This window comes from Pseudomonas salicis, assembly GCF_057128705.1.
In genome coordinates this window covers 57,672-169,715 of record NZ_JBSKHU010000001.1, presented here as the reverse complement: position 1 = coordinate 169,715, position 112,044 = coordinate 57,672, and the positions used below count along the sequence as shown (strand labels likewise).

At 60.5% G+C, this 112,044-nt stretch carries 108 protein-coding genes and 1 pseudogene (2 of these 109 running past the window's edge); 60 read left to right on the top strand and 49 right to left on the bottom strand.

Features of this window, described 5'->3' with window-relative positions:
- A protein-coding gene (locus ACWKWE_RS00805) for an SDR family oxidoreductase (protein ID WP_483849293.1) crosses the window boundary here: on the top strand, positions 1-131 show its end. Its footprint begins 757 nt before the window's first position; the window shows 131 of its 888 coding nt (coding positions 758-888); the start codon falls outside the window, past its left edge; the stop codon is at positions 129-131.
- Between the two features lie 129 nt (positions 132-260).
- On the opposite strand, the gene ACWKWE_RS00800 is transcribed toward ACWKWE_RS00805, so the two are convergent.
- Positions 261-1,409: a lysozyme inhibitor LprI family protein gene (locus ACWKWE_RS00800; protein ID WP_483849292.1), complete on the bottom strand. Its 1,149-nt coding sequence runs from the start codon at positions 1,407-1,409 to the stop codon at positions 261-263.
- 231 nt (positions 1,410-1,640) lie between these two features.
- Here ACWKWE_RS00800 and ACWKWE_RS00795 point away from each other — a divergent pair, with 231 nt between their 5' ends.
- The 6 genes from ACWKWE_RS00795 to ACWKWE_RS00770 all read left to right on the top strand — a co-directional run bounded on the left by ACWKWE_RS00795 (position 1,641) and on the right by ACWKWE_RS00770 (position 7,306).
- Positions 1,641-2,528 carry an alpha/beta fold hydrolase gene (locus ACWKWE_RS00795; RefSeq protein WP_483849291.1) on the top strand — a complete coding sequence of 296 codons (888 nt, stop codon included), beginning with the start codon at positions 1,641-1,643 and terminating at the stop codon, positions 2,526-2,528.
- A gap of 232 nt (positions 2,529-2,760) precedes the next feature.
- A complete protein-coding gene (locus ACWKWE_RS00790; RefSeq protein WP_483849290.1) occupies positions 2,761-3,726 on the top strand; it encodes an amino acid ABC transporter permease in 966 nt (321 codons plus the stop codon).
- A 14-nt stretch (positions 3,727-3,740) separates the two neighbouring features.
- Entirely contained in the window at positions 3,741-4,511 is a 771-nt protein-coding gene (locus ACWKWE_RS00785; protein ID WP_483849289.1) for an amino acid ABC transporter ATP-binding protein, read from the top strand.
- Positions 4,512-4,581: 70 nt separating this feature from the next.
- A complete protein-coding gene (locus ACWKWE_RS00780) occupies positions 4,582-5,421 on the top strand; it encodes a transporter substrate-binding domain-containing protein (RefSeq protein WP_483849288.1) in 840 nt (279 codons plus the stop codon).
- A gap of 80 nt (positions 5,422-5,501) precedes the next feature.
- Positions 5,502-6,809 (top strand): NAD(P)/FAD-dependent oxidoreductase, encoded by a 1,308-nt coding sequence (locus tag ACWKWE_RS00775; RefSeq protein WP_483849287.1) that lies wholly within the window; start codon positions 5,502-5,504, stop codon positions 6,807-6,809.
- Between the two features lie 26 nt (positions 6,810-6,835).
- Positions 6,836-7,306 carry an Lrp/AsnC family transcriptional regulator gene (locus tag ACWKWE_RS00770; RefSeq protein WP_166595394.1) on the top strand — a complete coding sequence of 157 codons (471 nt, stop codon included), beginning with the start codon at positions 6,836-6,838 and terminating at the stop codon, positions 7,304-7,306.
- A gap of 20 nt (positions 7,307-7,326) precedes the next feature.
- Here the strand turns inward: ACWKWE_RS00770 and ACWKWE_RS00765 are convergent, their stop codons facing one another.
- From ACWKWE_RS00765 to ACWKWE_RS00725, 9 genes are all read right to left on the bottom strand, one after another.
- Positions 7,327-7,980, bottom strand: coding sequence for an ankyrin repeat domain-containing protein (locus tag ACWKWE_RS00765; RefSeq protein ID WP_166595393.1), 654 nt, complete (start codon positions 7,978-7,980; stop codon positions 7,327-7,329).
- Positions 7,981-8,041: 61 nt separating this feature from the next.
- Positions 8,042-9,571 (bottom strand): catalase, encoded by a 1,530-nt coding sequence (locus ACWKWE_RS00760; protein ID WP_483849286.1) that lies wholly within the window; start codon positions 9,569-9,571, stop codon positions 8,042-8,044.
- Positions 9,572-9,855: 284 nt separating this feature from the next.
- A complete protein-coding gene (locus tag ACWKWE_RS00755; protein ID WP_483849285.1) occupies positions 9,856-10,149 on the bottom strand; it encodes a hypothetical protein in 294 nt (97 codons plus the stop codon).
- A 24-nt stretch (positions 10,150-10,173) separates the two neighbouring features.
- Positions 10,174-10,479, bottom strand: a complete 306-nt coding sequence (locus ACWKWE_RS00750; RefSeq protein WP_483849284.1) for a putative quinol monooxygenase — start codon at positions 10,477-10,479, stop codon at positions 10,174-10,176.
- Positions 10,480-10,495: 16 nt separating this feature from the next.
- Complete coding sequence (locus ACWKWE_RS00745) at positions 10,496-11,200, bottom strand: SDR family oxidoreductase (RefSeq protein WP_483849283.1); 705 nt, start codon at positions 11,198-11,200, stop codon at positions 10,496-10,498.
- 83 nt (positions 11,201-11,283) lie between these two features.
- Positions 11,284-11,709 carry a MarR family winged helix-turn-helix transcriptional regulator gene (locus ACWKWE_RS00740; RefSeq protein WP_483849282.1) on the bottom strand — a complete coding sequence of 142 codons (426 nt, stop codon included), beginning with the start codon at positions 11,707-11,709 and terminating at the stop codon, positions 11,284-11,286.
- Between the two features lie 31 nt (positions 11,710-11,740).
- A complete protein-coding gene (locus tag ACWKWE_RS00735) occupies positions 11,741-11,980 on the bottom strand; it encodes a hypothetical protein (RefSeq protein WP_341964181.1) in 240 nt (79 codons plus the stop codon).
- A gap of 31 nt (positions 11,981-12,011) precedes the next feature.
- On the bottom strand, positions 12,012-12,779 hold the full coding sequence (locus ACWKWE_RS00730; RefSeq protein ID WP_166595386.1) for an SDR family NAD(P)-dependent oxidoreductase: 768 nt from the start codon (positions 12,777-12,779) through the stop codon (positions 12,012-12,014).
- Positions 12,780-12,816: 37 nt separating this feature from the next.
- Entirely contained in the window at positions 12,817-13,929 is a 1,113-nt protein-coding gene (locus ACWKWE_RS00725) for an NADH:flavin oxidoreductase/NADH oxidase (protein ID WP_483849281.1), read from the bottom strand.
- 275 nt (positions 13,930-14,204) lie between these two features.
- Here ACWKWE_RS00725 and ACWKWE_RS00720 point away from each other — a divergent pair, with 275 nt between their 5' ends.
- Together ACWKWE_RS00720 and ACWKWE_RS00715 are read left to right on the top strand one after the other, a co-directional pair.
- Complete coding sequence (locus ACWKWE_RS00720; RefSeq protein WP_483849280.1) at positions 14,205-15,098, top strand: NmrA family NAD(P)-binding protein; 894 nt, start codon at positions 14,205-14,207, stop codon at positions 15,096-15,098.
- A gap of 15 nt (positions 15,099-15,113) precedes the next feature.
- A complete protein-coding gene (locus tag ACWKWE_RS00715; RefSeq protein ID WP_483849279.1) occupies positions 15,114-15,431 on the top strand; it encodes an EthD family reductase in 318 nt (105 codons plus the stop codon).
- A 4-nt stretch (positions 15,432-15,435) separates the two neighbouring features.
- Here ACWKWE_RS00715 and ACWKWE_RS00710 read toward each other — a convergent pair whose 3' ends face one another.
- Entirely contained in the window at positions 15,436-16,344 is a 909-nt protein-coding gene (locus ACWKWE_RS00710; protein ID WP_483849278.1) for a LysR family transcriptional regulator, read from the bottom strand.
- Positions 16,345-16,606: 262 nt separating this feature from the next.
- On the opposite strand from ACWKWE_RS00710, the gene ACWKWE_RS00705 reads away from it, so the two are divergent.
- From ACWKWE_RS00705 to ACWKWE_RS00690, 4 genes are all read left to right on the top strand, one after another.
- On the top strand, positions 16,607-17,719 hold the full coding sequence (locus ACWKWE_RS00705; protein ID WP_166595381.1) for a Gfo/Idh/MocA family protein: 1,113 nt from the start codon (positions 16,607-16,609) through the stop codon (positions 17,717-17,719).
- A gap of 43 nt (positions 17,720-17,762) precedes the next feature.
- Positions 17,763-18,878, top strand: a complete 1,116-nt coding sequence (locus tag ACWKWE_RS00700) for an alkene reductase (protein ID WP_483849277.1) — start codon at positions 17,763-17,765, stop codon at positions 18,876-18,878.
- A 42-nt stretch (positions 18,879-18,920) separates the two neighbouring features.
- Entirely contained in the window at positions 18,921-20,132 is a 1,212-nt protein-coding gene (locus tag ACWKWE_RS00695; protein ID WP_166595379.1) for an MFS transporter, read from the top strand.
- A gap of 76 nt (positions 20,133-20,208) precedes the next feature.
- Positions 20,209-21,201 carry a zinc-dependent alcohol dehydrogenase family protein gene (locus ACWKWE_RS00690; RefSeq protein WP_483849276.1) on the top strand — a complete coding sequence of 331 codons (993 nt, stop codon included), beginning with the start codon at positions 20,209-20,211 and terminating at the stop codon, positions 21,199-21,201.
- A gap of 248 nt (positions 21,202-21,449) precedes the next feature.
- On the opposite strand, the gene ACWKWE_RS00685 is transcribed toward ACWKWE_RS00690, so the two are convergent.
- The 7 genes from ACWKWE_RS00685 to ACWKWE_RS00655 form a co-directional block, all read right to left on the bottom strand.
- The gene (locus ACWKWE_RS00685; RefSeq protein ID WP_483849275.1) at positions 21,450-22,556 is read right to left on the bottom strand and encodes an alkene reductase; all 1,107 of its coding nucleotides are present in this window, start codon (positions 22,554-22,556) and stop codon (positions 21,450-21,452) included.
- Between the two features lie 160 nt (positions 22,557-22,716).
- Positions 22,717-23,613, bottom strand: coding sequence for a LysR family transcriptional regulator (locus ACWKWE_RS00680; RefSeq protein WP_166595555.1), 897 nt, complete (start codon positions 23,611-23,613; stop codon positions 22,717-22,719).
- Positions 23,614-23,725: 112 nt separating this feature from the next.
- Positions 23,726-23,887, bottom strand: coding sequence for a hypothetical protein (locus ACWKWE_RS00675; RefSeq protein WP_483849274.1), 162 nt, complete (start codon positions 23,885-23,887; stop codon positions 23,726-23,728).
- Between the two features lie 201 nt (positions 23,888-24,088).
- Positions 24,089-24,769, bottom strand: a complete 681-nt coding sequence (locus ACWKWE_RS00670; protein WP_483849273.1) for an HAD-IA family hydrolase — start codon at positions 24,767-24,769, stop codon at positions 24,089-24,091.
- The gene (locus tag ACWKWE_RS00665; RefSeq protein ID WP_483849272.1) at positions 24,766-25,164 is read right to left on the bottom strand and encodes a RidA family protein; all 399 of its coding nucleotides are present in this window, start codon (positions 25,162-25,164) and stop codon (positions 24,766-24,768) included. Before ACWKWE_RS00665 ends, ACWKWE_RS00670 begins: the two co-directional genes overlap by 4 nt.
- A 13-nt stretch (positions 25,165-25,177) precedes the next feature.
- Complete coding sequence (locus tag ACWKWE_RS00660; RefSeq protein ID WP_483849271.1) at positions 25,178-26,473, bottom strand: dicarboxylate/amino acid:cation symporter; 1,296 nt, start codon at positions 26,471-26,473, stop codon at positions 25,178-25,180.
- Positions 26,474-26,531: 58 nt separating this feature from the next.
- Positions 26,532-27,656: an alanine racemase gene (locus ACWKWE_RS00655; protein WP_483849270.1), complete on the bottom strand. Its 1,125-nt coding sequence runs from the start codon at positions 27,654-27,656 to the stop codon at positions 26,532-26,534.
- A gap of 87 nt (positions 27,657-27,743) precedes the next feature.
- Here ACWKWE_RS00655 and ACWKWE_RS00650 point away from each other — a divergent pair, with 87 nt between their 5' ends.
- Positions 27,744-28,646, top strand: a complete 903-nt coding sequence (locus tag ACWKWE_RS00650) for a LysR family transcriptional regulator (protein WP_483849269.1) — start codon at positions 27,744-27,746, stop codon at positions 28,644-28,646.
- A 9-nt stretch (positions 28,647-28,655) separates the two neighbouring features.
- Here the strand turns inward: ACWKWE_RS00650 and ACWKWE_RS00645 are convergent, their stop codons facing one another.
- From ACWKWE_RS00645 to ACWKWE_RS00635, 3 genes are all read right to left on the bottom strand, one after another.
- On the bottom strand, positions 28,656-31,232 hold the full coding sequence (locus ACWKWE_RS00645) for a bifunctional diguanylate cyclase/phosphodiesterase (protein ID WP_483849268.1): 2,577 nt from the start codon (positions 31,230-31,232) through the stop codon (positions 28,656-28,658).
- A gap of 139 nt (positions 31,233-31,371) precedes the next feature.
- Positions 31,372-31,776 (bottom strand): hypothetical protein, encoded by a 405-nt coding sequence (locus ACWKWE_RS00640; RefSeq protein WP_483849267.1) that lies wholly within the window; start codon positions 31,774-31,776, stop codon positions 31,372-31,374.
- Positions 31,777-31,981: 205 nt separating this feature from the next.
- Positions 31,982-32,869 (bottom strand): LysR substrate-binding domain-containing protein, encoded by an 888-nt coding sequence (locus tag ACWKWE_RS00635; RefSeq protein WP_483849266.1) that lies wholly within the window; start codon positions 32,867-32,869, stop codon positions 31,982-31,984.
- A gap of 155 nt (positions 32,870-33,024) precedes the next feature.
- Here ACWKWE_RS00635 and phnA point away from each other — a divergent pair, with 155 nt between their 5' ends.
- Together phnA and ACWKWE_RS00625 are read left to right on the top strand one after the other, a co-directional pair.
- Complete coding sequence (gene phnA, locus ACWKWE_RS00630) at positions 33,025-34,248, top strand: phosphonoacetate hydrolase (protein WP_483849265.1); 1,224 nt, start codon at positions 33,025-33,027, stop codon at positions 34,246-34,248.
- Positions 34,249-34,345: 97 nt separating this feature from the next.
- Entirely contained in the window at positions 34,346-35,635 is a 1,290-nt protein-coding gene (locus ACWKWE_RS00625) for an MFS transporter (protein WP_483849264.1), read from the top strand.
- 105 nt (positions 35,636-35,740) lie between these two features.
- On the opposite strand, the gene ACWKWE_RS00620 is transcribed toward ACWKWE_RS00625, so the two are convergent.
- Positions 35,741-36,073, bottom strand: coding sequence for a hypothetical protein (locus ACWKWE_RS00620; RefSeq protein WP_483849263.1), 333 nt, complete (start codon positions 36,071-36,073; stop codon positions 35,741-35,743).
- Positions 36,074-36,123: 50 nt separating this feature from the next.
- Here ACWKWE_RS00620 and ACWKWE_RS00615 point away from each other — a divergent pair, with 50 nt between their 5' ends.
- A complete protein-coding gene (locus ACWKWE_RS00615; protein WP_483849262.1) occupies positions 36,124-36,813 on the top strand; it encodes an SDR family NAD(P)-dependent oxidoreductase in 690 nt (229 codons plus the stop codon).
- 55 nt (positions 36,814-36,868) lie between these two features.
- Here ACWKWE_RS00615 and ACWKWE_RS00610 read toward each other — a convergent pair whose 3' ends face one another.
- Positions 36,869-37,366: a DUF302 domain-containing protein gene (locus ACWKWE_RS00610; protein WP_483849261.1), complete on the bottom strand. Its 498-nt coding sequence runs from the start codon at positions 37,364-37,366 to the stop codon at positions 36,869-36,871.
- A gap of 328 nt (positions 37,367-37,694) precedes the next feature.
- Here ACWKWE_RS00610 and hhe point away from each other — a divergent pair, with 328 nt between their 5' ends.
- Together hhe and ACWKWE_RS00600 are read left to right on the top strand one after the other, a co-directional pair.
- Positions 37,695-43,424: a DUF4011 domain-containing anti-phage protein Hhe gene (gene hhe / locus ACWKWE_RS00605; RefSeq protein ID WP_483849260.1), complete on the top strand. Its 5,730-nt coding sequence runs from the start codon at positions 37,695-37,697 to the stop codon at positions 43,422-43,424.
- Positions 43,425-44,068: 644 nt separating this feature from the next.
- A complete protein-coding gene (locus ACWKWE_RS00600; protein WP_483849259.1) occupies positions 44,069-44,449 on the top strand; it encodes a COG4315 family predicted lipoprotein in 381 nt (126 codons plus the stop codon).
- A gap of 190 nt (positions 44,450-44,639) precedes the next feature.
- Here the strand turns inward: ACWKWE_RS00600 and ACWKWE_RS00595 are convergent, their stop codons facing one another.
- The gene (locus tag ACWKWE_RS00595) at positions 44,640-45,410 is read right to left on the bottom strand and encodes an SDR family oxidoreductase (RefSeq protein ID WP_483849258.1); all 771 of its coding nucleotides are present in this window, start codon (positions 45,408-45,410) and stop codon (positions 44,640-44,642) included.
- 496 nt (positions 45,411-45,906) lie between these two features.
- Between ACWKWE_RS00595 and ACWKWE_RS00590 the strand changes: the two genes are divergently transcribed.
- Positions 45,907-47,763, top strand: a complete 1,857-nt coding sequence (locus ACWKWE_RS00590) for an ABC transporter ATP-binding protein (protein ID WP_483849257.1) — start codon at positions 45,907-45,909, stop codon at positions 47,761-47,763.
- Positions 47,764-47,827: 64 nt separating this feature from the next.
- On the opposite strand, the gene ACWKWE_RS00585 is transcribed toward ACWKWE_RS00590, so the two are convergent.
- Complete coding sequence (locus ACWKWE_RS00585; RefSeq protein ID WP_483849256.1) at positions 47,828-48,994, bottom strand: MFS transporter; 1,167 nt, start codon at positions 48,992-48,994, stop codon at positions 47,828-47,830.
- A 94-nt stretch (positions 48,995-49,088) separates the two neighbouring features.
- Here ACWKWE_RS00585 and ACWKWE_RS00580 point away from each other — a divergent pair, with 94 nt between their 5' ends.
- The 3 genes from ACWKWE_RS00580 to ACWKWE_RS00570 all read left to right on the top strand — a co-directional run bounded on the left by ACWKWE_RS00580 (position 49,089) and on the right by ACWKWE_RS00570 (position 51,739).
- Positions 49,089-49,985 carry a LysR family transcriptional regulator gene (locus ACWKWE_RS00580; protein ID WP_483849255.1) on the top strand — a complete coding sequence of 299 codons (897 nt, stop codon included), beginning with the start codon at positions 49,089-49,091 and terminating at the stop codon, positions 49,983-49,985.
- Positions 49,986-50,334: 349 nt separating this feature from the next.
- The gene (locus ACWKWE_RS00575; RefSeq protein WP_483849254.1) at positions 50,335-50,961 is read left to right on the top strand and encodes a LysE family translocator; all 627 of its coding nucleotides are present in this window, start codon (positions 50,335-50,337) and stop codon (positions 50,959-50,961) included.
- A 148-nt stretch (positions 50,962-51,109) separates the two neighbouring features.
- The gene (locus ACWKWE_RS00570; RefSeq protein WP_483849253.1) at positions 51,110-51,739 is read left to right on the top strand and encodes a DJ-1/PfpI family protein; all 630 of its coding nucleotides are present in this window, start codon (positions 51,110-51,112) and stop codon (positions 51,737-51,739) included.
- Between the two features lie 14 nt (positions 51,740-51,753).
- Here the strand turns inward: ACWKWE_RS00570 and ACWKWE_RS00565 are convergent, their stop codons facing one another.
- The 6 genes from ACWKWE_RS00565 to ACWKWE_RS00540 all read right to left on the bottom strand — a co-directional run bounded on the left by ACWKWE_RS00565 (position 51,754) and on the right by ACWKWE_RS00540 (position 58,365).
- The gene (locus ACWKWE_RS00565; RefSeq protein WP_483849252.1) at positions 51,754-53,652 is read right to left on the bottom strand and encodes an ATP-binding protein; all 1,899 of its coding nucleotides are present in this window, start codon (positions 53,650-53,652) and stop codon (positions 51,754-51,756) included.
- 212 nt (positions 53,653-53,864) lie between these two features.
- Complete coding sequence (locus ACWKWE_RS00560; RefSeq protein ID WP_483849251.1) at positions 53,865-54,212, bottom strand: EthD domain-containing protein; 348 nt, start codon at positions 54,210-54,212, stop codon at positions 53,865-53,867.
- A 185-nt stretch (positions 54,213-54,397) separates the two neighbouring features.
- Complete coding sequence (locus ACWKWE_RS00555; protein WP_483849250.1) at positions 54,398-55,306, bottom strand: LysR family transcriptional regulator; 909 nt, start codon at positions 55,304-55,306, stop codon at positions 54,398-54,400.
- Positions 55,307-55,591: 285 nt separating this feature from the next.
- Positions 55,592-55,855 carry a DUF1652 domain-containing protein gene (locus tag ACWKWE_RS00550; protein ID WP_483849249.1) on the bottom strand — a complete coding sequence of 88 codons (264 nt, stop codon included), beginning with the start codon at positions 55,853-55,855 and terminating at the stop codon, positions 55,592-55,594.
- Positions 55,856-56,054: 199 nt separating this feature from the next.
- Positions 56,055-56,915, bottom strand: coding sequence for an SDR family oxidoreductase (locus tag ACWKWE_RS00545; protein ID WP_483849961.1), 861 nt, complete (start codon positions 56,913-56,915; stop codon positions 56,055-56,057).
- A gap of 148 nt (positions 56,916-57,063) precedes the next feature.
- Entirely contained in the window at positions 57,064-58,365 is a 1,302-nt protein-coding gene (locus ACWKWE_RS00540; RefSeq protein WP_483849248.1) for a D-tagatose-bisphosphate aldolase, class II, non-catalytic subunit, read from the bottom strand.
- A 132-nt stretch (positions 58,366-58,497) separates the two neighbouring features.
- On the opposite strand from ACWKWE_RS00540, the gene ACWKWE_RS00535 reads away from it, so the two are divergent.
- From ACWKWE_RS00535 to ACWKWE_RS00500, 8 genes are all read left to right on the top strand, one after another.
- Entirely contained in the window at positions 58,498-59,298 is an 801-nt protein-coding gene (locus ACWKWE_RS00535) for a DeoR/GlpR family DNA-binding transcription regulator (protein ID WP_483849247.1), read from the top strand.
- Positions 59,295-60,266, top strand: a complete 972-nt coding sequence (locus tag ACWKWE_RS00530) for an N-acetylglucosamine kinase (protein WP_483849246.1) — start codon at positions 59,295-59,297, stop codon at positions 60,264-60,266. The genes ACWKWE_RS00535 and ACWKWE_RS00530 overlap by 4 nt, the downstream gene beginning before the upstream one ends.
- 10 nt (positions 60,267-60,276) lie before the next feature.
- A complete protein-coding gene (locus ACWKWE_RS00525; RefSeq protein ID WP_483849245.1) occupies positions 60,277-61,536 on the top strand; it encodes an extracellular solute-binding protein in 1,260 nt (419 codons plus the stop codon).
- Positions 61,536-62,441, top strand: coding sequence for a carbohydrate ABC transporter permease (locus tag ACWKWE_RS00520; protein WP_483849960.1), 906 nt, complete (start codon positions 61,536-61,538; stop codon positions 62,439-62,441). Before ACWKWE_RS00525 ends, ACWKWE_RS00520 begins: the two co-directional genes overlap by 1 nt.
- Complete coding sequence (locus ACWKWE_RS00515; protein ID WP_166595333.1) at positions 62,441-63,316, top strand: carbohydrate ABC transporter permease; 876 nt, start codon at positions 62,441-62,443, stop codon at positions 63,314-63,316. Before ACWKWE_RS00520 ends, ACWKWE_RS00515 begins: the two co-directional genes overlap by 1 nt.
- Positions 63,317-63,334: 18 nt before the next feature.
- Positions 63,335-64,288 (top strand): SIS domain-containing protein, encoded by a 954-nt coding sequence (locus ACWKWE_RS00510; RefSeq protein WP_483849244.1) that lies wholly within the window; start codon positions 63,335-63,337, stop codon positions 64,286-64,288.
- 31 nt (positions 64,289-64,319) lie between these two features.
- Positions 64,320-65,399, top strand: a complete 1,080-nt coding sequence (locus ACWKWE_RS00505; protein ID WP_483849243.1) for an ABC transporter ATP-binding protein — start codon at positions 64,320-64,322, stop codon at positions 65,397-65,399.
- Between the two features lie 208 nt (positions 65,400-65,607).
- Positions 65,608-65,895 (top strand): hypothetical protein, encoded by a 288-nt coding sequence (locus ACWKWE_RS00500; RefSeq protein ID WP_166595330.1) that lies wholly within the window; start codon positions 65,608-65,610, stop codon positions 65,893-65,895.
- A 126-nt stretch (positions 65,896-66,021) separates the two neighbouring features.
- On the opposite strand, the gene ACWKWE_RS00495 is transcribed toward ACWKWE_RS00500, so the two are convergent.
- A complete protein-coding gene (locus tag ACWKWE_RS00495) occupies positions 66,022-66,774 on the bottom strand; it encodes an SDR family NAD(P)-dependent oxidoreductase (protein WP_166595329.1) in 753 nt (250 codons plus the stop codon).
- Between the two features lie 120 nt (positions 66,775-66,894).
- Between ACWKWE_RS00495 and ACWKWE_RS00490 the strand changes: the two genes are divergently transcribed.
- From ACWKWE_RS00490 to ACWKWE_RS00480, 3 genes are all read left to right on the top strand, one after another.
- Entirely contained in the window at positions 66,895-67,812 is a 918-nt protein-coding gene (locus ACWKWE_RS00490) for a LysR family transcriptional regulator (protein ID WP_166595328.1), read from the top strand.
- Between the two features lie 256 nt (positions 67,813-68,068).
- Positions 68,069-68,494 carry an Rrf2 family transcriptional regulator gene (locus ACWKWE_RS00485; RefSeq protein ID WP_166595327.1) on the top strand — a complete coding sequence of 142 codons (426 nt, stop codon included), beginning with the start codon at positions 68,069-68,071 and terminating at the stop codon, positions 68,492-68,494.
- A gap of 195 nt (positions 68,495-68,689) precedes the next feature.
- Complete coding sequence (locus ACWKWE_RS00480; RefSeq protein ID WP_483849242.1) at positions 68,690-69,436, top strand: glucose 1-dehydrogenase; 747 nt, start codon at positions 68,690-68,692, stop codon at positions 69,434-69,436.
- Between the two features lie 26 nt (positions 69,437-69,462).
- Here the strand turns inward: ACWKWE_RS00480 and ACWKWE_RS00475 are convergent, their stop codons facing one another.
- Positions 69,463-70,377, bottom strand: a complete 915-nt coding sequence (locus ACWKWE_RS00475) for a LysR family transcriptional regulator (RefSeq protein WP_483849241.1) — start codon at positions 70,375-70,377, stop codon at positions 69,463-69,465.
- Positions 70,378-70,450: 73 nt separating this feature from the next.
- On the opposite strand from ACWKWE_RS00475, the gene ACWKWE_RS00470 reads away from it, so the two are divergent.
- Both ACWKWE_RS00470 and ACWKWE_RS00465 read left to right on the top strand, forming a co-directional pair.
- Positions 70,451-71,053 carry a LysE family translocator gene (locus tag ACWKWE_RS00470; protein WP_483849240.1) on the top strand — a complete coding sequence of 201 codons (603 nt, stop codon included), beginning with the start codon at positions 70,451-70,453 and terminating at the stop codon, positions 71,051-71,053.
- A gap of 2 nt (positions 71,054-71,055) precedes the next feature.
- A complete protein-coding gene (locus ACWKWE_RS00465; protein WP_166595324.1) occupies positions 71,056-71,439 on the top strand; it encodes a cupin domain-containing protein in 384 nt (127 codons plus the stop codon).
- Between the two features lie 21 nt (positions 71,440-71,460).
- On the opposite strand, the gene ACWKWE_RS00460 is transcribed toward ACWKWE_RS00465, so the two are convergent.
- Genes ACWKWE_RS00460 through kce form a run of 3 tightly spaced genes read right to left on the bottom strand, consistent with a single transcriptional unit; the run spans position 71,461 to position 74,583 of the window.
- Positions 71,461-72,252, bottom strand: a complete 792-nt coding sequence (locus tag ACWKWE_RS00460) for an SDR family oxidoreductase (protein ID WP_483849239.1) — start codon at positions 72,250-72,252, stop codon at positions 71,461-71,463.
- Entirely contained in the window at positions 72,249-73,589 is a 1,341-nt protein-coding gene (locus ACWKWE_RS00455; protein WP_483849238.1) for an MFS transporter, read from the bottom strand. The genes ACWKWE_RS00460 and ACWKWE_RS00455 overlap by 4 nt, the downstream gene beginning before the upstream one ends.
- Positions 73,590-73,641: 52 nt before the next feature.
- Positions 73,642-74,583 (bottom strand): 3,5-dioxohexanoate:acetyl-CoA acetone transferase, encoded by a 942-nt coding sequence (kce, locus tag ACWKWE_RS00450; protein ID WP_483849237.1) that lies wholly within the window; start codon positions 74,581-74,583, stop codon positions 73,642-73,644.
- 159 nt (positions 74,584-74,742) lie between these two features.
- Here kce and ACWKWE_RS00445 point away from each other — a divergent pair, with 159 nt between their 5' ends.
- A complete protein-coding gene (locus tag ACWKWE_RS00445) occupies positions 74,743-75,771 on the top strand; it encodes an AraC family transcriptional regulator (protein ID WP_483849236.1) in 1,029 nt (342 codons plus the stop codon).
- Between the two features lie 54 nt (positions 75,772-75,825).
- On the opposite strand, the gene ACWKWE_RS00440 is transcribed toward ACWKWE_RS00445, so the two are convergent.
- The gene (locus tag ACWKWE_RS00440) at positions 75,826-76,269 is read right to left on the bottom strand and encodes a GFA family protein (protein ID WP_341964099.1); all 444 of its coding nucleotides are present in this window, start codon (positions 76,267-76,269) and stop codon (positions 75,826-75,828) included.
- Between the two features lie 161 nt (positions 76,270-76,430).
- On the opposite strand from ACWKWE_RS00440, the gene ACWKWE_RS00435 reads away from it, so the two are divergent.
- Positions 76,431-76,598, top strand: a complete 168-nt coding sequence (locus ACWKWE_RS00435) for a DUF2986 domain-containing protein (protein WP_401151004.1) — start codon at positions 76,431-76,433, stop codon at positions 76,596-76,598.
- Positions 76,599-76,626: 28 nt separating this feature from the next.
- On the opposite strand, the gene ACWKWE_RS00430 is transcribed toward ACWKWE_RS00435, so the two are convergent.
- Positions 76,627-77,628, bottom strand: coding sequence for a quinone oxidoreductase family protein (locus ACWKWE_RS00430; RefSeq protein WP_483849959.1), 1,002 nt, complete (start codon positions 77,626-77,628; stop codon positions 76,627-76,629).
- A 120-nt stretch (positions 77,629-77,748) separates the two neighbouring features.
- On the opposite strand from ACWKWE_RS00430, the gene ACWKWE_RS00425 reads away from it, so the two are divergent.
- Positions 77,749-78,612: a LysR family transcriptional regulator gene (locus ACWKWE_RS00425; RefSeq protein ID WP_483849235.1), complete on the top strand. Its 864-nt coding sequence runs from the start codon at positions 77,749-77,751 to the stop codon at positions 78,610-78,612.
- Positions 78,613-78,632: 20 nt separating this feature from the next.
- On the opposite strand, the gene ACWKWE_RS00420 is transcribed toward ACWKWE_RS00425, so the two are convergent.
- Together ACWKWE_RS00420 and ACWKWE_RS00415 are read right to left on the bottom strand one after the other, a co-directional pair.
- Positions 78,633-79,673, bottom strand: coding sequence for a GGDEF domain-containing protein (locus tag ACWKWE_RS00420; RefSeq protein WP_166595315.1), 1,041 nt, complete (start codon positions 79,671-79,673; stop codon positions 78,633-78,635).
- 186 nt (positions 79,674-79,859) lie between these two features.
- Positions 79,860-86,138 carry a papain-like cysteine protease family protein gene (locus ACWKWE_RS00415; RefSeq protein WP_483849234.1) on the bottom strand — a complete coding sequence of 2,093 codons (6,279 nt, stop codon included), beginning with the start codon at positions 86,136-86,138 and terminating at the stop codon, positions 79,860-79,862.
- A 363-nt stretch (positions 86,139-86,501) separates the two neighbouring features.
- Between ACWKWE_RS00415 and ACWKWE_RS00410 the strand changes: the two genes are divergently transcribed.
- From ACWKWE_RS00410 to ACWKWE_RS00400, 3 genes are all read left to right on the top strand, one after another.
- A complete protein-coding gene (locus ACWKWE_RS00410) occupies positions 86,502-86,738 on the top strand; it encodes a hypothetical protein (RefSeq protein WP_166595313.1) in 237 nt (78 codons plus the stop codon).
- A gap of 149 nt (positions 86,739-86,887) precedes the next feature.
- On the top strand, positions 86,888-87,424 hold the full coding sequence (locus tag ACWKWE_RS00405; protein ID WP_166595312.1) for a 2,4'-dihydroxyacetophenone dioxygenase family protein: 537 nt from the start codon (positions 86,888-86,890) through the stop codon (positions 87,422-87,424).
- A gap of 90 nt (positions 87,425-87,514) precedes the next feature.
- The gene (locus ACWKWE_RS00400) at positions 87,515-88,429 is read left to right on the top strand and encodes a LysR family transcriptional regulator (protein ID WP_483849233.1); all 915 of its coding nucleotides are present in this window, start codon (positions 87,515-87,517) and stop codon (positions 88,427-88,429) included.
- Positions 88,430-88,438: 9 nt separating this feature from the next.
- Here ACWKWE_RS00400 and ACWKWE_RS00395 read toward each other — a convergent pair whose 3' ends face one another.
- Positions 88,439-89,074 carry a cupin domain-containing protein gene (locus tag ACWKWE_RS00395; protein ID WP_166595310.1) on the bottom strand — a complete coding sequence of 212 codons (636 nt, stop codon included), beginning with the start codon at positions 89,072-89,074 and terminating at the stop codon, positions 88,439-88,441.
- 390 nt (positions 89,075-89,464) lie between these two features.
- Here ACWKWE_RS00395 and ACWKWE_RS00390 point away from each other — a divergent pair, with 390 nt between their 5' ends.
- The 5 genes from ACWKWE_RS00390 to ACWKWE_RS00370 all read left to right on the top strand — a co-directional run bounded on the left by ACWKWE_RS00390 (position 89,465) and on the right by ACWKWE_RS00370 (position 95,214).
- Positions 89,465-90,526: an ABC transporter substrate-binding protein gene (locus tag ACWKWE_RS00390; RefSeq protein WP_166595309.1), complete on the top strand. Its 1,062-nt coding sequence runs from the start codon at positions 89,465-89,467 to the stop codon at positions 90,524-90,526.
- A gap of 171 nt (positions 90,527-90,697) precedes the next feature.
- Positions 90,698-91,777 carry an ABC transporter ATP-binding protein gene (locus ACWKWE_RS00385; protein ID WP_166595308.1) on the top strand — a complete coding sequence of 360 codons (1,080 nt, stop codon included), beginning with the start codon at positions 90,698-90,700 and terminating at the stop codon, positions 91,775-91,777.
- Positions 91,778-91,787: 10 nt separating this feature from the next.
- Positions 91,788-93,035: an ABC transporter permease gene (locus tag ACWKWE_RS00380; protein ID WP_483849232.1), complete on the top strand. Its 1,248-nt coding sequence runs from the start codon at positions 91,788-91,790 to the stop codon at positions 93,033-93,035.
- A gap of 5 nt (positions 93,036-93,040) precedes the next feature.
- On the top strand, positions 93,041-93,865 hold the full coding sequence (locus ACWKWE_RS00375; protein ID WP_166595306.1) for an ABC transporter permease: 825 nt from the start codon (positions 93,041-93,043) through the stop codon (positions 93,863-93,865).
- Positions 93,866-93,966: 101 nt separating this feature from the next.
- The gene (locus ACWKWE_RS00370; protein ID WP_483849231.1) at positions 93,967-95,214 is read left to right on the top strand and encodes an aspartate aminotransferase family protein; all 1,248 of its coding nucleotides are present in this window, start codon (positions 93,967-93,969) and stop codon (positions 95,212-95,214) included.
- Positions 95,215-95,404: 190 nt separating this feature from the next.
- On the opposite strand, the gene ACWKWE_RS00365 is transcribed toward ACWKWE_RS00370, so the two are convergent.
- Both ACWKWE_RS00365 and ACWKWE_RS00360 read right to left on the bottom strand, forming a co-directional pair.
- Positions 95,405-96,364: a 3-hydroxyacyl-CoA dehydrogenase family protein gene (locus ACWKWE_RS00365; RefSeq protein WP_483849230.1), complete on the bottom strand. Its 960-nt coding sequence runs from the start codon at positions 96,362-96,364 to the stop codon at positions 95,405-95,407.
- A 36-nt stretch (positions 96,365-96,400) separates the two neighbouring features.
- Positions 96,401-97,750, bottom strand: coding sequence for an MFS transporter (locus ACWKWE_RS00360; RefSeq protein WP_483849229.1), 1,350 nt, complete (start codon positions 97,748-97,750; stop codon positions 96,401-96,403).
- Positions 97,751-97,963: 213 nt separating this feature from the next.
- Here ACWKWE_RS00360 and ACWKWE_RS00355 point away from each other — a divergent pair, with 213 nt between their 5' ends.
- Positions 97,964-98,593 carry a histidine phosphatase family protein gene (locus tag ACWKWE_RS00355; protein WP_483849228.1) on the top strand — a complete coding sequence of 210 codons (630 nt, stop codon included), beginning with the start codon at positions 97,964-97,966 and terminating at the stop codon, positions 98,591-98,593.
- Between the two features lie 23 nt (positions 98,594-98,616).
- Here the strand turns inward: ACWKWE_RS00355 and ACWKWE_RS00350 are convergent, their stop codons facing one another.
- The gene (locus tag ACWKWE_RS00350; RefSeq protein WP_483849227.1) at positions 98,617-99,417 is read right to left on the bottom strand and encodes a DeoR/GlpR family DNA-binding transcription regulator; all 801 of its coding nucleotides are present in this window, start codon (positions 99,415-99,417) and stop codon (positions 98,617-98,619) included.
- A 78-nt stretch (positions 99,418-99,495) separates the two neighbouring features.
- Positions 99,496-100,386: a pseudouridine synthase gene (locus ACWKWE_RS00345; protein WP_483849226.1), complete on the bottom strand. Its 891-nt coding sequence runs from the start codon at positions 100,384-100,386 to the stop codon at positions 99,496-99,498.
- 468 nt (positions 100,387-100,854) lie between these two features.
- On the opposite strand from ACWKWE_RS00345, the gene ACWKWE_RS00340 reads away from it, so the two are divergent.
- Positions 100,855-101,121 carry a hypothetical protein gene (locus ACWKWE_RS00340; protein WP_341964082.1) on the top strand — a complete coding sequence of 89 codons (267 nt, stop codon included), beginning with the start codon at positions 100,855-100,857 and terminating at the stop codon, positions 101,119-101,121.
- Positions 101,122-101,167: 46 nt separating this feature from the next.
- Here ACWKWE_RS00340 and ACWKWE_RS00335 read toward each other — a convergent pair whose 3' ends face one another.
- The 3 genes from ACWKWE_RS00335 to ACWKWE_RS00325 form a co-directional block, all read right to left on the bottom strand.
- Complete coding sequence (locus ACWKWE_RS00335; protein ID WP_166595299.1) at positions 101,168-101,407, bottom strand: glutaredoxin family protein; 240 nt, start codon at positions 101,405-101,407, stop codon at positions 101,168-101,170.
- A 43-nt stretch (positions 101,408-101,450) separates the two neighbouring features.
- A complete protein-coding gene (locus ACWKWE_RS00330; protein WP_166595298.1) occupies positions 101,451-102,536 on the bottom strand; it encodes an acyltransferase family protein in 1,086 nt (361 codons plus the stop codon).
- A gap of 124 nt (positions 102,537-102,660) precedes the next feature.
- Entirely contained in the window at positions 102,661-103,869 is a 1,209-nt protein-coding gene (locus tag ACWKWE_RS00325) for an ammonium transporter (RefSeq protein ID WP_483849225.1), read from the bottom strand.
- Positions 103,870-104,226: 357 nt separating this feature from the next.
- On the opposite strand from ACWKWE_RS00325, the gene ACWKWE_RS00320 reads away from it, so the two are divergent.
- The 6 genes and pseudogenes from ACWKWE_RS00320 to ACWKWE_RS00295 form a co-directional block, all read left to right on the top strand.
- Positions 104,227-104,541, top strand: coding sequence for an ElaB/YgaM/YqjD family protein (locus tag ACWKWE_RS00320; RefSeq protein ID WP_166595296.1), 315 nt, complete (start codon positions 104,227-104,229; stop codon positions 104,539-104,541).
- A gap of 5 nt (positions 104,542-104,546) precedes the next feature.
- On the top strand, positions 104,547-104,933 hold the full coding sequence (locus ACWKWE_RS00315) for a phage holin family protein (RefSeq protein WP_166595295.1): 387 nt from the start codon (positions 104,547-104,549) through the stop codon (positions 104,931-104,933).
- Positions 104,930-105,271, top strand: a complete 342-nt coding sequence (locus tag ACWKWE_RS00310; protein ID WP_166595294.1) for a hypothetical protein — start codon at positions 104,930-104,932, stop codon at positions 105,269-105,271. The genes ACWKWE_RS00315 and ACWKWE_RS00310 overlap by 4 nt, the downstream gene beginning before the upstream one ends.
- Before the next feature lie 120 nt (positions 105,272-105,391).
- A complete protein-coding gene (locus ACWKWE_RS00305) occupies positions 105,392-106,555 on the top strand; it encodes an EAL domain-containing protein (protein WP_166595293.1) in 1,164 nt (387 codons plus the stop codon).
- 84 nt (positions 106,556-106,639) lie between these two features.
- Positions 106,640-107,974: a deoxyguanosinetriphosphate triphosphohydrolase gene (locus ACWKWE_RS00300; protein WP_166595292.1), complete on the top strand. Its 1,335-nt coding sequence runs from the start codon at positions 106,640-106,642 to the stop codon at positions 107,972-107,974.
- A gap of 284 nt (positions 107,975-108,258) precedes the next feature.
- Positions 108,259-108,345, top strand: a pseudogene (locus tag ACWKWE_RS00295) (response regulator); the annotation flags it as partial.
- A gap of 317 nt (positions 108,346-108,662) precedes the next feature.
- Here ACWKWE_RS00295 and ACWKWE_RS00290 read toward each other — a convergent pair.
- Positions 108,663-108,941: a helix-turn-helix domain-containing protein gene (locus ACWKWE_RS00290; protein ID WP_483849224.1), complete on the bottom strand. Its 279-nt coding sequence runs from the start codon at positions 108,939-108,941 to the stop codon at positions 108,663-108,665.
- A 145-nt stretch (positions 108,942-109,086) separates the two neighbouring features.
- Here ACWKWE_RS00290 and ACWKWE_RS00285 point away from each other — a divergent pair, with 145 nt between their 5' ends.
- From ACWKWE_RS00285 to ACWKWE_RS00265, 5 genes are all read left to right on the top strand, one after another.
- The gene (locus tag ACWKWE_RS00285) at positions 109,087-109,539 is read left to right on the top strand and encodes a hypothetical protein (RefSeq protein ID WP_483849223.1); all 453 of its coding nucleotides are present in this window, start codon (positions 109,087-109,089) and stop codon (positions 109,537-109,539) included.
- Between the two features lie 147 nt (positions 109,540-109,686).
- On the top strand, positions 109,687-110,109 hold the full coding sequence (locus ACWKWE_RS00280; protein ID WP_483849958.1) for a hypothetical protein: 423 nt from the start codon (positions 109,687-109,689) through the stop codon (positions 110,107-110,109).
- A gap of 65 nt (positions 110,110-110,174) precedes the next feature.
- Positions 110,175-110,945: an SIR2 family NAD-dependent protein deacylase gene (locus tag ACWKWE_RS00275; protein ID WP_483849222.1), complete on the top strand. Its 771-nt coding sequence runs from the start codon at positions 110,175-110,177 to the stop codon at positions 110,943-110,945.
- Positions 110,942-111,565 (top strand): BPSL0761 family protein, encoded by a 624-nt coding sequence (locus ACWKWE_RS00270; protein ID WP_483849221.1) that lies wholly within the window; start codon positions 110,942-110,944, stop codon positions 111,563-111,565. Before ACWKWE_RS00275 ends, ACWKWE_RS00270 begins: the two co-directional genes overlap by 4 nt.
- 186 nt (positions 111,566-111,751) lie before the next feature.
- Positions 111,752-112,044: the beginning of a Fic family protein gene (locus tag ACWKWE_RS00265; RefSeq protein WP_483849220.1), read on the top strand. 808 nt of this gene lie beyond the right edge of the window; 293 of the gene's 1,101 nt are visible here — the first part of the coding sequence; its start codon is at positions 111,752-111,754; its stop codon lies off the right edge, out of view.

Below are 112,044 nucleotides of genomic sequence, written 5' to 3'. Positions count from 1 at the left end.
ATTTCGGCTGGATGGCCGGGTTCGCGGGGCAGGACATGTCGGCGTCGAACACCAAGACACGGGAACGGCTGGGGTGGAACCCGAAGGGGCCGGGGTTGTTGGAGGATGTGCGGGTGTGTCTCAGTCGGTGATCCACATTCGGGGCGCCGGATCACCTGTAGCCGTGGGCGTGCTCGCGATGGCGTCAGGTCAAGTACTCAGACACCTGACGCTGATTCAGCCTCGCTTGCTCCCGTACGCCTCCATGCCTCGACGACGCGTCAGCCTTGAGCGACGTCGGCACCGCCCTCGATCCCGAGGCATTCCGACAGCGAGCTGAATTCGCCGTATCGGCACAGCCAGTGCGTCAGGAACGTGTACCCCACGGTCAACCCCGCGAGTGCAGCCCGCGCCTCGCGGTGCGCACGACGGTTGCGGGCAGCGGCCTGAGCACGGGTTTCGTCCTTGTACTTTGTGGACAACATTGAAAACAGCAAGAACACCACGCAGAGGTAAAACAAGACCACCAGGATCACTTTCGCGACCAGCGACACCATCGCCTTCCAAAGCGAGTCATTGGCCTGAATGGACGTCCATGCGCTGAACGCCACGGTGGCCACGACAGCGGCCACGAGAACCGCGTAAGGAATGCCGGCAGGAACCTCAAGCCAGGTCAACAGCAAGAAAACCAGAAAACCCGCGAAGGGAAGCACATTAGCAACGACAGCGTCGGTGTAATCGATGTACACCGTCAGCGTCTCCCGTCTGTGCAAAACCATGGCTGAACCCGTGACAGCGCCCAGAATAAGCAATGCGTACTTCCAGGCGGGTCCTTCCCAGAATCGTGTCCATAGGCTTGGACCGGACGCGCCCTGGACCGTCGACGGCTGAGCGACCACGCGAGGCGCCGCTTGAGTCTGCGTTTGAGCGGGCCGCTGCACGGAAGGAACAGGCGCGATCGCGGACGGTGCTTTCACGACTGGCGGTGCGATGGCGACAGGCGCAGCCGGCACATTTGTTGGGGCCTGTGTCTGCGCGGCCTGTTGCTGTCGAAGTCGCTCCGCCTCGACCGCTTCACGCTGCGCCTGTTGTCGATTCCACTCGGCAATGGACGCCTGCTCCTTTTCACGCTGCACGTATTGCTGAAGCACTTTGATGCGGTCGGATAACGTCGTGTCGAGACACTTCTGCACCGTGCACTGATTGCGAACGATCAGCCACTCACGTTGCGACGCCTGAAGGGCTGCCGGATCAGAGGCCGCTGCCATGGCCTTGCGATATTCACCCGCGAGGATGCTGTCCACACCTGAAAGATAGCCGTCCCGGCAAATCTCTTTTTCGGCGAAATTGGAGGCTTTGCTGCAGTCGAAACTGACTGCGAACACGGGGGTTGAAAGGCTCAAGAGCAGCAGCAATAGAAACCGATGCATGGGATCGTCCTTGATGGGGGAAAAGAGGGATAAATGACCAGGCTTCAGGGTGTAACGGCAGCCGACGGAATATATTGAATTCATGGATTTGTCGTAGGGGGGCGTCATCCTGCACGCACCGCCGCCAAGATTCGTTAAACCTGTGACATCGGAGTTGGGTCTGAAGCACATGACCCTGCCTCGGCGTCTGGCAGGATTTCGACGCGGGCACATTAGACGTGGGAGCGACACATGAAACAGATCACAGCAGGCGTCCTCAACGTCGCCTACCTCGAAAGCGGTCCCGCCGACGGGCCAGTCGTGGTGCTGTTGCACGGATTTCCTTACGACGTTCGCGCCTATGACGAGGTCGCGAAACGGCTCGCGGACGCGGGTTGCCGTTGCATCGTGCCGTACTTGCGGGGCTACGGCCCCACGCGCTTTCTCGATGCGTCCACGCTTCGATCCGGTGAACAGGCCGCCCTCGGCGCCGATCTGCTGGCCTTGCTTGACGCGCTGAGCATCGAACGTGCGGTGCTGGCGGGCTATGACTGGGGTGGCCGCGCGGCGTGTGTCGTCGCAGCGTTGTGGCCCGAGCGGGTGATCGGCCTGGTAAGCGGTGATCCGGGCTACAACATTCAGGACATTGCTGCCGCCAACACGCCCTCTTCACCCCGGAGCGAGCATCGTCTCTGGTATCAGTATTACCTCCATGGCGAGCGTGGATATGCCGGGCTAAAGGCCAATGGCAAAGCGTTCTGTCGCCTGCTGTGGGAACAGTGGTCGCCCAGCTGGACATTCAGCGACGAGACCTATGAGGCGAGCGCGGATTCGTTTTCCAACCCGGACTTTGTCGACGTCGTGACCCACTCCTACCGCCACCGGTTCGCGTTGGTCGAGGGCGATCCCCGTTACGCCGAGATCGAACGCCAACTGGCGCAACGGCTCCCGATCTCTGTGCCGAGCGTGATTCTGAGCGGGGCCGATGACGGGGTGTCGTCGAAGCGGGATAACACGGCTGCCGTGAAAGGCTTCAGCGCGAAGGTGCGCAGACAGGTGCTGCCGGGCGTGGGTCATAACGTCCCGCAAGAGGCACCGGCCGTGTTCGCCGATTCGGTGTTGGAGGTGCTGAACCGCTGAGCATCCAGGCATCCCGCTGTCGGGTGCTTGAGCATTCGACACGGACGCTCTGAAGGCTGCGCCTCTTTCCCACTCAACATGACGCCCCACACCGTCAGATGTAGGGGTTTAACCGGCGATTGTTCGATAACAAATCCTGACAACCGTTAAATCGCAGGCTGCCGCCCGGCAAATCGCGCCCTCATAATGGCCCCACAACAACAAATGGGGTTCACCCTGAGGCATGCAAGCGATGTACAAGGATCACATCATCAAGGCGCGTTTCACTGACAGTGTCATGTTCATGGGCGCCATCGCCGCTGTCATTTTCTGCATCACCCTCCTGTGTGGCGTTGGCGAAAGTCGGCTCTCACACCTGATGGGCCCCATCGTCCTCGATCTGGAATCGCCGTGGGCACGCAATATCGCGGTGGGCGGGACCTTCACCCTCACCGCCATGCTGAATCTGTTCATGCTCGGCCGCTTTCCGCTACGGGCGCAGATCATCACCGTCTGGTGCGAGCTGCTGGTGCTGTTCCTGCTGTTCTTCGACACGTTCAATCTGTCTTACAGCTTCATCGCCACCAAGGTCGGCTTCATGATCACTCAAGGGGTGTTCACCACCGTCTACGTGTCCGCCATTTCCATTGCCATCGCGTTCGTGCTGGCGCTGTTGGGTGCCACGGCCCGGCTGTCGTCCAACGGCTTCGCCATTGCCATCGCCAGTTTCTACACCTCGTTCTTTCGCGGCGTCCCGCTGCTGATTCAGATTTACCTGATCTACCTCGGCATCCCCCAGCTGGGCTATGTGGTCGGCGCAGTGCCCGCGGGGATTCTCGCGCTCTCGCTGTGCTACGGCGCCTACATGACAGAAATTTTCCGCGCGGGCATCAGCAGCATTTCCCGTGGGCAGTGGGAAGCCTCGCGGGCCATCGGCCTGACGCCGTTCCAGACCATGACCCGAGTGATCCTCCCGCAGTCCATGCGGCTGATCATCCCGCCGACCGGCAATCAGTTCATCTCGATGCTCAAGGACAGCTCGCTGGTATCGGTAATCGGGGTGTGGGAGCTGATGTTCCTCGCCCGCACCCAAGGCCGCGCCGAGTTCCGTCACCTGGAAATGCTCATCACCGCTGCCGTGCTGTATTGGCTGCTATCCATCGTGCTGGAAACGGTTCAGGCACGGATGGAAAAACACTTCAACCGCGCCCATCGCTGATCAGGAGCACGACAATGAATCAGCCCTCCGTTTCCCTCGCGTCGGCGGCGTATCCGGCTGTCTCGATCCAGGACATGCACAAGTGGTACGGCGACTTTCACGTGCTCAAGGGGATCGACCTGCACATCGCGGCCGGTGAAATCGTCGTGGTGTGCGGCCCTTCGGGCTCCGGCAAGTCCACGCTGATCCGCTGTCTTAATCTGTTGGAGGATTTCCAGAAAGGCCACGTGTTCATCGACGGCGTCGAGCTGACCCGCGATGCCACCTGCGTGGCGGGGATTCGTCGCCAGATCGGCATGGTGTTTCAGCAGTTCAACCTGTTCCCGCACATGACCGTGCTGGAAAACCTCATGCTCGGGCCGCGCCTCGTGAGCAAGCTCAGCGAATCGAAAGCCCGCGAACTGGCGTATGAATACCTCGACCGCGTGCGGATCAGGAACCAGGCCGATAAATACCCCGGCCAGCTCTCGGGCGGTCAACAACAGCGTGTGGCGATTGCCCGGGCCCTCTGCATGCGGCCGCGCATCATGCTGTTCGACGAGCCCACCTCGGCACTCGACCCGGAAATGGTCAAGGAGGTGCTGGACGTGATGGGCGAACTGGCCCAGGACGGCATCACGATGGTGTGCGTGACCCATGAAATGGGGTTCGCCCGTCGTGTGGCCGATCGCATCATCTTCATGGATCAGGGCGCGATCATCGAGCAGGCCCGCCCCACCGATTTTTTCGACAACCCTCAGCACCCGCGTGCCCGAGAGTTTCTATCGCAGATTCTCAGCCACTGAGAGGCTTCACCGCACCTTGCAACGTTCACCGAAAACAACAAAAACCATTTCGGACACCAGGAGCTTACCCATGATCCCGTTCACGCGTTTCTTCGCGACCGCTGCTGTCACCACTGTCGTCATGTTGGCCACCGGAGGCGCCTGGGCAGGCGCGACCCTCGACCGGGTTCACCAGACCAAGGTGATCAAGGTCGCCACGGCCGCTAACTGGCCACCCCAGTCTTTCCTCGGTCCGGACAACACACTGCAAGGCTTCGACATCGACGTGGCGAACGAAATCGGCAAACGCCTGGGCAGCAAGACCGAATTCGTGACTCCCGAATACGGGGTCATCACGGCCGGGCGCTGGTCGAACCGCTGGGACCTGTCCGTCGGTTCCATGACCCCGACCACCGAGCGCGGTCGCGTGCTGGATTTCCCGGCCATCTATTACTACACCCCGTACGTGTTCGCGGTGCACAAGGATGCTGCCGGCACCCAGGCTGCGGACCTGAACGGCAAGATCATTGGCGTGGAAGCGGGAACGACGTCCGAGGATTACATCAATCGCCGCCTGAAGATCGACGCGGCGGACGTGCCATCGTTCACCTACGACGTCACGCCCGGTGAAGTGAAAACCTATGGCGACAGCATGGGCCCGCTGGATGATCTGCGGATGGGCAATGGCGTCCGGCTGAATGCGACCTTGTCCGCCCTGCCCACCATCGTGGCGGCGGTCAAGAACGGCTATCCCATCGTGCGCGTGGAGGGCAAACCCGCTTACTACGAACCGCTGGCCATTGCCGTCGACAAGGGCGATGAAGCGTTCAACAGCGCGTTGACCAAGATCGTCGCCGACATGAAAGCCGACGGAACGCTGAAGCAGCTGTCCGAAAAATGGTACGGCGCCGACCTCACGCAAGTGCAATAACCCCCAACAGACCGTACAGGCGCCCGTCCTCGACGTGGCGTCCTGGACGCCTGCGCCCAGCAAAAAGGACAACGGTTTTCATGTTCACCTATAACAACAACTACTACACCGCGACGATGCAGGACACGCCCTCGCGGCCTGTGCTGTCAGGCAACGTGCGCGCCGATGTCTGCGTGGTCGGCGCAGGGCTGGCAGGGTTGAGCACGGCCTGGGCACTGCTGACACGAGGCAAGACCGTCGCGTTGCTCGACGCTGGCCGAGTGGCATGGGGCGCGTCAGGGCGCAATGGCGGCTTCGTGCTTCAGGGTTGGTCAGAAGGCATGTCGGCCATCGAACGACGCTGCGGGAAAACCACCGCTGCCGCGCTGTTCAAACTGTCGCTGGAAGGGGTCGATATCGTGCGTGAGACCATCGCCCGACACGCCCTGCCCGGCTGTTCACCCACGACGGGAAAGCTGAGCGTGATCCGCTACGACGATGCCGACAGCCTGCGGCGACTGCAGGACAAAATGGCCACGGACTTCGACTTTCATCTCGACTACCTGGATCGCGATGCGGTACGTGAACGGCTGAAAACCGACCGCTACTTTCAGGCACTTCGGGACACCCACGGTTTCCATTTTCACCCCTTGAATTATTGCCTCGGCCTGGCCGGGCTCATTGAACGCAGCGGCGGCGCGATTTACGAACAGTCGCCGATGGTCCGGGTCGAGCGCCGGGACGGCGGGCATCGGGTGATCACGGATAAAGGCAGCGTCGAATGCGGCGATGTGGTGTATTGCTGCGGCGGGTATGGCGGCCCCGAGTTCGGCAAGCTACGCGGCGCCTTTCTGCCCATCGCCACTTACGCGGTACTGACCGAACGCCTTGGGTCGGGGTTGGCGGCGGCCGTGAACACCCGCGATGCGGTGGGCGACAATCGCCGGGCCTCCGATTATTACCGGGTCGTGGATGGCGATCGTTTGCTCTGGGGTGGGCGCATCACCACCAAAAACCTGCAGGATGAAAAGCGCCTGGGGCAGTTGTTGACGGCCGATATTCTCGACGTCTACCCGCAGTTGAAAGGGGTGAAGATCGATAAAGCCTGGTCGGGGCTGATGGGCTATGCCCGGCACAAGATGCCTCACATCGCTTCATTGGGCACGGGGCTCTGGGCTTGTACCTCGTTCGGCGGCCATGGTATGAACACTGCGCCCATTGGCGGACGCGTGATCGCCGAAGCCATTTGCGGCGAAAGCGATCGCTACCGGTTGTTCGATGCGTACGGACTGCAATGGAACGGTGGTCCTCTCGGGCCCGCGGCGGCCCAAACGGTTTACGCCGGGCTGAAGATCATGGATTTCTTTCAGGAAACCCGGTCACAGCGCAAAGCGGTTTCTCACCCCTGAATCAGAGCAAGGCCAAGGACGTTTTCATGGATGCGCCTACCCCCGGTCCGCTGTTCAACCTGACCGACAAAGACCGACAACTGCTCAGCCTTTTGCAAGCCAATGCCCGGGAACCCACCGCCTCGTTGGCACGCAAGCTGGGCGTGTCGCGCTCGTCCGTGCAGGAGCGCATCACCCGTCTGGAAAAAGCCGGGGTCATTACCGGCTACAGCGTGCGCATCGACCAGGACCGTCTCCAACAGACCATCAACTGCTTCACCATGACCTCGTGCACCAACAAGAGCTACACCGATGTGATGACTTCCCTGCGCAAAATGGACGCGGTGCAGGCGGTGTACGCCGTGTCGGGGGAATCGGATTTCATCATTCATTTGGCCACCTCCACCCTGAGCGACCTCAACGCCGAGTTGATCCGGATCAACATGATCAAGGGTGTCGCGCATACGTCGTCTCACATCGTGATGGAAACCAAATTCAGCCGAAAACTGATGGAGTGAGCGAGCGGGAACGCGTTGTTTCATTCCGTCGCCCCACGGCGACGCAACGCAGCGGCGGCGATCTCATTGCCCTGCCCCATCACGATACTCAGCGCGGTTTCGCCCCGTGCGTCCTGATGGTTCAGATCGGCACCCTGTGCGATTAACACCGGCACGAAATCCAGACGCCCGAACAGCGCCGCGAAGGCCAGCGCGGTTTGGCCGCTGTTGTTGGTCTGATCGATGGCGCAACGATCAACCAGCAACTTCGCCATGGCCATTTCTCCCTTGAACAACGCGCCCATCAGCGCGGTATTGCCGTTGTGGTCGGGGATACAAGGGTCGGCGGTGGCGCCGAGCAACAACCTGACCTCGTCGGTCTGTCCGTGGTAGGTCGCCAACACCAGCGCGGTGTAACCCTCGCCACTCTGGCTGTTCACCGGAAAACCGGCGTCGATCAGCGCCTGGCTGATGTCGGTTCGCCCCGCACGGGCGGCGTCGAACCATTGCTGATCATAGATATGCGGATTCACCTGCACGGGGCGTTCCTCACTGACCAGGTGCTCGGGGGTCGAGGGCAGCCAGAAATCGGGCACAAGCAGGTGGCTGACGCGCAGTCCCACCCACGAAAGACCCGCCAACAGCACCAGTGCAGCAACAACGAAGCCGATTCGGCGACGGGAATAGGTGTGCATGGATCATCTCCTCAAGACCACCGCGTCATTACCCGACGCGATGGCCGTTCTCAACGCCGACTCAGTCTTCCAGGCGAGTTGCGAGTGACTTGACGCGCTCGACGTCGGCGTGGGTCGCCTTCGCCAACTGCCCGCCGTAACCGGCGTCCGCCTTATAGAAGTAGGAAAGCATCGTGTACTTGTTGGCCTCGTTGGTGACGTGGTTCAGGTCCGCGCTCAAGGCTTCGATCAGGAAGCCTTTGTCCTTCTCGGAAAGGCCCCGGTAGTACTCGCCGGCCTGGAAGAAGTTTCGAGGTTTTTGGGTCATGCGCTGCTGAGTAACCCCACTGACCGGCGTCGCTGCATCTTTATATTTAGGGTCCTGGCTGAGTTCCTTGATGCCCGACGGTTCGTAGTTGATCTCGCCCTGACGTCCACTCGCGTTCAAGGCACCGTCCTGGCTGTTATTGCTGACAGGTGTTTTCGGCGCGTTGATGGGAAGTTGCTGATAGTTGGCGCCGAGCCGATACATTTGGGTATCTGCATACGCGAACAAGCGTCCCTGAAGCATGCGGTCTTCGGATGCTTCAATTCCCGGCACCAAACGTGACGGTGCAAAGGCCGACTCTTCGGTGGATTCAAAATAATTGTCCGGAATTTTATTCAGCGTCAGCGTGCCGACTTTTCGATCCGGCACGCCGGTCCAGACTTTTGTGTCGTCGAGCGCATCGAAATCAAACTTGCCCAACTCCCCTGGCGTCAGCACTTGGACATAGAGATCCCATTTGGGAAAGTCACCTTTTTTGATGGCGCCATACAAATCATTAGTCATCAAGTTCCAGTCAGTCGCAATGGAACCACCGATGTGTTTGGGTTCAAAACCATGAACGCCCTGCCGGCTCTTCCAGGTAAACTTCACATAATGGGTCACGCCATCAGCGTTGATGAATTTGAATGCGTGTACCGCCGAGCCATCCATGTGACGATAGGAATCCGGCATGCCCTCGACGGTATAGAGGTGAGTCAACATATTGGTGGCTTCTGGCGTGTGCGCGAAGAAGTCAAACGCCAGGTTGGGATCTTGTACGCCAGTGACCGCGCTGGGTTTGTTGGCATGAACGAAGTCGGGAAATTTGATCGCATCGCGGATAAAAAAGATCGGCCAGTTAATGCCGACCATGTCCCAGTTACCTTGTGAGGTGTAGAACTTCACGGCAAAACCGCGGGGATCACGGGCTTGTTCGGGCGATCCCCGATACCCCATCACCGTGGAAAACCTGACGAATACGGGCGTTTTATTGCCCGGTTGAAAAACTTGCGCCACGGTCAGGTCATGCAGATCAGCAGTCGGCTCGAAGTCACCAAAGGCCCCCGTGCCCCTCGCATGAACGACGCGTTCGGGAATGCGCTCGCGATCAAACCGCTGCAGTTTTTCAATCAAGTGGGCGTCTTGAAGTAATACGGGACCGGCATCGCCTGCCGTTTGAGAGTTTTGATTGTCGCCGACAGGGGCACCACTGTCTCGCGTGAGTTGATCTGCATGAACGGCAGATGAAGCGGCAATGGCAACAGCGAGCACGGAGGCGCTCCAGAGAGAACGATTATGGCTCATGGAATTTATTTCCTCATTTATTATTAATAGCCTCCGAATACTGGTGAGTGTGGGAGTTGTCAGCCATTGGCTTTTAATCATCAGCCCCATATGGAAAAACAATGGAACACGCGCTTACCCCGCAAACAGGAATGGCTAACCGTGAAGCATCAGCTCTTCACTGCTCAGGACGATTAATTCTTAAAACACAAATACCCGAGAACTTCACCGTTCATCGTGTACATGATGAGCGGCGAATCTCAGGTAATGTGTGGCTGTAACGCGCGAAACAATCAAACGTGAACTTAACGCTTGGCGCTCATCTCGACTTTGAGTCGGGCGAATGCTTCATGTTGTCGATCCTCGGCTTTCGCGGCGGCCTTTTGCGCGTCTGACGGTGGTGCCAACAGCGAAGAAGACGGCGGTATCACCGTGCCTGCGCTGTCCAGTTTCAGAGGCTCTGATGAATCCGGCGTTGTCATGATCACCTTATTCATCTCGTTGGGGTTGATCGTGCGAAGTTGCACGATCCCCGAAGAAGAACTCACCGCACCCATCGTCATAAATACCTCCTCAGTCAATGAAAGCAGGCCCGTCATGCCTGCCTGGGTAAAGCAGCTCCATCAACCGGCGTATGCCAGAGTCAGTCGCTGCATGTCTGGTGCGCTCATCAGTTTGCCTTCCAGCAGCGTCATGAAGGCTTGGGTATAGGGCTGCGCCATGTGTTCGGCATGGGCCGCTTCCGAGGCAAAGTATTCAAAGAAACACAGATGCGTGGGGTCCTGCGCATAAGCAGTCTGATGAAACGCCACACAGCCCGGCTCTTTGAGCGTGTGTGCCAGCGTGACAGCAGCGGCTTCCAGCACCTCGGTCAGGTATTCAGGCTTGACCGTTGCGTTCACCAGCAGAATGTACGGGACGTCGCTCATACCTTTTTCCTCATGCTCACTGTGGGTTGAAATACACCGCATCAGGCAGTGACAGGCTGGACTTGATGAGTCGAGTGCCTTCGTCGACGAGCACTTCGAGCGCCCCGCCATTCACGCCCTCGAACACCACTTCAGCCACAACGCGGGGGTCGGTTTTCGGCACGTCGAAGCCTCTGACGAGGTCGGTGTCGACAAAGCCCACGTGCACGGCAACGACCTGAGTCTTCTGGCCAGTGAGTTCGAGGCGCAGCGCGTTGGTCACGCTCCAGGCGGCTGACTTGGACGCCGCGTAAGCAGCGAGCATCGGCCGACTCAACCACGTCACGTCCGACAACACGTTGACGATGGCACCGCCGCCATTGCGCGCGAGAATCGGGGCAAAGGCCTGGGCCGTGCGCACGATGCCGAAGGTGTTGGTGTCCATCATGCGCCGAGTCAGCTCAATCATGTTGGGCGCCAGGGCACTGTCCTGAATCTCGCCAATCCCCGCGTTGTTCACCAGTACCGTGGTGTCCTGACACTGTTCGGCGGCCGCCAGCACCGACGCTTCGTCGGTGACGTCGACCTTGACCGGAATGATGCCCGGCACGTCGAACCCTTCGGTGTTGCGCACACCGGCATAAACTTTCGAAGCCCCTTGGGCCAACGCTACTTTGGCAAGCGCAAGGCCCAGGCCACGGCTGGCGCCCGTTACAAACACTACGGATCCGGCGATATTCATTGGATGCTCCTGATGATTCAGAAACGCGAAGCAGCGGCTTCGCGAGGTTAGTGTGTAATTACACAGTAGAGAGTAAAAAAAAATCACAGCTCCGGTACGACCACCAATAACGACGCCCGAACCGTCACCGCTTGCTCCCGGCCCATTTCTGCTTCCAGCTCGGCTTGAGCGGCGTCCCAATCGGGCAGCGCCTCTTCGAATTTCGCCCTCCCGCCTTCGGAGAGAAACAGCCGCAAGGCCGACCGTGGCCCTTCCGTGCGGCTGAGGACGAATCCTGACATTTGCAGCGGTTTGAGGGCTCTTACCAACGTCGTGCGTTCCATGACCATGATCTCGGCCAGGTCCGAGATGGAGATTTCCGGGTGTTTGACGAGCATCGCCAACAACGAAAACTGCGAGATCGACAGATCGGTCCTGGCCAGATGTCGGTCATAGAGTCGAGTGAGGTACCTCGCATTGCGCCTGACGGCAAGGCAATGGCAGAGATCGGGGCCGGTAATTTCTTTCATGACGCCCATCATATGTGTATATGCACATCAGTCAACCCCTTTGTCTTCCGTGGCTCCAGGGCACTCGGCGCTCAATCTCCGAATAGACCTGATCCAGCGCCACAAAACGCTGATCGGCGTAGTAACGAGTCTTCATCCACTGGCCGTCCTCGGGATCGAAGCGGAACTCTTCGAACCCGTAAGAACCATCGGTGCGCACGAAAATATCGACACACCGATTGCGCTCGTCATTTTCAACGCTGTCCAGCACCGTCCATTCTGCCTTGGCCATCGACCATTTCCTGCTTAAAAATCATCGCCACTCAGGCCGTCTTGCCGCCGTTCACGCGCACGATCTCGCCGGTCATGAATGGCACGGCGCCCGAGGCGACGAACACGATCATGCGGGCGATTTCTTCCGGTGTGCCGATGCGTTTCATGGGCACGCCGTCAATCATGCGTTCTCTTCCCGCTTCGTCACCCGTGATGCGGTCGAACATCTCGGTTTGCACGGGGCCGGGTGCCACAGCATTGACCCGAATGCCAAACGGCGCGGCTTCCAGGGCCACCGATTTGGTGATCCCTTCCACCGCATGCTTGCTCCCCGCGTAAAGAGAAGCATTGGGCGCGCCCTTGATGCCCATGCTCGACGACAGGTTGACAATGCTGCCAAACCCTTGCGCCCGCATCACACGCATCTCGTGCTTCATCGACAGCAGCGTGCCGAGCACGTTGGCGGCGAACACTTGTTCGTATTCCGCTGAAGTGACCTCCAGGATGGACGCGAATTTCCCGTCCACGCCCGCGTTGTTGACGGCGGTGTCCAGTCGGCCAAACTCGGCGACGGTCACGTCCACGAGGCGTTCGATTTCGTTTTCATAACGGACATCGGCCCGCTGAAAGATCGCCTGCACGCCCTGCGCTTCCAGTTCCGCGAGCAACGCTTGCCCGGCTTCTTCGCGACGCCCCGAGATCACCACCCGGTAGCCCGCCTGCCCGAACGCAATGGCCGTCGCTCGACCAATACCCGCCAGCGCGCCTGTGATCAGCGCCACTGGCCCATCGTTGCTGTTGTTGACAGAGCTGCTCATAGGATTCTCCAGAGTTGATTCGCGGTGTCACGCCCACTCAACGGGCGCCAAACACGAGGTGCTCGAAAATGTCTGCGTGGCCTTGGGGCAGCGCTCGCCAGTATTGCGGCGGTGCCGTCACCTTGGCGCCCAGCTCGGCGGCCGCTCGCCATGGCCAGCGCGGGTCGTTGAGCATGGCGCGGGCGATGGCCACCAGATCGGCCTCGCCCGAGCGGATGATTTCATCGGCCTGGCGCGGTTCGGTGATCAGGCCGACGGCGGTGGAAACGAGCCCGGCTTCTTGCTTCACCCGAGCGGCAAACGGCAGCTGATAGCCGGGGGCTGGGGCGATTTTTTGCAGCGGGGAAATACCGCCCGACGACGACACCACCCAGTCCGCACCGTGTGCCTTCAGGGCGCGAGAAATGGTCACCGTCGCGTCGATGTCCAGCCCGCCTTCCACCCAATCGGAGGCCGACAGTTTCACACCCAGTGGGCGCTCGTCCGGCCAGGCGTCGCGCACGGCGTCGAAGACTTCCAGCAGAAAGCGCATGCGGTTTTCCAGCGAGCCGCCGTATTCGTCGGTGCGCTGATTAGAGATCGGCGACAAGAACTGGTGAATCAGGTAGCCATGGCCACCATGCAATTCCAACGCGTCCACGCCCAAGCGGGCCGCGCGCCGGGTAGCGGCGACGAAGGCTTCGCGAAGACGCACGATGTCGGCTTTTGTCAGCTCGACCGGCGCAGCTTCACCTTCTTTATGAGGAATCGCGGACGGTGCGACGGTCTCCCAACCACCCTCGGACACCGGGATGAGCTGCCCGCCGCGCCAAGGCTCATAACTCGACGCCTTGCGCCCGGCGTGAGCGAGTTGCAGGGCAACGGGGGTCCGCGAATGATCCCGGATCGCCTGAATGACCGTGCCGAGCGCCGCTTCAGTGTCATCGCTCCACAGTCCAAGGTCACCGGGAGTGATGCGCCCGTCAGGCTCGACCGCCGTGGACTCGATGGTCAACATGCCGGCGCCGGAAATGGCCAGTTGTGTGAGGTGAGCGACATGCCAAGAGTTCGCCAGGCCATCGGCCGCGCAATATTGGCACATGGGGGACACGACAATGCGGTTGGGCAACGTTAGGCCCCGCAGTTGCAAGGCTGAAAACAGACCGTTCATGTGAACCTCATCGATCAGAGTGGATGACCTTCAGCATGTCCGAAGCGTTGTTCGCAATAAACGGCGCGGCAGTCCGGTCACTTCGGCGTTTTTGTCTGTTATTCCTTTGCCGTCCAGCCCACGGGCCCATTGATGCATTGTTTAGCCCGAATGAATTCTGTTTACCGCGCCCCTCGATTTATCCCGGTTCATCGGCCCCGTATCGTCGGCCCACCTCTGCAGTGTTCCCCCATGTGGACACGGCAATGTTCTTCTCTCACTACGGGATACTCGATATGAAATTCGTCGTAACAGGCAGTGCTGGCAATGTCTCCAAACCTCTGACCGAACTGCTTCTGGCCGCGGGTCATGACGCGAGTGTGGTCAGCCGCAACGCTGACAACATCGCGGCGTTGGTCAAACAAGGCGCGAATGCCGCAATTGGCGACATGGAAGATGTGGCCTTTCTGAAAGACACGTTGAAGGGTGCAGACGGCGTGTACTTGATGCTGCCGCCGATGTGGAACTCGCAGGACCAGAAGCAACAAAGCATCGAATACGCCCATAACTTCAAGGCCGCCATTGAGGCCACCGGCGTTAAAAACGTGGTGTTCCTGAGCAGCTACGGCGCTGACCGCCAGACGGATGCCGGCCCCATCAGCGGCATGGGCCTGGCCGAAGATGTGCTGAATACACTGGGCTCCGGCGTGAACGTATTGAGCCTGCGCACAGGTTACTTCTACAGCAATCTGTTGCTGTCCATCGACCTGATCAAAAAGGCCGGGCACATGGGCAACATGTTCGCCATCCCGCAAGGCCGTTTCACGGTCGTCGACCCTGAAGACATTGCCCGTACCGCCGCAGCGGCGCTGGCCACCCAGAACTTCAAGGGCCACAGCTACCAGTACGTCATCAGCGATATCACCGGCACCGATGAAATTGCTGCACTGATCGGCAAGGAAATCGGCATCCCGGATCTGAAATGGGAGAAGTTCGAGAAAGAAGACTTCCGCCAAGTGCTGTTGGGCTACGGGTTCGCCAAGGGCGCGGCGAACGACTACGTCGAGATGTTCGACACGTTGGACAAAGGGCTGTTGTTCGAACACTTCTTCGAAACGAAAGCGCCGTTTGGTGGCACGTCCATTGAAGCCTTTGCCAAGCGTTTCGCCGCCATTTACAAAAGCCGCTGATGGGGAGGCGACAACGTGATCAAGATCAGCGTGATGTACCCCTCCGGACGCGGGATTCATTTCAATCATCGTTATTACCGCGACGTGCACCTGCCGTTGGTGAAAAGGCGGTTGGGAAATCACCTGATCTCCTACAGCATCGACAAGGGGCTGTCAGGAATAGAACCGGACAGCGCGCCCTTATACGTCGGCCTGTGCCATCTGTATTGTGAATCCGTCGAAGCGTTTCAAGCCGGTATTGCGCCCCACGGCGAGGAACTGGAAAACGACATCGCCAACTTCACCAATGCATCGCCGGCGTATCAGATCAGCGAAGTCGTGGACGTGGACTGATGTTTCATTCCACCAACAGCGGATGGTGTTCAAACAGCTCGGCGATCCAATCGACAAACACCCTGACCGTCGGTGCAAGGTGTCTGTTTTGCGGGTAGACGACTGAAATCGGCAAAGGCGGTGGAACGTAGGTGTTCAATACTTCCACCAGCTCCCCGGACGCCAGATAAGGCGCCGCCATGAACCGCGGCGCCTGAATGATCCCCAACCCTCTCAAACAGGACTGCATCCAGACGTCGGTGTCGTTCACGGCCAGGTTGCCCTGCAACAGCGTTTCGACGACCTGGTCTGCGACGGTAAAACTGAAGTTCATCAGCTTGCCGTGGCGCCCCCAGAAAAAATTGATCGCGACGTGGGTCTTGAGCTCGTCCAGCGCCGTGGGCATGCCGTGTCGTGCGAGGTAATCAGGACTGGCCACCGTGACCGGTCGATAGAAGCCAATGCGCCGCGCCACCATGTTCGATGTCGGCAGTTCACCCACGCGAATCACGCAATCGACGCTGTCCTGAATCAGGTCCACCGGCTTGTCGCCAAAGCCTGCCATCAGCTCGATGTCGGGGTAGCGCTGGTGGAAGGCATAAAGGTCCGGCAGTACCAACAGCTTGCCCAGAGACGTCGGCATGTCGATGCGCAACGTGCCGCGCGGCGTGTCCGCTTTTGCGACCAGCGCGTGTTCCGCCTCTTCGATGTCCGCCAGAATTCGTACGCAACGCTGGTAATACGCCGCCCCGTCCGGCGTCAGTCCGAGGCTGCGGGTGGTGCGCTGCAACAGCCGAATCTTCAAGTGGGCTTCGAGCTGTTGAATGACGATGGTGGCCGACGCCTTGGGGATGTGCAGCGTGTCAGCCGCCCGCGTGAAGCTGTTGGATTCCACCACGCGGGTGAACACTTTCATGGCGAAAAACAGGTCCATCGGCGGGCCTCCAGCGATGTGGCGAGAAAGCCCACAGGGTAGGCAATCGACGTGCCGGGAAAAACCGGCCACGCCTCCGAACACAGTGGACAAAAAGGCTGAAATCCCCCCGCAGGCTGGTGCCCTCGCTACACGGGCTTTGGCTCTGCTCCTTTGCCATTAAAGCTTTTTTGTCCGAAATGTTCGGATATCCGGCCTGTTTTTCCCCTGCCCTGCGCTCCCTAGACTTCGAAGCCTGTCCCGTGAATCTCTGGAGTCTGTCATGCGCCCTACTGCTTCCCCTATCCGCGTCGGCCTGGTCGGTATTGGCAACTGGGCCATGCACGGTCACGTTCGCGTGCTCTCGCTGTTGCCTCAATATGAAATCACTGCCGTTTACAGCCAACGTCTGGACAGTGCGCAAGTCGCCGCTGCCCACCTGGGCATTCCCCATGTAGCCGAATCCCTGGACGAGCTGGTCAATCACCCCGACGTCGATCTGGTGGTGGTCCTGACGATTGCCCCTCAACACGAAGAGGCGGTACGCGCCGCCATCGCGGCTGGCAAGAACGTCTATTGCGAATGGCCGTTGACCACCAGCACCGCGGTCTCGCAAGAGCTGGCCTGCCTGGCGAAGCAAGCGGGTGTGCGCACCATCGTCGGTTTGCAGCGCCGTCACGCGCCGCACAACCGTTACCTGCAAGACCTGCTGCAACAGGGCTACGTTGGCAAAGTGCGCTCGGTGCGCATCCACGTCAGCATGAATTACTTCCAGGCGCTGCGCCCGAACGCCCTGCGCTGGACCGTACCGGTGGAGAACTTCTCCAGCGTGGTGTCGATCTACGCCGGCCATTTCCTCGACATGCTGTTCACCGCCATGGGCTGGCCGGTCAACGTCAGCGCGCTGGCGGTCAACCAATTCGACGTCGTCACCATCAAGGAAACCGGTGAGCAATTGAGCGGCACCGCGCCAGACCAACTGGTTCTCGCCGGGCAACTGGAGGACGGCGCCCTGCTCTCGGTTCACATCGAAGGCGGCAAACGCAATGGCTCGGGGGTGCAGATCGAAATCACCGGTCACGAAGGTGACTTGCGCATCACCAACGTTTCGGCGTTCGGCGGGGTGGGCGAGGACTATGTGATCGAAGGCGCCCACGGCGATCACCTGCCGCTGGAGGTGTTGCCGATCCCCGCCAGCTACTCGCGCCTTCCAACGGCTGAAAACCTGCCGTCCTCGGTGCTCGAACTCGCCGAGCTGTACCACGTGTACGCCCAGGACCTTGCCGAGGGCACCCACGCCGCCGCGACGTTCGACGACGCCGTGCGCATGCACAAGCTGCTCGACGGCGTGCTGGCCTCGTCGCAAACCGGCCGCCGCTCCCTGCTCGCCCTTTGAATCCTGATCACTGATTGCCAAGCCCATTTCTGGAGATACAACCATGGCCTCTTCACCATTGAAGCTGTTATCGGACGCCGTTGTCGGCCCCCATCGCCTCAGCCATCGCGTGGTGCACGCGCCCATGACCCGACTGCGCGCAGACCGCGACGACAGCCCGAGCCGTATGATGCTGCGCTACTACGAGCAACGCGCCTCGCAAGGCGGCCTGTTGATCGTCGAATCAACCCACCCCTCGGTGGACAGCCGGGGTTACCTCGGTGCGCCGGGCATTTACACCGACGCCCATCGCGACGCCTGGAAACCCATCGTCGAGGCTGTGCACGCCAAGGGCGGCGTCGTGTTCTTGCAACTCGGCCATGACGGCCGTCAGTCCCACAGCGACTTGAGCAACGGCAAGCCGCCGATTGCGCCCTCGGTCGTGCCGTTCGAGACCAACGCCTTCACTCAGGACGGTTGGGTGCCAGCTTCGCCTCACCGCGCTGTCGAAAAAGACGAGTTGCCCGCGCTGATCGAAAGCTATCGAGAAAGCGCCCAACGTGCGCTGGATGCGGGCTTCGATGGCGTCGAGCTGCACAATGCCAACGGCTATCTGCTGGACACCTTTCTGCAGGACGGTACCAACAAGCGCACAGACGAATACGGAGGCTCCCTCGAAAACCGCGTGCGCTTCCCGTTGCAGGTGCTCGACGCGCTGGTGTCGGTCTGGGGTGCGGACCGGGTCGGCGTGCGCGTGTCGCCGAGCGGCCAATGGGGCTCGATTTCTGACAGTAACCCGGAAGCCACTTTCGAGTATTTCGTGCGGCGACTGAATGCATACGGCCTGGCGTACCTGCACGTCATCGAACCGCGCATCAAGGGCACCGATGAAATCGAGCCTGACCGTCCACCCGTGGCGGCTGCCTTTCTGCGACCGTTTTTCGACGGTCCGATCATCGCAGCGGGCGGCTTCGATCGCGGCGGTGCCGAAGCCATTCTGCAATCCGGGGCGGCAGATCTGGTGGCCTTCGGTCGTCACTTCAGCGCCAACCCGGACCTGCCCGAACGCCTGCGCCACGACTGGCCGCTCACACCTTACGTGCGTGATGCGTTCTGGGGCGGCACGGCCCAGGACTACAACGACTTTCCCGAATACGCCGCTGAACAAACCCCGCGCTGACCGCTGCGTCATCAGCGCTTCACTGTCAGGAGGATCACACCGATGAATACCCCGTCGATTTCACTCGTGCCCTTGTATTGGCTGGCATTGGGCACCTTCGCCGTCGGCACCGAGAGTTTCATGCTCGCGGGGCTGTTGCCGGACATTGCCGCCGACCTGGCGACGACCGTCGTCGCCGCCGGACAACTGGTGACGGTCTTTGCGCTGGCGTATGCCTTCAGCTCGCCGATCCTTACGGCGTTGACGGGCCGGTTCAGCCGCCGAACGCTGATGATTTTCACGATGATTGGCTTCACCCTCGCCAACCTGATTGCCTTCGTGGCCCCCAATTATTGGGTGCTGATGTTCGCCCGAGTGTTGCTGGCGTTCACAGCAGGGCTGTTCGTGCCGGGGGCCAATGCGCTGGCCGGTGCGATTGCCGGTCCCGACAAACGGGGCACGGCGCTGGCCATCGTCAACGGCGGCATCACCCTCGCCGTCGCGTTCGGGGTGCCGCTGGGCGCCATCGTCGGGGAACACCTCGGCTGGCGGATGACCTTCGCCGGGGTGGCGGCGCTGTCCGCACTGGCCAGTCTTGGCCTGATCATCGGGCTGCCTGCGGCCATCGGTCAGGGCTTGCCGGTGGCTTCACTGCGCGACCGACTCGACACGGCCCGCCGTCCGGTCATTCTGCTCAGCCTGTGGGTGACCACGCTCTGGGCGACGGGTGCGTACACCGTTTACACCTACCTGGCGTTGTTCATCACCGACACGACGCGGTTGGTTGGCGCGCAAGTCGGGTACGTGTTCTTCGCCTGGGGTGTCGCGGCGGGCGTGGGTGTGATCGTCGGCGGCAAGCTGGTGGATCGCCTCGGCGCGCGCCGGGTCATCCCCTATTGCCTGACGGCGATGATCGCTTCGTTCGTGATCCTTTCCCTGAGCGTCGACACGTTTTCTGCCGATCAGGCGCTGGTCCCGGTCGTGGTCGGGGTGCTGGTATGGGGCGTTGCCCACTGGTCGTTTTACCCGGCGCAGCAAGCGGGCCTGATCGGCATCGCCGGTCTCAAAGGAACGCCCATCGCGCTGTCCCTCAACGCCTCATTCATGTACCTGGGTTTTTCACTGGGCGCCGCCCTCGGTTCGCTGACACTGAGTTTTGCCTCGGTGACCGCACTGGGCTGGGTCGCGGCGGCCTGTGAGTTGTCCGGTCTGATGCTGCACCTGCTGATCCGGCGAAAAATGTCGAGCAGTGCAGCCCTGGTGTGTGCCGTCTGAGGCACACACCTTTCCCGTCATCGCCCTCTCCCGAGGGCACCGTTGTTTCCTACGCTGTCTTTCCCTGGAGATTCCCATGCCTCGCATCATCCATTTCACCGAATACGGCAGCCCTGACGTGCTGCGGTATCAAACCATCGAAACCCCGACACCGGCCGCGACCGAAGTGCTGTTCCGGGTTCATGCCATCGGCTTGAACCGCGCTGAATCCATGTGGCGGCAAGGCAGTTACGTTGAGCCGGTCCACCTCCCCGCCCGTCTGGGCTACGAATCTGCCGGAGTCGTCATCGCCGTCGGTGCCGACGTCAAACACGTCGCGGTCGGTGAACGGGTCAGCACCGTCCCGTCTTTCTCGCTGAACGATTACGGCATGTACGGCGAAGAAGTCCTGGCGCCCGCCCACGCCGTGGTCAAACTGCCGGAATCAGTGTCGTACGAACAGGCCACGGCCATCTGGAACGTGTTCATCACGCCCTATGGCGCACTGATCGAAAACGACCTGCTCAAAGCGGGCGACGTCGTGCTCGTACCGGCCGCGTCCAGCTCCGTAGGCCTCGGCACCTTGCAAGTGGTGCGGGCGGCGGGCGGCATTCCGGTCGCACTGACCCGCACCCGCGCCAAGCGCGAACAACTGCTGGCAGCCGGTGCGAGCCACGTGATCGTGACCGACGAAGAAGACCTGGTGGACGCGGTCAACCGCATCACCGAGGGTCGCGGCGCCGACATCGTGTTCGAGCCTGTCGGCGGCGCCACCTTCCCGAAACTGTTGGAGGCTTTGCGCGTCGGCGGAACCATGTTCATCTACGGAGCCTTGAGCGAAGACATCACGCCTTTGCCGCTGCTGACGGTCATCGCCAAGACCCCGGTGATTCGCGGCTACAACCTGTTTGGCACCACCACCGACCCGGAGCGTCAACGCAAGGCCACCGAGTACGTGTTCGCGGGGTTGAAGTCCGGCGCGCTGCACACCGTCATCGCCAAGACCTTCACCTTCGACGAGATGATCGAGGCGCACCGTGAGCTGGAAAAGAACCTGCACCTTGGCCGTATCGTGGTGACTGTGAACTGAAGCGACGTCTCGCCTCCCCCCTCAACGCCCGATGCTTGCCATCGGGCTTTTTATTGGGCGTTGTGCCAGACAGACCGCAGACACCGGATTTGCGACTGCTCCGCAGCCGATCGCGAGCAAGCTTGCTCCTACGCCCTTCGGGCAGAAGCGGGTCGCGTCGAAGTCGAGTTCGCATCTGGCCGCGGGCCGTGCCCACAAAAAAGCCGACAGCGAAGGATCGCTGTCGGCTCGATTGCACCGCTTGGCTGTCACACCACGGCGGCTGCTTCGTAGAACGGGTAATCGATGTAGCCGACTTCCGTGCCGCCGAAGAAGGTCGGACGGTCGTAGGCGTTCAGTGGCCGTTTGAGACGCAGTCTTTCCGGCAGGTCCGGGTTGGCGATGAAGTGGCGACCGAACGCCACCAGGTCCGCATCGCCCGCCCGAATGATCGCTTCGGCGCCTTCGCCGTCGAAACCGCCTGCCGCGATGATCACGCCCGGGAAATGCTTGCGGATCATCTGTGCCGCAACAGGCGCCGGGTCAGCGTTTTCATCTTCCACGTTGCCCAGGATGCGCGGCTCGATCAGGTGCAGATACGCCAGGTTCAGCGGCGCCAGTTGCTGGGCGACGTAAGTGAACAGCCCTTCCGGATCGGCATCGCCCATGTCGCCCCAAGTGCCGCTTGGGCCAAGGCGCACGGCCACGCGGTTCGAACCCCAGACCGAGATCAGCGCGTTCGTCACTTCCAGCAGAAACCGCGCACGGTTTTCGAACGACCCGCCGTAGTTGTCGGTGCGTTTGTTGCTGTTGTCCTGAAGGAATTGATCCACCAGATAACCGTTGGCGCCGTGCAGTTCGACGCCGTCAAAACCGGCTTTCACGCCACGCTCGGCGGCGGTGCGGAAGCTCTCGACCAGTTCAGCGATTTCCTCGACGGTCAGCGCGCGGTTCGGGGTGTTCGGCACCCAGCCTTTCTGGGTGTAAGCGACCCCGCCGTGGGGCACTTCCGACGGCCCGACCGGGATGCTGCCGTGGGGCTGCACTTCGCTGTTGGACTGGCGACCGGCGTGGTAGAGCTGCAGGAAGATTTTTGCGCCCTTGGCGTGGACGGCGTCGGTGACCTGTTTCCAGCCGGCGATCTGGCTGTCATCGAACAGGCCTGGCGCGCCGAGATAGCCGTTGCCGTTGGGCGCCGCGATGGTCGCTTCGCCAATGAGAAAGCCGCCCTCGGAAGCGCGCTGTGCGTAGTACTCAGCCATCAAGGCGCCGGGACGGGCGCCCTCTTCGGCACGCATGCGGGTCAGGGGTGCCAGCACGACACGGTGGGAAAACGTGAAGGGGCCGACGGTGACCGGGGTATGGAGCTTGGACATGATTGCCTCGTTCGGATAGGGAAAAGACGCTTGCCCGCCCGAAAGCCAACGCTTCCAGGCCTGGGCACTGGCGGCTAGTACAAGGCTTTTCCCGAACGAGATAAACAGCCCAACCGTCACAACAATTCGGACTATTCGGCTGTAATCCCCTTTCGTCGCGTCAGGGCTGCTCTACCGTCGCGATGTGCTGTTTGAAATAGTCGATAAACACCCGCAGCTTCGGCGTGGCGTTGCGGCTCGACGGCCACAGCATCCACAGCGAGCCTCGATGATCAGTGAATTCCGGCAGCACGCGTTCAAGCTTGCCATCGCGCAGCGCCTGAATCGTCGAGAAGTCTGCCAGACACGCAATCCCCAGCCCTTCCAGCGCCATGTGGGTCAGCGCGTCGGTGGTGGTGCAGGCGATGACCCGGCCGAGTTCCGGGTCGCTGTCCGCGTCCGGATCGCGTACCGGCCAGCGCTCAAGAGAACCGCTGGCAGGGAATTTATGCAGCAGGCACGCATGATTGCGCAGTTGATCCGGGTGGGTCGGTCGGCCCCGGCGGGCGAGATACTCCGGCGACGCCACCAGTTCGAGTTTGTATTCGCCCAGCTTGCGCGCCATCAGTCGTGAGTCCGACGGCTGCCCGGTGCGCACCACGGCATCGAAGCCTTCTTCGATCACGTCCACCATGCGGTCGGACAGGTCCACGTCCAGCTCGATCTGCGGGTAGGCCGCCATGAAGCCGGTGAGCAATGGAAAGATCAGCGTGTTCTGCAACGGCACACTGATGCGCAACTTGCCCCGCGGCTCGTCCGCCAACTGCGACAGTTCGATTTCCGCCTGCTCAGCCTCCTGAATGATGCGTTTGCAACGCTCCAGAAACAGTTCGCCCTCGGCGGTCAGGGTGACGCTGCGGGTGCTGCGGTGAAACAGCCGCACACCCAGGCGCTCTTCCATGCGCGACACACTCTTGCCCACCGCCGAAGATGAAATCTCCATCAAACGGGCGGCTTCGGTAAAGCTCCGGGTTTCCGCGACCTGCACGAAGGCCATGATGCCGCTGAGGCTGTCCAGCATGGTGAGGGGTTCTCGTGTGAGTGAAGAGATGACATGGCGCCATGTTATGCCCATATCCGGATCGATGGAGCGTCCGCATTGCGGAAATCGATGCCATCGACCGTCAGCCTCAAGCCTTCGCCAGCACCTCGATCAGAAATTCGGTGAACATCCGCACCTTGCTGGACGGCACGCGGCCTTTCAGGAAGACCGCGTGGACGTCCACCGCGTCCAGGCGGTAATCCGGAAGAAGTCGGACGAGTGAGCCGTCCGCGAGAAAGGCGCGGCACATCCATTTCTACGCGATGATGATGCCTAATCCTGCGACTCCGCTGGCCAGGGTCGCTTCCAACGACGTCACCCGGATTCTGGAGCGGACGGGAACGGGAAAATGCCTGGCCATTGGCGGTTAACGACCAGCGCTTGCTCGCCGAACCACCTGGCTCTGCCACGCACGTCAGCTCCGAGCACGCACTGCCGCCCGGTAGCGTTCTTAATCCTCTCCTGCCAGGCTCGCGATATCTGACGCCAGCGTCTCCAGCGTCGGCCTCATGATCAAAGGCGCGGGCGCCCCGTCGGGAGCCGTCAAACCGATCCGGTTGTGCCAGATGGTCGGCAGGCCGACCTTTTCCGTGCCAAACAGATCGTAGGCAGAACCCGCCACGAAGACCGCGTTGGTGGGGGCGACGCCCGCCACTTCCAGCGCAAGCCGATACGGCGCCGGGTCGGGTTTATAGAAACCGGCCTGTTCCGACGTGATGATCACGTCAAACGGCACGTCCAGCAGGTCCGCTGCCATCCGGCCCAGCCTCTCCGAACAGTTCGTCACGATCCCCAGCTTGTAACGCGTCTGGAGCTGGGCCAACACCGCCTTGGCTTCTGGCCACGGCTGCAACTCCCCCCAACGCGCCTCTAGACTCAACGCGGCCTGCGGCCCCAAACCGACCTCTATGGCAGCCTCTTCAACCAGCGTTTCATAAGGCCTGTAGCTGCCACAGCCGTAGGTCGCTTTCAAATAGGCCATACGCCACGTCCGCCCCCTTCCCGCAGAACCGGCCACGGTATTCCACAAGGTCCAGGAATCCAGCAAGGCGGTCAGCAAATCAAACAACACCAGCTCAACCGGCGCTGAGGGCTGGAGAGGTTGTAGGCGTGGATCAAGGATCGTATTCATGGCAGGGATTCCTGTGCAGGGTTGATGAGTTCAGCGATGGCCGTGATTTCCACCAAGGCACCGTAGTGAAGTTCACCGCACGGAATGATCGCCCGTGCGGGTTTGTGGTCGCCCAGCAACCGTGCGTAGTGCTGGTTTACGGTGGTCCAGTGCGCGACATCCGAGAGGAAGATGTGCACGTTTACCAGACTCGCCAAGGTGGCATTCGCCGCAACCAGTACCGCTTCGACGTTTGCCATGGCTTGAAGGAATTGAGCGTCGATGCCTTCCGCAAACGTGCCCGACGCAGGATCGAAAGGCAGTTGCCCGGAAACGAATAACAGGTTTCCCGCGACGACCCCTTGCGAGTAGTGCCCGCCCGGCGCAGGCAGTTGCGATGACGTGACCGTTTTCATTGATGTTCTCCCTTCATGCATTGGAAAGAGGTTCGATGGGCGCACCCACTGGCCGCCCGACAGGCGACGGTACTGGCTCGGTTTCGGCGCCACGGTCACCCTCCCATTTCGCCACTGACGCCGTGGCGATGCTGTTGCCCAGCACATTGATCGCGGTACGGCCCATGTCGAAGAACGGATCGATGCCCAGGAGCAGCAACAAACCGGAGGCTGGCAAGCCCAACGAAGGCAACGAGGCTGCGACCACCACCAGAGAAGCACGGGGAACGCCAGCCATGCCTTTGCTGGTCAAGAGCATCACGAGCAGCACCCCGACCTGCTGGGTGAACGTCATGTCGATATGAAACGCCTGGGCGATGAAAATGACGGCAAAGGCTTGATAAAGCATCGCGCCGTCCAGATTGAACGAATACCCCAACGGCAGCACGAACCCGGACACCCGACGCGACACCCCGAAACGCTGCAATTGCTCGATGGTCTTGGGGAATGTCGCCTCACTGCTGGACGTCGAAAAGCCGATCAGCAGCGGATCACGAATCAGCCTCAAGAGGTGAAAAACCCGAGGTCCCAGAATCACCCGCCCTGCCCCGATCAACAGCAATGCCAGCAGAAACAGCGCGAAGTAATAGCCGCCCAACAATTTTCCGTAGGTCGCCAACACGCCGAGCCCACGGGTCGTGACGATGGAACACAGCGCGGCCCCGACGCCCAGGGGTGCCAACCACATGATGTAACCCGTGAGCTTCAACATGATGTCAAAGACCGCATCCGTCAGTTCCAAGACCCTGACTTTCAACGGCCCGCCAACCGCCGCCGTGGCAACACCGAACAGCAATGCAAAGAGCACAATCTGCAAAATATCGTTGCTGGCCATCGCACTGATCACGCTCTGCGGAACGATGTTTGTGATGAAGGACTTGAGGTTGAAAGGCGCAACGTTGATGCCTGAACTCTCCGCCGCTACGGGCAGGTGACTCGCCATCTCGCCGCCCAGATCAAGCAGATTGCACGCCAGGATGCCGATCAGCAGGGAGATGAACGACGCGCACAGAAACCAGGCCAGCGCACGCAGCCCCATACGGCCAATGGCGTGTGTGTCCTGCAAGTTGGCCACCCCCGACACCAGGCCACAAAAGACCAACGGCGCGATGATCATTTTGATCGCTCGCAAGAACAGGTCCGTCAGTATCGACAAGTACTGGGACACCACGATCTGTGCGGTGGACTCACTCAAAACGGGGTGCAGAAAACCGCCAATGGCGGCGCCCAGCAGCATCCCGATCACGATCCAGACTGAAAGATTTTTCATAGGTTTAACGCCCTTACTGTTATGAGATTAATAGGCGGCAGTGAGAAGAAAAGGCTGTTCACCAACCCGCGATGCGGGGCCAGTAACCGAGGCGGCGTCCCTCGCTCAGGACGTGATAGCCAGCATGCTGCGCGGCGGTGGCGCACGCATGATTGGGCAGGATGCGCAGCTGTGTGCCCACCGGCAGAGCGGTGAAGTTGTCGAGATGCCCCGAGCAAGACGAAATGATGCCGTGCTCCTGATTCGCGGCCGTCACGATCAGGTCGCCCAACGGCTGGCCTGACACATCGCAGACGACGCCATAACCTTGATCCACAGGATGTTTGGCCGTGCCACGGTCGCGAGACAGCGCCATCCAGCCTGCATCGATCAGGACCCAGCCTTTCTCCGGCTGATGACCGATGACGGTCGCAAGCACCGAGACGGCAATATCCTGCACCCTGCAAACCCCCAGCCCGGCCATCACCAGATCGAAGAACGCAAACACCCCTGCGCGCACTTCGGTGACCCCGCTCAGACCCTGAGTGAACAGTGCCGTGGGCGTCGAGCCCACACTGACCACGGAAAGCTCGAATCCGGCGTCGCGCAACCGCTGGGCCGCTTCCACCACCGCGTCGCGCTCTTGTCGGGCGAAGGCTTCGATCTCGGCAATTGATCGGCTGTCATAAGAATTGCCCGCGTGGGTCATCACGCCGCCCACCGTCACGCCGCTGCCTTCGAGCACGCGTGCAATCTCGACCAGCACAGGGGAGTCCGGCGGGATGCCTGAACGGTGCCCGTCGCAATCGATCTCCAACAGCACATTGAACCGCTGCACGCTTGAGCGGGCGTAATCCGCCAGGAGCCGCGCGCTTTCCAAATTGTCCAGCACCAGCTTCAGGTCTGCCCCTTGCGCCAGCAACCCTGCCGCGTGCTCAAATTTGTTGGGCGCGATACCGACGCCATACAAGATGTCGGTGAAGCCTGCGGCGAAGAACACATCCGCCTCACGCAACGTAGAGACGGTGATGGGCCCTTTGCCGTCAGCGAAGAAACGCTGGGTGACCTCAAGGCATTTATTGGTTTTGACGTGGGGTCTCAAGGTGACGTTGTGGGGCGCCAATGCGCTGCGCATGCGCAAGATGTTGGCGTCGAGTCGTTCACGGTCCAGTAACAGCAAGGGCGTTTCAGGTAGTTCAGCCATAGGTTCTCTCCGGTAATGGCGCTATTCTAAGCCGTCAAAACCGTCGTGAACGTTAATCTCATTAACTCTATGATTCAGTAATTCTTAATGACAGACGCCCTTGAAATTCGCTTTTTGTTGGTGATTCGTGAAAGCAAAAGCCTGTTGGAGGCCTCCCGAAAACTGGGCCTGACGCCATCTGCCGTTAGTCAGCGCCTTCAGCAGATGGAGAAGAAACTCGACGTACGATTGGTGGACCGTTCCGCCCGTCAACTGCGCTTCACCGACGAAGGCGAACTCTTGTGCGTGCGGGGCGCCGAGCTGCTTGAGCAGTTCGATACCCTGCTGGAAGACTTGCACGAACGACGCCGGGGATTTGTCGGAAAACTGAAAATCAACGCCCCTTTCGGCTTTGGCAGAGCGTACGTAGCACCGTCGGTTGCCGCGTTCAAACAGCTGCACCCGGAAGTCGAGATCGCCTTGACCCTGTCGGATCAGCCCATGCTGGAAGCGGCTGATCGCTTCGACGTGGTCATCCATATCGGCCAGCTTGGCGTGTCCAACCTGGTCTGTCGTACGCTGGCCCCGAACCGCCGCTTCGTCTGCGCCTCCCCCGCTTTCCTCGCCAGTCACGGCCCTGTCGAAAGCCCCGAACACCTGACTCAACTGCCCTGCATCGCCCTGCGGGAAAACAACGAAGACGTCACGCTCTGGCATTTCACCCGAGGGCGAAACACCCAGAGCGTGCGCATCCAGCCGTCCCTGAGCAGCAACGACGGCCATGTGATCCGGCAATGGGGGTGTGAGGGGCTCGGCGTCATCCTCCGCTCAGAATGGGATGTGGCCGATGCCTTGAAAGACGGTTCGCTCGTGCGCTTGCTGCCGGGATGGAAACTGCCCGATGCCGACGTCGTGGCGCTGACCCATCAGCGAGAGGGACTGCCGGAGCGGACGCGCAACTTCATGCGTTTCCTTCAAGAATCGTTTCGGCCCAGTCCGCCTTGGCGGTAAGGGTGCCCTTCAGGTTTCGCCGGTGGTCTCGGTGACCCGGATCAGAGCGCTGAAACCCTCTATATCCAGGGGGCGGCTAAGGAAGTAGCCTTGGCCCTCATCGCAGAGTACGGACCGCAACAATTCGAGATGCTCTGGCGTTTCTATCCCCTCGGCTGTCACGGTCAGAGAAAGCGCGTGACCCAGCCCGACGATCGCTTCGATCACAGGCCGGTCGTCCTCGGTAGCGGTCAACCGAGACAAAAAGCTGCGGTCGATCTTCAGCCCGTCGAACGGGAAAGTGCGCAGGTAGCTCAGTGATGAATACCCGGTGCCGAAGTCATCCATGGCGATACGAATGCCCAGGCGTTTCAGCGTTCGCATGATCTCCAGCGCACCGGGCGCATCGTCCAACATGACGTTTTCAGTGATTTCAAGTTCTACCCGACCCGGCTCGATTCGCGACTGCTGCACGGCCCGTTGCACACGCTCAACCAGACTGCCGCGCTTGAACTCGGACGGAGACAGGTTGACCGACACGAACAACTGATCAGGCCAGGTTGAGGCGTACTGAAAAGCGGTCTCCATGACCCAGTTGCTCAATGCCAGGATCAAGCCGGTTTCTTCAGCGATCGGAATGAACGTGTCAGGGGGGATCAAGCCACGCTCCGGGTGCTGCCAACGAACCAACGCTTCAGCGCCCACCATTTTCCCATCGGCAATGCGAAAGCGCGGCTGAAAATGCAAGCGCAGCTCGCTATGCTTGATCGCGAAACGCAGGTCACTCTCCAGGCGACGGCGCTCGACAATCTTCGAGTTCATGTCGCCGGCATAAAATCGCCATGTGTTCCGCCCTCCCGACTTGGCCTCGTACAGCGCGATATCGGCGTAGCGAAGTAACTCGGTGGCTTCGGTGGCGTCCGTGGGCGCCATCGCGATACCGATACTCGCACCGACGAAGACCTCCTGCTCGCCGATCCGAATCGGACTTTCGATCGATTCAATCAGGCGCTGACAGAGCATTTCTACTTCGTCTTGACCCTTGAGGTCCGTCAATATCAGTACGAATTCGTCGCCGCCGATACGCGCGACCAGATCCCCATGGCGAACACGGTTGGCCAGCCGACTGGAGATTTCGTTCAATACCGCATCGCCTGCAGCGTGGCCCAGCAGATCATTCACCGATTTGAATCGGTCGAGGTCCAGACTGAGCATGACCAGCGGCCGCTCGGCTGTGGGTCGCGTCTTGAGCTTGCCATCGAGGAACTCTCTGAGCCGGGTTCTGTTTGGCAGTCCCGTGAGTGAGTCGTGTTGAGACAGAAATTCGATGCGCCGACGGGACTCGACTTCTTCCGTGACATCTGTCGCAGTGCCGCGAAATCCCTGGTCGGCCATCGCCCGGGCAGACAAGCGGGTAATGCGCTCCTGCCCTTGGGTGTCCACGTATCGGCACTGAACGCTGATGTCCGGCCGTCGATTGGGGATGCTCAGCCACTGACTCACTGTGCCCAGTTCCGTGCACAGCAGTTGATCCATGGGTGCGCCGAGCCACTCGGGCCGGGTCAGACCGGTCACACTTTCGAATCGCTCAGACAAGTACGTAAAGCGGCCCGCATGGTCGATCTCCCAGATCCAATCGGAACTGGCTTCGACGACGTCCCGAAAGCGTGCCTCGCTGATCGCCAGCGCCGACTGGCTGCTTTGCAAAGACTGGTAACTGGCATCCAGCGCCCGGGCGCTCGCCGTCGTGCGACGCAATATCGCCCACGCCATCAGGCACACCAGCAACGCGGCAATACCGATCAAGGGCAAGCCGAGGCCAAGCAGGCGTTCGCCCGGTTTCGGCGGATTCCAGTGCAAGCTCCCCGCCACCCCGTTTTCACCCAACACGAAGACCGACGGCCCGTTAAGTTCGGCGGCCGTGGCGATGCGCAACTCATCCACGCCGTAATCTTTGCCCAGCGTGCCCAACCTGTCGTCTCCGAGGATGTCGACGAAGATCAATACCGAAGGCGGCCCGTCATCCGGTGTCACGGTCGGGTCTGTGCCGGGGGTGATCGCTGCAGCCCCCACCAGCGCGGGTCGACCGTCGATGTTGGCGAACAGGGTCGTAGGGGTTTCGGCTTCAGCGCCCGCCCGCGCTTGAGTCAAGAGGTCGGGAAGCCCGTGCTTCAGCCAAGTGGAAGCGTCGACCGACGACAGCTGCCCATCGACGACGGAATACGCGGTGTGGTCAGCGGCGTCGACGACGAATATGCCCCTGAATCCAAAGTCGGCATAAAGCGTGGGCCCGACGTTTTGCCGCACGTAGGCCCAATCGGTATCGATCCTAGTGTGCAGATGCTTATAGGCATCGCCCCAAAACGCATAATCCTTGACCGTGGCGGCTATGGATTTTTCGAGGGCTCGCACGGCTTTCTGGGTATAAAACGCGCTTTCGGTTTCCTCGTTGCGATCCAGGTCATGGGCCAGATACAGCACCAGATAACCGGCAAGGAGAAACACCCCCGTCAGCAGGCCGACGAATTTGAGCACAGAGGCCCGAATGATGCTCACACTTGAGCGGCGCGGCACTGGGCTGGCGATGGCGGTGGAAGGTTCAGGCATAAAGGATCATCGCTAGACACTGACGTAAGGTTGTCGTCAGGCTATCGGCCGCGCCGTGGCGATTATTAGGGGACAGGATGGATAGCCGCAAAATGTGCCAGTGCAGGAATGCTTGAACAAGAGGTGAATCGATCCTCGCCTACGGCGCAGCAAATTGCTCGTAGTCCAGCGAAATCCCGTCACTGGCCGGGTAGCTGACGTACACCACGATATCGTCACTGGTGGCCACGATTGCGTACGGCCATTTTCCGTTCGCCTTCCTCATTTCCTGATACAGCGGAAGGAAATAGTCTTTGGTCTGTCCCGTCGGATCGTACGGCACCTCCCCGGTGAACACCGGGTAGTGACCGCCGTTGCACAGCTGAACCCGTTCCAGCTTGATGTCATGTTTCTCCAAGACAGCGCGGGCCGGGTGCTGCCATGTCCCGAGGTCCACATCGTGACAGTCCGTCGCCTTGCTGCTGAACAGTTCAGTGTCTTTCAGGGCCGGGAGCGCAGCAGCGAGGGAAGGCAGGATCAATAAAAAGAGGGGGAAAAAACGCATCGCGTGGGACGCTCTTGATCGTTGAGACGAGCAGTGTAGAGGTTTCCGTGCGCAGGCGACTATTGAAGACGCGCGGATGAGGCATCGTGCGGATTGCCGAACCGCTCAACCTGCCCGGGAAGCCAGTAAAGTCCAACCTGCGCACGCTCCACCTGACGGACTGATCGCCTGCCGGGCGGCGTTTGCGTAATCGGTGTCAGCCGGATCAGAGCTCAGGGCAAACTGACTGCAACCAGTCCAGGAACGCGCGCAGATGCGCAGGTTTATCGGCATCGAGCGGCACCATCGCATGGTATTTAGAGCCCGGGACGCAGAGGGAGGGAAATGGCTGCGCGAGGCGACCGTTCACGCACTCGATGGCCAATGTCGGAAAGGGCCCGATACCAAATCCCAAGCCGTCCATCACCGCTTGTAACGTGACGAAATAGTGATCGAAGCGAAGCATCCTGTTGGCCCTGAGCGCTGAATGATGGGTCGCGCGCGTCCACGCTTCCCAGTCGCCAGGCCGAGTCTCGGTGGTCAGCCACGTCTCTTCGGCCAATTGCTCGACGTCGATGATCCCTCGGCGTGCGAGGAGTGACGGGCTGGCAATGATCGTGTTGGTTTCGCTGAACAACGGGAGCACCTGGTACTGCCCCGCGTTCAAGGGTTCCCTCCGTATGGCGACGTCGAAACTTCCGCTCAGCATCGGCTGCGTGGACAGCACGGTCGAAACCCTCACGTCGATGCCAGGGCATCGCTCGGCGAACGCGTTTAAGTGCGGAATGAGCCAGCGCATCGCGAATGTCGCGGGCGCACTGACGCGAATAACCTTCAGCTGTTGGCTCTTGCCGTAGCGTTCGGCCGCATCCGAGATGTGATCGAACGCAGCGCTGATCTCTCTCGCAAGCGCACGTGCGTGGGAAGACGCGACCATGCTCTGCCCCTCCCGCACAAAAAGTGGCTGGCCAAGCCAATCCTCCAGAACAGCGATCTGTCGGCTCACCGCCCCGTGGGTCAAATTGAGTTCTTTGGAAGCCGCGGTGTAGCTGCCCGCTCGAGCGGCGACCTCAAAGATTTTAAGCGCATGCAGAGGCGGCAGTTTCTGTCTCATGTGTGAGTCTCGCGCACAGGGTTCGATACTTTAATTCGATTGTGTGAGGAGAGCACGCATTTTACGGTGACTTCACGCATCTCTGAAACCTGAAGTGCGTTCAGGCGCAGCGGTTATCCAGGCGCCATTTTAAAAAACCCACTATAGGCCTGACCATGACACAGACCATCACCGTCAATTCGCGAGATTATCGTCTGCCCACGACCCCAACTATCGTCATTTGCGTTGACGGGTGCGAGCAGGAATACATTAACCAGGCCATACAGTCCGGCCATGCTCCCTTTCTTGCCGAGTTGGCGAATTTCGGAACCGTATTGACGGGCGACTGCGTGATTCCGTCTTTCACGAATCCCAATAACTTGTCCATCGTGACGGGAGCGCCGCCTTCGGTTCACGGGATCTGCGGCAATTTCTTCTTTGATCTGGACACTCAAGAAGAAGTGCTCATGAACGATGCCAAATACTTGCGTGCACCTACTGTACTGGCCGAGATGGCGAAGGCCGGTCAGCGAGTGGCAGTCGTGACGGCAAAAGACAAGTTACGCAGTCTTCTCGGACATCGCTTGGAAGGCATTTGTTTTTCGGCTGAAAAAGCCGACCAGGTCAACCTTGAGGAGCACGGCATCGAAGGCATTGTGGAGCGGGTTGGCATGCCGGTGCCTTCGGTCTATAGCGCACAACTTTCAGAGTTCGTATTTGCGGCGGGCCTCGCCCTCTTGACCAAAGAACGGCCGGACTTCATGTACCTTTCCACCACTGACTACGTGCAGCATAAGCACGCACCTGGAACACCCGAAGCGAATCAGTTCTACGCAATGATGGACAGTTATTTCAAACGCTATCACGACGAAGGTGCTGTCGTTGCCATCACTGCCGATCATGGGATGAATGCAAAGACCGACGCCATTGGGCGACCCAATATTTTGTATTTGCAAGACCTGCTCGATGCACATTTTGGATCTGAAGAAGCGCGAGTACTCCTGCCCATCACTGACCCTTATGTCGTCCACCACGGCGCGCTGGGATCGTTCGCCACCGTGTATGTCAGAAATGCCGACCGCCATGAAGCGTTGGCAGCGTTTCTGTCTTCCATCTCCGGGGTTGAGCAAGTGCTGACACGTGCCCAAGCCTGCGAAAGATTCGAACTGCCAGGGGACCGGATTGGCGATCTGGTGGTCGTGGGAGAGCGCCTGACTGTGCTGGGGACCGCCGCCGACAAACACGATTTGACGGGATTGACTGTACCGCTTCGTTCCCACGGCGGCGTATCCGAGCAGAAAGTACCGTTGATCTTCAATCGCCGCCTGACGGGACTTGTCAAGAAAGGACGTCTGCGCAACTTCGACATCATCGACCTCGCCTTGAACCACCTTGCGTAACAGCAAAACAATGAGGGGCGCCGTCCGGATTGCAGGCCGCCCCTTCGCCTAAAAAAAGGTTAGCGCCGCGAATACGGCGCGCCGCCCGGAGACAGGCATGACAATAAAAACCGTTGATCCCCTGGACTATTCCTCTTCAAACCGCCGCGCAACTTACGACCGCTACAAATGGCGCGCCCTGATGGGTGTGACGTTCTGTTATTTGTTTTATTACACCGGCCGTCAGACATTGGGTTTCGCCGTTCCTGGCTTGCAGCATGATTATGGGTTGTCGAAGTACGAGATTGGCTGGATCAGCGCAACGATGTTGTGGTGCTACGCCAGCGGGCAATTTATCAACGGTAATCTGGGGGACAAACTGGGCGGCAAACGCATGATGATCGCCGGCGTTATCTTGTCGCTTGCGGCGAACTGGTTATTCAGTTTTGGTCACTCTTTCTGGTTTTTCATGCTGGCCTGGGGCGCCAATGGTTACTTCCAATCCATGGGCTTTGCGCCAGGCAGTCGATTGTTGTCCAACTGGTGGGGGCATCAGCATCGCGGTTTTGTCTATGGCATCTATGTCGGCTTCTCAGGCTTCTCCTCTGTCCTCGCTTTTATATTGCCCATCATTATTTTGGGTGCGATGAACCTGGATTGGATCTGGATATTCAGACTGGCGCCGCTCACGATGTTAGTGGGCGCGCTGGTGCTGTGGCTGTTCGTTTCCGAACGTCCCGAAGATACGTTGTCAGAACAGGCCGAAGACAGTCTTTCGAACAACTTGTCCGTGGCACCGGAGGAAGCATTAAGCAGCGCCGACCGCTACGTCATGGTGTTGCGAAACTGGAAGCTCTACATCACGGGGTTGGCAATCGGCTTTCAGAATGCGGCGCGCTATGCATTGGTGGTTTGGGTGCCTGTCCACTTTCTGGGGCTTGACTGGAAAACGTCTTCAGCCGTCATCGACCCCAAGTGGATAACGGTGGCGTTACCCATCGGCATGGCCCTGGGCGCGCTGTCCAATAGCTGGATTTCCGATACCGTGTTCAATGGGCGCCGCTATCTGGCAATCGTCTCCTACATGGTGCTCGCGTCAATAACCGCCATCGTCATGATGTTCATCCCCCATGGCAGCGTGTTGGCCATTGCGTTGTTATTCGCCTGCGGTTTCTTCGTCTTTGGCCCTGCCTCTTCGTTCTGGGCGCTGTGTCCTGATATTTTCGGCCGAAGCGCCGCTGGAACGGCTACCGGAGTACTCAACACCGCATCCTATGTATTCGCTGGCATTGGTGAGCCGATTATCGGGCATCTGATCGATGCCAGTGGCGACACATCGATCATCTTTCCCATCGTGGCCGGGTTGTGCTCTGCAAGTGCGGTGTTGTCGCTCCTGATCAAACGCTAAATAACCACCGTGTCATCGAAAACATCGACCTTTTCCGGTGATGACCAGCGCCCTGGCGGCCGCTTCGCACCCCGCAGGGCATGGGCCCTGCGGGGGTTCTGCGGATCACCCCGGTTCGCCCTCCGCCAAGGCCGCGATGAGGTGGGTGACCAGTGCGCGCACCTTGGCAGAGGGTTTCGGGCCGGAAGGAAAGACGGCAAACGCCTTCAATGGCTCGATGTCGTAGTCCGGCAACAACTGCACGAGACGGCCTTCGCGCAGGAGTTTTTCGGCCAAGACCGTGGTGGCGTCTTCAAGGTCAGCCGCCGCCTCGCGCCCCCCGGGAGAAACTTCCGGACTTGGCCACTCGCGTAAAAACCTTACTGATTGATGATAGGCCGTCATGACTTCGATGACCGTTGAGGCGTCGTTGCTCAACCACGCGGCTGCTACTTTCACCTCCTCGTTTGCGCCCGTCCTCCTGACCGGGCGTTACCAAGGAGAACATCATGAGCACTCAACCTGCTGCCTTGATCATCGGGGCTTCACGCGGACTTGGCCTGGCCCTCGCAGAAGAATATCTGTCTCGTGGATGGCACGTCGTCGCAACCACCCGTCGTCCATCTGAAAGCCTCAACGACCTCGAAAAACGCTTCGGCGCTTGCCTCGAAATCGAACAGGTCGATGTTGTGGATCTCGACGCCGTTCAGGCGCTGCATCGTCGTCAACAAGGTCGAATTCTGGACGTGTTGTTCGTCAACGCGGGTATCTGCAAAGCCAATGCGCTGACGCCGTTGCAGGTGTCAGAAAAAGACTATCTGGACATGCTGTTGACCAACGCGTTGAGCCCCATGCGCGTCATCGAGATCTTCCATGACAACGTCAAACACAACGGGGTCCTCGCGGTGATGTCTTCTGAATTGGGCAGCATCACGCAAAGTACCGGCTTTTGGGAACTCTACAGCTCCAGCAAGGCAGCACTGAACATGCTGATGAAGAGCTTCCATGCGCGTCACCCACACGACAGCCGCGCACTTCTTCTGGTTGCACCAGGTTGGGTTCGCACGGACATGGGCACCGAGAGCGCATCGTTGGAGGTGTCGGAGAGCATCCCTCTGGTCGTGGACGTCGTGGCCCGAAACGCGGGGAAACCCGGCCTTCGCTTCACCGACCGCCATGGGACCGAGCTGCCCTGGTAAGTGAACGCCACTCGCCGACTGCGGTTTCAGAAGCCGCTCGGCGCTCAGGACAACGTTATTGGCCCACCACTTTATCGGCGAGCGCTGCAAGCTTGCGGTCCAGCACGGCAGCGGCCTCATGAAGCGGCGGGTTGGCGTCCACCACTATCAGCGACGACGGCTTCACATAGAGCAGACTGCTGGTATTGCCAGGCTCTTCGAGCAGCAACATCTCGACCGGGGCAAACAGTCCTGCTTGCGAGTCGTGTTTGAGCATCGTGATCGCGATCAACGGATTACCCAGGATCACCCTGACCGCTCGGCGGGAAAGCCCTGCCTTGCGCGTCCAGGCGCCGTGGTCGACGAGACCGAACAGCATGAAACCACTCGGCCCTTCGAGCTGTTGCAGATGATCACGAAAAGCCTCCCACGTCTCGTGGCGTGCGGTTATTTCGTCCATGTTCACCGGCGTGTGGCCGATGTCTTCAAGAAGTGAATGGAGCACAGACTCGAACGCTCTGGAGGACGTCAATCGTACGAGTGTACCTTGGAACGGCTGTTCGGTGATGTGCATGGGACGCTCTCGAAAATAAATGTGGTACTGGTAGAGATTACAGTCCTCATATAGAGTTCAATGCCTAGGGTGCAGGGATTTTGTCTTGTCTGCGCCCTAGCGGGTGACAAGGGATAAACAGCGCATCGCTATCCTTTCCGCGCTTTACCCCATCCGGCCCAGCCGCTAATGTGGCGCCACCGCAGTCAAAGCTTCGCCAAACGATCCCAAGGACGGCTTCAGCAAGTATCTCAGCGTCCTGAATGCTGCCCGCCCTCTCCGATCATGGTTGCCTCCTGGGCAAGCTCGCTCTGCATCCGCCTTTTACCTATCTCAATGGATGAATGACATGACGGTTCAATCTCCCGCCAGCAGGCCTTTGACAGTCAACGAAAGGAAGCTCGTACAGGATTGGATACTGGAACTTGTGCCCGGAGACGGAGCAGCGGTCGGTAACAAGACACTCAAACAGCGGCTAGAGCAAAAAGCAGAGCTGCATGACTTTTCCGTTGCCGACGATGACTATTGGTCAATCCGAGACGAACTGGTCGTAAACGGTCTGCTGCAAAAAGGCAGCGGTCGGGGCGGCTCGGTATTTCGCTTCGACCGCAGTTGGAAGGCTGACACTCATCACTCATCCATAAATGAGTCGTCCAACTGGGAAGACCTGGATGAGCCCAGCAGCAACAGTCCGGAAAGTCTGGAAAAACTGCGCAGCCGCCTTCTGGATCTCAGCGCACGAAACCGGCTTCTGAATTTCTCGCATGCTCGTTCCAAGCGGTTTGCGCGGATTATCGATGAACTCCCTGACCATCTTTTTGAAACGCTGACGACCGAACAGGTCATGCGATTCGCGCCGGTTCCGGAGCCTACAGAACGCCAGTTGATCGAACGGGGTTATCTCAAGTACGACGAACACACTGGCAGTGTCACTGAACTCAAGAAACCACCCACGGCAGAAGTCTGGGCACAGACCCTGGGCATGCAGATCGACTATGAACTGCCAACGGGATCAGCGGTGCCCGGCGCAAAACATACCGACGATGCCATTCAAACGCTGTATTACCCAACCGAGCTGGAATCAAGGCTTCAGATTCTGCATGCACAGTCACGCTTATCGCTTGAGGAAACAGGGGCCAATATCCTTTACCTGGCGCTCGGATTTCTTGAGTGGGATGAGTCGATTGCCGGCAAGAACAGTACGCGTCTTGCCCCGCTGATGCTGTTACCTGTTCGCTTGGAGAAAGGAAAACTCAATCCTAAAACAGCAACGTTCGACTACGAACTTCTGTATACCGGCGAGGACATCCTCACCAACCTGTCTTTGAGAGAGAAGCTGCGCCGAGACTTTGGTATCGCATTGCCGCGCATTGCCGAAGACCTGCTGCCAGAGGAATATTTTGCACGCGTACGGGACACCGTTCTCGAAGTGAAACCCGATTGGAAACTGCACCGCTTCGCCTCCTTGGGTTTATTTGAATTCGGCAAGCTGATGATGTACCTGGATCTTGAACCCGGTAAAAACCACGTACTACTCCAGAGCAGCCTGGTGCAGCGACTGATTGGCTTGGCAAACACTGAACCAAGTGAGTCTGGTGCCGGTGGATTCATCAGTGAGCATGCTATCGACGAGCTCAAGGACGTGCATCATCACTACCCTCTGATTGACGACGCGGACAGCTCACAGCACAGCGCATTGGTGGACGTCATGCGCGGCGAAGATCTTGTCATCGAAGGTCCACCTGGCACTGGCAAGTCCCAGACGATCACCAATATGATCTCCGCCGCCATGGCGCAAGGTAAAAAAGTGCTCTTCGTTGCGGAAAAGCGTGCTGCATTGGAGGTGGTCAAAAACAGACTCACGCGTGCGGGCTTGGGTGAGTTCTGCCTGGAACTTCATAGCCACAAGAGTCAAAAGAGCGCAGTGGCGTCAAGCATTGGGCAGCGGATCAGTAATCGAGGCAGCTACCGTCAACCTGCTCAACTGAACGACTTGATCAACAACTACGAGCGCTTGAAACAGCAGTTGAATGATCATGTCCGGCACCTGCACAGCGTCCACGACAATACCCGCCTTACGGCTCACCAGATTCTGATGCACGCCACGCGTTTACGTGAAAATCTAATCATCCGCCCTGCTGACTATCACCCGTCTCATGGAAAGGATCTGGATAAGAATCAGGTTCAGGAGCAAGCGGGTTACTTTGCCCACGTCTATACAAAAACGGCTGAAGAGGCCGGCAATAACGGCCAGCTCGAAACCCGCCCGTGGTTCGGGTGCACAAAGACGCAAATAACCGGGCTTGAAAGGTCGGAGATTCTGCGTCAACTGAAACATGCCATCGATGCACTGGATAAGCTAAGCGAAATTCGAGCGCAGACCTCGAACAATCTTCAAGCCGCTGACGTGGTGTCATTCTCGCCTGCATCCATCGAGCAGTTGGCAAGTGCACTGTTGGCAATGCCAATGCCCAGAGGGGACGAAGACTGGGACTTGATCAGCCGACTCGACTCAGCCAGCTGTGAAGCCCTGCAGAACTGGCTGGAAAGCATGGATCACCTGATGGAGCAGCAAACCGCCCTGAGCCAGGCCTTGCACCCCAGCGTCATCGGCTCCCAAAAGGCTTTGGAGCTGATTAAAGGGTCCTGCGCGCGAATCCGGCAGCACAACGACAATAGCGAATTGAAACTGGATGATTTGCTGGAGCTGATTCAAGAAGCTCAAGAGCTCGTTGATGAAGCCCCGAAAGCCCAATTGTTGATTCAGACCATCGCGAAAACGTCCGCTACCCTGTCGCTCAAAACAGATAAGCATGGCATCGAACAGTTGGGGGTCCTGCTCGATCTCCTGTTGAAAATGCCCATTGCCTTGGCGACATGGCGCCACAAGCGCTTCGAAGAGGCTTCGCTCGACAGGGTTTTACCCGACCTCAGTGAACTCATCACCCACATCAACCAGTCCGGAGAAAGGTCCGCTAGCGTTTTCACGCTTGAGCGACTTCCAGAGCACACCCGCCTGGAAGATTTGCAACGGGTGCTTTCCGACGAATCGATCTTCCGCTGGTTCAAGGGCGGGTGGCGCGCCGCCAAAGCAGAAGTGCTCGGAATGGTGCGACCAGGCATCAAGCTCAAATCAGCCCTTCACGTCATGCCCGATGCAATTGCGTACAAACTCAACCGTACTCGCCTGGCAACCAACCCGGTTTATCGAGAGACGCTGGGAGAGCACTTCAGAGACTTGGATACCAGAACAACGGACCTGATCGTCCTGCGCAACTGGTACCGAGAACTGCGAGACAAGTGTGGTCGTGGCTTCGGAGGCAACGTATGGATAGCCGAGTACCTGTTAAAAGAAAGCACTGAAGTATTGGAACACCTGCTTGTTGATGCCGAAGAACTCACAGAATACTTTGCAGATGTGCTGTCCCACCGCACTGAATTCGAAAGTCTGCTGCCCTTGGACAATCACTTGTTGAAGTCCGAGGACTTGCTCGCCCCCAACGGCCTTTATATGCGGCTTATAAAAGAGGTGGGGGCCGCAGTCGATGCGCTTCTCCCGCTTATCAGTGAACAGGCGCCCACCACCGGCCGAATCATGGGCCTCGCGCAGTCCGTCGAGAATTGGCAAGAACGTGCGTCGGCCCTTGAGGTCAACGCCGGGTTGCTCGCGTGCCTCAACGGAGAAGAGCTTCCGCGCTTCGACAATTTGGCTGAAGCGCGTCACCGCCTGATCGCCTGGCGTCACACCGTCTCGTTCGTCCGCCCAATCATGTCACTGCCGATCAGGCATCTCTTGGTGCGACAGCTCTCGGCCTGCACCACCAAGCAGGCAGAACAACTGGTGGGCAGTTGGAACGACCTGAGCCGGACGCTGAGCGGTACGCTGCAAACATGGGAACAGGCCGTGACCTCCTTCATCACCAGCGCCGAAATTCATCCGGCTCACTGGTGGAAAAACGTTGATCAAGGTGACCTCATCGCTCTCGGTCAACGCCTGCACTGGGCCGCGCAAAATGAGGAACTGCTCGAACACTGGCTTGAATACCGTCGCCTGCGCCAGCGACTCGCCGACCTGGGATTCGAAGCGGTGATAGTCGCGGTCGAAAACCAGACCCTACCGGCAGGTAGGGCCACAGACGCCTGCTTGCTGGGCTTGATGGACCTCTGGGCCAAACAGGTCCTTGAAAACAATCCGGCACTGGGGCAGTTCTCTGGCAAAGATCAAGAAGCCATACGCGCGCGCTTCGCCGAAATAGACAACCAACTCACCCGGCTACAGCGTGAGCAACTGGCGGCCAAAATTGATCAGCACAAGGTTCCGGAAGGCAACAACTCCGGCAAGGTCAAGGATCGTACGCAGCTTGCATTGCTGAAACACGAGGCTGGCAAGAAAACGCGTCACGAGTCCATTCGCTCGCTGATGATGCGTGCTCCAGAGGCACTGCAAGGGTTGAAACCGTGCTTCATGATGTCGCCCATGGCAGTCGCTCAGTATCTGCCTGCAGGCAAGGTGCATTTCGACATCATCGTCATGGACGAGGCATCGCAGATGCGGCCGGAAGAGGCGTTGGGCGCCATCTCCCGGGGCAGCCAGCTGGTCGTCGTCGGGGACCCCAAACAGCTGCCCCCTACGAGCTTCTTCTCCCGCCAGGGCGGCGATGATGACGAAGACAGCAATGAAACCTCTCTGGCGCAGGATTCGGAGAGCATCCTCGAAGCCGCCATGCCACTGTTCAAGTTGCGCCGTCTACGTTGGCACTACCGTTCGCGCCACGAAAGCCTGATCGCTTTTTCCAACAAAGCGTTCTACGACAGCAATCTGGTGGTGTACCCATCACCTCATCGCGAATCGACTGAGTTCGGCGTGAAATTTGTGCGGGTGCCACGCGGGCGCTTCGTTGAACAGCGCAACATTGAAGAAGCAGAGATTGTCGCCAAAGCCATCGAGCATCATCTGCTGCACCGCGCCGAAGAGTCGCTTGGCGTCGTTGCCATGAACGTCAAGCAGGCGGAACAGATCGATCGCGCCGTAGAGCAGCTCGCCAAGCAGAATCCGGCGCTGCAAGAGGCGCTCAGTCGTAACAAGGAAATCGACGAACCCTTGTTCATCAAAAACCTGGAGAACGTCCAGGGTGATGAGCGGGACGTCATATATATATCCACCACCTACGGCCCGATGGAAATCGGCGGCGGTGTGCCGCAGCGTTTTGGTCCGATCAACGGCGCAGATGGCTGGCGTCGCCTGAACGTACTGTTTACCCGTTCCAAGAAGCGAATGCAGGTGTTCGCTTCCTTCACGGCTGGCGATGTTCTGGCGACGGGCACATCCAGCCGTGGCGTTCTTGCCCTGCGCGACTTCCTGCACTTTGCAGAATCCGGCCAGATGCCGCATATACGCGAGACGGGCAAGGCGTCCGACAGCGATTTCGAAGTCGCTGTCATCGAAGCGCTGGAGCGTCATGGCTATCAGTGCGAGCCTCAGGTGGGGGTCGCAGGTTTCTTCATCGATCTGGCTGTTCGCGACCCAGGCCAGCCTGGCCGTTACTTGATGGGCATCGAATGCGACGGGGCTGCCTATCACTCCGCCAAATCAGCCCGCGACCGCGACCGCCTGCGTCAGAGCGTGCTTGAACAACTCGGCTGGCGCATTCGCCGTATCTGGTCAGTGGACTGGTTTCGCAATGCCAAGCTGCAAATCGAACAGATCCTCCAGGAACTGGCCAGCCTGCGCACCGAACCGGCCATGGAGCCCGAATCGGGTCAAGCTGAAGAGCAAATCATCCAGCAGGTCGCCGAAGAACAGAGTCAACACGCTGAACGCATCACCCAAGAGGGAGACACGACGCTCCGCGAGAAACTGCTCTACCTCGACCTGCACATCATCCGTCCGGCCCTCCCCGGCACACCGGACAACCGGCGCCTGCTCCGCCCTGCGATGCTTGAGGCCCTGCTGGAGTTCAAACCGGCCGACCGAAGCGAATTTCAACAGCTGCTGCCGGGCTACCTTCGAGAAGGCACCGACCCTGTCGAGGGGCGGTTTATCGACGATGTACTGACGCTCATGGGTGACTATGCATAAGGGGCTTCACAGCATGTTTCGGGTACGGGGAACTGTACCCTCGCTCAACAGTTTTCATGCTTGTAGCTAACTCATGACCGCTTCCGTCTTGTGACCGCTCCCGACGGTGGGCAGCTTTGCGTTGAAAGCGGTCCTTCGATACCTGACGGCGAGCGGCCAGAAGCTGATGTCAGAAATCTTAATAAAATCCATGAGGCATATGTGAGCGAATGGACTTCATATTAGATGCGGTCATCAACCGCGTGGCGCATCGGATGGGCGTGTTTGCACTGAGCTTGCTGACGGGTGGTCGCTTCAAAGGAGAATGTGGTCTTGCATGGGGCTTGGCCCTCGCCGTAGGCAGCTTGATAGTGCTCGCTCCTTTCGCAGCTACGTTAGTCTGGTACATCTACCACAGCGGTCGATAATGAGCGTCAGCTTCGGATCGAAAGCGACCTTTCCGAAGATCGAGTCAAAGCCGCAACCCCATTTGCCTCCCTTTCGCACCCAAATACGCGGCCCGCGAACCCAACCCGGATTATTTTCCACCTCCGATGGAATAAACCCTCCCGGCAAGCGTTTTACCTGTGCGCGGACATCAACCGTCCTTCGCACCACGCCATTCACGCGTGGCCACGGTCCCTAATCATAAAAAAGGATTTCCCATGTTGAACAAGATCATCTTCTCGGCGGCACTCGTCCTCACCTGCGCCTCCTCAATGGCTTTCGCGGCCAGCCCCGCTTCGGTCGCCGACACGAGCAACGGCAAGGTGCTGGCGGATGCGAAAGGCATGACGCTGTACACCTTCACCAAAGACAGTGCCGGCAAATCCGCATGCAACGGCGATTGTGCCAAGGCATGGCCACCGTTGGCGGCGGGTGCGGACGCGAAGGCTGACGGCAAGTACAGCGTCGTGACACGCGATGACGGTACCCACCAATGGGCTTACAACGGCATGCCGCTGTACACCTGGAGCAAGGACAGCAAGCCGGGCGACACGACCGGCGAAGGCTTCAAGGATGTGTGGCACGTCGCGAAGCCATAAGCCGTGGTGTGACGGGTTGCCGGGTCGCCACGGCAACCCGGCCTACCCTGCTAACTGACTCGCCCACGCGCCAACCGCTCTTCCAGCGCTTCGCCATGGTCAACTCAACACCCGACTTCCATCGACGGCGCGCCTGTTCGCGACGGGGCGAGAACTGCGAGTCAGGGGCTTGATGCCCTGAGTGGGTGCATCAAACCGCTTTGACTTCGCCCCCATCCATTCGCAACGCTGACCCGGTTAGCCAACGTGCCGAAGGCGCAACCACGAAGGCCAGGAGGTCCGCGATTTCCTTCGGCTCGCCGAATCGGGCAATGCCGGCGTTTTGCGGAAACTTGACGGTCGCCTCTTCAACGCTCATCCCGTTCGCTGGCGCCCACTTCTCCAGAAACGACTGTCTGCGTCCGGTCATCACAGGGCCTGGCAGCACACTGTTCACTTGCACGCCGTCCTGAATGCCTCGATCCGCAAACGCCTTGGCCAAGGCAACGATGGCGGCGTTGAGGGTCGCCACGGCGGCATACGCCGACTTGGGGGCTTCAGCCGAATTACCTGACATCAGGACTACCGCGCCGTTGGACGCCTTCAACGCGGGCCAAGCGGCCAGTGTCATACGTCTCGCTCCGTGCAACTTGAGCTCGGCACCCTGATGCCATTGCTCATCGGTCATGTCGAACAGATCGATCTGAGGCACGGCGCCCGCGATGTTCAGCAAGGCATCGATTCGGCCATACGCCGCCAGCACCTGCGCAACGACATCAGCAGGTACGCCCGGCGCCGCAATGTCGGCCGCGATGAGCCGTGATTCGGCCCCCGCCGCTTCAACGTGCCTCGCGGTTTCTTCAAGGTTTTCACGGTTGCGCGCCACCAGCACGATTGCGTCGAAATCCTTCGCCAACCGGATCGCCGTCGCGCGACCGATTCCCTGACTTGCCCCTGTGACGATTGCAACGGACTTGACCATGGCAGTTTCCTGTTTCGAAGAAAGAATTGAAAGGATCATCCGATGATGACAAGCGTCTTGCTGGCGTCTTCATTGCCGATCGACATTAGGCCACCCCTCACCCGACCATAACCTCATCGGCATGATCGAGAAGGTTGCTTACCAAATCATAACCTGTCAAAAAAACTTTTACAGGTTACTATTTTAGTGCGCACAAATCGACAATAAGGCCGTAAATCTGGACCTTAAAAATATAGCATCGATAGTTAACTCCACAAAAAAATCCTTATCGATCGTTTTTTAGAGGTTACTTAATTTCCACTCTACCGAAGATCACAGGGCTCACGATGCCGGGGCTGACGCATGGCCGGTCGGCGTCTGAACTCGCGTCCGTGTCAAAAAAGCACGCATGACATCTCAATTTCCAGCGCGCAAAAACGCGACCGCGAGCGTTATCTCGCCTCAACGCCGCCGTTCAATGGCAAAATCCCCCGACTGAAACGTTATGGAGAACCCGATGCTTCGCGCATTCGAACGATGGCTCGACCCTTTCCCACCCGACGAAGTACCGCCGCCACCGGACGGTCTGGTGCGGTTTTTGTGGGCCTGCACCCGTGGCGCTCGCGGTTACGTGCTCGCCCTTGCCCTGCTCAGCGCCGGGGTGTCGATCTACGAGGCCTGGCTGTTTTCCTTTCTGGGTCAGGTGGTGGACCTGTTGTCCTCCTGGAAGAACGGCGGAGACGCCGCGGTCGCGCAGGAAACCCGCGTGCTCTGGGGGATCGGCATTGTGCTGGTGACCAGCGTCGGTCTGGTGGCTTTGCGCACGATGGTGCAGCACCAGGTGCTGGCGATTAACTTGCCGCTGCGGCTGCGCTGGGACTTCCACCGCTTGATGCTGCGGCAAAGCCTGTCGTTTTTTTCTGACGAGTTCTCGGGCCGGGTCACCACCAAGGTGATGCAGACTGCCCTGGCCGTGCGCGAAGTGCTGTTCACCCTGATCGAAATCGCCCCCGGCATCGGCGTGTATTTCATCGCGATCATTGCGTTGGCCGGGGGCTTCGCGCTGAAGCTGATGCTGCCTTTCATTGCCTGGATCGTGCTGTTTGGCCTGGCGATGTGGTACTTCGTGCCGCGTCTGGGCAAGGTCGGGCAGGAACAGGCCCATGCACGTTCGTCGATGACCGGGCGCATCTCCGACGCGTACACCAACATCACCACCGTGAAGCTGTTTTCTCACTCCAAGCGTGAGGCGCACTTCGCCCGCGCTGCGATGGAAGACTTCAAGCACACGGGCTTTCGCCAGATGCGTCTGGTGAGCCAATTCGAGATCGTCAATCAGGCGCTGGTGGTCGGGTTGATCTTCGGCGCCGGTGGCTACGCGCTGTGGCTCTGGCACCAGGGGGATGTCGGTGCGGGTGCAGTGGCGGCGATCACGGCCATGGCCTTGCGCATCAATGGCATGTCCCACTGGATCATGTGGCAGATGACCTCGCTGTTCGAGAGCATCGGCACCGTGCAGGACGGCATGACCACCTTCACGCGCGGCCCCAAGGTGCAGGACGCGCCCGACGCAGGCGTGTTGACGACCTCCGGTGGCGCCGTCACCTTCGACAACGTGAGCTTTAACTACAACGGCGAACGCCAGGTGCTCGACGGCTTGAGCCTGAGCATTCGTGCGGGTGAAAAGATCGGCCTGGTGGGTCGTTCCGGCGCCGGCAAATCCACGCTGATCAACTTGCTGCTGCGCTTCTATGACGTGGACAAAGGCCAGATTCACATCGACGGCCAAGACATCGCCCACGTCACTCAGGACAGCCTGCGCAGCGCCATCGGCATGGTCACGCAGGACACCTCGCTGTTGCACCGCTCCATCCGCGACAACATCGCCTACGGCCGGCCCGACGCCGCCGACGAGCACGTCTATGAAGCCGCCCGCATGGCCCAGGCCGATGGGTTTATCCGTCAGTTGAGCGACAAGCAAGGCCACTCTGGCTACGACACCCTGGTCGGCGAACGCGGCATCAAGCTGTCGGGCGGACAGCGTCAGCGGGTGGCGATTGCGCGGGTGATGTTGAAGAACGCGCCCATCTTGCTGCTGGACGAAGCCACCAGCGCGCTGGATTCAGAAGTCGAGGTCGCCATTCAGGAAAGCCTCGATGAAATGATGCAAGGCAAGACCGTGATCGCCATCGCCCACCGGCTGTCCACCATCGCGGCGATGGATCGGCTGATCGTCATGGATGAAGGCCGGATCATTGAACAAGGCACTCACGCCGAATTGCTCGAAAAAAACGGCACCTACGCACGGCTCTGGCAGCACCAGAGCGGCGGGTTTCTGGGGGAAGATCAGGGGGTGGCCGAGGCGATGGAATAGCAGCGGGCGCCGCGTCGCTCGGATGTGCTGCGGCGCGGCAGCACATCCGGGCGCACTCCCCCTGTCAGGCATATCGCACTGAGCGAATTCGGGCGCGCCAGGCAAACCCCAACACCATCAACAGGCCCAGCCCCGCCATCATTGCTCCCGCCAGCGAAATCGCGGGGTAGCCCAGACCGGCATTGATCACCGCGCCGCCCAGCAGCGCGCCAATGGCGTTGCCGAAGTTGAACGCGCCGATGTTCACCGCCGAGGCCAGGTTCGGTGCGTCTTTTGCGGCTTCCATCACCCGCATCTGCAGCGGCGGCACCAAGGCAAAGCTCGCCGCGCCCCAGACCAGAATCGCCAGCGCGGTCGGCAGCGGCCAGCGCATGAGCACCGAGAACGCCAGCAACACCACGATCAACACCACCAGCGAGACGATCAATGTCCGATCCACCGAACGATCGGCTGCCTTGCCGCCCCACACGTTGCCCAGCGTCAGGCCCACACCGAACAGCACCAGCATGGCGGTGATGAACCCGGTGGAGGCGTGGGTTTCACTTTGCAGAATTGGCGCGATGTAGGTGAACACCGTGAACATCGCGCCCGAGCCGATGACCGTCAGCGCCAGGGCCGACAGCACCGATCCCCGGAGCAACACCCGAACCTCCGCCATCACGCCGTCACTCTTCGGCAGTGGCAGGTTAGGCAAGGCGAACCAGAGGGAAATCATCGCCACGAAACCAAGGCCGGCAATGCCCCAGAACGCCGTTCGCCAGCCCAGCATTTCGCCGAACCAACTGGCCAGCGGCACCCCGCCAATCGTAGCGATGGTCAGCCCCATGAACATGGCCGCAACGGCCCCTGCCCGTTTCTCAGGCGCCACCACGCTGGCAGCGACAATCGAGCCAATGCCAAAAAAAGCGCCGTGGTTCAGTGAGGTCACCACCCGGGCGATGAGCAGACTTTCGTAGTTGGTCGCCAGTGCCGACATCAGGTTGCCCAACGTGAAAATGGCCATCAAGCCGATCAGCAGAGCACGCCGTGGAATTTTTCCGGTGGTCAGGGTCATCAGGGGTGCGCCGATCAGCACGCCCAACGCGTAGGCGCTGACCAACAGGCCAGCAGTGGGGATGGAAACGCCGAGGTCGGCGGCAATACCGGGCAACATGCCCATGGGCGCAAACTCGGTCACGCCGATGCCAAAGGCACCGATCGAGAGCGCGATGAGGGGTGGATTGATACGCATGAGAGGCTCCTTATCTATGCCGCAAATGCTACGATCCCCGTTTTAAAGGCGGTAGACCGCTTTCTGTACAAGCACTTTTGCGCCAGGAGCACAAATGGACCTCAACGGTAAGTCGGGTGAGATGGAGGTGTTCGCCAAGGTGGCCCAGACGGGAAGCTTCTCAGCGGCTGCCCGGGCACTGGACCTCACGCCCTCGGCCGTCAGCCGGATCATCGCCCGTACCGAGCAACGCATTGGAACCCGCCTTCTGTTGCGCACGACCCGGGCGATTGCCCTCACCGCCGAAGGCGAAACGTACCTGCGCGGTGCGCGGCGCATTCTGGCGGACATGGCCGAAGTCGAAGAAGCCATCACAAGCCAGGGTGTCCCACGAGGGCGCCTGAGGGTCAGCGCAGCGCTGGCACACGGTCGCCTTACCATCGTGCCGCTGATCGCCGCGTTCAGCGCGCAGTATCCTGAAATCCTCGTGGATCTGACCCTGGGCGATGAAATCGTCGACATTCTCGCGGGCCAGGCGGACGTGGCGATCCGCTTCGGTGACCTGCCCGACAGCCCCTTGACTGCCCGCTGCATCGGCGAAACCGGCCAGGTGATCGTCGCCTCCCCCGGCTATGTCGAACAACACGGCCTGCCCCTCGAACCCGAAGACCTCACCCGCCACAACTGCTTGCGCTTCAATTTTCGCCGCGCCGCAGACGGTTGGCCGTTCTGTCGCAACGGCGAACATTTTTCCCTTAAAGTCAGCGGCAGCCTCGAATGCAGCAGCGGTGAAGCGCTTTCACAACTGGCGATACTCGGCGCAGGCATCGCGCGCATCGGCGCGTTCTCCGTGGCCGAGGACATCGAACGCGGTCTGCTCATCCCCCTGCTGGAAGCCTACAACCCCGGCGACCGCGAGCCGATCCACGCCGTGTTCGTGGGCGGCTCGACCATGACGGCGCGGGTTCGGGTATTCGTGGATTTCTTGCTGGAGCACCACGGGGGATGGTGATGCCAACCGCCGTAGCTGCGCGGCGTGGTAGGGCTACGAAAAACCTGACACACCATGCCCCCCGTGGGAGCGGTTCATTCTGGGCGGCATACCGACGAAAAATCGATCAGGCGACAGAGGTGTATCGGCTGTACCCACCTTTCGCGAATGAATTCGCTCCCACAGGTTTCTCGGCAGTGCGTGATCGTGCGAATGACATCACCCCCTGTATTCGCACGGCTTGCCGACGGTGGCGCTCTTCAGATGTCACCGCCGCCCAGCCGGACGGCTACAGGAAGGTCGCGCCTATTGCTTTCATAAAAAACCTGAGGATTACTGTCCGCCCCACCCCTCAACGAGACCTGCCGCCATGTTCGACCCCGCCTCTCTCGTGACCTACGTCGCTGTCGTCCTCGGTCTGTTTCTGATTCCCGGTCCTGCGGTGTTGCTGGTGATCACCCGCACATTGCAAGGCGGTCGAAAGCTGGGCATTGCGACGGGGTTGGGGATTGCAGCGGGAGATCTGCTTCACACTTTGAGCGCCGCACTCGGGTTGTCGGCGATTCTGATGACGTCGGCCACCGCGTTCAACGCGGTAAAACTGGTCGGCGCCTGTTATCTGATTTACCTCGGTGTCCGGGCGTTCGTCGCCAAACCCGGCGCCACCAGCCACCCGGACCTGCCCGCCGTCAGCGCGAAGCAAGCGTTTCTGCAAGCCGTGGGCACCGAAATCCTGAACCCGAAAACGGCGATCTTCTTCCTTGCCTTTCTGCCCCAGTTCGTTCACGCCGGAGCCGATTCTTCATTGGTGCAGTTCGCCCTGCTGGGGCTGATTTTCTCCGGACTGAGCGTTGCGTACACCAGCCTCATCGCGATTGCCATCCGCCCATTGGGGCGCTACATCAAAGGCCTGGCGAAACTCCGTCGCTGGGAAGGCAAACTGATCGGCACACTGTTTGTGGGGTTGGGATTGAAGGTGGCGTTGCAGCAGCGGTAAGCGAACGCAGTGCCCGCGATCATTTCACTGCATGGAATGATCAATTGCGATTTCAAGGGATTGTCCCCAGCCGCCCGAACATCAACCATTCCGTTCATGACTGCCGGCTTGCGAGCCGGAGGTGCGTCCACGTGAATGGAGAGACGATGTGAAAAAGGTTTTGATGCTACTCGCCAATGGCGTTGAACCCATGGAAATGGCGGCGTTCACCGACATCCTGGGTTGGGCCGACTTGGTAGGAGACGAAAAGATCGAACTGGTGATGGCAGGCTTGCGGGAGGAAATCACCTCGACATTTGGCTTGGTGATTCGCCCCAATCGGCAGTTGGCCGATCTGGACCTGAATGCGTTCGACGCCTTGGCATTGCCGGGTGGTTTCGAACCCAGCGGGTTTTACGAGGAAGCGCTGAGTGAGCCGTTTCTGGAGACGATCCGCCACTTCGTCGAGGCCGACAAGATCGTCGCCAGCGTCTGTGTCTCCTCGTTGTGCCTGGGCCGGGCGGGCGTGCTGCACGCGCGCCAGGCCACGGTTTATCACCAGGTGGGCGGACGCCGAAAGCAGCAACTGGTGGAGACCGGTGCCACGTTCGTCGACCAACCGGTGGTGCGAGACGGGAAGCTGATCACATCCACTGGACCGGGCACGGCGTCGGAAGTGGCGTTTCTGTTGGTCGAGATGCTGACCAACGCGAGCAACGCTGCACGGCTTCGAGAGAAGATGCGCTTTCCTACGCCCTCCGAGGCCTGGTTCACAACGCCGCAGGTGCCAGCCGCGTGACCCGCCGCCAACCGTTATGAGGACAGCAGGTCGCGCAGGCGGCCACCGAGGGTGTCGATCTCGAACGGCTTGGTCAGCAATTGCATACCCGACTGAAGCTGACCGCTGTCGAGCACGAAACTTTCGGCGTACCCGGTCACGAACAGCGTTTTGAGCGCGGGACGCACTTCCCGTCCCGCGTCGGCCATTTGCCAACCGTTCATGCCGCCCGGCAGGCCGATGTCGGTGACCAGCACGTCGATGTGCATGTCCGAGCGCAGCAGCCTGAGTCCGGCGAGGCTGTCGGCAGCTTCGATCACGGTGTAACCGAGCTCACCCAACACGTCCGCCAGCAGCATGCGCACGGTGGGTTCGTCGTCTACCAGCAACACCGTTTCCCCGTACCGTGCGACATCCACGGCAGTGATTTTCCGGGGCGACGCTTCCGGCACCCCTTCTTCATGGTGGCGCGGCAGGTAGATGAACACGCTCGTGCCCTCGCCCACGCGGGACTGAATCCGCACCTGGCCGCCCGACTGTTGGGCGAAACCGTAGATCATCGACAGCCCAAGCCCTGTGCCCTGCCCCATGGGTTTGGTGGTGAAGAACGGTTCGAAGGCATGAGCGATCACCTCCGGCGTCATGCCGATGCCGATGTCGCTGACGCACAGACACAGGTAGTGCCCTTCCGACATGTCGTGAGCAAGCGCGGTCTCGCGATTGACGTATTCGTTGGACGTCCTGAGCGTGATGCATCCGCCGTCGGGCATGGCATCCCGGGCGTTGATGCACAGGTTGAGCAACGCGTTTTCAAGCTGGCTCGCGTCGACAAACGCCGGCCACAAATCAGCGGCACCGGCGGTTTCCAGCGTGATGCCGGGGCCGACGGTCCGCTGGACCAGCTCGATTATGCCGTGCATCAGCGTGTTGACGTGGGTGGCGCGCGGTTCGAGGGCCTGGCGTCGCGAGAAGGCCAGCAGGCGATGGGTAAGCGCGGCGGCCCGCTTTGCGCCACCCTGAGCGGCGGCCATGTATTTGTCCACCTCGGCCAGCCGGCCCTGAACGATCCGTTTGCCCATGAGTTCGAGGGAGCCCGAAATGCCCGCCAGCAGGTTGTTGAAGTCGTTGGCCAGGCCGCCCGTCAGTTGCCCAACGGCCTCCATTTTTTGCGACTGACGCAGTTTTTCTTCGGCCTGCATCAGATCGGCGGTGCGTTCGGCGACGCGCTGTTCCAGGGTTTCGTTCAGGCGGCGCAGCTCGGCGGCGCCTTGACGCTGCTGCTCTTCGATTTCCAGCAGCATGGTGCAGGTGCGTGCCAGTTCCTGTTCCCGCGCACGCAACGACTCTTCTGCAATCGTGCGCTCGAGAAGGTCGGCAGCCTGGCGCGACAGAATGTCCAGCAACCTCAAGTCGCGCTCGGACGGCTGGTGAGGTTGGCTCCAATGGGTGGAAATCATGCCCAGCAGGTCGCCACTGCGCGACAGCAGCGGCGTCGTCTGCGCGGCACGGATGCCGGTGCGGCGAAAGGCTTGCAGGTCTTCGGTGCCTGAAATGTCGGCCCATTGTTCGAAGTCGGGGATGACGGCTCGTTCGCCCAGTTTCAGCGCCATCGTGCAACTGCTGTAGGCCGTGGGGCTGACCCATTGCCAGAATCCGATGGCTTCGGGGGGCAGGCCCCGAGAAGCCAGCAGTTGAAGCTCACCCCCATGCCCTGACGCGTGGTCGGGAGGGCAAAGTTTCTGCATCGTGCCGAACTGCGAACCGGTAATGGACACCGCTGCATCGACGATCTTGCCGTACAGGGCTTCAAGGTCCTGCTCGCCTATCAGCGCCATGCTGATGGTGTGCAGCAGTTCGATGTCGGACAGATCATCCTTTGACGTCGCGGACGCGGCGGACGAAGGTGCTGTAGGGATGGCGTTTAGAGGGGTCATGGCTGCTCCTGTGGAGCCCGTATTCACGGGTGGCAGACTACCAGCAAACCCCTCGGATCGCGATGCAGATTGCCATCAGATAACGACTCACCTGTCGGGACTGGAAACACCCTTGATGCGTACCTGTTGTTGATCATGCAGCCACAAAAAAGAGCCTCTTCACAGAGACTCCTTAGTTCAACGTTTACAGCCTTGTACAACGCCTGAAAGTGTCAAGCGACGTAATCGACTTTCTCTTCAGTGAACAATACGAGCGTCTTGGAACGGTCGAGGAAGTTCTCGTCGTCGACCGCAACGATCTCGTCCCACTTCGGAGAACCGATCACTTTATAAATGGCTTCTTTGTTGGCGAACCAGGCTTCCGCATAGCCGTCGAACGGGGCTGCAGGCACGCCTTCCGGGAGGCCGCCGACGTTGTGCTGCTGCACATAACGAATGGTGTGCTCCAACACTTCTGGCATTGTTTGTACGATGGGCCAGTGCACATTTGCCCAGTATTCGCTGAATTGTTCGAACGTGAGATCCGAACGGCGGGTGAGGAATAAACTCATCTTGATCATGACAACGACTCCAAATACAGGACAGCCCGAAGTTGACGAAAAGTCTGCCTGTCGGGCGATACAGGTGAAGCCGAACGATAACATCGGCGTCCGCCAGTTCCGACGGCGGGCGAGGTATAAGACTTATTCAGATATTTAGGTGTTACACGAACACCGCAGCGGTTAGGGTCTGCGCGGGTCGCGTTCTAGCTTGACTCACTCGGGCAGAGATCGACATCGCTCAGCGCGTCGATCATGAACTCCACGAATGCCCGGGCGGCGGGTTTCGGCGTCTGCCCTCCCGGATAAAGTGCGTAGGCGTCCACCGCACCCAGGTTCCAGTCGGCCATGACCCGCACCAGACTGCCGGTTTCAATATCGGCGATAAGCGCGGGAACGGTCGCGACCACCAGCCCAAGGCCTTCCTTCCCCGCGACGACCCCCGCATCCGTTCCCGTGACGGTCAGGTTGCCGTGGATTTCAACGGGTATTTCCAGCCCGTTCTGTTCGATCAACAGCGCTCGGGCCGCCACCGGTCCCGCCACGATGAAGCGGTGCGTAGTCAGATCGGACGGCGATGAGGGCGTGCCCTGTTGGCGGAGGTAATCCGGGGCGCCCGCCATGATCAGCGGCCAACTGCCCACCTTGCGCGCCAACGCACTGGAATCGGCCAGCGTGCCGAAGCGCAGCGCCACGTCAATGCCTTCCAGGATAAGGTCCTGACGTCGGTCCTCGGTCGAAAGCAGAACAGTGAGATGCGGGTGTTCGGCCATGAAACCCTTCAAGCGCGGCAGGATGATGCGTGACGCAATAATGGACGCCATGCTCACCCGCAACTCTCCGCGCAACTCGCTACTGCCGCGAATGCGGTAATCGGCTTCGGTCAAGGCATCGAGAATCGGCTGGATGTCCGCGAGGTAGTCCGCCCCGGCTTGGGTCAGCGCCACGGCGCGGGTGGTGCGATTGAACAGGGTCACGCCCAGATGCGCTTCCAGATCAGAAATCATGCGCGAGGTGGTGGGTTGCGACAGTTTCAGCTCCCGTGCCGTTCTGGAAAAACTGCCGGTCTGCGCAAGGCGAACGAACACGCGCAACGCCGCGAACTGGTCGGTCATGGATGTCCTGAAAGGGGCTGGTCGTGGGGAGAGGCTCAAGGTTGCGCCTGGTGAAAACAGGGGCAAATGTAACATAGGCTGCGTGTTGAAGACCTTCGCGAATGAATTCGCTCCCACAGTGGAATCTGGGTCAGACTGCACGATCAACGGCGACGCCATATTTCTGTGGGAGCGAATTCATTCGCGAAAGGACCCGGCAGGCGACACATCGGCGTCAGGCTGCACTTATCCTTCCGGATGACCGCGCCCAACACTCTCTGCCGTCAAGTCGCGCCTCAGCAGCATTCACCCCATCGCGCGGGGCCGATAGGCATTGCCGTGTCGGGCTGGACGACAGACCTGTGCACGAAGCTGGGCAATCAGATCGGAAATCGCTCGACTGGTGCCGAGGGACGCCATGGGAATACCGCCGAACACGACATTCAACCCCGTGGCCGGGTCGATGATTTCGATGGTCAGCTCACCGTTGGCCGAGGCCGAACAGGTGGAGCGCATGGGCAGAAAGGCAGATTCAATGATGTGGCGAAGTTCGAGCGTGGAGATGGCCATGTCCGTGTTCCTTGGTGACCTTTATTGTGTGGTCGGTGGACAGTGCCGGTTCGCAGGAAATTCCCAGTATTTTTCGGAAGGCAGACGAACACCCGCTCCCGCCCCTGACCACTCCGATTTCGGCCGTCAGTGAGACAAACCAAAACCGGCATGAGAAGCAGGCGAACCGGGTGTTTAAGGTTATGGCCTGAGGGTCAGGTCAGAGAATCGGCTTGCCCCCCGTCACGCCATAACGGGTGCCGGAAATGTAACTGGCCTCGTCGGACGCCAGCAGGACGTAAATCGGCGCCACTTCGACAGGCTGACCGGGTCTGCCAAGAGGCGTTTCTTCACCGAAGCTTTTGACGTCCTCATCGGTCATGGTCGCAACGATCAGCGGCGTCCAGATCGGTCCCGGCGCGACGCTGTTCACGCGGATGCCTTTCGGCCCCAGCATCTGTGCCAGACCGGCGCTGAAGTTGGCGATGGCGCCTTTGGTGGTGGCGTACGGCAACAATGTTGGCTTGGGCGAATCCGAGTTCACCGAGCTGGTGTTGATGATCGAACTGCCACGGGCCATGGACGGCAGCGCCGCCTTGCAGATGCGAAAAATGGCAGTGATGTTGATGTCAAAGGTCTTCACCCACTCCTCATCGGTAATGTCTTCGAGGCTGTCATGGGTCATCTGGAAGGCAGCGTTGTTGACCAACACGTCGATGCGGCCAAACGCTTTCACGGTGGCATCGACAATGGCCGAGCACTGCTCTTTTTTCGCCAGGTCCCCCGGCAGCAGCAGGCACTGCCGCCCCGCTTCTTCCACCCAACGCGCGGTCTCTTTCGCATCCTCATGCTCGTCGAGGTACGACAGCGCCACGTCGGCGCCTTCACGGGCAAACGCGATGGCGACGGCGCGGCCAATGCCGCTGTCGGCGCCGGTAATCAGCGCGATCTTGTTGGCCAGGCGGCCCGAACCTTTGTAGCTGTTTTCGCCGCAATCCGGGTACGGGTCCATTCGGCTCTGATCACCGGGCACCGGCTGCTGTTGAGGCTTGAACGGTGGTTTCGGGTAATCGGTCATGATGCTCTCCTTTAAAAGTCCAGACGCAACGTGCGCGTCTAGGGTGGACTTTGCGTGGGCGAAAGGAGTTCGGACTTTTTGACCGCTGCCCGGTTCGGAGGCAGACCGCGCTGTTCATAAGGGTCTTCCATGACCCAATCACCACTGCGCGTCAGGACGCCATGCGCTGTTGCTCACCCTCGCACGCGTGGCGGTATTGCTTCAGCACATGGGCAATCGCCGCCAGCACGAGGCCTTTCGCCGAGCTGTCGCCTTTGCCATTCGCCACATGAGGGTAGAGATGCGGCAGATATTGGCTGATCAGGGTTTCGCTGATCGGCTGATTCCCGAGCGCCTGAAACAGAACCTCGACCGCTTCGCTCGCCGGTTCCGACGGCCAGTAGTAACGGATGCGATCGCTGTAGCTGAAGTGCCGTTGCAGGCGCAGCGCCGATTCGTCGCCGTGGTAATAGCGGTTCCAGTGCTGGGGCTGCTGACGCATCAGGTTTTCCATGACGTCATGCACGTGGCCCTGTTCCGGCAAGACCTGCAGCGTCGCGGCGATCTGTTCGAGGGCATACAAGGCTTCGCGCAGCGCGAACGTCAGGCCGGGGCCGACCTTGAGGATGGCAAACCCGTCGCGGACCAGTTCACCAAGGGCCGTCAGCGGCTGGTAGTCGGTGGAATGGGCCTCGAACACCACCTGCCTTTCGGTCTGCAACACCGCACTCAACGCACGCGCCTTGGGAGCGTCGTACACCACCACGTTTTCATTGCCGAACTCGACGCCGGGCTGCACCACCAACCCGACAATCCGCCCGTAGGCCTCTTGCAGATCGAGGGCGGCAAACGCCTCACGATGGAGCGCCAGAGTCGCCTGGGCGTCCTGCGGCGTGGTCACGGCAAGGTCTTCGACCTTCTCCAGCGCACCGCCAGGCACCGGGACTTCGGTGCCGACGACGTACACCGGTGGCGGCATGCCGGAGCGCGTGACCGCCCGCTCCACCACGGCCGCCAGACGCGCGGCACGCTCGGCGATCAACGCCCCCGGCAACGGCTCGGCGTCTCCCGCGCAGGCCATGCTGGCGTCGAGGTGAATCTTCGAAAAGCCCGCGCGGGCATACGCGTCGAGCATCGCTTCGGCCTTCACCATCGCCGTCTCGGCAGGCAAGTCCTTCCAGGGGTTGGGCCCTAAATGATCCCCTCCCAGAATCAGACGCTCGGTGTCGAAGCCCACGCGCTGCGCGATGTCGAGAACGAACTGGCGAAAGTCCGCAGGGGTCATGCCCGTGTAGCCCCCCTCGTGATTGACCTGATTGCACGTGGCCTCGATCAGCACGGGCCCCTGATGCCCTGTCGCCTCACGCAGCGCCGCTTCAATCACCAACGGGTGCGCCGAACAAATGGACGTGATGCCGACAGGTCGAGCCTGTGCGTGAGCTTTCACCAATTCCTGAAGATAATGAGCCTGCATGACCAAAGCCTCTGGATGACGTTGAAGCGTCACCATAGAGAGCCAAACGATCACAATCAATCATATTTTTGATTGACAGTGATTTTTTAAGGCTTATATTTCATTCCCATGAATCACTAAAGAGCAATCACAGTGACTAAAGACGAGCGTTTATCGCTGATCTGCCAGCACCTCTACAGCTATGGCGAAAGCACGATCCAGGCCATCGCGGATGTGACCGAGGCGTCCCTGGCGACTATTCGCCGGGACCTGCTGACCCTGGAAGCGGACGGCACGATCCATCGCACCCACGGCGGCGCACGCATTGCCAAGAATGCAGGCGTCGAGGTTGCATTCGATCTGCGGGAAAACCAGAACCTCTACGCCAAGCGCGCCATTGCCGAAGTGGCCTATGAGCGGATCGTTCCCGGCTCCACTGTCTTCCTCGATGCAGGCACCACGGTGCTGCAACTGGCGCGGCGTCTGCGTCTCGACCCGGTGCCGCTGTCGGTCTTCACCAACTGCCTGAACGTCGCGCAAGTGCTGATGAACACCCCCGGCATCACCATCGTCCTGCTGGGCGGGCAATTACGCGCAGAGAACGCGTCGATGGTCGGTGCGCTGGCCGAGGCGATGATCGAAAACCTCTGGTTCGATCAGCTGTTTCTGGGCGCAGGCGCGATTGCCCCGGACGCCTGCATCTACAGCCTTGACGCCAGCGAAGCCCAGTTGAACCAGAAGATGCTCGCCCGCGCTGGCAGCACCTGGCTGCTGGTGGACTCCAGCAAATTCGACCAACGCCTGACCTACCGCGTCGCCCCTTTGACTGAAGCGCTCACCGTGGTCAGCGACGAACAGTTGAGCAGTAAATGGCAGGCCCGGCTGCAGGAACTGGGCTGCGGGCTGCTGACCGGCTCCAGCCAATCGATGGCGGCCGAGGACCTCAAGGCATGAACACCTGCATCCTGGGCCTGGACAGCGGAGGCTCGAAAACGCAGTGGGTCGTGGCTGATCGTCAGGGCCAGGTTGTGCAGTGGGGAACGAGCGAAGGGCTCGACCCGGTGACTCATCCCCAGTGGCGCGAACAGCTGCGGGCGCTGCTGGCAACAGCCGCGGGTACGCCCCTCGCCGCCGCCGTTCTGGGACTGCCGTTGCATGGCGAACTCGACGCCGTGTCAGTGGAGCAGACCGACATCGCCCGGCTGGCATTGCCCTGCCCCGTGACCGTCGAGAACGACGTGCGCATCGCCTTCGACGGCGCATTCACCGGCGCCCACGCAGGGGTGCTGATCCTTGCGGGCACCGGGTCCATGGCCTGGGCGAGTCGGAATGAAGACGACGCCCCGCACCTGCGCGTGGGGGGTTGGGGGGATGTGTTCGGCGACGAAGGCAGCGCGCACTGGATCGGCATTCAGGCCTTGGCATTGGCCAGTCGCACGCTGGATGGACGGGCCCATGCCGCGCGCATGACCCAGGCACTGCTGACGCATCTGGCCCTGAAACCCGATGAATTGATCGATTGGGTGTACGGCCTGCGCAATCGCCGCGCAGGCGTCGCAACGCTGGCCGCTCAGGTCTCGGCATGGGCCGACGCCGGTGATCCGGACGCCCTCGAACTGTTGAACGCTGCCGCCCGCCACCTCGCTGAACACGTCGCGACGGCCTGGCAGCGCATCGGCGGTGTGAACGCCCCGGTCTGGAGCCATGCCGGAGGCGTGTTCAGCCATCCTGGCATCGCCTCCCGGATGACGCGGCTGCTGTCCGCGGCCCCTCTTACGCCCCGTCTGCCACCGGTGGGTGGCGCACTCTGGCGCGCAGCACACAACGCGGGATGGAACCCGGATAACAACTGGATCAACACGCTCGCCTCACACCTGAATCACACGCTTGCACTGCCATCTACCTCCCCCTATCCGATCTAGAGGTTTTGCCATGCTCCGACGCCACCTGATCGCTTCGCTCGCGCTGTTGCCCCTGACGTTCGCCACCCCGGCGTTCGTCCCGCTCGCCAGCGCGGCCAGCGCCACCGAAGTGCTGTTGCCACCTTGGGGCACCTTGCCCAAGGCGATGACGGATCGACTGACAGCCGAGACCCACCTCACGCTGGAAACCCAGACCCTGGGCTGGGATCAGATTCTGACCAAAGTCGCGACCTCGATGATCGCGGGCAGCCCACCGGCGGACGCGACGGAAGTAGACTGGTCGTGGGTCGGGCAGTTCGGCACAGCTAAGTGGTACCAACCGCTGGACGGCGCGGTGGACGCGGCCACCGTGGCCGACATCCCGTCTGCCAAGCTGTTCGTGTTCGACGGCCAGTTGCTGGCGATTCCGTACGCCAACGACTTCCGCGTGCTGATCTACAACCGCGATCACCTGCAACGGGCGGGCATCAGCGCGGCGCCGACCACCCCGGATCAGTTGCTGGCGGATGCCAAGGCGATCAAGGCCAAGAACATCACCCAATACCCGATCGCTCTTCCCCTGTCGGCCACCGAAGGCAGTGCCACCGCCTGGTATTTGCTGACCAAGGTGTTCGGCGGCGAGCTGTTCAACGACAAACTGGAGCCGCAATTCGTCAAGCCGGATTCGGCGGGCTACAAGGCGATGGCGTTCGAGGTCGAAGCCCTCAAGGCCGGGCTGATCAGCCCCGCCGCGACAGGTCTCAAGGACGTGGAAGTCCAGGAGCTGTTCAAGAAAGGCGATGCCTCCTTCGACCTCGCCGGTTGGGCAGGTAACGTGGCGGTCTACAGCGACCCGGCCAAATCCCAGGTCGCGGATCACGTCGCCGCCGCCCTGATGCTGACCACCACCGGCACCGCGCGCACCATCGGTTTGCCGGAAGCGGTCGGCATACCGGCCACCGCGAAAAACAAGGAAGGGGCGAAGACGTTCATCAACTGGTTCATCAAGCCGCAGAACCAGATCGAGAGCTATGAAACCCTGGGCAACCTGCCGACCCGCACCAGCGTGCTCAAGCAACTCAACAGCGAGGGCAAGCTCAAGAGCGGTGACGTGATCCTGCAACAGGCCGGTCTGGTGGACCCGCTGTTCAAGCAAGGCACCCCGGTCTGGTACCCGCAGTTCACCAGCGCGGTCTCCAGTGCGCTGAATCAGGCCGCCAAAGGTGAGTTGACGGTCGATCAGGCGGTGGCCCAGATCGCCCGCGAAGCCCAGAGTGCGATGCAGCCGTGATGAATCTGAACGCGATCCGCGAGCGGCTGCGCCCGGTGCCGGGCGAGACTTGGCTCGGGCTGGTGTACGTCCTTCCGATCATTGTGGTCATGGCCAGTCTGGTGTTTGTGCCGCTGGTGACCACGGTGCTCGACAGCCTGTACCGCATCGACCCGATGCGCCCGGGCACCCCCTTCATCGGGCTGCTGAATTACCAGAACCTGGCCACTGACAGCAACGTGCAGCACGCCACCTGGAACACCTTGATTTACGTGGTGTTGGCCGTGGTCCTGGAAACGGTCGGAGGACTGGGGGCCGCCCTGCTGCTGAACAAGGTCCGTCACGGGCGCCAGTGGTTGCTGGCAGCCCTGGTGCTGCCGTGGTGCCTGCCGCCGGTGGTAAATGCGCTGGTCTGGCTGTGGATCTACAACCCCAGTTACGGCCTGCTCAACAACCTGCTGAAAGCGGTCGGGCTGCTCGACGAAAACGTGGTGTGGTTCAACGACCACAACACCGCCTTGCTGCTGGTGGCACTGGTGCATGTCTGGAGGATGCTGCCCCTCACCGCGATCATTCTGCTCGCGGCGTTGCAGGCGATTCCGGGCGATCTGTACGAAGCCGCCAAGCTCGACGGCGCGGGCCCGCTCAAGTGCTTTCGCATGATCACGCTGCCGCTGATTGCAGGCGGGCTGGCCATTGCGCTGAGCCAGTCCACGGTGTTCGCCTTCAACCTGTTCGACGAGGCCTGGATTCTCAACGGCTCCAGCCTGGACACCCGCAGCCTGATCATTCAGGTGTACATGTCGGCGTTCCAGAACCTGAAGTTCTCCTACGGGATGGCGCTGTCGGTGCTGGCCATGATTGCCTCGCTGGTGGTGTCGATGATTTACGTCCTCAAGGTCTACCGCGAGACGAGGTTCGACTGATGCGCAAACTCACCCTGCAATGGCTGGGCAAGGCCGGATTCGCCCTCGCCGTACTGGTCTTGCTGATCTGGTCGCTTGGCCCGGTGTACTGGGCCGTGATGACCAGCTTCACCGACCCGAAGGACATGCTCAGTCAGCACCTGACGCTGTGGCCGGAACACCCGACGCTGCAACACTTCGCCAAGCTGTTCGGCGCCAGCAGCGTCTCCCAGGGCAACGAAGTGCAGTCGGTCTGGCCGCAATTCTCCCGGGCGTTCATCAACAGTCTGGTGACCTCGGTCGCGGCGACGCTGGTGACACTGGTGGCTGCCGCGTTCGGGGGCTACGCCTTCGTGCGACTGCGCTTTCCGGGCCGAAACCTGCTGTTCGGGCTGGTGGTCGCGAGCATGGCGGTACCGGCGTACACGGTGATGATTCCGCTGTATCGCCTGATGATTTCGCTGCACCTGATCGACACGTACCTGGGCGTCACGCTGATCTACGTGTCCGCGTTTCTGCCGCTGGCGTTGTGGCTCATGCGCAGCGTGTATCAATCGCTGCCGGTGTCCCTCGAAGAGGCCGCCTGGCTGGACGGCGCGGGCCGCACGTACACGCTGATCCGCATCGTTCTGCCGCTGGCGGCGCCCGGCCTGATCGCCACTGCCATCCTCACGTTTCTCAGCGCCTGGGGGCAGTTCATGGTGCCGCTGGTGTTCTCGCCTTCATTGGCCACCAAGTCGCTGACCGTCCTGATTCCCGAATTCGTCACACGCAACTACGTGGACTACGGCCTGATGAACGCGGCCGGGGTCATCGCCATGCTGCCGCCCGTGTTGCTAGTGATCTTTCTCAACCGTTTCCTCGTGCGCGGCCTCATCGCCGGCGCGACCAAATAACCTCATAAGGACCCGCACATGAACGTTACCGAACGCGTCATCGTCGAGCAGTTTCCCTTCTGGCAAGCCGCGTTGACTCAACCCCTCCCGACCGTGGACGCCCCCATCGTGGTGGTCGTCGGCTGTGGCACTTCGTATTACCTGGCGCAAACGGTGGCCAGCGCGTTCAATCTCAACGGCAAGCGCGCCATCGCCGTGCCTGGCGGCGAATGGGCGCGTCGTCCGGAAGCGTATCTGGCGCACTATCAGGACGCGCTGGTCATCGCCCTCTCCCGCAGTGGCGAATCCACCGAGACGGTCGAGGCCGTGCAGGCCAGCCGCGCCCGTGGCTTGAAGACCATCGGCATCACCTGCGAAAGCGAAAGCAGCCTGGCGAAAGGCAGCGATCAGGTGGTGTTTGCGCCGACCCACCCCTCGGAAGGCATCGTCATGAGCAGCTCCGCCAGCCTGATGCTGCTGCTGGGTCTGCGACTCGCCGGTTCGCCGGTTGACGCTCACATCGCCGCCACCGCTGAACGCGCGATGCAGACGCTGGATCGTCAGGTCGACACCACCGTGCTGTCCCGCACGCACTTTGTGTACCTCGGCGGTGGCGCTTACTACGGCCTGGCCAGCGAAGGCGCGTTGAAACTCCAGGAAATGAGCCTGACCTACACCCAGGTGTTCCACCCGCTGGAATACCGTCATGGCCCAATCAGCCTGGTGGATGAAAAAACCTGCGTGGTGCTGATTTACAGCCCGCAAACCCACGAGGAAGAGACCACGTTGTACAGCGAACTCAAGGACAAAGGCGCGCTGGTGATTGGCGTGGGCGGCCCCGGCGACCTGCACGTCGAGGTCAGCGAAACCGGTCTGGACCGAAGCCTGGCGATCCTGCCGGCGCTGCAACTGTTCGGTGAGCGTCTGGCCCGGCACAAAGGCCTCGACAGCACGGCCCCGCGCCACCTCACCAAGGTTGTACGTCTTTCCTGAAGCAGTGGCCCGGCAGAGGTAGTGTCCCGAAATGGCAACCGTAAACATTCAGCAACTTCGCAAGAACTACGGCACGATCCCGGTGTTGCACGGCATCGACCTGAGCATTGCCGACGGTCAGTTCGTCTCGCTGGTCGGGGCATCGGGCTGCGGGAAATCCACGCTCCTGCGGATGATCGCGGGTCTGGAATCGGTGTCTTCCGGGACCATCGAACTCAATGGCGGCGTCATCAACGACCTGTCCCCCAAGGACAGGGACATCGCCATGGTGTTCCAGAACTACGCGCTGTACCCGCACATGACCGTGGCCCAGAACATGGGGTTCAGCCTGCAGTTGCGCAAGGAATCGCCTGCCCGCATCGCGGCGGCGGTCAAGGAAACGGCCGCCATGCTCGGGCTTTCCAACTACCTGGATCGTTATCCCAAGGCGTTGTCTGGCGGGCAGCGTCAGCGGGTCGCCATGGGCCGGGCCATCGTGCGTCAGCCGCAGGTGTTTCTGTTCGATGAACCGCTGTCGAACCTCGACGCCAAACTGCGGGTGCAGATGCGCATCGAAATCCGCACCTTGCAGCGTCGGCTGGGCACCACGGCGATTTACGTGACCCACGATCAGATGGAGGCCATGACCATGTCCGACCTGATCGTGGTGATGAACGCCGGGCGCATCGAACAGGTCGGCACCCCGATTGAGGTCTACGACCGCCCAGCCAACCTGTTCGTCGCCACCTTTATCGGTTCCCCGGCGATGAACCTGATCGACGGCATTCTGGTGCAGGAAGATTCGACGTCGATCGTGCTTGTGGGCGATCAGAAGGTGGACCTTGGACGCCGTATCGATCTGGCCAGCGCAAGCCCGGTGGTGATGGGCATCCGGCCCGAGCATTTCAGCCTCGGCAGCGCGCATGCGTCGGATTTCGGCTTGCCGTTCACCGTCGACCTGATCGAACCGACTGGGGCGGAAAGCCACGTCTATGGCAGATCGGGCACCACCCCGGTCGTGGCCTCTCTTCCGCGCAAAGGCGACCTTCAACTGGGCCAACAGCTGACGCTGCGGGGCAGTTGCGAACATGTGCACGTGTTCGACAAGGCCAGCGGCGCGCGTCTGGTCTGACACCCGGCCACTCCCTTCCCCGCAAGCTTTCGCGGGGTCGGGAATGCATCGTAACGGCGTCGGGTCACCACCCGACATCTGACCGTTCATCGCCGGGGGATTAATTTCACAAACTTTTCCCCGCCCTCAATGCCCCAAACACTAGAGCTGCTGACGCCCTCGTCAGCATGCATGCGCTCTGAATTTAGTGACCATGAGGCTTGACGACATGAATAAGAAACTGAGTTCCGCGTTCGCCCTGGCAGGACTGACCTGCATTCTTTCGCTGCCGGTAATGGCCGCGAGCAGCACCACCACTGCCCCTAGCGACACCCACAAAACCAAAGCGAGCCAGACCCATACCACATCCACTCACACCGACAAAAAGGCAGCCGGCACCAACGGCGCCAAAACCAAAGGCACGGCGCTGCCAGGCTCCGGTGGCGAAGCGGGCAGTGGCGGCAACTCCAGCCCCGGCAACAAAAGCCCGTCGGGCGCCGGTAGCACTGACGAGTAATAGCAAGTTCTGATTTGCCCATGACGCTGGCCAGGCTGAGCATTCGCTCGCCTGGCCAAGTGTTTTCATCACTTCTTGCGCCGCCCGTCGATGACAGCCGGGGCAATCTCCTCCCGCGTTAATCCATCACACCTGCGCTTGACCGCCATCGACGAACAGCTCGATGCCGTTCACGAAACTCGCGTCGTCTGATGCGAGGAACACCGCGGCGTTGGCGATTTCTACCGGTTCACCCACACGGCCCATCGGCACTTGCGAAGCGAGGTAGTTGAGCAGGCCCTGCTGTTGCGCGGCATCCGGACCGGCCAGGTCAACGAGGCCAGGGGTTTTGGTGGCGCCAGGGCTCAAGGTGTTGACGCGAACGTTGCGGTCCTTGAGGTCGAGAATCCAGCTGCGGGCGAAGGCGCGCACAGCGGCTTTCGAGGCCGAGTACACGCTGAAGGCGGCGGTGCCCGAGCTGCCAGCGGTCGAACCGGTGAGAATCACCGAGGCGTTTTTCGCCAGCAGCGGCAGCGCCTTCTGCACGGTGAACAGCACGCCTTTCACGTTGCGGTCGAAGGTGTCGTCGTAGTGCGCTTCGGTGATCTCACCCAGCGGCACCATTGAACCGCCACCGGCGTTGGCGAACAGCACATCAAGATGCCCTTTCTCCGCACTGATTTGTGCGTACAGCGCATCGAGTTGATCGAGGCGAGTGGAGTCCACTCGAACGCCGGTGGCGTTACCGACTTGTGCGACGGCGGCGTCGAGTTCGGCCTGACGGCGGCCAGTGAGGTAGACGTGGGCGCCTTCTTCGGCGAAGCGTTTGGCGGTGGCCAGGCCGATGCCCGTGGTGCCGCCGGTGACCAGTGCGATTTTGCCTTCGAGTTTGCGAGCCATGGTGTTTCTCCAGAAAGGTCAGTCAGTGAGTTCGGTAAGGTGTTTCGGTGAGGAGAAGCTTATCGACGAATGACACCTTTCAAAATAGAATTGTCCGCAATCCATCATTGCAGAAATGAAATGAGCAAACTCCCCGATTTCGAAGGTCTCGCCATGTTCGCCAAGGTGGCGGAAGAAGGGTCATTCGCGGCAGCGGCGCGGCTGATGGGCGTTTCCGTCCCTACCGTTTCGCGGGCGGTGGCCCGGTTGGAGGAGCGTCTGGGCGGTCGGCTGTTCAACCGGACTTCTCGGCAACTGGCACTGACCGAGTTCGGTTCGAGCATGGCGGCGAAGGCCGGGGAGATTTATCGGCAGGCCGAAGAGGTCGAGAGTGAGGCCCAGGATCTGGCCGTCCAGCCTCGCGGGCAAGTGCGCCTGGCGATGCCGATGGCGTTCGGCCTGCGCTGGGTCGCGCCGTTGTTGCCCCGACTGCTGCGCCAATACCCTGAGCTGTCGGTGGACCTTCATCTTTCTGACGCATCGGTGGACTTGATCGCCGAGGGTTTCGATGCCGCACTGCGCATCGCCGTATTGCCTGACTCCTCACTGGTAGCGCGCCGACTGTGTTCTGTGACGCAATTTCTGGTGGCCTCGCCGGGTTACCTGGCGGAGCACGGGCATCCGGCGCATCCGCGAGAGCTCGCCGATCGGTCATGCCTCAGTTATGCCTATCGGGCGCGCAGTGACCTGTGGCGTTTCACCCACACCGACGGCACGGAAGAAGACGTGGCGCCGAAAGGCCGATTGCGGGTTACCAACTCGGACGCGCTGCTCCCGGTGCTGCTGGAGGGGCTGGCGATTGCCGAACTGCCCGAGTTCATTGCCGCCGAATACCTCGCGGATGGCCGACTGGTCACGCTCCTGCCGGGCTGGAGCATGGCCCGGGGCGGACTGTATTTTGTCACCCCCTCGGCGCGAAGCCGCCCCGCAAAAATCCGCGCGCTGTCGGATTTTTTCGCCGAGCACCTTTCGAACCCGGTGTGGCGGTGGAATCCCTGAAGCCGCCCCCTGCGCCGTGCCAGCGCCATTGCATGCACCGGTTTTGCTGCCGCTGCGCGGCAGATCGCAGGCAAGCCAGCTCCCACAGGACTGTGCGCGCAACCGGATTTTGAGTTGTCTGGATTCCTGCCGCGCAGCGGCAGTAAACTCGGCATACGCGCTGTACTTGAAACACCCAAGGTTTCAAACGCAGCCCGTTTGGCGCAGCCCACCATCCTCAGTTGACAAACAGAATTGTGACGATTAGTTTCACAATATGCCTCAGCCCAACGTTCAGTTCTCAGTCGCTTCGCACATCATGGCTTCGCTGGCGGTCCGCCCCGGCGAGCCGACGCGTTCGTCCGATCTGGCCAGCAGCGTCAATGCCGACCCCAGCTTCGTGCGTCGGGTGATTTCCAAGCTGGCCAAGGCCGGTCTGGTCACCACCACCCGAGGCAAGACGGGGTCCTGCATGCTGGCGCGACCCGCCACTGAGATCACCCTGCTCGACATTTACAACGCCAGCGATGCGCCCAAGGCCTATGTAGTCCACGGGTATGCCGTCGCCGAGGGCTGTCACGTCAGTCGCAATATCAAAGGCTGCCTCGAAGGCGTGCTGTGCAGCGCGCAAACGTCCTTCGAACAGGGCCTTGCGCAACACACCCTCTCTCAAATCGTGACCGCCATCGAAGACGGTCCGTGATTTTTTTTGCCGCTAATTGTTGTCTTTGAACGCACAATATTTCTCATTCTTTTCAGGAGCGTCAGATCTCGGACTCATTCATAGACCGCCATTGACGACCCCTTTCGATTTCACCCGGCACTCCGAGGCCACACGGCCACGAGGCCAACGCAGTCGCTTCATTCCCTAAATGCTTCATTCAGATGCGAGAACATCATGGCTCAGTTAGAAGGAAAAGTTGCACTCGTCACCGGCGCTTCCAAAGGCATCGGCGCGGCCATTGCCAAGGCGCTGGCCGCTGAAGGCGCGGCGGTGGTGGTGACCTACGCCAGCGCTCAGTCAGCGGCGGAAGCCGTGGCGGCGAAGATCGTTGAAAGCGGCGGCAAGGCCACTGTGGTCGGCGGCGACGTCACCAAGGCGGCCGATGCGCAGAAGTTCGTGCAAACCGCCATCGACGCTTACGGGCGCCTCGATATCGTGGTCAACAACTCCGGCGTTTATGCGTTTTCGCCGCTGGAAGAGATCACCGAAGACGAGTTTCACCGCCAGTTCAACACCAACGTCCTCGGCCTGTTGCTGGTGACGCAGGCGGCGTCCAAACACTTGGGCGAAGGGTCCAGCGTGATCAATATCAGCTCCAGCGTCACCTCGCTGTCCCCGGCCACCAGTGCCATCTACACCGGGACCAAGGGCGCCGTGGATGCCATCACCGGCGTGTTGGCCAACGAGCTGGCGCCGCGCAAGATTCGCGTCAACGCCATCAACCCCGGCTACACCGAGACTGAAGGCACCCACGCGGGCGGCATCACCGGTTCCGACATGGAGAAACACTTCGTGGCCCTGACCCCGCTGGGCCGTGCCGGGCAACCGGATGACATCGCCGATGTGGCGACCTTCCTCGCCTCGGATGCATCGCGTTGGGTGACCGGCGAACTGCTCGTCGTGTCGGGCGGCCTGCGCTAAAACAGTCCCGGTAGTGACCTGAGCGATCAGGCCATTGCCGGCTCCTCGATCCGCTCGATGTCTGCGTGGGGCAAGCTGTCCAACAGGCATTGCGCGAACGCCTCGGCCACCGGCTGAACGGTTGCAGGCAAGCGCAAGCAAATGGCGAACGCGGGCAGTTCGGGCAACCCGATGTCGTCCGGCAACACTTCCAGGTCCTCCGGCACGGTGGACGCCAGCCACGCGGTAATCGCCAGACCGACCCGCACAGTGGACGCGGTGGCTTCGAAGCTGCCGTTCTCGAACACGGTCCGCCAGGCAATCCCCTCCTTCGCCAGCGCGCCCAACACCAATGGGCGAAACACGCAGCGCTCGTCCACCAATGACAGTGGCAACGGCCGGGTTTTCCAGACTTCGCTGGTGCGACTCCCCACCCACACCAGCGGCTCGGTGCGAATCACCCGACCTTGGGCGTTGGGGGTGAGGTATTCGATCAGCGCCACGTCGAGATGACCGTTGTCGATGGCTTCGTGCAGCACTGGCGACGGCTCGCATTTCAACGACAACTCCACCAGCGGGTGGGCGTCGGTAAACGCTTTCATGGCCGGTGCCAGCGAAGTGATGAGATCAGGCGGTGCGCCGACCCGCAGGTGCCCGCGAATCGGCCCTTCGACGGTGTCCGCCCAGATGTCGTCGTTCAATTGCAGCAATTGCCGGGCCTTGGCCAGAAACAGCTCGCCCTGTTGCGACAGCTCCAATTGCCGGGGTTTGCGAATCAGCAGCTGGCAGCCGAGGGTTTCTTCAAGGCGCTTCACCTGCTGGCTGACCGCGCCCTGGGTCATGAAAAGCGCATTGGCGGCGGCCGTCATGCTGCCATGATCGGCGACAACGACGAAGGTGCGGATCAGGCTGAGGTCGAGGTTTCGGGTCATGGCGGGATTACGATCAGTAATGTCAGGCATTAAAGATATTCGATTTTCTAATCCGCGAGCCAGCCGTACTGTCAGCGGCATTCAACTGCCGGATGAAAGGCCGATGCCAACGCTGTTGCCGCTGTTTCTGTTCGTCGCCGCCTCGGCACTGTCTCCCGGCGGCGCGACATCCCTTGCCACCGCCTCCGGTGCGCGATTCGGTTTAAGCCGTTCCCTGCCGCTGATCCTCGGGATCGCCTTCAGCCTGGCGTTTGTCGCCACAATCGCCGCGTTCGGCCTCGGCAACCTGATCGCTCAAGCACCCGGACTGGAACTCGCGGTCAAGGTCACGGGCTCAGCCTATCTGCTGTGGCTGGCGTGGCGCATCGCCCGCAGCGGCGCACCTTCCACAGGTGCAGGGCCTGACGCCGGATCGGATGAGCCGCTGGGTTTTACCAACGCCATTCCGCTTCTCTTGTTGAACCCGAAAAGCTGGGCCATGACCGTCAGCGCGGCCGCCGCGTTTTCGCCGTTGGCGACCCACCCTGCCGGGTTCGCAGCGTTATTGGGCGTGTCGTTCGGCCTCGCCGCGTGTGCCTCGCTGATCCTCTGGTGCTGGCTCGGCGTGCTGCTGGCGCGGCTATTGCGCACCTCACGTCACTGGCGGCTGTTTAACCTGGCCATGGCCGCCCTGCTTGTTTTGTCCATCATTCCCACCTGGAGTTGACCATGCTTAGCCTGCCGTTTGCCGAATCCTTCGACCTGAATGCCTGCTTCGACGACATCACCGAACACTGGTCGCCGAAGGTCGTGGCGCAGGTGAACAACCAATACGTCAAAGTAGCGAAATTGCTGGGGCAATTCGTCTGGCACAACCACGCGGAACAGGACGAACTGTTCTACGTCCTGCGCGGCCACCTGAAAATCGAATACGAAGGGGGCCGCGTCTCCCAGTTGCCGGCCGGGTCGATCCACGTCGTGCCCAAAGGCGTGATGCACAACCCGGTGGCCGACGAGGAATGCTGGATCGTGCTGATCGAGCCGATGGACACCCTGCACACCGGCGACGTCGAGACGCCGTTGAGCAAGACGATTGAGCAGCAGTTGGCGTAGCCCTCGGCTAGCGGGGTACGCTCACAGGTATTCGACGTTCCCGTCCACGCTGATCGCCTGGCCGCTGATGTTGACGGCAGCGGGAGAGGAAAGGAACAGCGCCATGGCTGCGACGTCTTCCATGGTCACCATGCGGCGCAGGGAAATCTTTTCCAGATACTGGTCCCGCATCGCGTCGAAGCCGATCCCCAGCGTCTGCGCCCGCGCATCGATGACCCGGTTCATGCGCTCGCCCGTCACCACGCCCGGCAAGATGGCGTTGACCCGGACGTTGTCTGGCCCCAGTTCGCCGGTCAGCGATTTCATGAGCCCGACGATCGCCCATTTGGTGGAGGCGTAAGGCGTTCTGAAGGGATAACCAAGGCGACCGGCAACCGAAGACATGGCGATGATGTGGGGGTTGCAGTTTGACTTTTTCAGCCAGGGCACGGCCTTGCGCAGCACGTAATACTGACTGTTGAGGTTGGTCGAGACGGTGTGCTCCCACGCGTCCGGATCCAGATCCTCGAGGTTGCCGGTGGGGCCTGCGATGCCGGCATTGTTGACCAGCACGTCCACACCACCGAGCGATGACGTCGCCTCGTCCATCATGCGGTCCACGTCGTGCCGGACGCCAACATCCGCCACGCTGCCCCGTAAGCCGGGGTGTTCGCGCTTCATCCGTTCCACGGCCTCGCCGTCGATGTCGCAGATATACACCTGGGCCTCGACTTCATGGAAGGCCCTGGCAATGACCGCACCGATTCCAGCGGCGCCCCCGGTGATCAAAACTTTCAGACCCGCGGGCGGTTTGAGCAAATCGACAATCTTCACAGCGCTTCCCTTCCTTCAATAGCAGGTTCAGTCAACGGGCGACCCGCTTGCGCGCTGATCGCCATGCCCAACAAGGGTACGAGGAGCAAGCCGAGCACGGCGGCGGCCACGATCACATAAAAGCCGGATGAACTGAGTCCCGATGCCTTCTCCGCCAGACCAAACAGAAACGGGCCGACGAAACCACCCAGCAAACCGAGCGTGTTGATGAAGGCCAGCCCGGCCGCCGCTTCGATGCCCTGCAGCCGTTTCATCGCGATGGCCCAATAAGTCGGCAGCACGCCACCGGCGAAGAATGACGTGGCCGTGAACAATGCAATGCGGATTATCGCGTCATCAATCAGGGTGAACGCCACTGAACTGGCGATCAGCCCCACAGTAAACAGACTCAGGCAATACGTGTCGCGATCCACGGCGCGATGCACCCTCGGCAGCACCAGAACCCCCGCGAGAAAACCGAAGCCGACGCTGCTGGACAACAGGCCCACGGTGAGTGGCGAGGTGATCTGCATCTGTTGGATGATCGACGGCGTGAAGAACACGAGGCCCACGAACGCTACTTGGTTAAGGAAGTAAATCAGGCCGATGAGGATCGTGGTCGGCCGCGTCAATGCCTTCATCCACTGCCCGGAATAGCGATGAGGCTCACCCTGCCCCGGCAACAGCGCGTGGGTCTCCAGCGATTGCGCCTGCGCCGCATTCAGCCAGCGCGCATCCCGTGGCCGGTCCGGCAATTTGAACCAGAGAATCACGCCAACCACCACACTCGGCAGGCCTTCCAGCAAAAACATCCATTGCCAGCCGTGCAAACCGCTCACCCCGTCCAGCCGCATCAACGCGCCGCCGATCGGGTTGCCAATGACCAGCGCCAGCGCCGGGGCGATGTAAATCCAGCCGATGGCGATGCCGCGGTCCTTGGGCGCGAACCACAGGGTCACCATGTACATCAAGGCCGGAAACAGACCAGCCTCGGCAATGCCCAGCAGCACCCGCAGCAGGTAAAACGACGCCTCGCCCTGCACGAACATCATCGCAGAAGACAGCACGCCCCAAGTCACTGCAATCCTGGCAATCCAGCGTCGTGGCCCGATGCGGTGGGCGAGCAGATTGCTGGGGACTTCGAGCAAGGCGTAGCCGATGAAAAAGATGCCCGCGCCCAGTCCGAACGCCGCCGCGCTGATCCCCAGGTCAGCATTGAGCGCCGCCTTCGCCAGTGCAACGTTGGTGCGGTCCAGGTAGGACATAAAATAAATGGCGCACATCAACGGTATCAATCGAACCATCGCTCGCCGGGTCGCGAGCGCATGGAGCTGCGCAGCGCTGGACATGACCGTCATGATCAAACCTCTTCTTGTTGTTCTGACTGCTCGATAGTCTGGCCGCGTTGCATCACTGCAGGTGCACGTTTTGACGGCCCTTAAGACCCAGCATCTGGCGGGCTTCCTGCGGGGTGGCGATCTCAAAGGACAGTTCCTCGAGAATGTGCCGAACCTTGCGCACCTGTTCGGCGTTGGTCTTGGCCTTGACCCCTTTGGCGAGGTAGATGCTGTCTTCCAGGCCCACCCGCACATGGCCGCCCATGATCGCACCCATGGTCACGAAAGGCAGCTGGTGACGCCCTGCGCCAAGGATTGAAAACTCGTAGTTCTCGCGCCCGAACAGCCGGTCGGCCGTGGTGCGCATGAGCAGCATGTTTTCCGGGTCGGCACCCAGTCCACCCAGAATCCCGAAGCAGGACTGGATGAACAGCGGTGGCTTGACCAGCCCTTGCTCGACGAAATGCGCCAGGTTGTAGAGGTGCCCGACGTCGTAGCATTCGAACTCGAACCGCGTGCCGCATTCGCCCAGTTGCTGCATGATCTGGCGGATGTCCTTGAACGTGTTCTTGAACACCACATCTTCCATGCCCTCGACGTGTTCACGCTCCCAGTCATACGTCCACGACGCAATCTTGCGGGCGATCGGATGGATTGAGAAATTCATCGAGCCCATGTTCAACGAGCACAGCTCCGGTTGAGCCGTCAGGGGATACGCCAGACGTTCAGCCAGCGTCATCCGAGTGCTGCCACCCGTGGTGATATTGATGACGGCGTCGGTGGCGCGGGCAATCGCGGGTACGAATCGGGTGAACACGTCGGGATCGGGTATGGGGCGTCCGTCTTCAGGGTCTCGGGCGTGCAGATGGAGAATCGCCGCGCCTGCCTCGGCGGCCTCGATGGCGTGCCGTTCGATCTCGGCGGGCGTCAGGGGCAGGTACTCGGACATCGACGGCGTGTGGGTAGCGCCAGTGATCGCGCAGGAAATGATGACCTTTCGGTTCGGCGAGCTCATGAAGGACAACCTTTGTTTTTATTGGCGTGGGCGCCATCGCGAATGACGTCAGGCAGGCGCGGCGCGTGTCGAGATCAGCTTATTGCGTTTGTGCATTCGCAGTAAGATCCTTACCGGACACTAAAGAATCCCTGAAGGACATTGAGCGGAGCCCCATGAATGTCACGAAAACTGCCGCTGTTCAACGAACGCATCTATGCCCCTTACAAGATTGCGGCGTTGGTGGAAGTCCTCGCTGAACAAGGGATCGCCCCTGCCGACAGCCTGAAAGGCAGCGGCATTACGGAAGACCAGATCAACGACGCCACTGCCCTCACCTCGGTCCGCCAATACGCGACCGTGTGCGGCAATGCCGTGTCGCTGTCCAAAGACCCGGCCACCCCGTTCAAGACTGGCGCACGCCTTCACTTGTCTGCCTACGGCATGTATGGATATGCGCTGATGTCGTGCCTGTCACTGCGTGATTATTTTCGGCTGGGAGTGAAATACCACGCGCTGGCCACGCCGACGCTGACCATTGAATGGCAGGAATACGAAGACCGCGCGGTGTGGACGTTTCCCGATGCTTCTACACCGAGCCCGTCCCGGGAAATCAAACAGTTCTGGATCGAGCAGCAATTCACCCAGCACGTCACTCATCTTCAAGACGTGTTCGGCCAGAGTTGCCCGCCGACCAAAGCCTGCTTTTCCTACCCCGCGCCCGCCTATGCACACCTCTACCGCGACTATCTGGGGTGTCCGTGCGTGTTCGACCACCCGCAATGCGAGCTGCATTACGACAGCGCGATTCTCGATCAGAAGCCGCACCTTGCCCATCGCCTGACCGCGACCGTGCTCCAGGAAACCTGTGAACGATTGATCGGGCAGGCAAAGGTGTCGGCGGGCATTGCCGGAGAGGTCTATCAGATGATGATGCAGACGCCAGGAGAGTTTCCGAGCATGGAGGCGGTGGCCGAGCATTTGCACATGACCACCCGCAGCCTGCGCCGCAAGCTGCAGATGGAAGACACGTCATTCGCTGCCATCGTTGATGACGTGCGCTGTTCACTGGCGGTCGAATACTTGAAGACGACCGTGATGAGCACTGATGACATTGCCCTATTGCTCGGTTTCTCGGAGCCCACCAACTTCAGGCGTGCCTTCAAGCGCTGGACCGGCAAGACCACGAAGGAATACCGTCAGGGCTGATCATACAAGCCGGTGATGGCAGCGCCGGGATGTGTCCGACAGTCAGACCCTTTCTTAGCGGTCTTTTTCCTCCGTCGGCTCAAAGCGCAACACCCCGAGAATGCCGCTCCCGCCTTCACGTTTTCTGTCGGAAGGATGATTGACCCCGTCGTTCACCGGCACCTCGGCAAAATCGAACGGGCTGATGCCACTCAGGCACGCGGCATTGATCCCCAGTTGTGTGGGGTTGGAGCGGCGTTGATGGTGGGTGTAGATGCCGCACCTGGAACAGAAGTAATGCCTGGCCGTACGCGTGTTGAATTCGTACAGCGTGAGGGCGTCTTCGCCTGTCACGATCTGCAGGTCTTCCTGACGGGCAGTCACGGCGACCGCGCCACGCATCCGGCAGTACGAGCAGTTGCAACGACGGGCGGTGTGCAGTCCATCGGCGAGTCGGACGCGAAAGCGCACCGTGCCGCAGTGGCAGCTGCCCTCGAAATCGGCTTGATCCTTGTTCATTTCCTCGGCCTCACGAAGATCATGGGATGACGTTTACAGGCTGGCGATAGTAGCAGAGGGCGTCGGCTCGTCGGTTGGCCGGACGCCTGCTATCGGCCAGGGCACGCCACCGCTACAATGCGTGTCCCTCCGCATCACCGCCCAAACGCGCCGAGTCGAAGATGAACCGTCAGAAAAAGCTGCAACAGTTGTTCAAGGCCAAGGCCAAAAAAGCCAGCGCCAAACTGGCCCCGAAGAAAAAGTCCACCTACATCAGCAAGGCCGACCGGGCAAAGCTTGAGGCTGAAGCCGCTGCCGAGCCGAGCCCGCAGACTGAATCGGACAACTGATCGCGCACAGAAGCGGCGATCTTAACGTTCAATCCACATCCGCCACCCACAGCACCGACTTGCCGATCTGCTCCCGGGCTTCGATCCGGGCGTGAACGGTCTGGACGTCTTCCATCCGGTAACGACCTTCGATCTCGATCTTCAGTGTTCCGTCGAGAATGGCCCCGAACACGGCATCGGCGCGGCGCTGAACCGTGGCTCCGTCGGCCATGTGATCCGCCAGCCGAGGCCGGGTGAGAAACAGTGAACCGCCCTCCCCGAGTTCGATGGGATCGAGGTCGGTGACTGAGCCGGAGACGTTGCCGTAATTGATGATCAGCCCGCGAGTGCGGCACGCCCTGAAGCTGTCGCGCAGGGTGGTTTTGCCCACCGAGTCAAACACTACATCCACGCCTTTGCCTTGTGTCGCTTCACGAATGCGATCCGCAAAACCGCCTTCGTCGTAGCGCATCGCGTGATGGGCGCCGCGCTCGGTGGCAATCGCGCATTTCCGCTCACTGCTGGCGGTGGCGAAGATTTCGGCGCCCCGTGCCTTGGCCATCTGGATCAGCAACTGGCCGATGCTGCCGGACCCGGCGTGAATCAGGCAGGTGCTCTCTGGCCCCAATCGGGCGATGTCGTCCACCAGGTAATGCGCGGTCGCGCCCTGAAAAATCGTCGCAGCGGCCAGGTCGTAGGGAATGGCATCGGGGATTTTTGCGACCTTTTCAGCGGGCACGCTGGCGTACTCGGCATAGCTGCCCCACGCAATGCACCACGCCACCCGATCACCGACGGCCAGATGCGTAACGCCCTCGCCCACCTCGACAATTCTCCCGGCGCCCTCCATGCCCAGCGTGCAGGGCGCTCGCACCGGGTAGGTGGCGGAGGACGCGTACTTGCCCTGACGGGTGTGCACGTCCATGAAGTTGATCCCGGCGTAAGCGACCTTGACCACTACGTGGCCCGGCGTGACCCCGGGTGTGGGCAGGTCGTTGCGTAAATGCACGACCTCGGGTCCGCCGTAGGTCTGGATCATGATGCCTTTCATCGTGAGTCGCTCCTGGGTCAGTCCGGGACGGTTGTCGTCGTCGATGCGATCCATGTTAAAACGCAGCAGTCGGTTCGATAACTCCCCAAACTTTCCCACCCTCCGTTCGGAAATAACCCGATGTTCGATTGGCAGGATTTGTACGTGTTCTCGGTGCTGGCCCGCACGCAGTCGTTGTCCGCGGCCGCCCGCGAATTGCAAGTAGAGCACGCTACCGTGGGACGGCGCCTCGACGCACTGGAAAAAGCGCTGTGCCTGCGTCTGGTCGACCGTTTGCCCCGCAGTCGGCCGCTGACGGAGGACGGCCGGGCCTTGAGCCGGATTCTGGAAGCGCTGCCCGGGATTGCCAGTGAAGTGCAGCAGTTGTCGCGGGTGGCGTCCATCGACGTGGCCGGAACGGTCAAGGTCAGCGCGCCGCCTTCGCTGGCGATTCACACCTTGGCGCCACGCATGGCCGAGCTGCGACGCCAGCACCCTCGCTTGAACGTGGAACTGTTGCCCTCGCTGTCGCTGGCGGCGCTGGACAAAGGCGAAGCCGACATTGCACTGCGCACGGTGCGGCCCGAGGAAGACGCGTTAGTCCGCCGCAAGGTCGGCGTGGTGCGGTTCGCGCTCTACGCCAGCGCTGCGTTTGCCGAGCAGCCCGCCGAGCAATGGACGTTCATTGGCTACGACGCAAGCCGCGATCACCTGCCGCAGCAGGCGTGGTTGCACCAGATTCGTCGTCATCGCCCGGTGGTGTTTGCCGCCAGCGACTTGATGTCCCAGCAGATGGCGGCCCGGTCCGGATTGGGGGCGGTGGTGCTGCCGACCACCGTGGGCGACGGCGACCCTGCGCTACGCCGTCTGACGGTCGACAGCGAAGGCCCCGCCCGTGATCTGTGGCTGACGGTGTACCCCGATCTTCGGCGCTCGCCGTCGGTCAAGGCGGTGATGGACTTTCTGGTCGAGTGCGTTCACAGCGAGCCACGATTGCGCACATGACCCGGTAAAACCCGTGAAGATCAGGCGTTGACCGCTTCCGACGGGGCCATCGCGAAGCGGTTCTTGCCCGCACTTTTCGCGTCGTACAACGCCAGGTCGGCGCGGCGCATCAGGCTGAACATCGACTCGCCCGGCTCACGCTCCGCCACGCCCACGCTGATCGACAACGTCAGGCCGTATAACGGGCTGGTGTTGACGGCTTCGACGATGGCCAGTGCCAGCCCTTGTGCCGCCGCGAGGTCATGCACGTGAGCCGCGACGGCGAACTCTTCGCCGCCCAGCCGGGCGAAGTTATGGCCCTGGCTCCGGTCCTTCAACAGCCTGCCGACTTCGACCAATACCCGGTCGCCGACGTCGTGACCGTAGCCGTCGTTGATCTTCTTGAAATCGTCGATGTCGAGCATCAGGAAGAACAGCGGCGACGTGGCGCTCCCGTCCTCGATGGTTGCGGTGAGCCGTTCGATGAAGGCGCGCCGGTTGGGCAGCCCGGTCAGGGTGTCCTTGTAGGCCATGCCGTGCAGTTGATGTTGCAGGTCGAACACATCCTTGCGAATCAGGCAAAACGTCTGGCACACCAGCGTGGCCACCAGCAGGCTGCCGGTGATGAGGATCAGTGTCAGGGTCAGGTCCAGTTGCCGGTCGAAGGCCGGTTGCACCGTGTAAAACAGCGTGGCCCAGATGGCCGCGCCGGTGCTCAAGGCCTGCAGTGGATGAAAATGCATGGCCGACACCGGCAAGCTCAAAACCAGCCCGATGGGCAGGAACCACAGCAGCGGATTGCCCAGGGCGATGGCCAGTGAACCGAGGCACGCGGTGCAGGTGCACAACAGCAGCAGCCCGGTCAGCCACAGCTCCCGTGTGGTGCGGGCGCGGTACGTGAGAAAACAGATGACCCCGGCGATGGCGCAGTAGCCATACAACCAAGGGGATATGGGCTGGGTCCGGCTGGCCACGAACAACACCACGCAGCACGCCACGGCGGCCAGAATCTCGCTGGATATCTTGAGCGGCCGCAATTGGGCGAACGACTTCTGCTCAAGACTTTCTTCAGTACCCTGCATGCTTCATCAACCCCGCCAGACGCTCTAATGCCGCTCGCCTTCATCGGGTCGCAGTGCGCAGATAGTACCTAAAACTGCCCGTTGCCATGATTAAGAACGTCACCGTTCGGCGCGTGTACAAGCGCAGAGACGCAAACCACGCTCGGTCACGCGGGGTTTGCGCCTGCTGCGCAGGACGACACGCCTTCAGGGGTTATGCACCACCACGGTGTCATCCAGAAGAACGAACAGATCGTTGAGGTCCTGCCGGGCCTTCGTGGGCGCCGAGCCGAGCACTACGGCGGCGTAACGCAACGATTTTCCCGCCACGGTACGCTCGATGATCACGCAGTCGTGACTGAAGCTGTCATCGCCGAAGCCGATTTTCGACGACACGGCAGTCGGTGTGCGCCCGACAGCCATGAGTGCACTGCCTCCGTAGCTGCCGATCCCGCCGGACATCTGGTTCGCCAGGGTGCGCATCTCGGCAGAGGCCGGGGCATCCACCAGCGTGCCCATGGCCATGGCGGTCATCAAGCGGCCCACTTGCCGGGACGTGGCCACAAAGTTGCTCTTCTGCCGTCCTTGCGCCGTGGCCCAACGCGGTGTGAGGGCCACGCCTCCGGCGTTCGCCGCCGCTTCGGCTGTGTTCCGCACCCAGTCATGGCCCTGATAATCCCCTGACACCCACAGCCCCTTGTTGCTGCCCGCGTCGAAAAAACCGCCATTGGCGAACAGCCCGTTGAGGTAGAAATACCCCAGCGCCAGGATGCAACGGCCCGCAGCGGTGTTGTTCGACCAGCGCATCATCAGCCGCATCCAGTCGTAGAACTGCCCGGGTGGCGCGCCGAACTCACCCGCTGTGTCCAGATCGGCGTTGCTGATCGCGGGCGAGGCGATGGCGAACTCGACCTTGCCCGCAGCCGACAGGGTGAACAGCGTGTTCAATTGTGGAATCGTCACGTCCTGGCCGTTGCCGAGGCTGGTGGTCGGACGGCTTGGAAACAGCGCCTTGAGCTTCGGCGCCCAGGCGCGTTTGATCAGCGGGAACAGATCGGCCGCCGTGGTGATGCCGTTGGGCCGCGCCGCGTCGGCCATGGCCTGAACCCGCGCCCGCAAAGCGAAGGCGGCGTACATCACCGTGACTTTCATCAGGCTGCCGACGAAGACCATGTCCTGATCGTTGAGCCCCGCGAACGCCGCCGACGCCGGAGCCCCGGTCACATCGGCCACTGCCGCGCACAGGTTGTTCGCGGTGCTGACCGTCACCGGCGCGAACGCGGTCGTCATCGAGGCGTTAGCGGTGTCGATGTTCGCCGTGACAGGGCCGGAAAACGGATCGACAGCGTCAGCCCAGGCAGGCACCGGCGTCGTCGGCGTGCCCCCTTCTCCACCGCCGCCGATGGCATCGGAGAAATGCACGATCTGGATGAACAGGTCGCCGGGGTTGTCCGTGACCATTTGCTCGTAGGCGTCGAGGAAGGTGCTGAAGGGCTCGGACACCTCGCTTCCGGTGGCGGGGTCGATGAACACGAATTGCGTGGCCGTGCCGTCGGCGGCGCCGGTCCCGGTGATGCGCGTGACCACCCGCGCATGGGGCGAGAACTGCCCGGTGGCGGTGGACGAATCGGTGGTGATCCACAGCGGCCCGTAAGTGTTCACCCAATCGATGTATTGCGCCATCGAATAACTGGCGGGTGGCTCGCCGACCATGCCGAGCGCGCCGATGAAGGCTTCTTTCTCGGATGACGCCAGCCCCTGCTGGTTCTGGAACTTGGTCAGGTATTGCGCACCGGCCTTCTGCAAGACTTCCTCGACAGTCATGGCATGGCCTTCTTTCCAGCTGACCATCATGGTGGCGACCGTCGCCCAGCACGCCATGCTGTTTTGCTGCTTCATTTTCGGCACGGTGCCCGCGAACTTGGCGACGACCTGCTCCGCCGTGCCCGCCGACACTTCGACCGATTCAGCCACGCCCTCGGGATCGGTTTTTTGCGCCTTGACGGTTTTGCCCTGATCGATCGCCTTGACCGCTGCGGTGGACAGGCTCGATTTTTCGGCACTGGCCCGTTCGAGGGCGGTTTTTTCCTTGTCGCCGCCATCGATCTGATTCTGGATGTGCTCCTTGACCAGCTTGCCGTAATCGTCTTGAGAAATCGCGCCGTCCTGCCGGGCGCTTTTCAGGGTGTCCATGATCTTGTCGGAATTGGCCGTATTGTGGCCCTGGATGGACATTTTCTGCGCCATCTCGGCGAAGGCCTTGGCGTTGTCCTGATTGGAAAGGTAGGTGCGAATCGCGTTCTGCTGGTTCGCGTCGAGCCCGGTGACGTCCTTGAAGATGCCGGCCTTGCCGAGCAATTCGTTGAGCGTCGCCAGCCCCACGCCCGGTTCCGGGTTGGCCGGTGCGTTCTGGATGTTGATCAGCGGCGGCGCGAAGTCCTTGAACACCGCTTTCCAGTCGGTGACCACCGGGGTGGGCGGGGTCAGCGGCGCGATTGAGGTCGGCTCATCGGTGGTGAATTGGGTCCAGTCCTGGGACGTGTTGTCCTTGACCTTCTCGCACGCATCGCAGGCGCCCTGCACCGCTTCAAGGAACACGCCACGGGACGGCACACTGATGCGGAACGGTGGCGGCGGCGTCAACGGCCGGTAGTGATCGAACAGCGACACGTCCACCGCCTCCCCCTGCGCATCGTGCTCGACGATGTATGCCTGACTGACCCGGTAGCCCGCCGCCACGGGAAACACCAGGGAGTTGCCGGTGACGCAAATCAGCTCGTTCTTCACCACCGACGCCAGGCTTCGATAGACCAGCGGCACGCCGCTGTCGTTGTAGACCTGGATCGAAAAACCGTCGAGCAGCATGTAGCGCCGGTTCGGGTCGAGGCCGTACCACAGGCGGTTGTTGTAGTGCTCCAGGTTGCTGTTGAGGTGCTCGGTCAGCTTGTTGACAATGAACACGTCCTCCTTGCGCGGGTTGCGTTGCTCATCGGAGTTCATCGGGGTGGATTGGGTGACGCCGTCGAACAGGTCGTTGCCCAGATAGCCGCTGTAGATCCGCCCGTTGTAGTGAGGCGTGGCGTAATTGACGTTGAGACTTTCCACCGTCAGCGTGACCATGTTGCCCAGCGTGGTGCGGCTGACCGCCGAGACGCTGGCGGCGAAGCTGTAGACCAGTTGAATCTGCGCAATGGCGGCGCGGGTCGAGGTGCTGTTGGCCTGAAAGTTGTAGCGCAGCAACTGTTCTTTGGTGGAGTAGCGGTTCAGCGCGGTGATGTCGAGGGAGCTGAACGGCTTCATGACCAGCGTCGATTGGCTGATCAGCCGCGTCACCAACTGCGGCGCGATGTCGCTGAAGAAAATCCGGTCCCAGTCGGCAATCACGTTGTTGGCGAACTTGTTCAGCAGCTCAAGCGTCGTGATGTCGAGAATGTTGGCGTAGGCATCCCAGAGCTTTTTGTCGTCCTCCATGCCCTGAAAGAAGCTGATGGGGGTCAGCACGTTGTTGACGAGGATTTTCTGGTCATTGAAGGAATGCACGCGGATGCACTGGGCGGGCGACACCGACTCGTAGTTCTCGTCCAGGGTCATGAACAGGTCGAAAATCTTGCCGGGGGTCAGCACGTCATGGGATTCGGTCTGATAGCTGACCGACGGCCCGCCGCCGAACAGCAGCGACAGCCCGCCCGTAGCCGCCGCGATGGCGGTGGACTTGATGTTGTCGCGGATGGTGCCTTCCACGTCCACCCCGCCCTGGGTGGTGACGGTCTTGCGGATGATCGGCAAAGACAGAATCCGGTCGAAACGGGTTTTCGGCCGGGGCAGCACGGCACGCACGCTGAAACTGCCCTTCACTTCAGTGATCGCGTCGTCGCAATAGCGCGTGGCCGGGAAATCCACGTGGGCGTAATGGGTCCTGATCCGCTCGTTGGCGTCGAAACCCTTCAGCAGCGGGTGAACCCTGAGCCAGCTGAACCGCTGCAACCAGGTGTTGGACGGCATGGGCAGCAATGCGGGCGCCAGCACGTCCGACCATTTGTGGATGTTGTCCATGGTGAAGTTGGTCATCAGCAGCGGCACGAAGATGCACTCTTCCACCGCCACCAATTCCTGAAACACCGCGAAGTGCCGCAGCACCTCGAAGTACATCATGGTCAGCGAGTGGCAGTGATTGTGGTTGGCGACGACTTCGGTGGTCGCGCGGTATTGCTGGCCCTCTTGCACGGTGGTGACCACCGACGCATTGAGCTGGCGATAACTGTCGGCGTTTTGCATCACGGCCTGGCGCAGTTTCTCGGCGAAAAATTGCGAGGTATTGCGGCTGCCGCTTTGCGAGGCGCTGCTGCTGGAACTGGCCGTGCCCCCGGCCACGCCAAGTGCGCCTGACACCACACCAATATTGGCGGCCACACCCAGCCCGGCACTCACCCCGCTGGTGGTCGCTGAACTCTGGCCTTGCACGGCTTCCCCCAAAAAGCCGCCCAACTGGTCGGCGATTTCCCGCTCGGAAACGAGGTCAGCGGTCAGCCGCTCGCCTTGGGAAACGTTCTGCGACTCGGCGGCCTGCAACGCGTGGCTCGAATCGAAGACCGCGATCTGTTTCTTCTGACCGGGTGCCAGCGGCAAGGAATACAGCAGGTTGCCCAGGGAATAACCGTCCGCCTTGAACACCGATTTGTAGTGCAGGATGTGGCCCGTCGCGACCGTGACCGCCTGGTAGAACGACAGGTAATCGCCGTCGGCGGGCGTGTCTTGCCAGCGAATGGGGTTGTCCAGGTTCACCGGCTTGCGGTTGATCTGCTGGGTGCCGCCTTCCAGCTGAAACGCCGACACTTCCTCGCCCTGCAAGGTCATCAGGGTGGACCGGGTCAGGGTGTAATTGGCCACATCCGGGTCTGAGGTACGCACGATGGCGGTGTAGTTGTATTCGCTCAGGGTGCGATTGGGCGTGGACAGGTTGATGCAGCCGCCGCCAATGTCCTGCATGTATTCGTCAGAGTTGATCAAGTCTTCCTGCGTCGGCAGGCGGCTGACCTTGCCCGAGCCCGAACAATCGCAATCCTCCTTGTGTTGATCGTCCGGTGGGTCACACACCGGGTCGGTCACCAACAAGTACAGGAAGTCATCGGAAATGGTTTCGTTGGGGGTGTCGGGATTGACCGGGATGTCGGCGGGGGTGTTTGGCGTCAGTGAAATCAGCGCCTGGGCCGCGACGTAATTGCCATAGGGATAGGCCATGGCGAAGTTGCCGTTGCTGTCGGCGGTGGCCTGACCGACCACGCGCCAGACGTCTTCCGGATGCTCCTTGGCTTGAATCAGTACCGTCGCATCCTTGAATGGGCACACCTTGGTCAACCCGACCAGCTTGCCCCGTAGCCGTTTGCCGTCCACCGGCAGGTTCGCAGGGTCCGGGTCCAGCGCGACTGGGCCATATTCAGCGACTTCGATGTGCAGGTCCTTGAGTTGCGCGTCATCCGCCGCGAACTCGTTGCGCCACAGCTCAGCGCCGTCGAAGCCGCGCACCCGCACCGCAATCGGGCCTTGCACGCTGTTTTGCAGCAGCTTGTGTTGGGCGGTCAGTGAAAAGGCAATCCGGTTCTCGGCAGGTGTTTCGGCGTTGTGCAGCCAGTCGTAGGCGATGGAACGAAACCGCGTCGTCCCGTTCGCATCGAGGCCGTTGTATTGCGCGTCCAGGGCGTAGAAGTACAGATCCGGTTTGTCGATCAGGCGGCCATCAGCGGTCGTCACGTGCAGGTGGCCAGCGATGTCGATCCAGACCAGCGCCTCGACCACGATGTCGAAATCGAACAGGGCAAAGAAGTACTGCTTCAGAAAACCGGCGAAGTCGGCCACGTTCTCCAGGTGCAGGCGATTGACGAGGGGCCCAAGACGGTCATTGATGACAGTGTCGGGGGTCATCGGGTCCTTGGGGGAAAGGTCGTTCTCTTCAATCAGGGTTTTCAGGAATTGCAGCAGGCTGACGGTGCCGCGACGACCGGTGATGCGCTGAAACTCGGGGAGCGCTTCGTCGTATCGGTGCTGATTGACCAGGAAAATACTGTTGGCGAGGCCGTTGCTTGTCACCCCGTCGGCATTCGTGCCTTTGATCAGATAGAGCGCGGAAAACGGCGTGGGGTACGGGATTTCCAGCTCGGCGATGGTCAGCTGGAGGGTGATGGGAAAAGCCAGTTGCGGCACGGCCTTTTCACCCTGTTTCATGATGGCGTCGGTGAAACGCTGGAAGTTCAGCAGTTGATTATCGGCGCCGGTCAGGCCGGCGGAAGGAGCGCTGGCTTCATAACGGCTGTCTTTGAGGTGAAGGCTCTGTCGCTGGGTCAACGTGCCAATCTGCGTGCGCTGAATCCCCTGCCGGCTCGGGCCGGGAGAGTAACTGAAGCGGGGCAATTGAAACGTGAGATCGACCGTCCCCGACGGTACGGCGTCGGGGTCCCCTTCATACGTGAAAGACCGCTGTAGGAGCAACATGCGAGATTCCTCTGGTGTTCTTATTAGTTGACGAGGTCCTCCCGACTTCGGACTACCAGAAGAGTCGCGGGAGTATAGAAAAGAGCCCGCACAGCGCAATGGTGTCGAAACGCCGTAATAGAGCGGCGAAACGCCACTTTTCAGGGTGACTCACGCAACGGTTTTGCGGACGCGGGCGTCTGCGCTGGGAGGTTGGGTCGTGATCCTCCAGCAATCCGACCAGTTGCCTTCACGGCGTTAAAAACCCTCCTACACTCCCAATGTCTGTTCGGGGATGACGCCCAGCCGTCCGCTCGCCCCCAGACAATCCCCGCCCCATCAACCGAATCATCCACGCCGTTTTTCACTTCGGGAGGTGTATGTATGTCGAGCAAACGTCCCCCTTTCACCATGGATTGCTGGAACAAGGACTGGATCATCCATGGCCACAAACTGGTGTGCCGGTCCTGTGGTGCCGGGCAGTGCCCCGCGTTGAACGAGCAACCGTTCAGACACACCGAGACCTGCGAGGTCTCTGCGGCCGGAGCCCGTTACCCCTGGCGGGAACTCAATGCCATTCTCAAGGACGGACTGGCCGACGCCAGGCGCATGCTGCATTGACTCGTTTTTTACGCGCCCACCTGTGACGAGCCTTCACACTGGCTGTGCCATCTGCGGTGTTTTATTGCCCGGAACCCTCGCCTACGCTGTGCTCACCCCGGACACACATGCCTCTGGGGATTCTGATCACTGACCGTGGAAAGAGACCGATGAGCACAGCCCCCAAGCCAGATGAACTCGCAATCCCTTATCAACTGCCCCAAGTGCCGTTCATGACGCCGGACATGGTGCACGCTGGCGTCCTCACCGATTGGCTGCAAGACGATAATCTATGGGTGCCGGTCACCGCGTCGGTCTCGTTCAAACCCCTGTTGCTCAGCACCACCGGCGGCTATTACATCAACCTGTTGCGCGTGCGCCAGAGCGGCGTGCTGTCCCGTCATCGCCACAGCGGCGGCGTGCATGCGCTGGTCCTTAAAGGCCGCTGGTATTACCTCGAACACGATTGGGTGGCCACCGAAGGTTCTTTCGCCTACGAGCCACCAGGGGAAACCCACACCCTGTTTGTGCCGGAAGACGTGGAAGAAATGATCACCTGGTTCCACGTTCAGGGCGGTTACACGTACGTTGACCCGCAAGGCGTGGCCGTGGGGTACGAGGACGTGTTCACCAAGCTCGAAACCGCACGCAAACATTACAAATCCCTGGGGCTGCCGGACGAATACATCGAGCAGTTCATTCGCTGACAGGCCGATCTCCGGCGACGGGCGGGTGGCTTGTTCGTGTGCCCGAATGCTGGCAGGCTGCGCCCACCGTAGCCTGTCGCGAGCGTGCAGATGGATAACTACTCACAGATGCTGGCCTTCATGTGGGCGACCGAACATGGCAATTTCTCGGCGGCGGCGCGGGCCAACGGCCTGACCCCTTCGGCCATCAGCAAGCTGATCACCCGGCTTGAAGACCGTTTGCAGGTGCGGCTGTTTCAGCGCGGCACCCGCACGTTGACCCTGACCGAGGAAGGCTCGGCCTATCTGGTCAGTGCGCGGGCGGTGATCCATGCGATGGCGGAAGCGGACTCGCTGGCGGAAGCATTTCCCGGCCGGGTCAGCGGCGCGCTGCGCATTCACACGATGACCACCTTCGCCAAACACCAGATCCTGCCGTGGCTGCCGGAATTCCTGGCGCGCTACCCCGGCCTGACGGTGGATGTGCAAGTGGGGCCGCAGTACGTGGACCTGTTCGATCAGGGGCTGGACGTGGCGATTCACAGCGGCGGACTGCCAGACTCTTCGCGAATCGCGTGGAAGATCGGTGAAAGCGCGTGGGTTACCTGCGCGTCACCGGATTACCTGGCGCGCAAAGGGACGCCTGCTCAGCCGCAGGACTTGCTGAACCACGACTGCTTCAACTTCGGCTTTCACAGCGCCTGGAACACCTGGCAATTTCGTGCCGGGACAGGCGACGCCGAGGCTGGCATCGTCACCCTGCCGATTGCCCCCAAGGCCGTTTTTGCCCAGGGTGACTTGCTGCGGGAGATGGCCTTGAGCGGCGCGGGGATCGTCAAGCTGGCGCAGTTTCACATCGGCGAGGACATCCGGCAGGGTCGATTGGTCCCGCTGCTGAGCGACTTCAACCTGCCGGGTAAAGAGCCGATTTACCTGATTTATTCGAACAGGAAGCACCTGAGCCCGAGAATCCGCGTGTTCCGCGATTTTCTGGAAGACAAGCTGAAGGAACATCCATGGGAATAAGCACGCCGATCAGAACGTCGGCGGCGAAACCGCGCTGACCACCACGCACACTTCGTCGAACGGGTTGCGCATGCGGTGCGGCAAGCGGCTGTCGAAGTAATAGGCGTCGCCTGGCGCAAGGATGCGGACCTCATCGCCGACAGTCATTTCCAGACGACCTTCGATGATGATGCCGCCCTCCTCGGCTTCGTGGGAGTACAACTCTTCGCCTTCCTGGCCGGTGTCGGCGCCGGGTTCGTAGCGTTCGTGAAGAATCATCATCGAGCTGTTGGTCAGGTTGGCCCCGACTTGCCGGTAGGACAGCATTTTGCCGTCTGCCAGTTCGACCAGTTCATTGGCCTTGTAGAACACCGCACGGTCGACGACCGCCGAGTCGGAGAAAAATACGCTCAGGGTGACGTTCAGCGGCTTGAGCAGGCGCTTGAGAATACTGACTGACGGGCTCGATTTGTCGCGTTCGATGATCGACAGCGTGGCATGGGGAACGCCCGCCAGTTCGGCAAGACCACGGATCGACAACCCCCGGCTCTGACGCAGCGCCTTGAGCCGCTCGCCGACCGACGCCGTGTCTTCGCTCGGGACCTCGTCTTCGACGGGCTCTTCCGGCGCGTGGGGGTTGCGGCTGATCGCCGGCGAATCTGTCACGGTTGTGTCCTCGAATGAACTCGGCATGTCACGGGCCGACGCCGCGTGAATGCGCGTATGAGACGGCGTGCATCCGTCGATGCCTGAAGGGTCGCGGTGCACCAAGTTGGGTATTTCGCACCAACCGGCGTCAGCTGACAAGCGCAAAAGTAACAACCGCTGACGACCGATCACCGGACGCGGGCGTGGCCGTGGGCTCGATACCCCGAACGGCGTGAGCTTGACGGCTGGCCTGATCGCAAAAGCCGGGCGTGAAAAAACAATCGCTTACCGGTCATCCGGGCGATTTCAGTTTTCGGGGGCGCGGGAAAATAAAACTTGCTTCGCAGATTTGCAGGTGGTAAATATTTTTACCACCACCACACAACATCATCTGCGTCGAGGTTCCACATGCACAAGAAGCACAAGCCGTGCCACGCTTTAGCCGCTCTCGCGTTGACCGTTGCCGGACTTGCCGCCGCACAGTCGGCAAGCGCCCGTGACCTGACCATCGTTTCCTGGGGAGGAAACTTTCAGGACGCGCAACGTGAGATTTTCTTCAAGCCATTCGGCGAACAGACCGGCAAAAAAGTCCTCGACCAGAGCTGGGACGGTGGCGTCGGCGTGCTCGACGCCAAGGTGAAAGTCGGCAACCCGAACTGGGATGTGGTCGAAGTGGAAGCCGAAGACCTCGCGCTGGGCTGCGACACCGGCCTCTACGAAAAAATCGACTGGGCCAAGGTCGGCAACAAGGCTGACTTCATCCCCGAAGCGGTGAACGATTGCGGCGTGGGCGCCATCGTCTGGAACACCGGTGTGGCGTGGGACGGCGACAAGCTGAAAACCGCGCCGACCTCTTGGGCCGATTTCTTCGACACCCAGAAATTCCCCGGCAAACGCGGCCTGCGCAAAGGCCCGAAATACTCGCTGGAGTTCGCCCTGATCGCCGACGGCGTTAAGCCCGCTGACGTTTACAAAGTGCTGCGCACCCCGGAAGGCGTGGACCGTGCGTTCAACAAGCTCAACAGCATCAAATCCAGCATCGTCTGGTGGGAAGCGGGCGCGCAGCCGCTGCAAATGCTCTCGGCCGGTGACGTAGTGATGAGCTCGGCTTACAACGGCCGCATCACCGGTTTCAACCGCAACGAAGGCAAGCACTTCAAATTCCTGTGGAACGGCAGCGTCTCGGCCATCGACTCCTGGACGGTGCTCAAAGGCAGTGAAAACAAAGCCGCTGCGATGGACTTCATCGGCTTCGCCAGCAAGCCGGAAAACCTCTCCAAACTGCCGAAATTCATCGCCTACGGCTTGCCGAACAAAAAGGCCAACGAGCTAGTTCCTGCGGACCTGAAGGCCGACCTGCCGACCACCCCGGACAACCTCGCCGCCGCGCTGCCGCTGGACGTCGAGTTCTGGGTCGACAACACCGAATCGCTGACCGAGCGCTTCAACGCCTGGATCGCCCAGAAGTAATTCCGGCGCATTTTCCGCCACCGTTCCAGCGTGGCGGCTCACCCTGCAAACCTCCGCCATGTCGCGCGCCCGTGCGCGACGTGACGGCCACTGATTGCTTCTTCATTTTGCGTGAACAGGCAGATGAGTAGCGAAGACGGCACCTGCCTACACCCTGATGAGGGCTGCGACATGAAACACCTGGTCAGCTTCAAGAACATCCAGAAAACCTACGACGGCTTTCGTCCGGTCGTGAAAGACCTGAACCTGGACATCGCCGAAGGAGAATTCGTCACCCTGCTCGGCCCTTCCGGCTCGGGCAAGACCACCAGCCTGATGATGCTCGCCGGTTTTGAAACACCGACTCAGGGCGAGATCTTTCTGAAAGACAAACCGCTGCACAACCTGCCGCCGCACAAACGTGACATCGGCATGGTGTTCCAGAATTACGCCCTGTTCCCGCACATGACCATCGAGGAAAACCTCGCGTTTCCGCTGTCAGTGCGCAAGATGAACCGCATCGAGCGCGCCGAGAAAGTGCGCCGCGCCCTCGACATGGTGCGCCTCAACGACTTCGCCAAACGCTACCCGGCGCAGATGTCCGGTGGCCAGCAACAGCGTGTTGCCCTGGCCCGCGCGCTGGTGTTCGAACCCAAGCTGGTGTTGATGGACGAGCCCTTGGGCGCCCTCGACAAACAGCTGCGCGAGCACATGCAGCTGGAGATCAAGCACCTGCACAAACAGTTGGGGCTGACGGTCGTTTACGTGACCCACGACCAGAGCGAAGCGCTGACAATGTCGGACCGCGTGGCCGTGTTCAATGACGGCGTGATCCAACAGATCGACACCCCGGCGGCGATCTACGAAACCCCAACCAAAAGCTTCGTGGCCCAGTTCATTGGTGAGAACAACACCCTGCACGGCACGGTGCTGTCCCAGGACGCCACCCACTCCACCGTTCGCTTGAAGGACGGCAGTCTGGTTCAGGCGATCACCGTGACCGGCGCACAGCCGGGAGAACCTGTCGCGCTGTGCATCCGTCCTGAACGCGTGCTTGTCAGCGCAGCAGGCAGTACGCCCCTGACCGCACGGATTCGCGAATACATCTACCTCGGCGATCACGTGCGCATGATCACGGAAATCGCAGGGCAACCTGACTTCATGATCAAACTGCCCGCCACCCAAATGGACAGCAGCTGGACCGTCGGCAGTTCCATCGCCCTGTCCTGGGCGCACGAGCACATTCGTGCGCTCGACGTCATCCAGCATTGAGGTGCCGATCATGAGTCAGACCGCCGTTCTGTTGCACCGCGACGAAGACCCCGTCGACCTGAGGGCCAAACTCAGAAGGTCCCAACGCACGTATAAACTGAAGTCGCTGGCGCTGATCGCGCCGCTGTTCCTGTTCGTGCTCGTGTGCTTTGCCTTCCCCATCGTCACCCTGCTCAGCCGCAGCGTCGACAACCCCGAAGTCAACACCGCCATGCCCGCCACCACCGCTGCCTTGAGTGGCTGGGAAGGCACCGAATTGCCCGGCGAAAGCACCTACGCCGCGTTGATCAAAGACCTTGCCAGCGCCAAGGAAAACGGTCAGATCCTCGCCCTGAGCAAGCGCCTGAGTTACGAGATTCCCGACTACCGCACCGTCATCACCAAAACCCTGCGCAAGTTCCCCGACGACGGCGCGGCCTCGAAACGCGAGGCGCTGATCGACGTCGACAAAGCCTGGGGCGATGTCGCGTACTGGAAAGCGCTGAAACAGGCGTCGTCGAAACTGACGCCCTATTACCTGCTGGCGTCCGTCGATCATCGGCTGGATTCGGCGACGGGCAATCTGGTGAAGGCGGAGCCAAATCAGTCGATCTACGTGGACATTTTTGCCCGCACCTTTTACATCGGCGCCATCGTCACCGTGCTGTGCCTGATCCTGGGTTTCCCGGTGGCCTACTGGCTGGCCATTTTGCCGGAGGGCAAAAGCAACCTGCTGATGATCTGCGTGCTGCTGCCGTTCTGGACCTCGCTGATCTTGCGCACCGCCGCGTGGATCGTCCTGCTGCAATCGGACGGTTTGATCAATCGCACACTGATGTTTTTCGGCATCGCCGATGCGCCGATCCAACTGGTGTTCAACCGCACCGGAGTGATCATCGCAATGACCCACGTGCTGCTGCCGTTCATGATTCTGCCGCTGTACAGCGTGATGAAAAGCATCCCGACGAACTACGTGCGGGCCGCCATTTCCCTGGGCGCGCATCCGTTCGTGGCGTTCTGGCGGGTGTACGTGCCGCAGACCTTCGCGGGCCTGGCGGCGGGCGCTCTGCTCACGTTCATCCTCGCCATCGGTTACTACGTGACCCCGGCGCTGGTGGGCGGTGCAGCGGATCAGATGGTCAGCTACTTCGTCGCGTTCTACACCAACAAGACCGTGAATTGGGGCATGGCGTCTGCCCTTGGCAGCCTGTTGCTGATCGCCACCCTGCTGCTCTACGCGGTGTACGGCAAACTCACCAACCCGACTCAGGCGAGGTAATCGACATGTTGCAACCCTACGCATCCCCCGCCGAAAAACTCGCCCGCTTCGGACTCGTCTCGGTGTCGATCCTGATCCTGCTGTTTCTGATCGTGCCGATCCTGGTGATCATCCCGCTGTCGTTCAACTCGTCGTCGTTCCTGACGTACCCCATGGACGGGTTTTCCATGCGCTGGTATCAGGAATTGATGTCTTCGGAAGAATGGCGGCAGGCGTTCAAAAACAGCTTCATCATCGCGCCCGGTGCGACGCTGCTGGCGATGGTGTTCGGCACCATGGCCTCGGTCGGGCTGTGCCGCGGTGACTTTCGCGGCAAGAGCGTGGTCATGGCGTTCCTGATTTCGCCGATGATCGTGCCGCTGATCATTGTCGCGGTGGGGCTGTATTTCTTCTTCGCCAAGCTGCAGTTGCTCAACAGCTACCTCGGCCTGGTGCTGGCCCACGCCATGCTCGGCGTGCCATTCGTGGTGATCACGGTCAACGCGACGCTGCAAGGTTTCAACACCAACCTGAGCCGCGCGGCCGCGAGCCTGGGTGCCCCGCCGCTGACAGTGTTCTTTCGCGTCGTGCTGCCGCTGATCGCGCCCGGCGTCATCTCCGGGGGGCTGTTCGCCTTCGCCACCTCGTTCGACGAAGTGGTGGTGACGCTGTTCCTCGCCAGCCCTTCGCAACGCACCTTGCCGCTGCAAATGTTCGCCGGGATTCGCGAGAACATCAGCCCGAATATCGCCGCCGTCGCCACCATCATGGTCGTGCTGTCGGTCTTGATGCTGCTGACGCTGGAGGTGCTGCGGCGGCGTAACGAAAAATTGAAGGTCAAACAACAATAAACAGGCGGCAGTCCCTTGTTCGGGACGTATTGAAAACCATGTGAGGCCGCCCCGACCCTATGCCGGTGCGGCAAACGACTGTCCGGATTCAGAGGTTGAGAATGGCTAACTTAGTGGGCGATGTATCCAGCGCCGCGCGTATCCTGCCGGAACTGAACGGTGAAAAGCTGTTCATCCAGAAAGGCAAAGGCGCCTGGCTCTGGGATGACAAAGGGCGTCGGTACATCGATACCGCGCTGGGTTTCGGCGCGGTGCTGTTGGGTCACGCCAACGACACCGTCAACGAGGCCGTGACGCACGCATTGAGCGACAGTGCCGCGCCGTCCTGGGCCCACGTGCGCGAACACGCGGCAGCGACGGCGCTGGCGAAGCACACGGGCGAACTGACCAAAGTGATGTTCACCAACTCCGGCAGCGAAGCGGTACACCTCGCCTGCCGAGCCGCCCGTGCGTACACCGGGCGCGGCAGAATCGCCAAGATGGCAGCGGGGTTCGACGGCTGGTTCGATGACGTGAGCTTTGGCAACGTGACCTCCAACGAAGCGCGTTTCGAAGACGGCGCTCGCCCCGCGACCGAACGCACCACGCTGCTGCGCTTCAACGACTTCGCTGACGTCGAGCGGCTGTTTGCGGAAGACGGCGATATTGCGGCGGTGATCCTTGAACCGATGCTCGCCAACGCGGGCTGCATCATGCCGGTGCCCGGTTACCTCAAGCATGTCCAGGACATCGCGCACGCACACGGCGCGCTGGTGATCTGCGATGAGGTCTTGATGGGCTTTCGTCTGTTTGCCGGGCTGGCGGGTTTGCGCGAAGGCCTGGACCCGGACCTGGCCAGCGTCGGCAAGGCGATCGGTAACGGCGTGCCGGTCTCGGCGGTCGTCGGCAAGCCGCATATCTTGCAGGGCTTCGAAGAAGGCCGCGTCGCCCGTGGCGGCACGTTCAGCGGTAACCCGCTGGCCTGCGCGGCGGTCAGCAGCACCTTGGCGTTGCTGGATCAAAGCGATTACGAGCAGTTGGTGCAGCGCGGCGAGCACCTGCGTGTGGCGATCGAAGAGATTTTCAACGCCCAGGGCATCCAGGCCGTGACCAGCGGGTATGGCAACGTATTCGGCATCTGGCACGCCGACGTTGCGCCCGTCACGTATGAAGACGCTTCAAAGGTCGCCAACCCCGCCTTCACCAAAGCCCTCCACCTCGCCCTGCGCGAAGCCGGTGTGCTGATGATGCCGTCACCCTATGGACGGATCTACATCTCGTTCGACCACGGGGATGAAGTGATTAATGCGATGAAAGTGGCGTTCGAGCAGGCGGCTGTAAAACTGCGCGCCGAGTTCGGCAGCCCGTGATTCAAGCCTGTGGTGGGTCAGCCGGCTGTGCAACGCCTGACCCACCGCTTCGCGGCCGTCGCACAGCTCGGGCTGCTCCCACAAGGTTCAGGCCGGTCGCGAAATCCTCACGCACCGCAAACCCCGTGGGAGACGCCGGGGGGACGACGGCAGCGATGGCGACCTATCTGACCGCCGCCACTGACTGACCTCAGCTCACCAAACCTGGCGCAGGCCCCAGCTCCGCACGCAACTTGCTCAACGCTGCGTAGGCCTTGTCGCGATACGCCAGCAGTTCGGCGCGTTTTTCCGGGTCGATGTCGAGAAAACCGTGCCCGGACTTGAGGCCGTAGTTGCCGCCGTCCACCAGGTCTTGCAGGGCTTTCGGCGCCGCCAGACGGTCGCCATACGTGCCCGACAGCGTTTTGTAGGAAGACGCATAAACGTCCAGCCCGGCCATGTCGCCAATCGCGAACGGCCCGAACAGCGCCAGACGGAAACCGAAGGCATTGCTCACCACCAGATCGACCTGTTCCGGCGTCGCCAATCCCTCTTCTACCACCATCACCGCTTCCTTATAGAGCGCGAACTGCAAACGGTTGGCGACGAACCCCGGAGTGTCCGCGACCCGCGCAGGCACCTTGCCGACCGCGCGAATCAGCGCTTCCAGCGTGTCGACATGAGCGGGCAATGTGTGTTCGCTGGCAATCAGCTCGACGCTCGGAATGAACGGCGCCGGGTTCATCCAGTGCACGCCCAGAAAACGCTCCGGGTGAGTGACGAACTTCGCCAGTTCGCCAATCGGAATCGCCGAGGTGTTGGTGCCTATGATGGTGTCCGCTGCCGCCGCCGCCGACACGCGCCCCAGTACATCGCGCTTGACGTCCATCGATTCGAACACCGCCTCGGTCACGTAATCCACGCCCTCGACCGCCTCTTCGATGGAGCCTGCGGCGGTCAGGTTTGCACTCAGCCGCGCATGGGCATCTTCTGGAAACAGCCCGGCTTCGGCGAACGCCTTGGCCTGTTTGAGCAGGCGCTCCAGATTGTCCTTCGCCACGCTGGCGGACACATCGCCCAAGACCACCTGCGCGCCGCCCAAGGCCAACACTTGAGCGATGCCGCCGCCCATGTAGCCCGAACCGACTACGGCCACTTTCTTGATCGTCATGCTGCAACTCCTATTCTTGAATGACAGACCCAGCCATCAGAGATGCTGATCGCTGCGGTCCTTGAGACTCGACAAAGCCAGTGCGGCAATCACGCCGCCCGCCGCCAGATAAGCCGCCACCGCATACCCCGAACCGAAGCTGACCAGTAGGAACGACGCGATCAGTGGCGCCGGACCACCGGCCACCAGCGAGGACATCTGGTAGCCAACCCCCGCACCGGTGTAGCGAACGTGCACCGGAAACTGCTCGGAGATCAGCGACGCCTGGGCGCCGTACTGAATGGCGTGAGGCACCAGCGACAGGGTAATGGCGATGAAAATCCAGGTTTCGTTGCCCGAATTCAGCACCCAGAAGTACGGGAACGCCATGAGGATCAGCACCGCACACCCGAAGTAATACATGTTGCGGCGACCTACCCGGTCCGCGAGGTTGGAGAAAATCGGCAACAGGATCAGGTCGAGGATCGCTGCGGACAACGTCCCAAGCAGCACAAAAGTGCGCGACACGTGAGCTGTCTGCGTCGCGTAATCGAGGATGAACGCCGTAAAAATGTAGAACGGCATCTGCTCGGACATGCGCAGGAACGCCACTTTGACGATCTCGCGCCAGTGGTGTTTGACCACGAACTTGAGGGGGCTTTTCTCGATTTGCTGGTTCTGCTTCTTCGCCGCGAAGGACGGCGTCTCTTCAATGGAGAGACGCACGAGCAGGCCGACCACCACCAGAATCCCCGACAGCAGGAACGGAATGCGCCAGCCCCAATCAAGGAAATGCTCGCCGGTGAAATAGCTCGACCCCATCACCGCCGAGGTCGACAGGATCAGGCCGATGGACGTGCCCAGTTGCGGCCAGGCGCCCGCCGCACCGCGCTTCTTCTGATCGCCCCACTCCAGCGACATCAACGCCGCACCGCCCCACTCACCGCCCACGCCGAAGCCCTGGACCAGACGCAGGATGATCAAGATCACCGGCGCCCACAGCCCGATACTCTCGTAGGTGGGCAAAAATCCGATGAGAAAGGTCGCCAGCCCGGTCATCACCAGCGTGACGATCAAGGTGGTCTTGCGCCCGACGCGATCGCCGTAGTGACCGAAAACTGCCGCGCCGATGGGGCGAATCGCGAAGGCGATGGCAAAGGAGGCGAACGACAGCATCAAGGAGACGAGTCGGTCATGGGTGGGAAAAAATAACAGAGGGAACACCAGCGCAGCCGTCGCACCATAGATGTAATACTCGTACCACTCGATGGTGGTGCCGATCAGACTGCCCACCGAAGCCCGGCGGCGCTGTTTGAGCTGGTGAGCGGTGGTTTGCGCCGACTGCGCAACCGGCTCGGTGTTGGGCGCAGAGGTGCTGCCTCCCAGGGTACCGTCGAGTGTAGACATGAAGCTGCCTCCGTTATTCTTATTGGGGTAGGCAAAGCGCGCGGAATGGCCTGTTCAGGCCCTCTGGCTAGCGCTCTGTCATGAGCGACGCGTTGTGGCGTGTGGCTTTTACATGTGAGCAGCTCACAGTATTTGTTATTTTTTCACAATGTCAAGCAATCTGCGTTAAGATTTAACAGCGCAAGCTATCACTTTTCACATTCAGGATTCTTGATGAACACTGATGAACAGACCCACCGCACGCTCTACCTGATCCGCCACGGCGAAACCGACTGGAACGCCAAACGCCTGTTGCAGGGGCGTCGCGACATCCCTTTGAACGCCGTGGGTAAAGGCCAGGCGGCGGTATCCGGCACCTGTCTCAAGTGGCTGCTGCCAGACGCGTCGAGCACCGACTTCATCGCTAGCCCGTTGGGCCGCACGCGCGAGACCATGGAAATCATCCGTCAGCGAATGGGGCTGGACGCCGGGGATTACCAGACCGATGAACGGCTGGTGGAGATCAACTTTGGCGAGTGGGAAGGACTGGACTGGCAGCAGATCGCCGAGCGTCAGCCGGAGCGTTACGCCGCACGGCAGGCTGATCCGCTGAATTTCATGCCCACCGAGGGCGAGAATTACCCCCACGTGTTCGAGCGCGTCGGCAGCCTGCTGGGTTCATTGCAGCGGGACACGGTTCTGGTCGCCCACGCCGGGGTGCTGCGCAGTTGCCTGGCGTTGCTCACCGACGTGCGGGATGACGAGGTGCCGCTGCTGGAAATCCCGCAGGACCAGGTGCTGATGGTGCGCGATGGCCAATTTGCCTGGATGCGGGTCAGCACGGCGCTGGATGGAAGCCGCTGACCGTAGGGCGACGTCAACGGCGATCAGGCGAGGATCAGTTCGATGCCCGAACGGCGAATGCCAGCGGCGGCATCGGTCGTCAGCCCGTCGTCGGAAATGATCGGATCGAAGCGGTCAAGACCGGCGACGCGGTACATGCCGAAGGTGCCGTATTTGGAGCTGGTGGCCATCAACACCACCTGCGACGACCCGGCCATGGCGGCCTTCTTGACCTCGACTTTGGCCTCTGACGGTGTGGTGATGCCCCGTTGCAAGTCCCAGGAGCTGCTGGAAATGAAAGCAATGTCGGTGGCGAGATTGCGCAGGGTGTCGGCAGCGAGGGTGCCGATGCCGGTGATGTTGTCGTGGTCCAGCACGCCGCCGGTGTGAATCACTTTGACGTGCCGCGCTTCCGACAGGGCGATGACGATGCTGAAATCGTTGGTGACAACGGTGATGCCTTCCAGCGCAATGATATGCGGCACCAGGCACAGCGTCGTGGTACCTGCATCGAGGTAAACCACCATCCCCGGCTTGAGGTACTGCGCGGCGATCACGGCCATGCGCTGCTTCTGCTCGGATTCGAGAATCACCCGCTTGTGGTGGCTCGGCTCGTTGGCCATCTGACTCGCCAGACGCACGCCGCCGGGCACGGAAAACACCAGTCCTTCCTGCTCCAACAGCGCGATGTCCCGGCGCACGGTCATGTGCGAACAATTGAAGATTTCCGTGAGCTGCACGACGCTTAACGTTTGCTCGCGCCGAAGCCTGCGAATGATCATCTCGCGACGTTGCGCCGGTTGCATCGGCGGCGCATCAGGTGATGGCAGAAGGTCTTCGCTCATGGGGGCTCTTGGGGTCGGGTTGAGGGCGTAGATTAACGCACAACGTCAGGCGGGCGCTGCTGATTGCACCCGTTTCATTTACCACTCCAACCTGATGCGGCTCTCGAATACCCGCTCCTCCCCCGTCACCGGATCGACGAACCGCAACCCCCGCGCCAGCAACTTCAGCGGCCGGTCGTAATCATCCACGGCGTCCTTGATCACCTCGGGATAGAAAGGGTCATTGCAGATTCCTGCGCCCAGCGCCGCCATGTGCACCCGCAATTGGTGCTTCTTGCCGGTTACCGGGTACAAGCCATAACGCCACAGGTCGCCCTTGCGCTCACAGACTTCGATGCGGGTTTCGGTGTTGCTCTGCCCTTCCCCTTCCTGCATGCGAAAAAACGGCTCGCCATCCACCAGACGGCTCTTGTGCACCCGAGGAAATTCCAGCTCAGGCAAGGCGCGGGCGATGGCTTCGTAGCGTTTGTCGATTTTCCGGGTGGGAAACAGCGCTTGATACGCCGAGCGGCTGTCTTTATTCGCGGAGAACAGCACCAGACCTGCGGTGTGGCGGTCGATACGGTGCAGCGGCACCAGATTGGGGTTGTCGAGCGTACGAATCAAGCGCCGCAGCAACGTCTGTTCGACGTACTCCCCGGCAGGCGTGACTGGCAGGAAGTGCGGCTTGTCGGCGACCACCAGATGCTCGTCGGCGTACAGAATCGTCTCTTGCACGGGAATCGCCACTTCATTGGGCACTTCGCGAAAATAGTGAATGCGCAGGCCTTCACGGTACGGCAGGTCCAGTGCGATGGGCTGTCCTTCACCGTCCAGGACTCGACCACGGGCAATCCGGTCCAGCCATTGTTCCCGGCTGATAGCGCTGAAGCGTTCGCACAGGCAATCGACCACCGTCAGCCACGGCCCCGGTGGAAGATAAAGGGTGCTGGCCTGGCGTTCGGCGGCGATGAAAGCGGGTTCGGACATGAGGGGCTCTGAATCGGTGATCGGGCGGACACGACAAGCCCGGCATTATCGCCCAGCCCCGCCGCGTTGCGCGAGCAGAGCTGCAACAGGGATGACGGTGTGGTGGACACTGCCGTGACGATTTGTCGCAGCCCGATTCAGTACCAGTTGTCAGACATCCATATGACAGCGGTAGAAGCGACAACTGATTTGTCCTAAAATGTTTCCAAATCGGCAAGCAGGCGCGACACCGATCGACATCAACCGGGCCTTCACAGACCCACCCGATGACCGAATCCGAAAACGCCTGCCGGAACTGAACTCATAAAAAGAAAGCCCGTCCTCGACGGGCTTTTTTCGTTTTCAGCGTTTGTTCCGCGCATCGAGCGCGACCGCCGGACTCGCAACGTCGGCACTGAAGACCCAGGACACCCCGGTGTTCTCACTGCCCACGACAGATTTTGTATTTCAAACTTTGAGGTGACACCCATGCTGGTTCAACTGTTTCAATGGATCAAACGTCTTTCCACCGGCACACCGGCCGAAAGCGAAGAGCGCTACTCGCAATCCTTCCAGGACGAAGAAAGCGATGTCGGTCGCTGGACCTTCATGTCGGTGTTCATCGTCTTCACCCTGAGCCTGTACATCGTCGCGGGCCTTGGCTACTACGCCAAAGTGCACGTCTGGGATGGCATGAGCGAAGCGCAGAAAGAAGCCGTTGCGAAAGCGATGGTCGTGGACACGCAATATCTCTGATTGACCGACCTGGATTGAGCGCCCCGGACTGAGAGACCGCCCGGCCTCAGTCACGCAAAAACATCACCACCTGCCCGGTGTCGAACGGCCAGTCCAGTTCGGCACCGGTGTCAGTGCGCCGCAACACCGGAATGCGCAAGCCGTACGCGTCATTCAGCGCGTCACTCTCCGCAATATCGACCAACTCGACCAACAAGCCGTGCTCCACCAGGGGCATCAGCTCGGCCTCGGCAACCTCGCATAAATAACACCCTAACGTCCCGAAAAGTTGGCACTCTGGCGGCATGTCGTGACCCTCTGCATGGGGATTTCAACGGCTGAACGCCAGTTTAGGCCCGCCCTGAAATGCCGTCGAGCCGGAACCGACGTCGAGAGAAGTCGTTGGAACGGTCCAGCACCGGCTTCTCGAACCAGCGATAGCCAACCCACCCGTAGCAGAGCACCGCGGCCATCATCAGCACGGTGAACAGCACGTTGTCCCACAGGCTGTCAGGCCGACTTCCCACGATCTGCCAAACGCGCCCGATCACCCCCAGCACCAGCAGATGCGACAAGTAAACGGTGTAGGACATGTCTCCGACAGCCACCAGAAATGGCGGCATGCGCAAGTGACGACGGCGCTCCAGCAAGGCGAACCCGAGGATCAGCGTGCCAAACACCCCGCCCACCGCGAACATGCGCAGCAGGCCGTCATCGTCAAACAGGCGGTAATAACCGATGAGCCCGATGCCCGGGAGTAACGCGGCGATCAGCGCGATGACGACGGCACGCGTTGGAATGCGTGCGCTGTGCGGGCCGTAAAACAGCAATGCCAGGGCCACGCCGACCATGAATTCCAGCGAGTACGGATGAAGGATGATCCTCAGCGCCGCGTTGTAGTCCCGCCAGTCCTGGACGCAATTGAACACGATCAGGACGAGCGCCCAGACCGCCAGAAACGCAGGCAGCCAGCGCTCACGAAACAGCATCAATCCGGTGAAGACCAGGTAGAACCACAGCTCGAACAGCAGCGACCAGGCGACCATCACGAGCAACACTTTGTCGTTGGGCAGCAGGAGGAAGGACATCAGCAGGTTGGACGAACCGTGGGTGCTGTTCACCATGTTCGGCTGCACCAGCACCACCGCCAGGGTGAGGAAGAAATAGAGCCAGTACGTGGGATAAATGCGCGACACGCGATTGAACAGAAAGCGCTTGGATTCGGCGGCTTTCTGAAATCGGCCCCGGCTGACGATCACCATCACGAAACCGCTGATGATGAAGAACAGGTCCACGCCCAGTTGAAAGAAATCCAGCAACGGCGGCAGCAGAATGTCGCCGCCCGAATATTTGTGCTCCACGGCGGTCATGTGGAACAGCACCACCCCCAACACCGCCACGCCCCTCAACCCCTGAAGGGAATAGATACGTTCCATCGACTGCTCCTACTGCGGACGCGGTCCTCAAGGATCGCGACAAATCCGGCATGTCGGAGGCAGGCGCTTCTGGCCATGCCTGCCCCATTGGGGAACAAGCATAGCCAACGGTGGGTATCACGCTTCAGTCGTGACTGACAGCACCGATCTTGTGAATCGACAGGTCAGCGCCGTAGTACTCCTGTTCCTGACTGAGCCGTAGCCCCAGGCACAGTTTGATCACGCCATAGACCAGGAAGCCCCCCACCAGGGCAATCGCCACACCCAGCGCGCTGCCGATCAACTGGCTGATCAGGCTGACGCCACCGATACCGCCCCAGCTCGTCTGACCGAAAATGCCACAGGCAATCCCGCCCCATACGCCGCACAGACCGTGCAACGGCCACACGCCCAGCACGTCGTCGATCTTCCACTTCACTTGCGCGGCGGTGAAACACCAGACGAACAAGGCGCCAGCGATGATGCCGGTGACCAGCGCGCCCACCGGGTGCATCAGGTCGGAACCCGCGCACACGGCGACCAACCCGGCCAGCGGGCCGTTGTGCAGAAAGCCGGGGTCGTTGCGGCCGACGATCAACGCCGCAACGGTGCCGCCGACCATCGCCATCAGCGAATTGACTGCCACCAGACCGCTCACGCTGTCCAGCGTCTGGGCGCTCATGACGTTGAAGCCGAACCAGCCGACGATGAGAATCCACGAGCCCAGCGCCAGGAACGGGATGCTCGACGGCGGATAAGCCACCAGCTTGCCCTCGCGATACCTGCCGTGGCGCGCGCCGAGCAGGGTCACGGCTGCCAGCGCCAGCCAGCCTCCCATCGCGTGCACCACCACTGAGCCGGCGAAATCATGAAAGCTCGCTCCAAAAGACTTCAACAGCCAGGCCTGCAGGCCGAAGTTGCCGTTCCACACCATGCCTTCGAAGAACGGGTAAACAAACGCAACGATCAACACTGTCGCGCACAATTGCGGGGCGAATCGGGCACGTTCGGCAATGCCGCCGGAAATGATCGCCGGGATGGCCGCCGCGAAGGTCAGCAGGAAAAAGAATTTCACCAGGCCATAGCCATGGTCGGTCGCCAGCACACTCGCCGGTTGCAGGAAGCTGACGCCGTAGGAAATCCAGTACCCCACGAAGAAATACGCCAGGGTCGAGACCGCAAAGTCGCTGAGAATCTTGGACAGCGCGTTGACCTGGTTTTTTTGCCGGACGGTCCCGACTTCCAGAAAGGCAAAACCGGCATGCATGGCCAGAACCATGACCGCGCCGATCAGAATGAACAGGGTATTGGAGCTGTGGACCAGGGTGTCCACCGCGCTTTGCACATTTTCCATCGAGAGGCAGGCCTGCAAGTGATGAAAAGCACCAAAGCGGCACAACGTTTCTATCGCACTCGGCAAACAGCACCAATCTGGCGCACGCGCACCGCTGCGCGAACCGGTTTGGCGCACGCTTATCGACGGAAAAATTGAACGCTTAAGGGTTTTTCTCGGTTTTATGGTTTTGAATCAACGTGTCGGCGCATTCACCGACTCCTGCGCTCCGCGATGGAGCGCGCCGCCTCCCTGGCGCACCAACACAAAGCAAAACCTGTACCAGCCAAACAGATCGCAATGCAGGGCAATTGGAATGAACCTTCGCGAATAGGCCATACTCGAAAGCCAATATTGCCACCCCTACGGAGAACACCCATGGCTCGCCCGACCGCAGAGAAAGCCCAGGACATTTTGATGGCAGATTTCCAGACATTGGTGGCCGACACCGAAAAGCTGCTGGCGCACACCGCGTCGTTGGCCGGTGAGCAGGCTGACGTCTTGCGTGATCAGATCAACGACAGCCTCGTACGTGCCCGCGAAACCTTGGCGCTGGCGGAAGAAGCGCTGCGCAACCGCAGCCAGGAAGCCGTAGTCGCCACCGAAGAATACGTGCAAGCCAATCCATGGCAATCCGTGGGCATTGCCGCTGGCGTCGGCTTCTTGCTGGGTCTGCTGGCTACAAGGCGCTGACTGATATGACCCTAGGAACAGGTCCATCCGAGACCGATAACACGTCTTCGCCTCGTCGACTGGGCGCGGCCTTTCTCGGCTTGCTGCACAGCCACGTCGAGCTGTTCGGCATTGAATTGCAGGAGCAGAAAGCGCGCACCGTGAGCCTTCTGCTGTTCGCGGGTCTGGCGCTGGTGTTCGCGCTGTTGTTGCTCATCGGGCTCTCGGCGTTGCTGCTGATTCTGGTGTGGGACAGCTATCGACTCAGCGGCATCATCGGACTGTGCGTCTTCTATACGCTGGCTGCGCTGTTCTGCGCGATGCGTCTGCGGTCCGCAATCTTCGATGAATCCTCGCCCTTCCATTCGACCCTGGAAGAACTGGCCAATGACCGCGAGCGACTGATGCCATGAGCCATCCCGATTCGCCCCAGACTCATAACCGTCGGGAACTGCGCAAAGCCCTGATCCGCCTGCGCATGGAAATGCATCGCCAGGAAATCCGCCACGAGTCCGCGCAGTTGCTACGCCCCCTCCACCGCATGCGCGGCATGGCCCATGACTTGCCCGGTTCCCTGGGCATCAAACACGCGCCGCTGTGGGGCGTCGGCATCGTTTCGCTGCTGGGCTTCCTGACCGGCAAAGGCGCGCGCAGCAAACGCACTGGCAGTGTCACGCGGTTGATCAAACTCAGCGCCAGTCTGATGCCGATCATTCGTCTCATCCTTCAAACCTCGGGGCGTCGTCCCTGAGCTGGCCATTTGGCTGCATTCTTGCAACAAATCTTGTCTGCGCTTTTGCCCCATGTTTTTTCACGGGGCGAAGGTGCGCCTACGCCCGACCATAAAGCCAATAATCATTGAGGACACCCTGTGATCGATGGGCAACCGCTAGCGTGTTTTCAGCCGTTCATCGATACCGCCACCGGCCGTATTGCAGGAATCGAAGCACTGGGACGTCTGCGTCAATCTGACGGGCGCCTGCAGTCCGTGGGCCCGTTGTTCGCCGACCCGAGAAGGCCTGCGGCCGAGCTCCGCCGACTGGACCGATTGATACGCGACAACGCGCTGGGGCGGTTGCATGAAGTCCCGAATGACTGGTTTCTGAGCATCAACATTTCCCCACGCTGGATCAGCCGCCTGCGCCCCGGCCAGCCGCTGCCGAGCCTCAAACAATTGCAGCAACACGGTATCCCCGCGCAACGCATCGTCTTCGAGATCACCGAGTTGGGCGGCGACAGCCAGCGCTTGAGCGAGGTGGTCGCGCGCTACCGGGAAGCGGGCGCGCGCATCGCCATTGATGACTTTGGCGCGGGCTATTCGCAGTTGGACCGGGTGCTGGCCTTGCAACCTGACATCCTCAAACTCGACATGCGTCTGTTTCAGGCGGCGGCCCGTGGTGGCCCCAGCAGCGACGTGGTCAAGGCCCTGGCGCAGATGGCTGAAAAGACCGGTTGCTGGATCATCGCCGAAGGCGTGGAAACCGAAGCCGAACTGCATTTCGCGCTGGAATGCGGCTCCCGCTACGTCCAAGGCTTCCTGTTCGCACAGGCCGAAGAAAACTTCTTCGCCGCCGACGCCTTTGTGGAGCGCTTCGCCGAATTGCGCGACCGCTACGTCATGCAAAAGGTGGTGGACCGCGAACGCTGGATGAATCTGCGCAAACAGCTCAGCCAGCTCATGCAGCGCTTGCAGGCCTGGGCCGAGGGCGACGAGCCGCTGGGCCATCTGCCGGACGTGCAGGAATACCCTTGGCTGCTGCGGTTTTATCAATGCGACCGACACGGCACGCAACTCACCCCCAACCTCGAATGGCGCCAAGGCGCATGGGTCGCCGACACCCGCTACATGGGGCATAACTGGTCGTGGCGGCCATACTTCTATCACCTGCTCGCCGAGGGCTGGCACGAGCGTCGTCTGACCCTCTCCAACACCTACCGCGACGCGACGAGCAACCAGTATTGCCTGACCGCCGGGCAGTTCTTCAATAACGGCCAGCGCTTGCTGCTGATTGACGTCGACGCCGCCGGCTTTTGATTCATCGGCTCCTTGATGTTCTGCTTGCAGCCCGACAGACGAACCGGGAAGCTAGCCCGGTAATCACTCGATGGAGTACCGGCCTTGGATTGGCAGACCCTGCTCACCCGCGAGCGCCTTGGCAAGACCCTGCACAGCCCCGAGGAACTGGGGCGAAGCCCGTTCCACAAGGACCATGACCGCATCATTTTTTCCGGGGCGTTCCGGCGGCTGGGACGCAAGACCCAAGTCCACCCGGTGACCAGCAACGACCATATCCACACACGCCTGACCCATTCGCTGGAAGTCAGCTGCGTGGGGAGGTCACTGGGCATGCGTGTCGGTGAAACCCTGCGCGGCGCCCTGCCCGACTGGTGCGAGCCAAGCGACCTGGGCATGGTCGTGCAATCGGCCTGTCTGGCCCACGACATCGGCAACCCGCCGTTCGGCCACTCCGGCGAAGACGCCATCCGCAACTGGTTCAAACAGGCAGCGGGCCGCGGCTGGCTTGACGCGATGACCGACGTCGAGCGCAATGACTTCCTCAATTTCGAGGGCAACGCTCAGGGCTTTCGCGTGTTGACGCAACTGGAATACCACCAGTTTGAAGGCGGCACCCGGCTGACGTACGCCACCCTCGGCACGTACCTCAAATACCCGTGGACCGCCCGTCACGCCGACTCGCTGGGCTACAAAAAACACAAATTCGGTTGTTACCAGAGCGAACTGCCGATCCTCGAACAGATCGCCCATAAGCTCGGACTGCCGCAACTGGAAGAACAACGCTGGGCGCGGCACCCGCTGGTGTACCTGATGGAGGCGGCCGACGACATCTGCTACGCACTCATCGACCTTGAAGACGGCCTTGAGATGGAGCTGCTGAGCTACCCGGAAGTCGAGTCCCTGCTGTTGGGGCTGGTGGGTGATGACCTGCCGGAGACGTACCGCCAACTGGGGCCCAACGACTCGCGCCGACGCAAACTGGCGATCCTGCGCGGCAAGGCGATCGAGCACCTGACCAACGCCGCAGCCCGTGCCTTCGTCGAACAGCAGGACGCCCTGCTTGCAGGCACCTTGCAAGGCGATCTGGTCGAGCACATGCACGGCCCGGCCAAACGCTGCGTCCTCAGCGCCAAGGACATGGCCCGCAAGAAGATCTTTCAGGACAAACGCAAAACCCTCCACGAAATCGGCGCCTACACCACGCTGGAAATCCTGCTGAACGCTTTTTGCGGCGCTGCGCTGGAACAGTTCGGTGGCCACACGCCGTCATTCAAGAGCCGCCGCATCCTCGACCTGCTGGGCAACAACGCGCCTGATCCCGACTGGTCGCTACACACCTCGTTCCTAAGGGTCATCGACTTCATCGCCGGCATGACTGACAGCTACGCCAGCGAGATGGCGAGGGAAATGACCGGGCGCTCGAACCCGATCCACTGATCCCAGGACCGGACGCTGCGTTCACAGCCCGAAATCCTATTGGAGTTCGGGCTTTTCTTTGCGTGCTCAAGAGAAAAGAAAACAGAATCTTCGGAAACGTCCTACACGCGATCAGGAAATACCCTATCGCAGCCCTCAGACCGCTGCCGAATAATCCGGCAGCCCTCAAACGCTGGCGGCGCCGCTTATTCGCCCGCCAAAAGCGCCTCAATCCTGTGTGTTCCCATCTACTGCGCCAAGGCTGCGCATCGATGCGAACCCCCTCGCTCTGCCAGGTACCCACGATGTCCAGACACACCCTTCGCATTTTGCTGGTAGAGGATCATCCGTTTCAGCTCATCGCGCTGCAGATCCTGCTCAACAACCACGGCGTCATTCGCCAATAGATTTTGTTCTCATGACATTAGAATTTGTACGAGCGACGGATTCGTCAGTCGGACTTGCCCCCTCCTAACCGTCGATCACTAGCTTTCGACACCACCTCTGGCTAGACACGACAAGCACACGAGATCCTATTCAGCTCGGCCTCTCAACCAAATCTCAATGTTCCTATATCCATGCGAATGGTTTGTTAATCAGAGCGCCGGCATTAAAAAGAGAACGCATCGGACCGATAGCGGCGTCTTATAGGGCTATGGGCCTGTTTAAGGTGGGCGTCCCCAAGCCTTCGTCTAAAGCCTCGCGCACCTCAAGGCGAGGGTCTCTTCAAGGCTTTGATTTCGTCCCGTACCGTCCTGAGAAGGGCGTCTTCATCGCCGTTGAGACCGATCTGCATCAAGACAATCAAAGTTGCAGGGTTCACCCCGAGGCGCTCTGCGAACTCTTCCATTTTCTCGATTGTTGGACTGCGAATTCCGCGCTCTACAGTGGAAACGAATGACTGACTCGCGCCGAGCTGCTCTTGCGCGATCTCTTTGCGTGATCGTACTTCCCGTAGCGCAGCCCCAAACGCCAATTTCCGTTCCATTTGCCTATCCGCAAAAGGAACGATGAAGCCTTGATAGGGCTTTCAACACTATGCTGCATGCAGCATATGTGACAAAATTCCGGTCTGCGCTATATCAGTCACAACGCCACATCTTCGCCTGCCGTTTAAGTTGAGAGCTAAAACCGTGTTTGTTTCAGACCCTAATGAAGAATTCATCACCCTAGAAGGCAAGGTCGATCCTAACTACAAAAGCTGGCCTCGTGTCGACACCAGTGAAACGTTTTTTCAGGTACACACAAAAGCCCGCAATGCAAAAAACATCACTTCCGGTGTCGTGCTACTTGCAACGCCGCGCGCCTTGCTCGATTTCCTAGAGATCGTTGAAAAAAGTGAAGAAATACGGATTGAGCAAATCTTGTTGACCACCCCACCACATGCCAACCACAGCAAGCTTTGGCGCACAGAGACGCTCGTCAAGCTCGAGGCGAGTCTCGATCAGCATGAGCAGGCGACTGAAATCGCCTACCACACTCCAAATGACTGCTATCGAGAAGAGCGGGTTTACGGTAAAGGCGGAGGAGCGCTCAAAACGATATACAAATCACGAAAAAAATCTCTTGCTGCTCCAGCGCGCTAGGACATTTTCATGAAGGTCTTTGAATGCGCATTTCAGACACCACAGCCCAATGCACCGACTGAAATGAGGATGGTTTAGCAATTGATATACGTACTCGACCCCGCTGGGCGGACAGTCTTCGCCAGAACACACTGTGAATTGGAGGGGATAAGTTTTCTCCTAACCATCACCTGTGCCCGCACTGGGACGCGCGATCGTGCAGCTATGGTCAGTTGCGCTTACGAACTTCAGCACTACCTGACCATCGCTACGGACGTTGAGATCAGTGAGGTACAAATGCTATGTCCGCCGGCGCTATCACGATCAGGTCACTGGAGCTTGGAGAAATTGGTGCAAATCACCTGCTTCCAAGGCGTGGAGCCGCAAGAGAGTGCTGTGCTGTATCGAACGTCTCAGGGGTTCTACAAGATAGGAGAGCTGGACCTTCGTAAGAAGAAAACATCCCGGGTATGGTTCTCAAAAAAACGCCTAGAAGATCTTCGGCCGCGCATTTCGGAGCGAGCCAACGAGTCATCCGGCCATCAGATGTATTCCCCGCTCTACCTAAAGACCTCATCAGCTTTTACATAGTGGATCACCTGTGAAAAGCAATTTCGGACGACATCCTAACTGTCAAAAACCTGAGGCCCTTTTTAATGGTAGGCATCGAATATGCGGCGAGCGCTATGACGAAAGCTCGCGAGATTGCAATCTTTACGGGGGCGGGAATTTCGGTTGAAAGCGGCATCCCCACCTATGGTGAGCCGCTGACAGGTATCTGGGCCCAGGAGGATCCGCAGACATTGGAAACGGCTAAGGCTTTTCGCGAAAATCCTTCGTTGATTTGGGGATGGTACCTCTGGCGTCGTCATCAGGCCGCGATGGCGAGACCCAACGCTGCCCATCTTGCATTGAGCCAATTCGCAGCTACGGGGCGCAGGATCTCAGTAATAACCCAAAACGTTGATGACTTGCATGAGAGAGCTGGATCCAGGGGCGTATTGCATCTCCATGGCAGCCTGTCTACTCCTAAGTGCTTTGCCTGCCACCGACCATCAGACACTCCTCCACCTCAGACGACGTTTCCTGCCGAGGGAGCACTGATCGAACCACCACGATGTGTTAGGTGCAGAGGAAAACTTCGGCCCGGCGTAGTTTGGTACGGAGAAGACTTACCGTCGGACGTCTGGAAATCGGCTATCGCATTGGTGAAGAACTGTGACGTTCTGATTTCCGTCGGCACATCTGGGATTGTCACCCCCGCAGCTGATATTCCTAGGCTCGCACTCTCTTCTGGCGCGACCGTGATTCATATCAACACTGCAGATGTCAGCACTGGAGTGCAGAATGAGTTGATGCTCATTGGGAAAGCGACCGAGGTAGTTCCGAAGCTCTGTGCCCTCATACCAAACGAGGAGCACGCATGACCACTGTCCGCGAGCGAACCCGCAGCGTGATTGAAACAAGCGCATTCCTAGCGAGGCTCTCCCAGGATAAATCTCTGCCCAACACCATCCGAGAGGAAGCTAAGCAGCTACTCCGCCACTACCCTACCGCAGAAGCTGTAAGGCTGGCCGGACGATGCGAGGCGATCAGGCAGGCCGAAATTTCGAAGCTTTCAGGCAGTCCCAGCACCCTGCATCCAGCACTTGCGACTTGGCCTCTTCTCGATCCTTTTTTTTGCGATTCTGCGGATCGAGATGCGCCTCAGCCTAATGATCCACCCGCTTTGGCTGCCCCTCCTCCACCGCAACCCATCCCTCGCACAAAGGGCAAACAGTTGGTTTCAAGGGTCCAAGTATCGGGGCTGTTCGTACCCTCGGGGATGGGTTGCTTGAGTATTGATTATCGCTACTTCGCATCATCACGAGCACAGGTTCTTTCACGCGCCGCGTTGGTGCTGGAGTCTCCAACAAGAGCAAGCAATTGGTTTGTGAGTCGCATCCAAAGCCTAAATGGACGCTCTCCCTGCACTCTGATGCAAAACGCCTACGAGCTCGCTTTGGTCATGAACGTTCTAACCCGTCTCGAACACGGAATCTTCTGAGAATTTTTTCGCTTACGATGCACAAGCAGCTCCGGGACATCCCGAAAGGAAGAATCCAATGCCTGACGATAGGATCAAGGTCCACCGATCCACACCGAGCAATGACCATCCCGAGCACATGATTACTCGCGAATAATGCAGTAATTCCAAACAGCACTAGGTTCATTTCAGGTACGTCGACGACAAATGGGATTAACACCCTACATCACCCAAGATAGAGCTCCAGGCGACCTCAAAGACGCAGCTCTCGAACTCATCCAGCTCGATGCTTCACTGCATGCGAATATTCAGGCATCGCTGCGCAGCCCGATGATCCATCTGCAACGCTTGGTAAACTCATATTACAGCAACAAGATCGAGGGGAACTCCGCGTCGCCCACCGACATTCTGCTGGCTCAGATGAATCCATCAGGTGATGGGGCAACGCCGGATTTACTGGAGATCAAACATCACATTGCAGCTCAAATTCGTCTGTCCAT

What these genes read in the sequence shown, in the direction of transcription:
- ACWKWE_RS00800 (WP_483849292.1), bottom strand. Translation starts at nt 1,409, where the DNA reads ATGCATCGGTTTCTATTGCTGCTGCTCTTGAGCCTTTCAACCCCCGTG.
- ACWKWE_RS00795 (WP_483849291.1), top strand. Translation starts at nt 1,641, where the DNA reads ATGAAACAGATCACAGCAGGCGTCCTCAACGTCGCCTACCTCGAAAGC.
- ACWKWE_RS00790 (WP_483849290.1), top strand. Translation starts at nt 2,761, where the DNA reads ATGTACAAGGATCACATCATCAAGGCGCGTTTCACTGACAGTGTCATG.
- ACWKWE_RS00785 (WP_483849289.1), top strand. Translation starts at nt 3,741, where the DNA reads ATGAATCAGCCCTCCGTTTCCCTCGCGTCGGCGGCGTATCCGGCTGTC.
- ACWKWE_RS00780 (WP_483849288.1), top strand. Translation starts at nt 4,582, where the DNA reads ATGATCCCGTTCACGCGTTTCTTCGCGACCGCTGCTGTCACCACTGTC.
- ACWKWE_RS00775 (WP_483849287.1), top strand. Translation starts at nt 5,502, where the DNA reads ATGTTCACCTATAACAACAACTACTACACCGCGACGATGCAGGACACG.
- ACWKWE_RS00770 (WP_166595394.1), top strand. Translation starts at nt 6,836, where the DNA reads ATGGATGCGCCTACCCCCGGTCCGCTGTTCAACCTGACCGACAAAGAC.
- ACWKWE_RS00765 (WP_166595393.1), bottom strand. Translation starts at nt 7,980, where the DNA reads ATGCACACCTATTCCCGTCGCCGAATCGGCTTCGTTGTTGCTGCACTG.
- ACWKWE_RS00760 (WP_483849286.1), bottom strand. Translation starts at nt 9,571, where the DNA reads ATGAGCCATAATCGTTCTCTCTGGAGCGCCTCCGTGCTCGCTGTTGCC.
- ACWKWE_RS00755 (WP_483849285.1), bottom strand. Translation starts at nt 10,149, where the DNA reads ATGACGGGCCTGCTTTCATTGACTGAGGAGGTATTTATGACGATGGGT.
- ACWKWE_RS00750 (WP_483849284.1), bottom strand. Translation starts at nt 10,479, where the DNA reads ATGAGCGACGTCCCGTACATTCTGCTGGTGAACGCAACGGTCAAGCCT.
- ACWKWE_RS00745 (WP_483849283.1), bottom strand. Translation starts at nt 11,200, where the DNA reads ATGAATATCGCCGGATCCGTAGTGTTTGTAACGGGCGCCAGCCGTGGC.
- ACWKWE_RS00740 (WP_483849282.1), bottom strand. Translation starts at nt 11,709, where the DNA reads ATGAAAGAAATTACCGGCCCCGATCTCTGCCATTGCCTTGCCGTCAGG.
- ACWKWE_RS00735 (WP_341964181.1), bottom strand. Translation starts at nt 11,980, where the DNA reads ATGGCCAAGGCAGAATGGACGGTGCTGGACAGCGTTGAAAATGACGAG.
- ACWKWE_RS00730 (WP_166595386.1), bottom strand. Translation starts at nt 12,779, where the DNA reads ATGAGCAGCTCTGTCAACAACAGCAACGATGGGCCAGTGGCGCTGATC.
- ACWKWE_RS00725 (WP_483849281.1), bottom strand. Translation starts at nt 13,929, where the DNA reads ATGAACGGTCTGTTTTCAGCCTTGCAACTGCGGGGCCTAACGTTGCCC.
- ACWKWE_RS00720 (WP_483849280.1), top strand. Translation starts at nt 14,205, where the DNA reads ATGAAATTCGTCGTAACAGGCAGTGCTGGCAATGTCTCCAAACCTCTG.
- ACWKWE_RS00710 (WP_483849278.1), bottom strand. Translation starts at nt 16,344, where the DNA reads ATGGACCTGTTTTTCGCCATGAAAGTGTTCACCCGCGTGGTGGAATCC.
- ACWKWE_RS00705 (WP_166595381.1), top strand. Translation starts at nt 16,607, where the DNA reads ATGCGCCCTACTGCTTCCCCTATCCGCGTCGGCCTGGTCGGTATTGGC.
- ACWKWE_RS00700 (WP_483849277.1), top strand. Translation starts at nt 17,763, where the DNA reads ATGGCCTCTTCACCATTGAAGCTGTTATCGGACGCCGTTGTCGGCCCC.
- ACWKWE_RS00695 (WP_166595379.1), top strand. Translation starts at nt 18,921, where the DNA reads ATGAATACCCCGTCGATTTCACTCGTGCCCTTGTATTGGCTGGCATTG.
- ACWKWE_RS00690 (WP_483849276.1), top strand. Translation starts at nt 20,209, where the DNA reads ATGCCTCGCATCATCCATTTCACCGAATACGGCAGCCCTGACGTGCTG.
- ACWKWE_RS00685 (WP_483849275.1), bottom strand. Translation starts at nt 22,556, where the DNA reads ATGTCCAAGCTCCATACCCCGGTCACCGTCGGCCCCTTCACGTTTTCC.
- ACWKWE_RS00675 (WP_483849274.1), bottom strand. Translation starts at nt 23,887, where the DNA reads ATGTGCCGCGCCTTTCTCGCGGACGGCTCACTCGTCCGACTTCTTCCG.
- ACWKWE_RS00670 (WP_483849273.1), bottom strand. Translation starts at nt 24,769, where the DNA reads ATGAATACGATCCTTGATCCACGCCTACAACCTCTCCAGCCCTCAGCG.
- ACWKWE_RS00665 (WP_483849272.1), bottom strand. Translation starts at nt 25,164, where the DNA reads ATGAAAACGGTCACGTCATCGCAACTGCCTGCGCCGGGCGGGCACTAC.
- ACWKWE_RS00660 (WP_483849271.1), bottom strand. Translation starts at nt 26,473, where the DNA reads ATGAAAAATCTTTCAGTCTGGATCGTGATCGGGATGCTGCTGGGCGCC.
- ACWKWE_RS00655 (WP_483849270.1), bottom strand. Translation starts at nt 27,656, where the DNA reads ATGGCTGAACTACCTGAAACGCCCTTGCTGTTACTGGACCGTGAACGA.
- ACWKWE_RS00650 (WP_483849269.1), top strand. Translation starts at nt 27,744, where the DNA reads ATGACAGACGCCCTTGAAATTCGCTTTTTGTTGGTGATTCGTGAAAGC.
- ACWKWE_RS00645 (WP_483849268.1), bottom strand. Translation starts at nt 31,232, where the DNA reads ATGCCTGAACCTTCCACCGCCATCGCCAGCCCAGTGCCGCGCCGCTCA.
- ACWKWE_RS00640 (WP_483849267.1), bottom strand. Translation starts at nt 31,776, where the DNA reads ATGCGTTTTTTCCCCCTCTTTTTATTGATCCTGCCTTCCCTCGCTGCT.
- ACWKWE_RS00635 (WP_483849266.1), bottom strand. Translation starts at nt 32,869, where the DNA reads ATGAGACAGAAACTGCCGCCTCTGCATGCGCTTAAAATCTTTGAGGTC.
- phnA (WP_483849265.1), top strand. Translation starts at nt 33,025, where the DNA reads ATGACACAGACCATCACCGTCAATTCGCGAGATTATCGTCTGCCCACG.
- ACWKWE_RS00625 (WP_483849264.1), top strand. Translation starts at nt 34,346, where the DNA reads ATGACAATAAAAACCGTTGATCCCCTGGACTATTCCTCTTCAAACCGC.
- ACWKWE_RS00615 (WP_483849262.1), top strand. Translation starts at nt 36,124, where the DNA reads ATGAGCACTCAACCTGCTGCCTTGATCATCGGGGCTTCACGCGGACTT.
- ACWKWE_RS00610 (WP_483849261.1), bottom strand. Translation starts at nt 37,366, where the DNA reads ATGCACATCACCGAACAGCCGTTCCAAGGTACACTCGTACGATTGACG.
- hhe (WP_483849260.1), top strand. Translation starts at nt 37,695, where the DNA reads ATGACGGTTCAATCTCCCGCCAGCAGGCCTTTGACAGTCAACGAAAGG.
- ACWKWE_RS00600 (WP_483849259.1), top strand. Translation starts at nt 44,069, where the DNA reads ATGTTGAACAAGATCATCTTCTCGGCGGCACTCGTCCTCACCTGCGCC.
- ACWKWE_RS00595 (WP_483849258.1), bottom strand. Translation starts at nt 45,410, where the DNA reads ATGGTCAAGTCCGTTGCAATCGTCACAGGGGCAAGTCAGGGAATCGGT.
- ACWKWE_RS00590 (WP_483849257.1), top strand. Translation starts at nt 45,907, where the DNA reads ATGCTTCGCGCATTCGAACGATGGCTCGACCCTTTCCCACCCGACGAA.
- ACWKWE_RS00585 (WP_483849256.1), bottom strand. Translation starts at nt 48,994, where the DNA reads ATGCGTATCAATCCACCCCTCATCGCGCTCTCGATCGGTGCCTTTGGC.
- ACWKWE_RS00580 (WP_483849255.1), top strand. Translation starts at nt 49,089, where the DNA reads ATGGACCTCAACGGTAAGTCGGGTGAGATGGAGGTGTTCGCCAAGGTG.
- ACWKWE_RS00575 (WP_483849254.1), top strand. Translation starts at nt 50,335, where the DNA reads ATGTTCGACCCCGCCTCTCTCGTGACCTACGTCGCTGTCGTCCTCGGT.
- ACWKWE_RS00565 (WP_483849252.1), bottom strand. Translation starts at nt 53,652, where the DNA reads ATGACCCCTCTAAACGCCATCCCTACAGCACCTTCGTCCGCCGCGTCC.
- ACWKWE_RS00560 (WP_483849251.1), bottom strand. Translation starts at nt 54,212, where the DNA reads ATGATCAAGATGAGTTTATTCCTCACCCGCCGTTCGGATCTCACGTTC.
- ACWKWE_RS00555 (WP_483849250.1), bottom strand. Translation starts at nt 55,306, where the DNA reads ATGACCGACCAGTTCGCGGCGTTGCGCGTGTTCGTTCGCCTTGCGCAG.
- ACWKWE_RS00550 (WP_483849249.1), bottom strand. Translation starts at nt 55,855, where the DNA reads ATGGCCATCTCCACGCTCGAACTTCGCCACATCATTGAATCTGCCTTT.
- ACWKWE_RS00540 (WP_483849248.1), bottom strand. Translation starts at nt 58,365, where the DNA reads ATGCAGGCTCATTATCTTCAGGAATTGGTGAAAGCTCACGCACAGGCT.
- ACWKWE_RS00530 (WP_483849246.1), top strand. Translation starts at nt 59,295, where the DNA reads ATGAACACCTGCATCCTGGGCCTGGACAGCGGAGGCTCGAAAACGCAG.
- ACWKWE_RS00525 (WP_483849245.1), top strand. Translation starts at nt 60,277, where the DNA reads ATGCTCCGACGCCACCTGATCGCTTCGCTCGCGCTGTTGCCCCTGACG.
- ACWKWE_RS00520 (WP_483849960.1), top strand. Translation starts at nt 61,536, where the DNA reads ATGAATCTGAACGCGATCCGCGAGCGGCTGCGCCCGGTGCCGGGCGAG.
- ACWKWE_RS00515 (WP_166595333.1), top strand. Translation starts at nt 62,441, where the DNA reads ATGCGCAAACTCACCCTGCAATGGCTGGGCAAGGCCGGATTCGCCCTC.
- ACWKWE_RS00510 (WP_483849244.1), top strand. Translation starts at nt 63,335, where the DNA reads ATGAACGTTACCGAACGCGTCATCGTCGAGCAGTTTCCCTTCTGGCAA.
- ACWKWE_RS00505 (WP_483849243.1), top strand. Translation starts at nt 64,320, where the DNA reads ATGGCAACCGTAAACATTCAGCAACTTCGCAAGAACTACGGCACGATC.
- ACWKWE_RS00500 (WP_166595330.1), top strand. Translation starts at nt 65,608, where the DNA reads ATGAATAAGAAACTGAGTTCCGCGTTCGCCCTGGCAGGACTGACCTGC.
- ACWKWE_RS00495 (WP_166595329.1), bottom strand. Translation starts at nt 66,774, where the DNA reads ATGGCTCGCAAACTCGAAGGCAAAATCGCACTGGTCACCGGCGGCACC.
- ACWKWE_RS00490 (WP_166595328.1), top strand. Translation starts at nt 66,895, where the DNA reads ATGAGCAAACTCCCCGATTTCGAAGGTCTCGCCATGTTCGCCAAGGTG.
- ACWKWE_RS00485 (WP_166595327.1), top strand. Translation starts at nt 68,069, where the DNA reads ATGCCTCAGCCCAACGTTCAGTTCTCAGTCGCTTCGCACATCATGGCT.
- ACWKWE_RS00480 (WP_483849242.1), top strand. Translation starts at nt 68,690, where the DNA reads ATGGCTCAGTTAGAAGGAAAAGTTGCACTCGTCACCGGCGCTTCCAAA.
- ACWKWE_RS00475 (WP_483849241.1), bottom strand. Translation starts at nt 70,377, where the DNA reads ATGCCTGACATTACTGATCGTAATCCCGCCATGACCCGAAACCTCGAC.
- ACWKWE_RS00470 (WP_483849240.1), top strand. Translation starts at nt 70,451, where the DNA reads ATGCCAACGCTGTTGCCGCTGTTTCTGTTCGTCGCCGCCTCGGCACTG.
- ACWKWE_RS00465 (WP_166595324.1), top strand. Translation starts at nt 71,056, where the DNA reads ATGCTTAGCCTGCCGTTTGCCGAATCCTTCGACCTGAATGCCTGCTTC.
- ACWKWE_RS00455 (WP_483849238.1), bottom strand. Translation starts at nt 73,589, where the DNA reads ATGACGGTCATGTCCAGCGCTGCGCAGCTCCATGCGCTCGCGACCCGG.
- kce (WP_483849237.1), bottom strand. Translation starts at nt 74,583, where the DNA reads ATGAGCTCGCCGAACCGAAAGGTCATCATTTCCTGCGCGATCACTGGC.
- ACWKWE_RS00445 (WP_483849236.1), top strand. Translation starts at nt 74,743, where the DNA reads ATGTCACGAAAACTGCCGCTGTTCAACGAACGCATCTATGCCCCTTAC.
- ACWKWE_RS00440 (WP_341964099.1), bottom strand. Translation starts at nt 76,269, where the DNA reads ATGAACAAGGATCAAGCCGATTTCGAGGGCAGCTGCCACTGCGGCACG.
- ACWKWE_RS00435 (WP_401151004.1), top strand. Translation starts at nt 76,431, where the DNA reads ATGAACCGTCAGAAAAAGCTGCAACAGTTGTTCAAGGCCAAGGCCAAA.
- ACWKWE_RS00430 (WP_483849959.1), bottom strand. Translation starts at nt 77,628, where the DNA reads ATGAAAGGCATCATGATCCAGACCTACGGCGGACCCGAGGTCGTGCAT.
- ACWKWE_RS00425 (WP_483849235.1), top strand. Translation starts at nt 77,749, where the DNA reads ATGTTCGATTGGCAGGATTTGTACGTGTTCTCGGTGCTGGCCCGCACG.
- ACWKWE_RS00420 (WP_166595315.1), bottom strand. Translation starts at nt 79,673, where the DNA reads ATGCAGGGTACTGAAGAAAGTCTTGAGCAGAAGTCGTTCGCCCAATTG.
- ACWKWE_RS00415 (WP_483849234.1), bottom strand. Translation starts at nt 86,138, where the DNA reads ATGTTGCTCCTACAGCGGTCTTTCACGTATGAAGGGGACCCCGACGCC.
- ACWKWE_RS00410 (WP_166595313.1), top strand. Translation starts at nt 86,502, where the DNA reads ATGTCGAGCAAACGTCCCCCTTTCACCATGGATTGCTGGAACAAGGAC.
- ACWKWE_RS00405 (WP_166595312.1), top strand. Translation starts at nt 86,888, where the DNA reads ATGAGCACAGCCCCCAAGCCAGATGAACTCGCAATCCCTTATCAACTG.
- ACWKWE_RS00400 (WP_483849233.1), top strand. Translation starts at nt 87,515, where the DNA reads ATGGATAACTACTCACAGATGCTGGCCTTCATGTGGGCGACCGAACAT.
- ACWKWE_RS00390 (WP_166595309.1), top strand. Translation starts at nt 89,465, where the DNA reads ATGCACAAGAAGCACAAGCCGTGCCACGCTTTAGCCGCTCTCGCGTTG.
- ACWKWE_RS00385 (WP_166595308.1), top strand. Translation starts at nt 90,698, where the DNA reads ATGAAACACCTGGTCAGCTTCAAGAACATCCAGAAAACCTACGACGGC.
- ACWKWE_RS00380 (WP_483849232.1), top strand. Translation starts at nt 91,788, where the DNA reads ATGAGTCAGACCGCCGTTCTGTTGCACCGCGACGAAGACCCCGTCGAC.
- ACWKWE_RS00375 (WP_166595306.1), top strand. Translation starts at nt 93,041, where the DNA reads ATGTTGCAACCCTACGCATCCCCCGCCGAAAAACTCGCCCGCTTCGGA.
- ACWKWE_RS00370 (WP_483849231.1), top strand. Translation starts at nt 93,967, where the DNA reads ATGGCTAACTTAGTGGGCGATGTATCCAGCGCCGCGCGTATCCTGCCG.
- ACWKWE_RS00365 (WP_483849230.1), bottom strand. Translation starts at nt 96,364, where the DNA reads ATGACGATCAAGAAAGTGGCCGTAGTCGGTTCGGGCTACATGGGCGGC.
- ACWKWE_RS00360 (WP_483849229.1), bottom strand. Translation starts at nt 97,750, where the DNA reads ATGTCTACACTCGACGGTACCCTGGGAGGCAGCACCTCTGCGCCCAAC.
- ACWKWE_RS00355 (WP_483849228.1), top strand. Translation starts at nt 97,964, where the DNA reads ATGAACACTGATGAACAGACCCACCGCACGCTCTACCTGATCCGCCAC.
- ACWKWE_RS00350 (WP_483849227.1), bottom strand. Translation starts at nt 99,417, where the DNA reads ATGAGCGAAGACCTTCTGCCATCACCTGATGCGCCGCCGATGCAACCG.
- ACWKWE_RS00345 (WP_483849226.1), bottom strand. Translation starts at nt 100,386, where the DNA reads ATGTCCGAACCCGCTTTCATCGCCGCCGAACGCCAGGCCAGCACCCTT.
- ACWKWE_RS00340 (WP_341964082.1), top strand. Translation starts at nt 100,855, where the DNA reads ATGCTGGTTCAACTGTTTCAATGGATCAAACGTCTTTCCACCGGCACA.
- ACWKWE_RS00335 (WP_166595299.1), bottom strand. Translation starts at nt 101,407, where the DNA reads ATGCCGCCAGAGTGCCAACTTTTCGGGACGTTAGGGTGTTATTTATGC.
- ACWKWE_RS00330 (WP_166595298.1), bottom strand. Translation starts at nt 102,536, where the DNA reads ATGGAACGTATCTATTCCCTTCAGGGGTTGAGGGGCGTGGCGGTGTTG.
- ACWKWE_RS00325 (WP_483849225.1), bottom strand. Translation starts at nt 103,869, where the DNA reads ATGGAAAATGTGCAAAGCGCGGTGGACACCCTGGTCCACAGCTCCAAT.
- ACWKWE_RS00320 (WP_166595296.1), top strand. Translation starts at nt 104,227, where the DNA reads ATGGCTCGCCCGACCGCAGAGAAAGCCCAGGACATTTTGATGGCAGAT.
- ACWKWE_RS00315 (WP_166595295.1), top strand. Translation starts at nt 104,547, where the DNA reads ATGACCCTAGGAACAGGTCCATCCGAGACCGATAACACGTCTTCGCCT.
- ACWKWE_RS00310 (WP_166595294.1), top strand. Translation starts at nt 104,930, where the DNA reads ATGAGCCATCCCGATTCGCCCCAGACTCATAACCGTCGGGAACTGCGC.
- ACWKWE_RS00290 (WP_483849224.1), bottom strand. Translation starts at nt 108,941, where the DNA reads ATGGAACGGAAATTGGCGTTTGGGGCTGCGCTACGGGAAGTACGATCA.
- ACWKWE_RS00275 (WP_483849222.1), top strand. Translation starts at nt 110,175, where the DNA reads ATGGTAGGCATCGAATATGCGGCGAGCGCTATGACGAAAGCTCGCGAG.
- ACWKWE_RS00270 (WP_483849221.1), top strand. Translation starts at nt 110,942, where the DNA reads ATGACCACTGTCCGCGAGCGAACCCGCAGCGTGATTGAAACAAGCGCA.